Here is a 115,343-nt window from a genome sequence, read left to right as displayed (position 1 = left end):
ATTTATTGATTTCTAAATTAATTTTAATTCAGTCACCTTAAATAACTATATGGACTTGGTAACAATATAGATATGTTCAGTCACTTTTTTGTCTTATTCCCTGAACAGAAGATTGGTTAAACTAAAATGATATAAAGTAAGAAAAATTAAGTGACAATGATTTATAAATTTTACCAGCAACACATTTTTCCGCATTTGCTCAATCAGGTAATGCAAACACCCAGCCTCATGGATCAGCGTCGCGAACTACTACTCCCCATTGCAGGCGAAGTGCTGGAAATTGGCTTTGGTACCGGAGTGAATCTGCCTTTTTATCAAAATGTCGATACGCTCTACGCACTGGAACCGAATGCCGATATTTATCAGCTGGCGATTAAACGCGTGCACGAAAGTGCCATTCATGTGCAGCACGTTCAGGCCAGTGCAGAAAAGCTGCCTTTTGCCGACAATAGTATCGATCATATCGTCAGTACCTGGACACTTTGCAGTATTGAGCATCTGGATCAGGCCCTGGCAGAATTGCATCGCGTGCTCAAGCCTGGCGGAACCTTGCATCTGGTCGAACATGTACTGTCTGACCGCCCGGCACTGCAACATCTGCAAAACCTGCTGACGCCCGTTCAAAAACGCCTTGCCGATGGCTGCCATCTGAACCGCAATATTGAACAGGCCTTGCTGGATGCACATTTCAGCTTTACAGAAAAACATTATCTGGATGCGGCTGGTATTCCTAAAATTGCCCAACGCATGTTGTTTGCACGCGCTCAAAAACAATAGGCTTCTTTCATCAATCATTATGAATGACTGCAAGTTTTTCAAATTGAATATTGTTTGACTTATCAAAGATCTCTAATGATGTTGAATTCAAACTCGTGCAATCATCACGGTGTTAATCATCAAAATCGATGCGCACCGTTTCAAAACGTACCCGCCCTTCCCGAACGGCCTGGGCAATCGCCTGTTGCCCCTTGGTCAGGCGTGCACCGCCACTTTTAATGTCAATCAGTACCACCTCGATATCTTCGGGACTTCCCTCGCCATCCCGCAGGTCGGTATAGCCATCGAAAACCACATAATCGACCGGATCACCCAGAAATTTGGCATCACTGGGTAAATACTGAAACTGGGGCATAATCGGTGCCAGCTGCTCGGCCATCTTGCCTTTTAGCACTGCACGACTGGTATTGACGCTGCGTTTTTGCGCATGGGCCAAAGCCTGCTGATGCTCCAGTTCCAGTTCCGCAATGTACTGCTCATACTCTGCCTTGACGCGTCCATTACGGGTGTTGCTTAAAATCATGGTGGTGAGCACCACGCCAATACACGCACCAATCAGCATTGCCATCCAAATGGACATTCTTTTTCCTTAATTGTAAAAATTACCGCTACTTATATCTTTAGACTTTTGTCATGAGTCATCTTCATCACATCAAACAATGATATGCTAGGACTGAGCAGAATAAAATCGTTAGGGTCATGAAAACTATCTTAATTGCCAATCAAAAAGGGGGATGCGGGAAAACTGTTACCGCAATTAGTCTTGCTAGCGCTTTGGCACAAAAGGGATATAAAGTAGCACTTGCCGATGCAGATAATCAGAAATCGGCCTTGCAGTGGCTGAAACAGCGTCCGGAAGATGCGGCTCCCATTCAAAGCCTGGACTGGCGTCAGGAAAAATCGATTGGTGAGGTGCCTAAAAATATCGAATATCTGATTGTGGATGCACCTGGTGCCCTGTCTGGCGAGCATGCCGAACAGCTGATCAGTGAAGCCCATGCCATTATTACGCCATTGCAACCTTCTTTCTTTGATATAGAAAGTACCCGCCGTTTTCTGAAGCATTTAAAAGAGATTAAGCGTATCCGCAAAGGCAAGGTGCAAATTTTACTGTTGGCCAACCGGATGAAAGCAAACAGTGCCAGCTCCAAAGATATCCAGGATTTCTTCCAAAAAATTGAACAGCAGCCGGTAGCCTGGATTTCCGAACGGGCGGCCTATGCCCAGCTTGCCATGCATGGACTGAGTGTTTTTGATAAAACGCAAAAAAACTATTTGTCCATGCAAGCGCAATGGCAACCGCTGTTAAATGCCATTATTGATGATCCCAGTGCCTGGTTTTAATTGCATTGAATGGCGCAGTCCAAGCTTTGGCATGGAAATGTTCAATAAATATTCATCACAACTTACCCAGCTCTCGTTTTCGGGAGCTTTTTTTTCGGTTAAGATGATCTCCGAACTTAGGAAGTAGTCAGTGAATTCAGTGCAACATTACGCGCCCACATTACAAAAGGTTTTATTATTTGGACTGTTTTTTGTCCTGATGTATTTGAGTTTTCATGTGCTCAAATATTTTATTGTACCTGTGGTTTGGGCGGCAATTATTGCCTATGTCACCTGGCCGCTGTATCAGTCGGTATTGCGCATGTGTGGACAGCGTCCTACGCTGAGCGCCACAGTAATGATTCTTTCTGTCGTTTTAGTCCTGGGTTTACCGATTATTTTTGCGATCTTCATGTTGCAGCATGAAGGCCGAAACCTGTATTACGAATTACAGAAACAGGTTTTTTCCGGTCACCTGAACGTTCCTGACTTTATCCGGCAGTTACCTTTTATTGGCAAAGAAATTTCACGTACGTTAAGAGAGATTAATCAGGACCCGAACAGCATTATCCAGTCCGTCTCGATCTGGATTCAAGGCCATTTAAATTACGGAAAAGCGGTACTGAACGAAGTCAGCAAGAACATGATCAAGCTCTGCTTTGCCGTGCTGTCGTTATTTTTCTTCTACCGTGATGGCCACACCATTTTACATCAGGTCAGCAAAGCTCTAGAAATGGTGATTGGTCCGCGTATCCACCATTACCTGGACACGATTTCTGAAACCACACGTGCCGTAGTTTACGGTGTAGGACTGACTGCCATTGCCCAATCGGTTCTGGCAGGCATCAGCTATTTTGTAGCCGATGTGCCTAACCCGATGGTGCTGACCATCATTACCTTCCTGCTGGCACTGATTCCTTTTGGGCCTCCGATTGCCTATACCTCTGTTTCGCTATGGTTATTTTCTCAGGGGCACACCATTGAAGCAATCGGGGTAATGGTATGGGGCGTATGTGTGGTCAGTACCGCAGATAACGTGATCCGTCCACTGGTGATTTCAGGGGCTACCCAGATTCCGTTCTTGCTGATTATGTTTGGGGTGCTGGGTGGGCTGGCCAGCTTCGGTATGGTGGGATTATTTGTCGGTCCGGTCATACTGGCGGTATTACTGGCGATCTGGCGGGAATGGCTGCATGAAACCAATGAAACTGAAGGCTTAATGATGCCTAAGGCCACCCTTGCCCATGATATTGATGATGAAACCCATCACCCTGATTAAGCTGACAAGTCCAGGTTAAGAAACTTATACATTCCACTACTTAAATCACGTGGTCTTGCATCCACGACTTTGTTTCAATGGTGCCAATTATAAAAAAGTCAGGATGCTTCCACTCATGAAAATACCATTTAAACCCCTTGCAATTGCCACCCTGGGGGCAATATTTTTGGCCGGTTGCGCCAGCCCCCAGCCTATAGATGAACATAAAGCGCAACATGTCACGGTCAATGCCGTCACTGCGCAAGGCATAGGCAATAAAATCGGGACAGTAGAATTACTCGATAGCCCGTCTGGTCTGGTCATCAATACCGATTTACGTGATCTGCCACCCGGCCCTCATGGCTTCCATATTCATGAAAAAGGTTTGTGTGGCCCGGCAGAAAAAGATGGCAAAATGGGCGCTGCCCTTGCCGCTGGCGGTCATTTCAACCCCAACCAGGCGCCACATCACGGTACACCTCTCACCGGACATCTGGGAGATTTACCCCTCATTACCGTGGATGCTTCAGGAAAATCTCAGGAAAAACTGGTGGCCCCACGTTTAAAACTGGCCGATGTTCAAGGCCTGGCGATTATGGTGCATGCAGGTGGTGACAACTATGCCGATGAGCCCAAACCTTTAGGCGGTGGCGGAGACCGGATTGCCTGTGGTGTGATTCAATAATGTGTCCATAAAACCATAAAATAAAAAAGCAGGCAGAGTGTCTGCTTTTTTTTATGATGACCTCACAATCGGAGATCGTACCGAGTCACATTGGGGTGAATAATTTCACAGCTCTACGGATAAAGCAGGCTATATTCACACTAATCGGGCTTTAGAAAAAGCCTGAACTGGCTGAAAGACCGGTTTCAGTACGTGATTATAAGCATTTGATAAGTTCTTAAAATATATCGATCTTTTATTCACCATTGCGGCAATATTCGGTACACTCAGGGTTCATTCTCATAGATTTAAGCATGACCATGAATATTCAAACTTTACGTGTTGTCGGTCTTTTAGAAGGACTTTCCTTTCTCCTGCTTTTGTTTATCGCCATGCCAATGAAATATATGCTGGATAATCCAATTCTGGTGAAATATGTCGGCATGGGGCACGGCGTACTGTTTATCCTGTTTTTAATTGTTTTGTTTGTTGTGTGCGAAAAACAGAAATGGTCGCTTCAGATGTTTATTCTGGGTTTAATTGCATCCATTTTACCGTTTGGCACTTTTGTTTTCGATCGCAAGTTGAAGGCTGTTGCGCAGCCGATTGCCGAGTCCAAGCTATAGTTTCTGATTAAAAGACGATTTTCTTTTTCAGAGAATAATAAGGATATACCCTCATCTCCTACGGAAAGAAAATACTGATTTCAAATCAGTATATTCCCCTCCTTTCAGGAGGGGTTAGGGGAGGTAAAATTATGCTTAGCTTCTCACCTTGCGGAATATATTCCTCATCTCCTATTAAGAAGTGAGAACAAATAGAGTGGCTAAAACTGTCCCTGCTTCACCCGTTCTTTTAAAATCTGCTTGAGCATCGCTCGCGGAAAACTGAACCACAGTGCAATTAAAATAAAACACGCCACGCTATAGGCCAAATAGTGGTAGTGTTCATACATCACCCGAACCAGTTCAATAATGATAAAGAAACTGAACATCAACAGCATCGAAACGGCTGCTGCCACTGTACCTTTGGATACTTCCGATGACATCAGCGCAAAACGGTACAGCACCGAAAAGCTGATCCCTTCACCAAAGCTGATGAGCGTCATACCTGCAATGAGGCACCAGATCAGATACTCCGGCAAAATCACTCCAACCAGTAAAATTATGGTGCCGAGCAGCATAATCGGCAAACCCATCAGCACCGATTTACCCAAAGCCAGTTTGTCGATAATTTTAATCAGCACTACATTTCCGACAATCAATCCGCCCAATACCGGAAACTGTGCCAAACCATATTGCATGCTGCTAAAACCCAGTTCTTCCACCAGCATGACCGGTGACAGTGCAATCCAGAGCATCAACGGCATACTGACCATCGGCAAGGCCAAGGTCATGGCCAGAAAACGTCTGTTTTTATAGACCTGTTTAAAGTCATCCCATATATAACCGAATGGCTGTTTTGGTATGCTGACTTTGTTCTCGGGCATTTTGGCTTTCAGTCCAAACCAGCTTAAAAAAGCTAATGAGGCGATGCCGATAAAGCCCCAATGCCATGACACATGGTCAATCAGGAATGCACCAATCACCGGACCGAGTAAGGGTGCAAGCAGGGAAATATTCGCCATCAGCGCCATGACTTTAATCGCGTCACGTTCTTCAAAAGTTTCCTGAATGGCAGCATAACCGACGGCAGAAATAACGGTTAAACCTATGCCTTGTAAAAAGCGCAGCGCCAAAAAGCTTTCAATATTTTTCGTCAGTAAAATCAGCAAGCAGCACAATACGAAGAACAGTACGCCTGCAAGCAGCACTTTTTTACGTCCTAAACGGTCGGACAATGGGCCGAGCAACCAGGCCACACATGCCCCACCCAGCAGGTAAAATGACATGGAAGATGGCGCCCACGAACTGCTGACGCCAAAGTCTTTGGTAATGGCGAGCATGGCAGGCTGCACCAAGTCGTTGCCGATATAGACGGAAAATTCAAACAGGACCAATGCCAATGGGAACATCAGCGTGGCACGGTTTAAGGTAGCGGTTTGAACTTTTTGCATTGTTTTTCTACATGTATTTTAAGCTTGTAGGGCTACGCACTATTTTTAGGGAGAGAAGCGTCAGCCCAATGCCAAGCATTGAGTGTTTAAATTAAAGTTTGGGAAATGCACTTGCTTATAAGTGACTTAAAACACCGTATTCACCAGGTGTTTAAATAAAAAATTCGTGAGAATAGTTGATCTCAAACAAGTACACCTACTTGGTTGAGTAGGTGTAGTTTAGCAGAGACTATCTTCTAATTCTTTGAGCTTCTTAAGATTATTTAGATAGATTCGTTACTATGATTTTTACCAAGCCTAAAAAAATAATAATGAGAAATGATTTTACCTAATTCATAATCTGAAAATACTGAAATTACTGACGCAAAGTCACCAACAGCAGATTGGGTGCTGTTGGTATGAATAAAAGCGAGTGTTTCATCATGCTGCTTTATTTAATAAATTAGTTGGCTGAGAATTTTCTATATATTTATAAATAGGAATCCCACTCAACCAACTAATGAATTCAAAGATCTCATCTGGTTCATGTAAAATAGATTTTATATCTGTGGTGTTTAGAATTTTATTACAATAATTGTGCCATTCACCACTTTCTTTATGTTCCAAACATAAACAAGATTCTATAGCACCAGATCTCCACACCCAAATATTTTGACTTTTTAAATCTTGGTGAATTTTTTCTATATGTTCTGCTGATTCTTCATGCTCAGCTAACAACTCAAATCCTTTAGCAGCTTGCATATTACTTTCACCATCCTTATTTGTTCCTTTTCTTGGGTATCCATCCTCCCCTAAATATAAACTTCCTATTTGACAAAGCTGTAATAAAATTCTCTTACAAGGTTGAAAACCTATGTGATTCTCTTCTAAAAATCTATAGGTTCTTTGAGGTGCTACCTTAAAAGCAAAATCAAGATCTACAACTGCCTTATAACTTATATTCATTTTTTTTAATATATTTATGAGTGCCGCAACTGCTCCCGATCCACCAGCATGAATCAATGCAATTTTTCTTTTTTGTAATTTTGAATTTAAAATATGTTCAAATATGGAAGGTAAAATTATTTGTTCAGTTATACCTTCAACTAATAAGACATGATCACTAAAAAGCAATTGTCCTAAATTTTCAATCCCAAATAAGATATTCATACTTCCACTATTATCTGAAGGAACTGTTTCACATATTCTAGGAAGTGCTACAGTTTTATTTTCAATTTTTCTAATTATATTAGTTCCTAAAATATGTTTTTTCTTTATCATAAATGGCGAATGCGTTGTAAATATTATTTGAAAACCATTTTTTGATAAAACCTCCAATGCTTCTCTTAGTAATTCAATAGCTTGAGGATGCAAATACAATTCAGGTTCATCAATCAAAATAACTTGTGAACTCAAACTATTTTTTTTCGAGTAATCAGCTAGTTGTCTTATTAATGACATTTGAACAGACCTCTGTGCACCATGTCCTAAATTTGAAAACTCTCTCAAAGTACCATTTTCATCAATTTGTAATTTACTTTTAGCTAATATATCTTCTAATGCTAAGTCTTCTATACGTAGTTTGATTTTTATATCAGGAAAAAAATCATCCATCTTTTCTGATACTGAATTTTCAAAATCATTCAATAATGCCTTTTGTGACCCACTCGTTTCTCCTTTTATAAGTTCATTTAAATCATTAATTTTAGAAGAAACATTATCATTCATAATCTGTGAACTTAGTTTTTTGATAATTTTTCCCAGTGTATTTGTAGCTTTTAATTTACCCACATCCTCATTAGCATCTTGCATAGAATAAATTACGATAGGATCAGGTAATAATGCTTTGATAGCACCATCGATTCCATTTGGATTACCCCATTCCAAAGAATCATCAATTGGCTTTACTAAGAATTTGGAGCTTGTTCTAGTACCATTAAAGGGTTCTTGTATAAATTTCACAAACAATTGTTCATCAACAATATATGGCTGAAGACTATTTCTTTGTCCATTGTTTGAAATCACAGCTAAGGCTTCAGGAGTAAGGCCAGCAATTTTTGCAGTTATTTCTATGGCATTTGCAGAATTATTATAATCATTCGCACTAAAATTCTTTTTTTCCAAAAATGAATTTATGGCGTTTAAAATATTAGTTTTTCCAGCATTATTGTAACCAACTAACGCACTAAACTTATCTAAATTAACTAGGCTATCGACACAAGATCTATAATTTTTGATATGAATTGATTGTAAGTACATTTTTATCCCCAAACGCAAAAAAGCGCATCAATCGATACGCTTTTTATGCAGCATAACAGCTTACTTTTCAACCATAAATCAAAGATTTATTAAGGGCATTTCGCTTTCTGAAAAGATTTGGTATTTTTCCCACGCAAACATTGATACGACTTCTCTGTATCCACCTTCTTCCAGTCCCCATCCACCAGTTTAAAACTATATACCGTACGCATTGAACGAACCGAGTCATCCATTAAACCCGTTTCGGTCACTTTGACCTGTGCAGCAGTTGGGGACTCTACACTGTTAAAAAACTGACGAATCTCCACGGTTGCCGAACCCTTACGCAAATCAGGTCGTTCTTTCAAGACTTGTTGCAAAGGCGTATCGGACGAACCAATATTCACTTTAGAGGCCAATTTTTTAGTCGTTGCACAACCCGTCGTGATTAAACCCAAACACATTATAGAGGTCGATAATAAACGTAACATTGGGAAATCTCCCCCATAAAAAAAAGACATCGCATCTATGATGCCATGTCTTTTTTTCTGACTCGATAACAGTTATGTAGTCATCGGCGCATAGAACTTACAGGTTAAATATTAAAGATCGAACAGTTTACCCGGGTTCATAATGCCGTTTGGATCGAATACCTGTTTCAAGGCTTTCATGTAGCCAATTTCTTCTTCAGAACGGGTGTAGTTGAGGTAAGGTTTTTTAGTCATACCAACACCGTGTTCCGCAGAAATCGAACCGTCATATTTTTTCACAGTATCGAATACATATTTGTTCACCACCTGACATTTGGCAAAGAATTCATCTTTAGACAGGTTCTCTGGTTTTAAGATGTTCAAGTGCAAGTTACCGTCACCAATATGACCGAACCAGCAGATTTCAAAGTCAGGGTAATTATCCGCAACAATTGCATCAATTTCTTTAATAAATGCAGGAACATGCGTAATGAGTACGGAAATGTCATTTTTGTATGGTGTAAACGGTGCGATTGATTCAGAGATATCTTCACGCAAACGCCATAAGCTGTGTACCTGTTCCAGGCTTTGGCTCATTACGCCATCCAGCACCCAACCCTGTTCCATGCAATGCTCAAAAATTTCCATCGCCTTGTCCATGATTGGTTCAAATGGCGCTTCAAATTCAAGCAGTACATAGAATGGACATTCCGTTTCAAACGGACGTTGTACATGACCATGATCCAGCACTTTTTGCATCGCAAGTTCACCAAAGAACTCAAATGCAGTTAAATCAATTTTCGCCTGGAAGGCGTGAAGAACTGGCATCACGGCTTCAAAGTCAGGTACACCCAGGACCATCACTTGCAGGTCTTGCGGTTGACGTTCCAGCTTGATTTCAGCTTCAGTTACCAGACCAAGCGTACCTTCACCACCAATGAACAAATGTTGTAATGCATAACCGGTCGCGTTCTTGATCATGCCCTTGTTCAGGCGCAGGATGTCGCCTTTACCAGTTACAACGGTCAGACCCAGCACCCAGTTACGGGTCATGCCGTATTTGATCACTTTAATGCCGCCGGCATTGGTGCCGATGTTACCGCCAATTTGTGATGAACCTGAAGACGCGAAATCCACCGGATAATACATGCCCTGTTCTTCGGCATAGTTTTGTAACTGTTCAGTCACCACACCCGCTTGTACACGCACCATACGGTCTGCCGGGAAGAATTCCAGAATCTGGTTCATCTTGTCCATGCTAACCACAATTTCACCGTTGGCTGCTACTGCACCGGCCGATAAACCGGTACGCCCGCCCGACGGTGTGATGGCAATATTGTGTTCATTGGCAAATTTAACAATCGCCTGCACCTGTTCCGTACTTGATGGAAAAACAATGACTGATGGGTTTGGATCGAAATGCTTGGTGTAGTCTTTGCCCCAGGCATCGAGACTAGCAGCATCAGTTTTAATGCGGTTTTCACCCACAATGGCTGTCAATTGGGTTAATAACTCAGGTGTTAAAGCGACTGGAGCATTCATCGTTTGCAGACCTAGCAAGAAATATACAAGTGGTGGACGGTCTATAGAGCATTCTTTGCAAAGAGATTTACAAAAAAATCATGTCTTAGACTGGGTGTGAGCATAAAATCAACAATATAACTGTGATCGATTTCACTACTCGACATTATAAGACATTTTTTACTGAAACCTGATGAAAATAAGCATTTTGACAATCTAGGCTTAAAAATTACAGCTTTAGTTAGACCAAAATCTGTAGTTCCTGGCATATGTATGGCAAAAATACCTATAGTCTCCGTCATAAAGGAAATGTATATAGACCCTTCTCGTATGTTATCATATCGCGACTAAATTTGGCCTTTGTAGCGGAGCCGTAATGAGCCAACATCTTTCACTGCCTAAAGATAAAATTCGTTTCTTGTTGTTAGAAGGCGTTCATCAAAACGCAATCGACACTTTAAATGCTGCTGGATACACTAACATCGATTACCGTAAAACTGCGCTTGAGGGTGAAGCGTTGAAAGAAGCGGTAAAAGATGCTCACTTCATTGGTATTCGTTCACGTACTCAACTGACTGAAGAAGTATTCGAAGCAGCCAACAAGCTGATCGCTGTTGGCTGTTTTTGTATCGGTACCAACCAGGTGAACCTGGATGCAGCAATGCGTCGCGGTATTCCAGTATTTAACGCACCATATTCAAATACCCGTTCAGTAGCTGAACTGGTACTTGCTGAAGCAATTTTATTGCTTCGTGGCGTACCTGCTAAATCTGCTTCTACTCACCGTGGTGGCTGGAACAAGTCTGCAGTAGGTTCGTATGAAACTCGTGGTAAAACTTTAGGTATTGTCGGTTACGGCTCAATCGGTTCTCAACTTTCAGTGCTTGCTGAAAGCATGGGTATGAATGTCATTTATTATGATGCAGTAACCAAACTTCCTATGGGTAACGCACGCCAGGTCGGTACGATGGGCGAGTTGCTTGCAAATGCTGACGTGGTATCTCTACACGTTCCAGACGTTCCATCTACGCGTAACTTCATGGGCAAAGAACAGTTTGCTCAAATGAAAGAAGGTTCAATTTTCATCAATGCTGCACGTGGTACATGTGTAGTGATTGAAGACCTTGCGGATGCCATCAAGTCTGGTCACATTGCAGGTGCTGCAGTTGACGTATTCCCTAAAGAGCCTAAAGCCAACGGTGAAGAATTCGTTTCTCCACTTCGTGGCCTGGACAACGTGATTCTTACCCCTCACGTGGGCGGTTCAACCATGGAAGCGCAAGCCAACATCGGTCTTGAAGTTGCAGAGAAATTCGTTGCTTATTCAGATAAAGGCATGACCTTGTCTGCTGTGAACTTCCCTGAAATCGCGTTGCCATTGACTGAAGGTAAACACCGTTTACTGCACATTCACAAAAACATTCCAGGCGTGCTGTCTAAAATCAACAACCTGTTTGCTGAACACGGCATCAACATCTCTGGTCAGTCTTTAATGACTAAAGGTGATGTCGGTTACCTGGTGATGGACGTTGATGCAACTGCGTCTAAAGAAGCACTCGATACGCTTCACGAAGTTGAAGGTACAATCCGCGTTCGCGTATTGTTCTAATTCAATTTTATTTAAAAAACCACAGCATTCATGCTGTGGTTTTTTATTTTTCCAGATTTTTAAAATCTGGCGTTTTGCCTATCTCATGCTGTTCGAACAATCAGATCGAATTAAGTGTCAGCCAATTTTCAAAATTGCCCCTGCTGTACAGACCGTACTGATCTTGCTCATTACCCTGATCAGCAAGCTAAGAACCAAACTGCAAAACCATTAAAAAATGGATCATTTAAATTCAAATCGATAAAACCATCCTGCATCTACCGATTATTCTAAATTTAAAGTTTTGAATTTAAAATTATGAATTTAAATTTTCCTCCAGTAAAAACTTAAAAATTCAGCATGAACCGCTATACTGTGCTCACCCATAACATGGTTAATTAACTTGACCATCCAACTGCGTGTCTCATGCCAAATTCTCAACTTATTGCCGTAGTGTTCATGGTTCTGTCCATGATCTCCTATCAAATTAGTGCATCTTTCGCCAAACAGCTGTTCATGGTACTCGATCCTCTGACCGTGACGATTTTGCGCTTGTGTTTTGCCGCAGTAATTGTCTGCATCATGTTTCGTTCATGGCACATTTTAAAGCGGCTGTCTTTTTTAAAATGGCGTGACTTATTGTGCTATAGCGCAGCACTTGGGTTCATGAATATCCTGTTCTACATGTCCTTGGGTAAGCTGCCTCAAGGCATTGCGGTGGGTCTGGAATTCATCGGCCCTTTGGGCCTGGCCTTACTTTCTATCCAGCGGCGTAGTGATTATCTGTGGGTCGGACTGGCCATTTTAGGCATTGGCTTGATGGTGCCTTGGGGACAGGCTCAAAGTGAACAATTTTCGCTGATCGGTGCTGCATGTGCCTTGGCGGCGGGGCTGTGCTGGGCTTTTTATATTTATTTTGGTCAAAAGGTGGTGCAGCAGAATATTGGTATGCATGCCTTAACCATTGCCATCAGTTTGTCTGCTCTCAGCCTGTTACCGATTGGCTTATACAACAATGCTGATGCATTGGTGGAAACCCAGTACTGGGGCAAAGCCCTGGCAATCGCAATACTGGCCACCGCTATTCCTTATGCGCTTGATCTGCAAGCGTTAAAGCATTTAAGCAAACTGAGTTATGGCACCTTATCCAGCCTTTCTCCTGCTCTGGCTGCACTCACGGGACTGCTTTTGCTTGGAGAAAAAATAGGATGGTTACAGTGGATTGCCCTGCTGTGTGTCATGCTGGCATCGGTTGGCGTGACATTTAGAGCCAGCCAGAAAGTCGAGTCTTGAAATCATTAATTCCAAAAAAGATGGCACTAATGCCATTGCTGTCCCACAATTTAAATTTTATTTCAGCACCTAATTAATATGAGGATATTTATTACTTAAATTACTGATATTTATTTATATTTAATTTTTTCACAGCCTTATCTTTTCTTTAAAAGTTTAAGTCATTTTGTGTAGGCTGGACCCTACTTTTGACATACCAAAATGAGAACTCAAAATATATCTTGAGTTCGCAAGAAAAGTCTTTACTCCCCATACACGACGTCCTGAGCCAGTTTTAAGCACTGCTTTAAAACGCAGCGCAAGGATGGGGAATGTGTGGCATCCTTGCCACACTCACAAATCAAACACTTGGAATTCAACTATGGGACAGCAATAATCCCACGCCGTCTTTTTGTTTATATCGCTTTAAGTCAGACTGTCTTTATCTGCCTTTTTATACTTTTTATATTCAGCCAAATATTTCTTGGCTAGGCTTATCTTTTGCTGGTCTTCCAGAATTTTACCCGCCTGCTGGAAAAAACCATGCTCTTCCTCTTTTAAATGATGATGCACTTTTTCAGAAAGTTTCTTGGCTATCGCCAACCAACCATGATTGCTAAAATCGGTTTCGGTCAATTGCTCAAGTAATTCATCAATTTCATGGTGTTCCGCCAGGGCATGACGGGTAATACTCAGGCCAGAATCGGTCATCATTAAAGGAATATATAAATAACGATCCTCCGCAACTGCATGAGCAAACAGTTCATTTTTAAGCAGTTCAAACAGCTCACGACGTTCTTCACTATTCCCCGAGGTCTGGATTAATTTTTCAGAAAGTTCTCTCTGGATTTCATGGCTTGCACGTAAAGCTTCGAAAATATTCATCTACACCACCCTTTTATTTGCTACAGCCGCTACACACTCAAAAGACTGCTTATCATTATTTTGAAGACATTCTGCTCATGATCTTAAAAGCGAATGACGCACATGTGGGTGACGAGATGAAGCAATTTGTATAAAAAATTTTAATATCGGGAATGATTTACGGAAAAAAGGTCTGATATCCCAAACGAACAATCAGGATGCTGACTAAAATTAAAAACAGAATACGGATAAAACCGCTGCCGTATTTCAAGGCAGCTCGCACACCGACTATTGAACCGACTACATTGGCGGCAGCCATCATCAGCCCCAAGCCAAACAGGACATGCCCCGTAGGGGCGAAAAAGCTCAGTGCCGCCAGATTGGTGGTTAAATTGGCCACCTTGGACAATGCCGAAGCATGCAAAAAGTCCGCTTGAAGATAACGGATAAAAAAGAAGATAAAAAAACTGCCGGTGCCCGGACCAAAAATGCCGTCATAAAAACCAATCACGAGGCTACCCGCAGCGGCCAGCAGCAAGATTTTCGGTGTCAGTTCCTGCCGTACATGCACTTGCCCAAACTGCTTTTTCATAAAGGTATAGATGGCAATCACAATCAGCATCACCAGCACAAAAGGACGCAGCACTTCTTTGGGAATCATGCTGACACAGGCCGCCCCGGCAAAGGAGCTGACAAAAGCACAGCTGGCTATAACCGCCAGCAGCTTCCAGCGCAGTTTGACCTGACGCACAAATGAATAGGCCGCCGATGCAGTACCGCAAATCGAGGACAGCTTGTTGGTGCCAAACACCGTCGCTGGCGACAGTTGCGGCATGGCATTCATAATGGCCGGAATTTGAATCAACCCGCCACCTCCTACTGCTGCATCAATCGCACCGGCAAAAAATGCAAAAAACAGAAGGCTTAAGACAATTTCAATTTCCATACATTTATTTCAACAATTATTCGAGATTTAACACGCGTTTCGGAACCAGGCGCTTACGGTCGGTAATTTCAGCCAGACCTAAACATTTTTCGCCATCAAACACCAGCACCTGTGCTTCCGCAGCATGTTCAATATTGCTTTCCATGCCACGGCTAAAATATTCTGCACGTCCTTCAGGTGCCTGAACTTTAGGAAAATGATCGACCGGTGCATAGGCAGGCAGCAACAAAGCCTCTCGCTGCTGTTCAGTCAGACTCTCCAGATATTCGATCGTATATTCAGGAATCAGGTCAAAATGACCGGTTTTAATCCGGTGCAGATAAGTCAGATGACCATATGTACCCAAGGCTTGGGCAATATCTTCGCCCAATACACGAATGTAGGTGCCTTTAGAACAGGTCACCTCAAGGGTAATACTATTTTCAGTAAAAGAAAGTAATTCGATGGCATAAATATGAATCGGACGGGCTTCCCGTTCAATTTCTATCCCTTTACGCGCCAATTCATACAGCGGACGGCCTTCTTTTTTCAGTGCCGAATACATGGGTGGCACTTGCTGAATATCGCCAACAAATTTTTCCAGAACCTGCTTTATTTTGTCTTCCGTCAATGCAGGTACAGCCTGTTCCAGCAGCACCTCACCTTCAACATCACCGGTGGTGGTGCTGTGCCCCAAGTGAATCGTGGTCTGGTAGCGCTTGGTCGAATCGAGTAAATAATGGGAAAATTTGGTGGCCTCACCCAAACAGATGGGCAGTAAGCCTGAAGCCAGTGGATCCAGTGCGCCGGTATGTCCGGCCTTTTCTGCCCGATAGAGCCAGCGCACTTTTTGCAAGGCCGCATTTGAACTGATACCTAGAGGCTTATTCAGTAAAAATACGCCGCTGATATGACGGCGCTGAATTTTAGGTGAAGTCTTTTTCATAGTGAAAATCAATCAAGTTCAAACGGCTGCTATGTTAGCAACCGCTTGTCATTTTTTACAACTTTTCTACGTTTTATTCAGTTTTTTATGGCAAATTGAGTTCAATTTTAGAACCTTAATAAACAGAAAAAGAAGGTTGCATAGGAAATGCATAAACATCATAAATTATGGATTATTTTGCTGGTAATTTTGGTATGTCTAGGCGTGCTGTTATTTTGGCTCGCCCCATCCCAGTCCACCGCAGAACAAACTGATGCTGTTCAAAACCTTAATGCACCACCTCCTACCTTAACCTCATCAATGCCTGCCCCCACAGACCAAAGTCGGGCTTTGGTCAGTCCTAGCCAGCAAGACACCGAAGTGAACTGTCAGTTAAGCCTGGACAATGCCAATCGCTTGATTGTGAATGAACAGACCCGCAACTGTTTTGAATATTTCATTACCCAGTATGGCGAAAAAGATCTCAAGCAAATCAAACATGATTTCAAAGCTTATATCCAGCAAAACTATAAAGAACCCGCTTTAGGACAAATTATTGATTTGTGGAACCGCTATATCAATTACCGGGAAAAACTGGGCGAGTTGCAGCCTCCCAATATCGACAAGGAAGATCCTAAATATTATCAAAGCATTTTTGCCCATATGAAAAACCTGCGTAAACAGCTGTTCTCTGATCACGAAATTGAAGGCTTATTTGGTACTGAAGATACCTATCATGAATACACGCTCAACCGCATGACCGTTCTGGCAGACAAGAGCTTAACCGAAGCACAAAAAGCACAAAAATTAAAAGACCTTTTCAACCAGTTACCTGAAGACTGGAAAGAAAATCTCGAACAGCTCAATAAACTGGAAGATCTGCGTAAACTCACCGCGGATATTAAAGCGCGTGGCGGTTCAGCCGAAGATATTCATCAGATGCGCATGAATCTGGTCGGTCCTGAGGCGACGCAACGTTTAGAAACCCTAGATAAGCAACGCAATGACTGGAAAGACAAGGTCAATCAGTATCTGGCTGAACGGGACAGCATCATGAAAAGCGGCATGAGTGACGAGGCCAAGCAGCAAGCCGTACAAAAATTACGGACTCAGCACTTTAATAAACCCCAAGAACAACTACGAGTCGGGACTTTTGAAACCATCCATGATCAGGGAGGAAAATTACCATATACCGAATAATCTTAATGGCGTCTGATAAGGAGATCAGATGGATCAACTTATGGATGTACTAATATGAATAAAAACAAAAGTATTAAAAGGAAAAGTTGATGAAAACTTTAAAAAGTAAAAAAGCGCTAACGCTTGCTGTCATGATGACCCTCGCATGCGGTCTTACAGTTGAAACACAGGCAGCAAAAGGAATTTTGCAGATTCAAGAAACGGTCAAATCCGACTATGCCAAGACCCGGTATCCCATTGTCATGACCCATGGCTGGTTGGGCTGGTCACGCATCGGCGATGACAGTTTCAATATTGATTACTGGTATCAGATTTTGCCTGATATGGCGCGCAATGGTTCGACTGTTTTTGCCGCACAGCTCTCCCCTGCCAATACCACCGAGTTCCGTGGTGAACAGCTGATTGCTCAAGTCGAAGAAGTGCTCGCAATTACGGGAAAGGATAAAGTGAACCTGATTGGTCACAGTCATGGCGGCCCAACCGTACAGTATGTCGCAGCCGTAGAACCGCAATATGTGGCATCAGTCACGGGCGTGGGCGGAACCTATCGCGGTTCTAAAGTCGCCGATGATATTCAGAGTAATAGCATTAGCCGCACTGCCTTCAATATTCTGGGACAATACATCATTGGGCCACTGATGACCTGGGCTCAAGCCAATCCGGACATTCCCGTGAACTTTGATGCTTCAATGAAGTCTCTGACTGAAGTGGAATCGGCAAACTTTAATAAACGTTTCCCAACCTCTGCTTTAGCTTCTGACTGTAACCAGAGCGGTGCCAAAGTAGATAAAGGCATTTATTACTATTCTTGGGGTGGAACTGCACAAACCACCAACCTGCTGGACATTGATAGCATCTTGATGCAGCTTGGTCCGCTGTCTTATGGCAACAAAGACAATGATGGCATGGTGGCGCGTTGCAGTTCTCATATCGGTCTAGTCATTCGTGACAACTACAACCTGAACCATACCGATCTGGCCAATATGATGTTTGGTTTAAAAGGAATGTTCGCCCCTGATCCAGTTACCCTGTTTAGACAGCATGCCAACCGTTTAAAATTACAAGGTTTATAATAGCCAGCACATCCGGGATATTTTCCCTGATGTGCGCCTGGTTTAAAAACATTTTGTTACATCTATATATTTCACTGATCGATAACTTATCGTTATTTCATTCTGCCTTATTCAATAATCAATATGACAATCTAAATTGTCTAAAAATAAAAGCATCAAGAAAATATAAAAAATGAGGATTTTTTATGAAATATGGACTATTACTCGCTGGTCTAATCACCAGCACGCTATTGGGTACGGCTCAGGCATCCAATACTTCACAGGTGACAGCGAACGCGGTCTCAACCTATGCAAAAACCAAATACCCGATTGTCTTTAGTCATGGTATGGCAGGCTTCATTACCGTAGGTACAGACCAGTTTGGTCTTGATTACTGGTATCAGATTTTGCCCGACTTGGCACGAAACGGTGCCAATGTCTGGGCCACCCGCGTATCGCCATTTAATTCATCTGAAATTCGTGGCGAGCAACTGGTACAGCAAGTCGAAGAAATTTTGGCATTAACCGGCGCAGAAAAAGTCAATCTGATTGGTCACTCGCATGGTGGCCCAACCATTCGCTATGTGGGCGGAGCATTGCCAGACAAAGTTGCTTCCATGACAGGTGTAGGTGCGCCACATAAAGGCTCGCCTGTGGCAGACCTGATTTTATCTGCTGAAGGCACAGCGATCGAAGGCCCACTCGTAGGGGTCATCAATTTTGTTTCCAAAGCCATTACCTGGGCACAAGGGCTTGACCCGCAAAGCTTTCCGCATGATTCACTTGCAGGCGGAACAAGCTTAACCCTTGCAGGCTCTGCACAGTTTAATGCCAAGTTCCCTATCGGCATGCCAAGCACAGCTTGTGGCGAAGGCAAGTTACTCGACCAGGGCATTTATAACTATTCCTTTACCGGTGTCGGGACAGTAACCAATTTGCTAGACCCTGATGGTGCCTTAAAAGTAACAAGTTTGCTGATTGATGGCGGTAAAGAAAATGATGGTCTGGTATCGCGTTGCAGTGCCAAGTTTGGTAAAACCATCCGCGATAACTATAACTGGAACCATTTAGATGAAGTCAATCAGGTCCTGGGTTTGAAATCTTTATTTGCACCCGATCCGGTAGATGTCTACCGCCAGCATGCCAACCGTTTGAAACAGCAAGGCTTGTAACCACTGAAATGTCAGACATAAAAAAATGCGCCAACAGGCGCATTTTTTTTACTCGTATAAAACTTAAAATTAAGCTTTAGTTTTACGAGCTGGCAATTTTTCACGAATACGTGCAGCTTTACCAGACAATTCGCGTAGGTAATAAAGTTTAGCACGACGAACGTCACCACGACGTTTCACTTCGATACCAGCAACGATTGGTGAGTGAGTTTGGAATACACGCTCAACACCAACACCGCTAGAAATTTTACGTACTGTGAACGCAGAGTTCAAGCCACGGTTTTTCTTAGCAATAACAACGCCTTCGAACGCTTGTAGACGTTCACGGTCGCCTTCTTTTACTTTTACTTGGACAACTACTGTGTCACCTGGTGCAAAAGCTGGGATGTCTTGTTTAAGCTGAGCATTTTCTACAGCTTGTACTAAAGGATGCTTACCGCTCATGGGGTATCTCCAATAATGTGTGGCTCAGAAGGGTCTGAATTCCACTGGATATAGAGGCTAAAGCGCATATACCCGATTATATTTCTTTTTATGCTTGACCGCTTCAATGCATAAAAAGCCTATTAACGAATACGATTAAGTATTCAAATCTCGTAGCCATTTTTTTTGCTGGCTGGTCAGCTCAACTTTTCCCACAAGCTCTGGCCTGCGTTCCAAGGTGCGTTGATAGCGCTGCAAAAACCGCCATTTTTCAATATTGGCATGATGCCCGGATTTAAGTACTTCAGGCACCTCCAAACCTTCAAAATGGTCTGGCTTGGTATATTGTGGGCAATCTAGAAGACCATCCACAAATGAGTCTTGCACGTGAGATTGTTCATCTGAAATGGCACCCGGAAGTCTCCGGATAATACTGTCCAATAAAACCATCGCAGGCAGTTCACCACCCGACAAGACGTAATCTCCAATTGACCATTCCTGATCAACATAATGCTGGATCAAACGTTCATCGACCCCTTCATAACGTCCACACAGTACAATCAATCCGTCATATTGAACGAAATCTTGTACCGCAGCTTCGTTTAAGGTTTTACCTTGCGGTGACATATACACCACAGGCACGTTCACCGCTCCTGCCTCTTGCGCAAGCTCTTTGGCATGGTTGATTGCTTTAGCCAGAGGCTCTGCCATCATCACCATACCGGGACCACCACCAAATGGACGTTCATCCACTCTTTTGTAGTTGCCCTCAGCATAATCGCGTGGATTAATACAAGTGACCTGTACTATTTCACGTTTCGCCGCACGCCCGCTAATACCATAGGCTGTAATCGCTTCAAACATTTCAGGAAAAAGCGTAATGACTGCAAAAAACATCGCAGACTCCCGTATTTCCGAAAAATTGTTAGTAGTCTACGCCCCAATTGACGTAAATACGACCAGCTTCAATATCAACGCGTTGTACCACATCTTTATGCCATGGAATCATACGCTCTTCAGCATCAACGCTATCTGGTGTTGCGTGAACCACCATCACATCATTGGCACCGGTCTCAAACAGTTCATGGATTTTACCGAGATTAACTTCCTGGTCTTCTTCATTCAGACCCAACACGGTTAAGCCTTTTAAATCTGACCAGTAATACTCGTCCACACCTGCTTTCGGAAGCTGCGCTTTTGAAATCCAGACATTTGAGCCAACCAGTTCATCCGCTGCAGTACGATCACTCACACCTTTTAGCGAAACAACCAGGCCTTTGCCATGCGGTTTCCAACGTTTTACATCTACTGTTTGCCAACCTGCTTTGGTCTCAATGTACCAAGGCAGATAGTCAAAGATGTTGCTCATAGGTTCTGTATTGGAATAGACCCAGAGCCACCCATTTAATCCATAAGCTGAACGTAACTGTCCAATCTGAATACGATCTTCGGGAACATTCTGTGTTGGTGTCATGGGCAAACTACTACCTAATTTATATAAAAATTATGCAGCAGCTGCAGCTTTCTTAGCTTGAGCAGCTAAAGAAGCAACACGTTCAGAAGGTTGAGCACCTTGTGCTACCCAGTGAGCAAAACGGTCAGCATCTAAACGAAGTTTTTCTGCTTTACCTTGAGCTGTAGGGTTGAAGAAACCGATACGTTCGATGAAACGACCGTCACGCGCATTGCGGCTATCAGTTACAATAATTTGATAGAACGGACGTTTTTTAGCACCACCGCGTGCAAGACGAATAACTACCATGATACAACCTTATAGTTTTTACGGATTATCCCTGTACCGACCATCGATACATTTCAAACCCCTTTCATAGAGGGCAATATTTTACGTTATATTTGCGCTGAAAGAAAGATCAAATTTCAGGTTATCCACAGTTTGAATTTATCTTAGCGACCGTCCCAGTTTGAGGTGGCTGAAAGTGCACACGCTGTTGCACCCTGAGCCCAGAACTTTTGTCCTTGATCGTTTAAACAAATCCAACCATTATTAGCTTGCGTAGTTCCGGATCTAGGCTTTGCAATTAACAACCAAGTTCGTATCTGTGCTGTATTAGCAGTCAAAGCAACGCCACTTACGTCTGTTAATTCAATATCATAGAGTGGTCTTGTTTGCGGAATGGTATTAGCTCCATACACATTTATGGCCGTACGGCCAGCGTAATTATTATTTGCCATCTTATAAGTTTCTAAATTACGTGCTATTTGTAGCATTTCTGACTGAGTATTTACACGATCCGTTCGAATTTTATAATTGGTATAAAATGGATAAACTATAGCTGCTAAAATACTAATGATAACAACCACAATCATTAACTCTATAAGCGTAAAACCTCTTTTATACATATATTTCACCACTCTTCACTTCCAGTTGCTACAGAGCCACAACTAGCTTGTTGTGTATCACTGTTTTTATATTCAAGAAGTTCCTTGGCTCTGTTTTTACAACGTACACCATTACTACTCATCAAAAAATTATAATTTTTTGTATCATTAGTTTCTGCTTTCATTACCCATATCCGTCCCCTTACATCAGGTTTTGGTGGGGTGCTTGCATCTACAGAAGTTAACAATTTAGATGGATCATCTCCATCTTGAATTGTAATTGTGTATTTTATACGAGAACCTGATACTCCTCTAGGCAAAGTAACTGAAGACATCATGCTACTTTCTCCATACAAAAAATTAGGATTAAACCCTCTATAAGTAAAATTCTTTGCTTTATGACGCTCCAATTGCTCAGCAATCTTTTGCATTTCTTGTTGTGCCATAGAGGCATCTGATCTCCGAACATATTCCTGATAGCTAGGAATAGTAAATGCTGCAAATATACTAATAATCACCAATACAACTATTAATTCAATTAAAGTAAATCCTTTTGAAAATCCTCCCAACCGACCAAACACATAAGTCGGTCGAGATAGCCCTTTATTATATTTAATTATTTTTTCCATTTTTCATACCATCGTGTCGGATTAATGGTTGGAATACATTTCCATTTTCCAGTTCCTTTTTCATTACCTGCAATCGTAAAATCAGGACATGAACCATCCGTCGGCTCTGTTATTGGGGCTGGGGTAACTCCCACAATTCCTGCCCCAAGAGTATTATCATTACATTCTGCCACACCCACAGGACAACCGATGGTCTTAGTTTTAAACCCGGTATCCTCTTCAGCATTTCTATTGACGGTGCCATCTGGGTTTACACAAACTCCATAAGGTAGGCAATAACGCTGACGATTTGTTTCACCGACAACTCGTGGCAAACATGGATTTTGAGGTGCGATTCCTGTGCCTTGTGGATCGTAAACAGGGACAATCAAATTACCAGTCAATGCAATTGGTTCTTCAAATGCTTTCATCCCACCTTTGATACGGAAACTATTATCAGCGCGTTCTTGCCCTAGACTATTACTTGAAAGTGAACGATACCAACCATTCTTAGTAGCAGATGTCCCAATGAAAATATTTGGAATATTTCCACTTAATAACTGAGGATCTTTCTGTAAAGTTCTCATATCTACATTTTGAGTTGATAAAGAGAAAGCTGTCCCATCTGGATTATTTGCTTCAGTAAATAAATTTCTCTTAATAAAATCGCGGTCAATCAAACCGTAGACATTATTGACAAGACGGTCTGACAACGCATTTACTGGCAGCATACCCTCACGACCAACAATAGGATAGACATCTAGGGGTGTACTACGGTTGCCAGCTGCAATACCCACCACAATAAAGCTTGTTGCACCTTGATCATGAATTGTCACAGTTGGTGCTTCGTAAAAACGTGGATTTTTACCGTCAGTTAATGCTACACCAGATGAATCCGTTGCCAAGTTTGCTAAACGTACAACTCGTTTACCAAAGTTTGCAGTTGTAGTTCCTGCGGTATTGTTTAAATCTGCACGAAAAACTTGACCACCCAAATCACCAAAATACAAATGGTCAACCAAACCATCCCCATTACGGTCAATTGCACTAATACGGCTTACAATACTATGCTTCATATTTGTATTATTTGTATCTGCCCCCGTATCACTTGCCCACCATAAACGTGCCCCGGTAGTCGCATCAATAACATAAACCGCATTACCTTGAGCTTTAGTTTTGGTAGTACAAGATGAATTATCGCCAGTGGTTGCCAGAGTAAATGTAGGATCTTCATAACAGGCATCATACCCACCACCAACAATCATGACACGTTTAATTTGATTGTTATAACGAATGTTTGCAAGTACAGGTTTAGACCAGGACTGTCCCATACGACTAAAGTTAGCTTGATCTCGGCCTACTCTAAATAAAAACTTGGGTGCAGTTGGATCTAGTACATTTAAGCCGTAATAACTTTCTCCTCCCATTCTTAAACCGCCGTATATATTCATGCGGCTTGCTTTAACTGAGTTCGAGTCGGTCGAAGAACTTGCTTTTTGAGCAACATATAATGAATCAGCAACCCATGCACCATCCAAGCCTGCTTGTGGTGCATTTAAATCAGTTTGAGCTTTAACTAACGCTTTTGATGTAGTCGTATTGCGAAGCAATTCAGCAGGTACAAACACCATTTGTTCTACACCTGTGCTGCTATCAACAATATGCAAACCACCTTCCATAGTACCGTAGAGGATAGATTGACTACGTGTAGCTGTTAAATTACCAGAAGCATCTAAAGTACCTGAATAAGTCATCTGAACCGGGAAAGAATGGATACTTCCTCCCATAGCTAAATGGGGGGTCGCTGAAATAGGCAATGTGCTTGGTAATGTTGATGATCCCGTTGTAGTTGTATCTAACGGTACGCTATAACCTAGATAATTTAAAAGTTTTTGTTTTACTAACACGGGCATATCTTTTAATGTAGTTTGCGTACCAAACTTATCTAGCACATAATTAGGAACATTAGAAGGCGCGGCTGCAGGAGATACAGGCCATTCAGGTATACGCAATAAGCTTGCGCCATTACCTGCACCCGTTAAAGTTGCACCGCCTGTTACATCAACATCGGTAAAGAGCCGACGCAGACCGTTTGGATTTGCAGCATACCCATATCGTATAGGACTAACCGTTAAATCTTCGGCTTGCCCATTGATTGGCATAGGCACACGAGAATACGCACCTCCTAACCCAATAATACCGCCATCGTTATAACTGTTATTGTTATAAACAGCAGAACTATTCCACAAATCTTTTGTTCCAGTTTTAAATGACCCATCTGCATTATAAACCAAAGTACTGCTATCTGCGCCCGCAAAAGCACCTGCATTTATACCTGAAGTCAATACTTTATAACGTTTTAAGTTCCCTGCCCAGGCCAGTTTACCACTTTGTGGATCAGGCTCCAAAGCACGTAAATAGCCATAAGGCTGTAAACCTGATGGACTGAGTGCATCAGCAGGAACAGAAATGGCTCCTGTAGTTAAGGGAGCTAAAGGTGTTGGGCCTAGGTTATTAATAAAAGCAATAACACTGTTTGTCACACCTTGCGGTGTTTGCGCGGTAAAAAACCCACCATTACCATAACCTGGAGCAGCCACCGCATTTGTCGCTTGATTAGGAGAACAAGCATCATCACCGGTACGGTCGCTTTGCGCTCTAGAAGTTAATTTACACGCATTAATTACATCAGATGAACCCAAATCAGAGAAATCACTACCAAACCCTACAAAAGCTGTTTGGATAGGTACATTCACGGGATTAGTTGCATCTGAAGTATTACTTTGAATCAGCCCTCCATTAAAGAGCATTTTGGCGTAATTACTCATACAATGCCAATCTCGGGTACTACTTAATGCACCTGATGTAGAACAATTAAATGTTGTGCTATTTAAACTCGCATTCATGACTGAGTTAAGGGTAGCATCAGTTTTGTCGGTTGGTTGTCCATCTGAAAGGATATAAACACCTTGTCCATCACAACTGACTCGATCAGCTGCTGCAGGTAATGGTGAAGCATAACTAATTAAATCTGTTTTTTTAGAACTCGAAACCGAACTACTAAATCCGCTATAAACATTAGTGCCTGTTTGCATCTCATTTTTATAATAAATAATATCACTACCACTATCATAATTACCTGCTTGGGCCAAATCAGTTGGAGCTGTAGCTCCTAAAGAAACCCATCCCGAAGAACTACATTTTTGAGCTTCTGCATTAAAATCGGTAGAGTTAAGACTATTACACTTATAATAAGTCGTAGATGTAGCAGCACCATAAACTGGAGATGCATTGACATAATCCCCGCGATAAGGTTGTGAACGCCAACTATCGTAACGCTCATAACAACGTTGAGGATTTACATCAGTCCTTTGATATGGGTAATCAGAATAAGGGCATGAATAACCCACAATCGATCTTGTTGAGACCTGTTTATAAACATCTACAGCGATTTGTACAGAGGCAACAGTTGAAGTTCCCATTAAATACGCTGCTGCTTCTGCATAAGCTGCTGCAGTTGGTGTCCCCCCACTCGCTGTTAAATCTTTGACAGCAGTTCTAATTGCATTTCGCTGAGTTGAGTTAACAGTACCCAATACACCAGCAGGTACTAAAATTTTCCCTGCGTTACCCGAACCATTAACTGAATAGTGCCCCAACCCTACCCGCACATTGGTTAAAGTTGGGATATCACTATCCAAGAAAGCGAACATACCGTCCTTTAAACGCGAAATACGGTCATAACATTTTAATGCGCCTGTCCGTGTACTGTAACTTCCATCAGCATTTTTATTCGGATTATAACAAAGGTCTTTAAGTCTTTGATAATTTGAAGAACTTGAGGTGGAATAGGCTACAGAACAATAAGTTCTGGTATAAGTATAAGGACTACTTCCACCTGTTTCTGTTTGTGCTGTTGAACGATCAGAACAAACCTCATAATCCGCATAAATAGAGTTACTGCTACTGTTTACCCCCATTGAACCGGAAGTATCCAACATCATAACGATAGTCTTTTTACCTGCTGTGGGTACAGCATAAATCTGCATATCGCTTGCTTGCACAACCGATGAAGCAATTAACATCGTTCCTGAAAATGCCCAAATAAATGAAGCACCATATTTAAAATGGTGAGTATATTCTTTGAGACCTGACTGCTGTCTTTGATTTTTCATCTTAATTATCTCCCCCATTTATATTGGTGCATTGACCTGAACATAACGTGTTTTCAGGTCAATTTCCTGAACCTGAGTATTCACAGGAATACCATAATCAGTCAAACATTGAGCCATCGTTTTTTTAGTCCGCAAACCCACATCTATATTGTCATTGATATAACCAACTGCACTTGCATTCCCAATACAATCTGCTTGTACAATAGATATTCTTTCACGAGAATAATTTGGCAAGATCGCAGTTGAAGTAATCCGGACACGACCTTCAACCTTCCCCTGCTGCACATTTGAATCCTTGCTGGCATCGGTACCCCGGTCTAAATCTGAACCTGGTGCCGCATCCAGGTTAGTCTCAGCTATATATTTCACCGCAACCTGTGTTACCACTGCTTCCCTGGAACTGCCAAAATCTTTCTCTAAATCACAAAAACCACTTCTATTACTTTCAGTTGTGTCAACTGTTGCCTTCGTATTATCTCCAGCAGTTGCTGCTGGAGGAATTAACACCGTTACATCTAAAATACTTCCAGTTTGAATTGTCGAAGTAGGACGATAGCAAAAGATATATTCTCTGCCTTGTCTTAGTGGGTCAGTTTGATCATTTACAGCTTTACCAACTACTCCCATAATAGAAGTGAGATTTTTATAACTGGTTCGATTCAAAAAAAAGTTGGTAGGTGCATCACTGGTTTGTAAAAGTAATTGCCCAATTTGACTATTTGTGGCGATATTCAAAGATGTCATTGCAGTACGAATGGCTAGCACTCCCACTATAGTAATCACAAGCAACATCATTAAAACCACTACCAAGGTCACACCACGTTGATGGTGTTGGAGTTGAATTTTTCTCATTATTATTCCCCTAGACCATTTCTAAATGTTACAACTGTGCTATATACACGACGTGCAAACTTGGTATTTTGATCATTTAAACGTACAGATTGATTCAAAGTATTAAATGCTTGAGTAAGATTTATAGATTCGTTACGCGTGTTATCCATAGAGCGAACCAGCACTGCCAACTTCACTGAGACAATTCGTGGAGGTTCCGTAGGTGGAGCTGCAGCTCGCGCATTCTTTGCCAAAAGCCGATATTGATTAATCGTGTAATATGCCATATTCCCTGTCGTATTTCGCACTCCGAGCTGCACTGTAAAATGGTCTACTCGAGGCATAATCAACTCGCCAGCTCCTCCAAAACCACTAATGGTTGAAGGTTTTGAATTTACACCAGCTGCTGTGGCTGCCGGAGTATTAGCATCACAAGCCAATCCATAATTTGTGCCCGTTGTCGCTGTAGCAGGATCACGTCTTAAAAAATAACGCTGAATAACGTAATCGCCTGCAAAGACTCTTTCACCTTCACAATTAAACATGTCATTAGGCGCGACAAATTGAATAGTCAGTTGATCACTTGATTGATTAACATTAGACAAGCCTTGCCACTCATTAGTAACCGAGCTTATTGCATCATCTGTACCAACACTATGACTCAATAAGCCTTTGGAAATAAATGGAGCTGCTGTTGGTATTGGTATATTAGCATTTGCTGTTGTAGCATCTCTTGCTGTTAACACCACCCCTCCCCAAGGAGTTTGCTCATTTAAACTCGGGAAATTGGTATTAATATAATTAGCCAAACGAATATCTCGAGCTACGTAATCCAAGCCAAACACACCACTATTTTGCAGTTCTGCATTTGCATCTTGCATACGAGAACCGAGCAGACCTCCTATAAAAAGCTGAACAGCAGCAGCACTGATCAACAAACCTAGAATTATGGCCACCATCAACTCAACAAGCGTAAAACCTTTTTGTACTTTAACTCCTGAATAAGATAGAGTTTTCATTAATATGCCTCCATCATTAAACAATTAGAACCATTCACATAAACACCTGTAGCTCCCATGCATCCACTAACATTAGCTGCAGCATTGGTTGAACTTAGCGTTGTATTTCCCCATGCAATAAATAAACATTGTCGTTGTTGTGGGGCTGAACCCACTCCAGGACAATTATCCATAGTGATATTCATTCCAATTTCAAATGCAGATCTTGCGGCCATAAAAGCATCATATGCTGCCATTTGTGCAGGTGTACAAGCTGTAGCAGGGTTAAAGCACACAGTAGCAGGTGCAGTTGGGGCAGCAGTAATATTGGTATAACCTCTAACTGCGGTTGGATAATTATTTTGAGCTAATGGATTGGCACGCATGTTTTCAGCTAGACCTCTTAAAATCAGCATACCCTGTGAACGATTTAAAGCTTCACCTGAAGCATCTATCGCACGTAACTGTAATAGACTGTAGCCAAGTACACCTATTGCCAATAGTAAAAGTGCAACTAGTACTTCAATTAGTCCTACACCTTTTTGAGATTTATTCATTAACATGTCCCTGAAGTCTGACTAATATTTCCTAATCTTGTTACCGTTACCGTCCTCATAAATGGGGACTTACAGATACTGAATGTTGCTGTACTTGTTGCAATTCCAACTTCATTAAATAAAATTGCAGTAGCACTTGAAGATAAAACTGTTATTTTTTTATCGACTGGCACAGAAATAACCCGAGTTTTTACTACTTCTTTTTGTTGGTCATCTGTTAACACCTTAACGGGTGGAGTACCTGTAGTCGCCGTATATTCAGGAATAGCCACAGTTGCACAGTCTTCTTTAGTAAAATCATTATCAGAATTTGTTCTGTTTAAGCATAGAGCTACGGTTGTTTTCATTGTTGCAGCTTGTGACTTTGCTTGGTTAACAGCCACCATCAGTTCCCTTGTAGCTGCATTTATTTTTTGCTTAGCTACTAAATCGCCAAAGGAAGGAATTGCCATCGTTGCAATAATAGCCAACACAGCTATCGTGATCATCAGCTCAATTAAAGTGAATCCCTGTTCTTTTCTTTGCATATTCCCCCCAAGGCAACAAAACTTTACCCTATTAAAAATAATACCCAACTCCTTTACAAATTAGACACGCAAAGAGATAAAAGGTATAAAAAAACAGATAATTGCCAAAAAGCAATTATCTGTCAATTTTTAAAATTTTTCAGAATGTTAAATCATTCACGTTTTAGGCTTGAGTTACAGGAATACGTAACTCTTTCGGCAAACTAAAAGTAATATTCTCTTCACGCCCTGCCAGCTCTTCCGGTGCTTTCGCGCCCCAATCCTGTAAACGCTGAATCACCTGCTTGATTAAAATTTCGGGTGCCGATGCACCAGCAGTTACCCCAATTTTGGTATTTTCATCAAACCAGGCTTGATCAAGCTGATCTGCATTATCCACCAAATAGGCATGTTTCCCCATACGTTCCGCCAGCTCTCGCAGACGGTTTGAGTTTGAAGAATTAGGAGATCCTACGACCAAAACCACATCACATTGAGTGGCCAAGTCACGTACTGCATCTTGACGGTTTTGCGTGGCATAGCAGATATCATCCTTACGCGGCCCCTGAATTTCAGGAAATTTTGTACGTAAAGCATCAATCACTTTTGCGGTATCATCAATGGAGAGCGTCGTTTGGGTCACAAAAGCCACTTTCTCGGGATGACGGATTTTTAATGCCGCCACATCCTCTTCATCTTCAACCAGATAAATTTCACCACCATTTTTCTTGTCATATTGCCCCATGGTGCCTTCCACTTCCGGGTGCCCTTCATGACCAATCAAAATGGCTTCCGTACCTTCACGTGCATATTTGGTCACTTCTATATGCACTTTGGTAACTAGTGGACAGGTGGCATCAAAGACTTTTAAACCACGACGCTCCGCCTCAATTTGTACCGCTTTTGACACACCATGCGCACTAAAGATCACGATATTGTCATCGGGAACCTCATCCAGTTCATCAACAAAGATGGCACCACGCTGACGTAAATCATCCACCACAAACTTGTTATGCACCACTTCATGACGCACATAAATAGGCGGATTAAAGCATTCCAGTGCCCGATTGACGATCGCAATTGCTCGGTCGACACCTGCACAAAAACCACGTGGATTGGCCAATACAATTTCCATAAGATCCTCAATGTTCACCCGAAGTTGAGCGGAATAATTTGAAATAAATGCCAACAAAAAGACGCTTGGCTATTTTGTTTGCGGGTCGTCTACTCTAAAATAGAGAAGATATTTTATCATATCAGGAAAAATATCATGTCGGGTCTCTTGTTTGTCGTTTCTGCTGCATCCGGAACAGGCAAAACATCCCTCGTTAAAGCCCTTCTCGACCGTGTGACCAATCTGCACGTTTCTGTCTCTCATACTACTCGTGACCAACGTCCCGGTGAGCTTGACGGTGTACATTATCATTTTTCAAAAAAAGAAGATTTTCTTGCCTTGGTTGAGCAAGGCGGTTTTATTGAATATGCAGAAGTGTTTGGCAATTATTACGGTACAGCTCAAGTGACTGTAAAACAGCAGCTTGCCAAAGGGCATGATGTTTTACTTGAAATTGACTGGCAAGGTGCACAGCAGGTTCGCAAACTTTTTCCCGAATCGAAACAAATTTTTATTTTACCGCCAAGCCAGTTCGATTTGCGCCAGCGCCTATCCAACCGTGGCACAGACTCTGTTGAAGTGATTGAGCGCCGCCTGGGCTGTGCAGTTGAAGATATGCAGCAGTATACAAACTTTGACTATGTCATTATTAATGATGACTTTAATAAGGCACTGCATGATCTGGAAAGCGTAATTATTGCCAATCGTTTAGTGATTGCACAACAGGCAGCCCGTCATCAGGAACTGATTGAAAAATTAATTACTCCTGTTGAACCGTGATTAAAACTTGAGTCTGCAGGCAAAGCATTTTATACTGCCCAGTCTGTTCAAATTTAATATTCAAACGAGAATTCTTATGGCACGCGTAACCGTTGAAGATTGTTTAGACCATGTAGACAACCGCTTTGAGCTTGTACTAGTGGCAAGCAAACGCGCGCGTCAATTGGCACGTCAAGGCATTGAACCAACTGTAGAATGGGATAACGATAAACCGACCGTAGTTGCTTTACGTGAAATTGCGGTAGGTCATGTATCTAAAGATATTTTGAAACAACGTGATCAAGACTATCAAACTTCTAGCCTTGACCTTGCACTTTCTGCAAACAATTTGAATTTAGATGGCTTTTCTTTCCAATAAGAAAAAATATCTTAAAAAAGCCTAGTTTTAACTAGGCTTTTTTTATTGCACAACTTTAATATTGGATGAATAACCGTTATAACATAAAATTAAAGATACGTTATTTAGGATGTATCTTTTTGCTGTTTTTTAAATGAAAAAATTGACAAGTCATGCAATATGCTTTTCATTAAAGCTCTAGCGATTTAAATTGTAGAAACTGAAGTAATAAAGGTGTTATATGCCAGGCCCACAGGTCAGCCAAGCCAAACAACAGCTCAAAATTATTATCGACGCTTACTTAAGTGCAAGTGATGTCGAGCGCGTGCTTGTGGCCTGCGATTATGCCGATATTGCCCATGACGGCATCACCCGTAAAAGTGGTGAACCCTATATCCTGCATCCGATTGCGGTCAGCAGCATTCTTGCGCATATGCGCCTGGATGCCGAAACCCTGATGGCCGCCCTGCTGCATGACGTGATTGAAGATACCGATTTCAACAAAGAAGACATTACTGAAAAATTTGGCCGCACGGTGGCCGAGCTGGTCGATGGGGTAACCAAACTCAGCCATTCCAGCGACAAAGAATATAATAAAGCCGCCTCCTTCCGTAAAATTCTGCAAGCCACCCTGCAAGACCCACGTGTCATTATTATTAAGCTGGCTGACCGTTATCACAACATGACTACTTTAGGTTCGTTGCGCCCAGATAAACGGGCACGTATTGCCCAGGAAACCTTTGATATTTTTGTGCCGATGGCACGTATCGTCGGCATGAACGAGATGGCGGACAACCTGGAACATCTGTGCTATCAAAATCTTGACCTGGATATGTTTAACAATGTTCAGAATGCCCTGCTACAAACCAAACCGAAACGCTGTGAATATCAGAGTATCTGGGAAAAAAACCTGACTGAACTGCTGCAACAGCACCAAATTACTGGCCGTATTAAAAAGAAAAATAACAATATTGAATTGCTGCGCCACTTCGTCAAAAACGATATTGACCTGCAAGAACTCACCCACAGCCATGCTTTTGAGATTATTCTGCAAAGTATTGCCGACTGTGACCGTCTGGCAGAAATCCTGCGCGAAAATTTCCAGATTCTACATTATGAAGATCATATCCGCCGTCCATTGCCGGGTGGCAACCAGTCTTTAATGATGCGCTTAAAAGGCGAGAAAACCACGCTCTCTTTAACTATCCAGACCGAGCTGATGCGTAAGGCTGCCCGTTTTGGGGTGGTCCTGGGTGAAAATGCACCGCAAGCCTGCCGCTCAGCCATTCAGGCGTCTATGCAGAACCTGAATGTACTGGTGGATGGCGAATGTGCCAAAACCACCTTTAGTGATCTGTTGGATTATCTGCATCAGGAAAAAATCTGGGTGTATACCCCGCATGGCCATTTGCACGAACTTCCACAAGGGGCTACAGCCGTCGATTTTGCTTATTCAGCCAGCCTGTTTTTAGGCAACCATGCTGTCGGAGCAAAAATAAATGGGGAAACCCGCCCTCTTTCCACACCACTGGTCAGTGGGCAAGTGATCGAGATTATTACCGATGTTCTGGCGACACCAAATCCGGACTGGCTCAGCTTCATCAATACCCAAAAAGCGCGTCGTGCCATCCAGAATATTTTGCGTGATCAAGATATTGAAGAACAACAACTGGTCGGCCAGCAAGCCCTGAACCGTGCACTGAAACTGTTTAATCGCTGCATCAAAGATTTAACCGAAGCAGACTGGATCGATATATTGCAATGGCGACATATCGAATCTAAGGAACACCTATTTGAACAGATTGCGGTGGGTGACCTGTTACCGCAATTAGTAGCCAACCACCTGTTTGCTCAAGGACAAAGTCTGGAGAACCAGTCTTCTACCCGTCTTATTCAAGGCACGGAAGGCGTAGATGTCAAATACGCCCATTGTTGCAATCCAGTGCTTGGTGATCCAATTCAGGGACATCTCTCACGTCGTGGCTTGATTGTGCATCGTGCGCGTTGTCATAACCTGTTGCATGAACAGCATCTGCATCCAGAAAATATTATGCCTTTGCACTGGACATCTGAAGATTTCGATGACATCAGTTTCACCGCCTATTTAAGCATTGATATGCTGATGAATGATGAACAGATTTCTGACCTGATTTATCAGTGCCGGAAGGAAAAAACCGGTGTAGAAATGGTTCATGCCCATGAAGGCAAAACCTATGTGCATATTGTGGTGCATAACCGCAAGCAAATTGCCCAGATTATTCGTGATTTACGCATGCACTTTGGTTTTCCACGCATTACCCGTTTAGCCCAGCCCATTAACATTGCTGAAGCATCAAAAGCCAGTTAGTTCAAACATAAGTCACTCTTATTGAATAATTTAGGCTATGATGCATAGAGATGATAAAAGGAGAAATCGATGTCCCGCCAAGTAATCCATACTGAAAATGCACCTGCAGCCATTGGTACATATTCTCAAGCGATTTTAGTTGAAAATACCCTGTACCTTTCAGGCCAAATTGGTTTAGATCCTTACAGTATGGAGTTGGTTGAAGGCATTGAGGCACAAATTCGCCGTGTATTTGATAACTTGAAAGCCGTTTGTGAAGCAGCCGGTGGCTCATTGGCAGATATCGCCAAACTGAATATCTTCCTGACCGATCTTTCCCACTTCCAGCTGGTCAACCAGATTATGGGTGAATATTTTGCCCAGCCTTACCCTGCACGCGCAGCATTAGGTGTCGCCAGCTTGCCTAAAGGGGCTTTGGTTGAAATGGATGGTATTGTAATTATTAATCAATAATTTATAAAACTCATTAAATACCCACGTTTCAAAAATCAGTTCTAAATGATCAATTCATCTTGAGCGGAAATCCGAGCAGCACTCGGATTTCCGCTCAGGTGCTATTTTTTTATTCAAAAACTCAATCACAATAAATGATATTTCAAATGAATTTCATTGACAAACGATAATAATTATCAATAATATCACTTATCCCATTTCACTTTTATGTGGCCAGTTCAAATGTACGTATGCTTATGTCGTGGTATTACCGATCAAGATATTAAAGATGCCGTTGCAAATGGTGCGGAAAGCTATCGTGAAATTCGTGACCTGCTTGATTTAGGTACCTGTTGTGGCCGTTGCGCCCCTGAAGCACGCGCCATTATTAGCGAAGAACTTTCAGAAATTGCAGCCCGCATCTCTGTGGCAGCCTAAAACCCGATTATTCTAATGAGAAACTGAATGATCAAAAGATCATTTTCTCCTCTCCCGCTTATGACTCTAGGCGGGTTTTTTATACACTCCCGTGTAGCATAGCGCCTATTATCGTTCTTGATTGCGATTTTCATTTGCTGTTCAATAAACTACTCGCCATTGTTTTGCTTGTTGTTTAAGATATTTGCAATAATCATTTTTTTTGATTGCCTGACCCCTTGTGAAGGCAAAAAATTGTTGATGGAGAACTTACAATGAAAGGCAATCGTGACGTCATTAATCAGTTAAATCAGGTGCTTTATCACCAGTTGACTGCCATTAACCAGTATTTCCTGCACTCACGCATGTTTAACGATTGGGGAATTGAGAAGCTGGGTTCGGCAGAATACAAAGAATCGATTCAGCAAATGAAAGATGCAGATAAAATTATTGAACGCATCCTATTTCTTGAAGGCCTGCCTAACTTACAGAATTTAGGCAAGTTGTATATCGGTCAGCATACTGTTGAAGTACTGAATTGCGATGTACGTAAAGTCAACGAAAATATCGAAGCCCTGCAAAAAGCGGTCAGCTTGGCCGAGCAGGAAATGGATTATGTCACCCGTGATCTTGTTCAGGAAATTCTAGAAGAAGAAGAGGAATATCTGGATTGGGCCACCACCCAGCTTGATCTGGTCGAGAAAGTCGGTATCGAAAACTACATTCAAAGCCAAATTTAAGTTTAAAAACAGCCAGTCAATTGACTGGCTGTTTTAGCTGGTCGATTCACTTTTTAAAATTTTACTTTTTGGCGGCAGGCTGGGCCAATGACGCATAGTCCCAATCGACTTTACGTAATTTTTTCAACAACCAGAGCTGATGTCTGGCTTCCTGTTCATAGCCATTAAAAGCCAGTATTTTGGCATACTTGAGCAGATCATAGGAGGTCGGATAATTGAGCACCATCTCCCTAATTTCTTCAAGCTGTTGTGCACTCACCTTGCTATAGGGATTCATACGAATCCAGTCTATACGCCGGTTAAATTCTTCCAGCAAGTAAACCTGATCTTGATTGGTAATTTTTTGCGGTACTTTTTCATAACGTAGCGTTTGATTGAGTTTAGGAACCATCACCGAATAATCCCGCACGATCAGAATCAGCAGCAAGAAAAATAAACCGTAAACAACCCGCATATAATTGGGTGAAAGGGTCAGGATTTTGGTATCTGCCTGTTGTGACTGAACCAGACCAATAATAAAACCGACCGGGAGCAGGAAATAGGCATAGTACTGCGGGAATTCCAGCATGGCGTGAATCAATACTGCACCCACCATTAAAATTCCGATCACGGATTCAACAGAATTGACACGCTTATTTAGCTGATACCCCCAATAGCCAAAATAAGCCAGAAACGGCAAGCCTATAATTACGCCATTCCACAAAATAAAATCAAGAATAAAATTATGTGCGCTACGAATCCACACCGGTCCCTGGAAATGATCACTGACCAGGGTATATGCGACACTGGTCTGGTTCCAGCCATAACCAAACCATGGACGGTCAGCAATGGCATGCAGCATTTGCTGCCAAATCGCTAAACGCGACATATCCCCTGTAGCGCGTCTTGCCACATCGACAGCTTTAATCTGTATATCCAATAATTGGGTTAAATAGCTCCCAATCACAGGCAATACCAAAACTAATCCTATAAATACGGCTAACCATGCAGCTAAGGAATACCATTTAATATGGATATAACCTTTAAATTGCTGATAAGCCAAATAAACCAGAATAAAGACACAAGCCACCCATGAGGTTCTGGATTGGCTTAATGCCACGCTCACCAACATAATGAATGCCGCTGGAACCAGCCATTTGGTCTGGACTTTTTTGGTTTCATATAAATATAAACAAGCCAAAAGTGACATGAGCAAAAAAGTAGCCATATTGTTTGGCTGGGCAAAATTGGCATAAGGACGAACAGCACGTTGCATATTCACCATCCCCGGGATATAGGCATCGAGCGTTAACCATTGGCAAATCGCAATCACACCCGTCGCTGTTCCGGCCATGAGAAACACATAACTGAGTCCGGTAAAAATGTTTGCCCGGTCTGCTTTCTCGCTCGATAAATTATAGCCAACCACCATGCTCAGCCAAAAGCCAAGCACAAACAAGGTACAGATCAAGGCCTTATCAAAGAAAAAGAGTTCACCTGCCCCGTATTGAACCAATGGAATAGCAGCAAGAAACAATAGCGGCAAACTGATGACTGGCAATTTAATTTTGTCTTTTAAATAAATGGCAGCAAGCGTAAAGAGGGATAAAAAAGCAAATAGTTCACCTGTATAGGTAACCCAAGGGCGGTAATGGATAGGCAAAAGCCAAGCCAGTGAGATAAAGACACTGGCTAAGAGAAGGAGGAGGAATTTCATGATTAGATGAATTAGAATATATTGATATTATGATAAAAAAATTCCGAATAAATGTCGCATAAAATTCTCGCATCATAAATAAATTTTTATAGTTAAGTAGGCTTAAATGCTGTAAGCAAATAAAATTATCTGACATTTAAAGAAATGCTCATCCTAACGTGTAGCCGATTGTCGGCATAATTTATTACACTAAAAATTATTTTTAATTTTTCCACAAAGACATGATTTTTTTTTAAAAAATTTTATATAGAAACATAAGACCACATTAAAAAATCAATAAAATCATACATATAAAACCTTGTAAATTAATTACATTTGTTTACAATACAAAACAACTCTTAACTCTTAAAATTTTAATGAATTCCAATTATCAACGACATATAGATATTTTACGTGCTCTCGCCGTTTTATTGGTAATTTTTCATCATTTAAAAATTCCATATTTTAATGGAGGTTTTATTGGGGTTGATATTTTTTTAGTTATTTCCGGGTACTTAATCACAAAAAATATAAAAAAAGAAAAATTAAGCACATCTCATTTCTCATTTAAAAATTTCTACAATAGACGTATTATACGTTTAGCACCATCATTTTTTCTCGTTATTTTGACTTCAATGATAGCTTTCTTTTTTATTCTTACTCCTGAAGAGTGGAGTGATTTTCTCAAAACAGCTATTGCCTCAATATTCTTAACTTCAAATATTTATTACTCTTCTTTACTTAATAATTATTTTACAATTAATTCTGAAACGACTCCTTTACTTCATTTATGGTCTTTAAGTTTAGAGGAACAGTTTTACTTGATATGGCCAATATTTTTAATCTTGTTACTAAGATTAAAAAATCATGTTATTTTTTTAATTTTATCATTATCAATTATACTTTCGATATTTATTTCACATATCTACGTTATTAAAGATCCGGTAGCAGCTTATTATTTATTAGCAGCTCGTTTTTTTGAATTTATCTTTGGGGCTTTACTCAATTTTATAAAACCAATAAGAATTCGAAAAAATATTTCATGCTCAGTAGGAATTACGTTAATCGTATGTATAATAATGATAAATATGATTATTAATAAGGATTCATTATTTCCTTCTTATATTGCAGCTCTTCCTTGTTTCTTGGCTGCAGTATACATTCTTTTATCTGGAGGCCTTACACAAAAAACAACACAAACAATTGAATATATAGGAAAAATATCCTATCCTATGTATCTGTGGCATTGGCCAATAATTTCATATTTAACTATCCTTTCTTTTTCATTAAATATAACTCAAAAAATACTTATTATTTGTTTAACAATAATGCTTTCCATAGTAACACATGAGTTTGTTGAAAAAAAAATCAGTAAAATATTTTCTCAGAATAAAAGACCCATTATTTACCTCTTTATGTTACCAGCAATACCTGTGTTTCTAGCTTATTTATATCATCTAATTTTTTTTAATAATGAAAATAAAATCATAAAAAATGATAATTCCACCTTCTCAATTAAATGTATAGACAATAGTAACCACCCAATTGATAGTTGTTATTTTGGAAAAAAAGAAAACCGTACTATAGACATACTTCTAGTAGGGGATAGTCATGCCAACTCCCAATCGGGGATGGTCGACATTCTGGCAAAACAAGCTAATCTAAAAGGATATGAAATCACTTTTTCTTCTACTGCTTACCTAGTTAATGTCGATAGATACTCTATAAATCCAAAAACTAATGAAATTCAAAAAGTAAATCAATTTTCAGATATCAATATTTTTATACAAGATCATATTAAAAATAATCATTTTAAATATGTTGTTATGGGTGGATTTTTTCCACACAACTGGAATAGAAGTATTTATTCTGAAAAAAACCGTGTCCCTTTAGATAAACTTCAATCAAAAAAAGCATTTATTTATGGCTTAAAACAAGCTATATCATCTATCATAAAGTCTGGTGCTCGACCTCTTCTTATCAATGATAACCCGATTCTAGTTGATGTAGATGTAAACTGCCATCTTAGATTTTTCAACGATTTTGATCACTGCACTTTTCCTCGAATAAAACATGATCATGATTTTAAAGAATGGCAAACTGTTTTAGTTGAACTTCAAAAATCTTTTCCAAAACTCATTGTAATTGATTTTACAGATATTATTTGTGATGAAAAGAAATGTTTCTCTACTCTTCAAAACACATCTTTATATCGCGATTCACAGCATTTAACCTACAATGGTTCAAGTATTTTAGGTAATATCTATCTTCGAAAGCATTCTAATCCTTTTTTAGAAGGTCATTAAAATTGAAAAAAAAAATATTAATCGTTACACGCAATTTACCTCCCCTTATCGGAGGCATGGAACGCCTTAATTGGCATATTGCTGATGAATTAAGTAAAACTAACAAAGTGGAACTATTAAGTTATAGTGATGCACGAAATCAAGCACCTAAAAATTGCTATTTCAACAGTATTCCTTTGAATCCATTATATATATTTTTAATATCAGCTTTTATAAAAACTTTCTGGATTTGTTTAATTAAACGTCCCGATATTCTTTTTGCAGGAAGTGGACTTACTGCTCCTATTACAACCTTTTGGTCTAAAGTATTTCGAATAAAAAGTATTGTTTATGTCCATGGTTTAGATATTGCGACTAACCATGGGCTATACAATACTATATGGATACCAATGATTCGTGCTGCAGACTATGTTATTGCTAACAGCAATCCAACTCAAGATATATGTTTAAAAAAAAGCATTTCAGCTCAAAAACTTTCAATTATTTGTCCGGGAGTAACTTATCCACCTCTCACTGAAAATTATTTTTTAATTAAATTACTTAATGAAAAATATCATCTACATGACAAAAAAATCTTGATTTCAGTAGGGCGTTTAACTCAACGAAAAGGTTTAAATGAATTTGTAGACTTAGCATTACCAAAGATTGTCAAAAATATTCCCAATACCCTGTTGGTTGTGATTGGAGATACACCCAATCATTCACTCAATAAAAATTTAGAAAGCAAAGAACTTATTCTTACAACTGCAGCAAAGCATCACATTACCGAAAATATTCTATTTGTCGGTAATATCAGTGATAATAATCTTTTATCTTCATGGTATTACCTTGCAGATTTACATATTTTTCCGGTCAAACACATTCCAACTGATCCTGAGGGTTTTGGTATGGTAGCTATTGAAGCTGCTGCACATGGAACTCCTACAATTGCTTTTGCCACAGGAGGTATTATTGATGCTGTACAAAATGGCAAGTCTGGTTTTCTAGTTGAGCAAGATAATTACGAGGAATTATCTAAGAAAATTATTCAATTATTAGAAAATCCAGCTCTTATTAAAGAAAAAGAATGCGCTGAATTTGCACAAAATTTTTCTTGGGATAATGTAGGACAAAAATTCAATAAAGTAATGAATCAATTACATGATTAGGATCTACCATATTCATCTTTAAATCTAATAATATCATCCTCTCCTAAATAAGAACCCGATTGGATCTCAATTAACTCCAATGCAATTGAACCAGGATTCTCTAGACTATGCACTGTACCTAGGGGAATGAAAGTAGATTCATTTTCCGAAATAAAATACTGTTCATCTCCCTTCGTAACTTTTGCCGTCCCTTTCACCACTATCCAATGTTCTGCTCTATGGTGATGTAATTGTAATGATAACTTTGACTTAGGTTTAACAGTAATACGTTTTACTTGATATCGCTCACCAGTATCAATACAGTCATATCTCCCCCAAGGACGTATCACTTCCCTATGCATTAATAATTCAGCACGCTTCTCTTGAGACATACGAACAACTAATTTTTTTATATTTTGCGTAGATGACTGAGTGGTAACTAATATTGCATCTTTTGTTTCAATAACAATAAGATCTTTCACTCCCAATACAGTAACAAGTCTACTATCTGCATGAATATAATTGTTCTGAGCATCTTCCACAATAACATCGCCGTGTATGACATTATTGTTTTCATCCTTTGGATTAATTTCCCACAAAGATGACCAACAGCCTAGATCACTCCATCCAGCATCCAAAACAACAACAACACCAATTTGAGTTTTCTCCATTACAGCATAATCAATTGAATCCTCCAGACATGTTTTAAATATATCTATATTTATCCGAATAAAATCTAGATCAGACATTCTCTCATTAAAAGCCATCTCACAAATAGTTAAGATATCTGGGCTATATTTTTCTAATTCTTGAATAAAGTTATCGACTTGAAAAACAAACATTCCACTGTTCCACAAGTACTGTTGACTCTCTAAATATTGTTGAGCTGTATCAAAATCTGGTTTTTCAACAAATTTTTCTAATTGATAAGTATCTTGTATGCTAAGTTTATTACCTGTTTTAATATACCCATATCCTGTATGCGGTGAATCCGGTTTAACCCCAAAAACAACTAGTTGTTTTTGTAAAGCTATCTGATAAGCAGATACAAGGCTATGATGAAATACATCAATGTGATTAATAAAATGATCCGCAGCCAATACACATAAAACAGAATTCTCACTAGGATACAATGCACGAGCTTGTAACGCAGCTAAAGTAATCGCAGGTGCCGTATTTTTTCCAACTGGCTCTAAAATAATCGAAGCTTGTGTAATATTAAGTTTTCTTAATTGTTCAGCCACAATAAAACGATGTTCTTCATTACAAATAATGATAGGTGGCAAGGTTCGTATAGGTAAATTTTCTAATCGAGCCAATGTTAATTGCAACATTGATAATTCAGTATCAAGCAATCGTAAAAATTGTTTTGGATATGCTTGTCTTGAAAATGGCCATAATCTAGTCCCAGCCCCTCCTGCCAATATAACTGGAACAATCATATTTTTCTCCTAGAATACGAATAATTAAAAAACAACATATTATTTACATAAAAATACTTATACTATACAACTATTTTATTGCTTTATTCTTTACATTCAAGCCATGAACTTGAATAATTATTTTATTACTCTACATACAGTTCATTTCACTTTTGGACATTATAGATGCCATATCAACCTGCTATTTGGTTTCCCACGATACAAGCGAATAGTGGATCCGATGTTTTTACAAAACAACTTGTTACAGGCTTAAAGAATAAAGGCATAAGGGCAGAAATCACATGGTTACCGCATCATGCAGAATATTTACCTTGGTGTGTAAAAGTCCCGAAAGCTCCTAAATGGGCAAATATTGTACATATAAATACTTGGTTACCCTTAAAATTTATACCTAAGCATTTGCCCGTGATCTCGACTCTCCACCATTGCGTCCAAGATCCGTTATTTCGCTCCTATAAATCAACACTACAACACTTATATCATTCTTTTTGGATCACTCCGACTGAACGAAAAATACTAAATTTATCATCTCAAATTACTGCAGTAAGCCATTATACAGCTCAATGTGCAAATCAAATTTTTGAGATCCAAAATTTCAACGTTATTCACAATGGCGTTGATACAAATTCTTTAAAACCAATTCAGAAAGATAACCCACATAAACCTTTCCGATTATTATTTATTGGAACCCCATCTAAACGAAAAGGATTTGATATTTTACCTGAAATTATGCAACAACTAGGTGATGATTATGAACTGTTTTATACTGCTCGAAAAAATCAAATATCCCATAATTTTCCGTCCAATATGCATGCATTAGGACGAGTAGGCAATATTACTGATGCTTATCATAATGCTGATGCATTATTATTTCCATCTCGACTAGAAGGCTTTGGTTTAGTTGTTGCTGAAGCAATGGCTTGTGGCCTTCCCGTCATAGCTTCTAACAGTTCTGCACTACCCGAAGTAGTTGATAATGGTATTACAGGACTTTTGTGTAAGAAAGATGATATCTCTTCTTTCACAAATGCTATTCGATCTATTGCAAATGATAGGGAATTACATCAAAAGATGTCACATGCTGGGCGTCTAAAAGCAGAACAAGAGTTTAATTTATCGAAAATGGTTGACCAATATCTTGATATATATCTCAAGATATTACATTCTCAAGCTGATGATTAAAAAAATCTAATCTTTTATATTTTATTTAGCAATTTCACTAAATATTTTCATCATTTCTTGTGCACCTGCTTGCCAAGAGATTCCTGGTTGCGCAGTAGGTTTTTCGGAAGACAAGGCCTGAAGCAATCCTTTCACTAAATCATCTACAGACAATGGATTAATATATGTGCTTTCTATTCCTCCTGCTTCTCTAAGCTCAGGAATATCTGAAGCAACAACTCGCGTACCACAAGCTCTTGCCTCTGCAGCAGGCATACCATACCCTTCATACAATGATGGCAGCACAAATATTTCTGCTCCAGAATATAGTGCTGCCAAATCTTCATTAGGTACATAGCCCAACTCTAAGATATTACCCGAGAATTGTTCAATTTTTTCTTTTAAGCCACTATTTTTCCACCCTATTTGCCCAACTAAAGCTAAAGATAAATTAGGATATCCATGGTTACAAACTATTTTAAATGCATCTAATAACATTGAAAGATTTTTACGAGGCTCAAGTGTCCCAATAAATAGAATATAAGGATTTAATAAGGTATATTTTTTTCTTATCGTTAATATTTCTGCTACATTTCTAGGAAAAAAATCTGGACTTGTACCAGGAACTACAACTGAATCCACATGTTTTCCCAATAGTTTTTCAACTCTCTGAGCTGTTCCAGCTGAATTTGTGACAACTTTTGTTGCATTTAACACATCATGTTTCAAATATAACTTATGAGCAAGCATATTAATAAAAGGCATTGTTTCTGGACAAATAATATGATTAAGGTCATGTACAGTCGAAACAACAGGGACGTTATCAATCAATATAGAAGGATATAATGTTCTCGGAGCCCAAAAAACATCTAAATTATCTTTTTTAATTAATGAAGCAGATCTCCACTTTAACCAAAAATATCCTGACATTAAAGGATAAGCCTTATTAGAGCATACTTTTGAATTTTCAATACCTTGAGGAAAAGAGGGGATAAACCCAGTTGGGCAAAAAGCTATGAATTCTAACTCTGGGTTCAATATAGCCATTTCATTTAATAAATGCCAAATATAATTCCCAATTCCTGTCCGCTTACCAACTAAAGCACGTGCATCAAAACCAATTTTCATAAATCCTCCAAGTCTTTATTAAAATTCACATATTTTTTTTGGCAAAGAAAAAGAAAAAGAAATTATAAAACTTCATAATTAATAAAAAATTAATTTTTGAAATTTTAGTAGAACTAAAAAAGTGAAAATCACCATATGAATATAAGTACTTATTAAATTTCAATGCTAAATATTCTAATGTTTTACCTCTAAAAAAACCGATATGTTGACCATGCTCTAATCCATAATAATCCCAATTCTCCAAACTTGGAGTGGGATCAGGAATTAATTTTGTCGAAAAAAAGATTTGATCACTTTTATTCAATATTTTAGTTAACTCCTCGACAGGCTTATCAAAATGTTCAAATACCTCGAATGCTGTGATGAGCTCATATTTACCATCTTTTCCAACAAATTTTTTTGCAAATAAATTATCGCAATACCGATCTTCCCAAAATATTTGGAATCCAATATCTCGCATTAATCGTACAAAAATTCCATATCCACCAGCATAATCTAAAATTTTTTTATTCTTGATCCCCAACAGCCAACATAAGTTAGTTGTTTTTTTACAACATAAATAGTTCCTAACAAAAATTCCTGTATCTTTAGTATGAATAGCTTCCGAATATGCTTGCTCTAACCAATAAGGTTTCTGCGTTTGAACATATAAACACTGTGGACACTCATAGTACAAAATATTATTATTAAAAATATTACCATAAAATATAAAATTTAAATTGCGATTACAAATCCGACACTTTTCAGCCATATCATCCACTATACTAAAAATTACAAATAATTTAACTAAATTACATCAGTTAAGAAGCAAAAAAAATCATCCTTATCCCATATAAAATTGTAATTTTCCTTTTTAAGCATTTCTTTAATTTCATCCATTTCAATACTTTCTATATGCTTCCATTCAAATCGGATTAACTTTGGTTTAATTTTATTAAAATCAATCATTTTAATAATCTCACCATCCATACCTTCTACATCAATTTGCAGATAATCAATATCTATTAAATCATGTATATTAATTAACTCCATTAATGTTAAACTTGGAACTGAATTTAAAATAATTTTTTCTAGATGAATCCCTTGATTTAATAAATTTTCTATTTTAAAAGATGCAGTCCCTCTTACCCAATCTGGATATTCATTATGATACTTTGAATCTACTCTGTATAAATCAAATTTTTTTAAATATGGATGTATTCCAAGATTAACTGGTTGGATTTTTTTATAATATTCGTAATTATAACAAAGCTTGTTATAAAAATCGGTTAATGGTTCAACAACAACTCCTGTCCATTCTTGAGCTGTGGCATATTCATATAAACAATCAAAAGAAACACCGTCATTAGCACCTATCTGCAAGAATTTAACTTTTTTATTCTTTAAGCTAAATTGCCATAAAATTTTTTCAGCTAATGAAATTTTTATCAACCGCATATTAAAGATCAACAGGAATTTTCTTACAAATTTTCTTATAAAATTAATCATTGGAATTACTCAACTTAACCACTAAAAGTTCAGATTTCTACTATTACATTACAATGTTCAACAGAGCTTTCACGATGAGCAATAATAACCATGGTCTTCTTACTACTTAAGTTTTGTATTGCTTCATTTACTGTCTGCTCAGTTTCAACATCCAGCGCACTTGTTGCCTCATCCATAAATAATACTGGAGGGTCCCTATACAAGGCCCTTGCTATTCCAATTCTTTGCCTTTGCCCACCAGAAAGCAAAATACCCCTTTCACCAATATTTGTATCATACCCCTGATCTAATGCTTGAATAAACGTGCTTGCTTGAGCTGCTTGAGCTGCTCGATAAACTGCACTCATATCTATTTGATCTTTACGCACACCAAAAGCAATATTTTCAGCAATACTCGCATCTACTAAATAAATGTGTTGTGGTACATACCCTATTAAATTCTGCCAGCCTATAACATTATTTGGTGCAATTTCTATATCATCAATAACTAACTTTCCATAATTAACAGGTAATAATCCCAACAAAATATCCATCACCGTACTTTTGCCAGAACCACTCTTTCCCACAATACCAACACTCGTATTAACAGGTATTGTTAGGCTAAAATTATGAAGAACTTCTTTTTCTGGTGCTGATGGGTATGCAAAACTAACTTGCTCTAATCTAATTTCACGGTTTAGCTGTATAATTTTTTGATTAGCATTTGGCTTTATTTTATTTTCTTTAATTAAAGAAAAATCTTGATAAATATTTTTAAGTACTGCATCAGCAAATCTTAATCGTGCTATTGCCCGATATATAATTTGTGCCGCAGGTAATATTCTATACGCAGCAAATCCATATAACCCTAATATTGGTAACACATGAGCAATATCATTGCTTTTAAAAATTAGAAAAATTGCTAAAACTATGAGTCCGGTGTAGCCTACAGCCTCTACTAAAAATAAAGGGATTTGACTTAAAGTATCACTAGCAGCAATATGTCTAGATAAGGATCTGGAAGATATTTGAAATCGAGTCATGTACTGTTGAGTAGAATTGGTAATTTTAATGTCCTTAATTCCACTCAATACCTCTTGGCACGCCCTAAAACGCTCCTCATTTGCAAAATGTCTTTCATACCCTATTTTGTATAATTTAGATCGAACAGCTTGATAGATTAAAAAGTAAAATATGCCAATAGCAATTAATGTAAAAATAGCAATCAATGGATCATAAATTATTAAAACCAATGTTATCCCCATTATAACAACTCCTTGAGCAATCATTTGCATTAGAGGCTGCATGACGTCACCAAGTAACTGATCTACTTCTGACAGTATATTTTTATTTAGTTCAGCTGTATTTCTTTGTAAAAAAAAGAAATATGGTTGATAAAGATAAATTTCTAAAAGTCTTGCACTAAAATAATGTCTCTGCAAATTTGCAAAACGATTTAATGCATGATTTGTTATAATTTTAAATATTGATGAAAATACGATAATAAAAATAGAACAAAGACCTAAAACTATAATAAAATTATTATAATGATCAAACAAAAAAGTTTCATATAAATAATTTAAAATCTGATGATCTTCAATTACAGTCGGACGTGACAAAACAGCCAAAAAAGGCATAATTGATAAAATACCCGCTGCTTCTATAACTGCCATTATCACAACAAGTACAAGCACTAATACTGCTTTCTTTTTTTCAAATGGAGTTAATATCTGCCATAGTTTTTTCAACGCTTCTAGCATTTAATTTACCTATCGCTTAGCTACATATATCTGAGTAGGTATTAACCAAACAATTTTTTTTAGTAGCCAAGAAGGAATCCATCTAAAAATCCCATAAATCCCTCGATAACCCTTTTCCTCTCGAACAAAAATATCTAATGCTTCTACACAATAGTTTCTGTATTCAAATTTACTTTCCCGTAACAGGTATTCCACTTCATTTTGCTGCAGTGGTTCACAATCATAAAAATCTATATTTCTTAATTTTTTCAAATAGTAAGAACGAAATTTTTTAGGCAACCAACTTAAAAATATTAACTGATAATGTGGCTCCACTAACATCCATCTATTTGGTACGGCTAAATACAAAATACCATCTGGTTTTAATACACGATTAATTTCATCTAAGTGTTGCTGTTGCTGTTGTTTTTCTCCAACATGTTCAATTACATGATTACTAATTACAATATCAAAAAAATTATCATCATAAGGCAACTTTGTATCGGACACTAGCTGAAAACTATAACCATTCACAAATTGCCTATTATCCGAAATATCCACAGCAAAAACTTCTTGCTGATAATGTTTAGCATAATAAAAAGCTATTTCTCCACTACCTGTACCAACTTCTAATAGCTTATGTTCAGATTTAATTTTCTTTTCAAGTTTAATAATACTCTCTATTTTTTTTGCTTTAGCCAAACGGTTTTCAAATACCACGTGTGGCTTTCTGCCAACATTAATGATCATTCTTATTCACCCTTATACATTAAAGCTGTAATTTGTTCAGAAATTAATCCGAGCAAAAACACCATGATACTGCCTGTATATAATAATGCACTCATGTTCGTAAAGCGTGCAAACTCTTGAAGTGTATAGATATACCATCCTGTAGCTATCAAAAAAAGTAATAACGCTATAGGAAGGAACAACTTTAATGGTGAATACAAAGTTCCAATTTTAAAAATAATTAAAAAAAATCGAATACTATCTTTAATTGGATGAATATGACTATTGCCTAATCGTTTAGCTGCATGAATTGGAACATAAGCAACTGAATAACCTGCTCTAAAAAAGGCCATTGTACTAGTTGTTGGATAAGAAAAACCATTGGGTAATAAATACAGAAACTCACGAAATTTTTCTACTCTTACTGCTCGAAAGCCTGATGTTAAATCCTCAACTGGATGCCCTGTCATATAACTAGCGAGCTGATTATAAAATTTATTCGCTACACCCCTCCCTACGCTTGCTTGTGACCCTTTCTGTCTCGCTCCCACTACAAGATCATATCCTTGTTCTATTTTTTCTAATAACAATACTATGTCGTTTGGATTATGTTGGCCATCCGCATCCATAAATACAATAACTTCACCTGTAGCAACTCTTGCTCCAGTTTTAATTGCTGCACCATTCCCTTTAGAATATGGATGAGAAACTACACATGCATCTGCATTTTTCGCAAGCAGAGCTGTTCTATCTGTTGAACCGTCATCAACAACAATGATTTCAGCATCTTGATAGAGTGTTCTAATTTTAGATACAGTTTCACTTATTGCTAATTCTTCATTTTTTGCCGGTAATACAATACTAATCAACACGAATATTCCCCATAGCTTCGTGATCTTTTTTCAAATCTAATATTAAATTTTTTCTTAATTGCACAATTTTTTCATCAAAGAATACTCTTGATCTATTTATTCCTGAATCCGGCTGCTTACGATATTCTGCTTCTGCAACATCCAGTAATTTTAAAGCTAACTGCCTATGACCATGATTCCCCAAATCTGCGACCATAGCCATTGATTTATTCATATCTGGATCTAATCGTATAGCCTGATCATAATATTTGTAGCCTAATTCTGGCTCTGCTAAAGCAACAGATAATAAGCCCTTCAGCACTAATATCATTGCTTCAAGATTTGGAACATTCTTATAGGGGGAATTAGGTTTTATTAATGCATCCAATACATTTAGCATTGGTTTAGCATACATAGCTGTGTTTTTCTCATTACCAATGATTATCACTGTAATATCACGTGCACGTATCAAAGCCTGGGGATCTGAACGATGTGTGGCAATATGCATTTGTAGTTCTGAAAAATCTTCTGTACTCGCTGTTCCTGCTTTAATTTTTTGTTGCAACATTTGAAAAGCAATTAATCCACTTTGTGGATGTTTTTTTAATGCTTGTACTAATAAATGATGGGCTTCACCATATTGTCCCCGATCTGATAAATATTGAGCCATAAAGACTTGGCCTCGTTCCGAATTCGGATTATTTTGTGCCCAAAAAAACTCTAATTTATCATTATCTGACCATAAAACAGACCTTTGCCATGTCATCCAAGCCAATAATGTTATGATTAATACACTAATAAGAACGACAACTTTAAGCTGTATTTTTTCAGTTAATGCACACAATCCCGCAGCTAATGGTAAAAACATGAAAATTGCCGCAATATAATTTCTGTGCTCAAAGTACAACTCTAATCCTAGAACTGTAGACTCCATCAAATGTGCAGCAAAAAAGAATAAAATAGCCAAAGCAATTAATGGATAACGGCTTCGTACAATAAAGCTGGCAATGAATAAACCCAGTAAAAATACTGCACTGAATAATGTAGAAACGGGTGAAAACCAACCACGAGAAACAATAAAACCGTCTTGTAACAAACCAGAACCTTCTATGCGCGGCATCCATAACCAACGTAGATAATCCGTGACTATACGACCTTCACTCCATAATCTTTCAACTTGATTAAATGAGCGATTTGGCCAAAGATCCTTTGAGAAATCGATATAGCGAATGAGTAATACAGCAATTGCAACTGATGGTAACCACAAGCATACAGCCCGCCATTGCCAAATCGGTTTTCCCATTCGTTGTGGATTACAAAACTCAATCACTAATATAAGTAAAGGCAGTAAAGCTCCATTTTCTTTACTAAAAGTTGCTAGTAAAGTACCCAAACCAACAGATACAGTCATCAACCCATAAGCCATCAGTGGCTTATACTCAATTAATGCTCGTCCTTTTAAATAGCCAATCATTGCAATCAGGCTAAATAACAAAGGCAATTGTGCCATTCGTTGAATGACATATAAGGTTGTGGATACAAATAAAGGATGTATTAACCAAAAACTCGTTGCTAGTACTGCAATCCATTCTATTTTTTGTTGAGCATAACCATAACTTTTTAATAATAGACGTATAACTATAAATAAAAATAGCCCACAAAGTAAATGAATATAGAGATTTACCCGTTTAAATGGCTCAGCATTTCCTAACCAACCTGCTTCTTCTGTCCAACTGTCTGCATGTACTAAAAAACTCGCTAAAGCAATCGGTCTTCCAGTTGGACCTGAACCTCCATTAGTGACAAATTTTTTTGCAGCATTCCAATCATGCGGATCGCCATAATGACTCATTTCAGCTAAGTTATAATAATCATCAAATAAAAAACCACCTTTTAAACCAGGTGAATAGATTTTAAATGTAAGAAGAGTAATAAGTATTAATATGCTAAAAGGTAAAAAACGACGATATTCCAATTGAATTTCCCTATATAAAAGAAATAAAAGAGGCTACTTAAGCCTCTTTTATATAATAGTTATTCTTCAATAATAGAATTATTGGTTTGCCTTAGGAACATATTTATCATTAATAGTAGTATCAGAACCAACTACTCGAACAAGTGAGCCATTAGTTCCCATGCTTAATTGTAGTTTTTTCCCGGCAATTAAATTCGATGTACCTGTAGTTCTATAAGTAATGCTGAATGTACATGGTGCATTACCAGTACTAATTACCATAGACTGAACATATTTACCACTAAATGTACCGCCGCCACAGTTACCATTTTGCAAGTTATCTGTTACATCAGTTTTCTTACCGCTTGCCATAGCAACACCTTCTGTTGCTTGCGAACGAGCAATGTAGTCTTGATAAGCAGGAATCGCGAAAGCAGCCAAAATACCGATAATCGCTACAACGATCATTAATTCAATAAGAGTAAAACCCTTTTGCATAGATTTCATAACATTCTCCACAAATGTTTTTGTTTATTTATAAGCTTTGTAAAGCTAAAGCAGCTTATTTTATATATAGCACTAAATGTGCCAAGACTGATTATAATAAAATTGACAGAAAAAACAGCACTTTAAAAAAATAAAATTGTTACAACGTAGTTTTAATGTTTTTTTTAGTAAAAAAGTGACATTTTATGTCACTAATCCACCTATTTTCTAACGCAAAATAATCGGCTCATTCCCCAATTCATTATTCTGCTCTTTCATAGAGTGTGTATAAAACCGGTTAAGCACTTCACCGATATTCATCACCCCTGTGATGACAGCCAACTTAAACTGTTCCTGAGCCAACTGAGCAACCATATTTTTACAGATTTCATCCCAGATTATTTGCTGAGTGGCGGTTTTTAACCCCCGATCAATCACAATTTCAACTTTTCTTTCACATAAATTGATGTAAAGCAGTACACCACTATTATATTCAGTATCCCACACCCCAAGTTCAGCAAACAGCTGGCGAGCACGCATGCGGGTATTTTGAAAATAAGCCTGATTTACAGGAAGATGACCTTCTATCACGACCTGGATTTCGCCCACATGATCATGCTCAGCCTCGGCGACCGCCTGAGCGATCGCTGCCTGATCCTGTTTGGAAAAATAGCGTTTGGTTGCAGGCATATATAAAAAATGCTTTAACCAGCGCTTAAAACTGGGTTGATTCACTTCTTCTGTTTTAGGTTGGGTGACAATCTCTGTCGTATCTGTTGTTGTTACCATGATCCTGATGCTCCTCCTCCACCAAAGCCGCCACCACCGCCACTAAATCCACCGCCACCGAAACCGCCTCCTCCTCTGCCCCCTCCACGACCGGCAGATGAAAGTACAAGCTGAAAAATGGTTTGTGCAATTGCAGTGATGAGTAAAAAGAAGATGCCTACTCCAATCAATACACTGGTAATTAAGCCAGCCCCATTGACCAGTCCAGCCACCGTACCTGCAACAGCTGCTGTAGAAGCACTGAGAGGCTTACCCACAATAAATGAACCAATAATCCCCGCAATTAAAATAAACAAGGCGGTACTCAAGGTTTTCTGTTTTGCTTGCTGTTCATGCAAGGCTTTTTCTTGCCGTTCTTTCAACTCCTGGGCTGCATTGGCTGCAACCTCAGGGTCCATATTTAAGATCCGTTCAATCTCTGCAAGTCCAGCGTCAATGCCTTGGGCATATTGGGCCTGTTTAAAATAAGGGGTGATTTGATTTCGAATGATTCGGCTTACCACAATATCAGGCAGCACGCCTTCCAGACCATAGCCGGTTAAAATCTGGATACGCCGATCATTCACCGCAATCGCCATGAGCAGACCATTATCCTGTTTTGCAGAGCCAAGTTGCCATTTTTCAGCCACCCGCATGGCAAAATCAAAAATATCTTCCTGACCGGTGGTCGGGACAATCACCACACCAATTTGCGCCTTACCCTGTTCATGCAGCTTGAGAATCCGTTGGCTGATCTCCTGCTTTTCACCCGCACTAAGTAAATTGGCCTGATCCACAACCGGCTCATTTAAAGTCGGCAGTCCACGAATAGACTCGCCTTCTGCCATATCATTGGCAATTTGCGGTTGTTTTACTTCTGGCTGTGCTGACGGCTGTTGCTGGGTTTGTTGTTGCTCCTGAATGATCTTCCCTGCAATGACGGCATCTTCATTATCCGTAGCTGCTGTCTCTGCACTTAAAGCGAATGAACTGGACAATATTGCACACCACAAAACCAGCAGTTGCAAAACAATCGCAAGAGAGCTTTTCTCTTCTGGAGCAGACATAAGCGCATCCTTTTCTATATAGCCACCCGATTAATCAAATGTTACCTTCGGCGCTGTTTGTGCACCCTGTTCAGCACTGAAATTCGGTTTTGGATTCATGCCAATCACTTTAGCCGTCATGACTTGCGGGAACTGGCGTGAATAGGCATTAAAGTCTTGAACCGAGGCAATATAACGGTTACGTGCCACTGCAATGCGGTTTTCAGTCCCTTCCAACTGTACTTGTAAATCACGGAACTGCTCATTCGCCTTCAAGTCCGGATAATTTTCAGATACCGCAATTAAACGCGACAATGCACTGGTCATCTGTGCCTGTGCTTCCTGATATTTCTGGAATAAAGCCGGATCTTCCAGCACTTGTTTATCCACTTTTAGTCCCGCAACATTGGCACGTGCCTGAGTGACTTCTGTTAAGACCTGTTCTTCATGTTTGGCATAACCTTTCACCACATTCACCAGATTGGGTACCAAATCTGCACGGCGTTGATACTGGTTCTGCACTTCAGCCCAGGAAGCCGTTACCGCCTCATCCTTCACCTGTAAAGTATTATAGCCACAGCCGGTTAAGCTTAGCGTGCTTGCCAGCACCACTGTCGCTGCGGTTTTTCTGATAAAATTCATTGTGCTATTCCTCTATTATTTATTTGTATTTGTTTAAATATTTTTATTGTAAACATATTTGGCTATAGTTTTGTTTAATTTATTTATTCAAGATAAATTTCAATTTTTCTTGAATAAAATTAAAAAAGCCCGATTATGCGTCGGGCTGAATCAGGCATCATTTCAATCAGCTATAAGCACCTGTTGATCGCTCCTTTTGAAATTCCGGATGAAGATATTCTGTCGCCAATCGCTGCTTCCACATATTGACGATCTCGCTATAGTCAATTTCAGAAGGATGAAAATCGGCTTTAAAATAGGATAGATATTCAGGCAACAGCTGTACGAACATTTTGCCGATTAAATACATCCCCAAAAGATTACCGGTCACTTTAGGGATACTTTTTTTCCTGTCCTGCCAAAATAACTGCGTGGCCGAATAGAAAGTCAAGCTGGCAAAGCCTGTGGTCACACTGCGCATAATCATACGTCGCACTTTATCATCGCCATACACATGTTGATACACATCAAAGGCGACAGCACGATGTTCAATTTCTTCAATGGCATGCCAGACCCAGAGTTTGATTGTATCTTCATCTGAAGTTGCCAAGATTTCAGGATGTCGCAAAATATATCCGCCCAGCAAAGCTGGTAAAATGCTCAAAGGCACAGGTAATTGCCAGCTGGATTTTAGGATGCAGCCCTTTGATATAACTATCTTTACGTGTAAGCCAAGCCTGAAAACGATCCAGATTATAATCATCCCGACGCCAGGCATCATTAAACGCTGTATGCGCTTTGGAATGCATGGCCTCCTGTCCAATAAAGGCAGCGATTTGGGCTTGAAGTTTTTCATCTTTTACGCGATCGAGAACATTACGCACGCTATGCACAAAAAACTGCTCCCCGATGGGAAATGTAGAAGATAATGCTGTCAGCAAATGTGACATGATGGGAGAATTGGCAAAATAATGCCTGCGAATGGCTTGCGGAGTAAATTGCGGTTTACGCACTGTAATTCCGACAGCCTTTGGACGATATTGATATGATTTTTCTGCCGTCACTTGAGTCATCTGAATATCTCTTCACTGAAATACAGACACTCAGTATGTGCAGGAATTGCTGCTTCATATATGGCATAAATGCTTGGCTCATTTGCAAAATCAGCCATTTTCCCAGCTCATTTACCCCTAAAATCCTTTATTTATCAGCAAGTACACAAAACTTATCATTTCAGGCAATACGTCATGACAATAAAAAACCCGCCTAAGCGGGTTTTTTATCAATGTTTAATAAGAGATTAAACATCCAGATAATCAAGGATACCTTCAGCCGCCTGACGACCTTCCCAGATTGCAGTCACCACCAGGTCAGAACCGCGCACCATATCGCCACCGGCAAAGATTTTCGGATTTGAAGTTTGGAATTTAAACTCTTGCTGTTCTGGCGCAACCACACGGCCCGAACCATCCAGATTAATTTTCACATCATTAAACCAGTCAGCAGGGCTGGTACGGAAACCGAATGCTAGAAGAACTGCGTCAGCAGGCAAGATTTCTTCAGAACCCGGTACAGGTTCAGGGCTACGACGACCACGGCTATCAGGCTCACCCAATTGTGTAGTCACAAATTTAACGCCTGTCACTTTACCGTTTTCACCGACAATTTCGATTGGCTGACGGTTAAACTGGAATTCCACACCTTCTTCGCGTGCATTTTTCACTTCACGGCGAGAACCCGGCATGTTTTCTTCATCACGGCGGTAGGCACAAATCACGGATTCAGCACCTTGACGGATAGAAGTACGGTTACAGTCCATCGCTGTATCACCACCACCCAGTACAATCACTTTTTGGCCTTCGACACTGATGTATTCAGCAGGATCTTTTTCCCAGCCTTGGCAACGGTTAACGTTGGCAATCAGGAAATCCAGCGCATCATAGACACCGTCCAGATCTTCACCAGCGAAACCGCCTTTCATGTACGTGTATGTGCCCATACCCATAAACACGGCATCGTAGTCTGCAAGCAGCTGATCAATCGTAACATCAGTACCAATTTCAGTATTTAAACGGAATTCAACGCCCATGCCGGTGAAAATTTCACGGCGACGTTTCATCACGTCTTTTTCCATCTTGAATTCAGGAATACCGAAAGTCAGCAAACCACCAATTTCAGGACGCTTGTCAAAGACAACCGGTTTAACACCGTTACGTACCAGAATATCGGCACAGCCCAGACCTGCAGGACCCGCACCAATGATGGCAACTTTTTTGTCTGTCCACTTCACGTGTGACATGTCTGGACGCCAGCCCAAGGCAAAAGCGGTATCATTAATGTATTTTTCAGCATTCCCGATGGTCACTGCACCAAAACCGTCGTTCAGGGTACACGCCCCTTCACACAAACGGTCTTGCGGACAAACACGACCACACACTTCCGGCAGGGTATTAGTTTGATGGCAAAGTTCTGCTGCCTGGAAAATGCGACCTTCAGCAATTAACTTTAACCAGTTGGGAATATAGTTATGTACCGGACATTTCCATTCACAATATGGGTTACCACAACCTAAACAGCGATGCGTCTGGTTTGCCGCAATTTCCGCTGTAAAAGGCTTATAAATTTCCACAAACTCTGCTTTGCGGACAGTTAGATCTTTTTTCTCTGGATCTTGGCGTGGGACATCCAGGAATTGAAAGTCATTGTTTAGGCGCTCTGCCATGTCTCTCTCCGTGGGGAGGCGTGGTCGGTTTATTTATCCGCCACACCTGCCTATCAATCTGCAGTAGTGGAATTATTGTGGATCAGCTTTGGTTGTTTTCAAAAGCGTTTGCAAATTAGCAGCTTTTGGTTTTACAAGCCAGAATTTACGGCTGTAAAAATCAAACTCATTGCGGATCTTGTACGCCCAAGCACTACCTGTCTCAGCAATATGCTCATCCAAGATGCGAAGCAAGAATTCTTGATGCTCTTCCATCGCCTCTGTAGAAATACGGTTTAATTCAATCAACTCATGGTTGTAATGGTCAACGAAGTCGTTATCTAGATCAAGTACATAAGCAAAACCACCGGTCATACCTGCACCGAAGTTATGGCCCACTTTACCCAGTACAGTCACAATACCGCCAGTCATATATTCACAGCAGTGATCGCCAGCACCTTCAATCACGGCAAATGCACCTGAGTTACGTACCGCGAAACGTTCACCGGCTGTACCTGCAGCAAACAGTTTACCGCCAGTCGCGCCATATAAGCAGGTATTACCAATGATTGCGGTTTCCTGAGTCTGGAACGGCGAACCTTTAGGTGGGAAGATAGACACGCGGCCACCCGCCATACCTTTACCCACATAATCGTTGGCATCACCTTCAAGTTTAATATGTAAACCGCCAGCGTTCCATACACCTAAAGACTGACCCGCAGTACCGGTTAAATTGACTTTAACAGGATGCGCTTCCATGCCGAGGTTGCCATAGCGGCGTGCAATTTCACCAGAAATACGTGCACCGATCGAACGGTCACAGTTACCAATCGTGAAGCTATATTCACCGCTGATTCCCGCTTCAATCGCTGGCAACATTTCTGCCACCATTTTCTCAGCCAGAATACCTTTGTCAAACGGCGCATTCCCTTCAACCTGGCAATATTGCGCCTTGCCTTCAGCTGCAGGATGTGACTCAAGCAATGCGCTCAAGTCCAGGTGCGCATGTTTTTCAGTTTCACCTGGCAACATTTCCAGCAGATCGGTACGGCCGATCAAGTCTTTCAGGCTTGCAACACCAAGCGCTGCCAACCATTCACGGGTTTCTTCCGCAATGAAGTGGAAGAAGTTGATCAGCATTTCAGGTTCACCAATGTAGTGTTCCTGACGTAAATGATCCTGTTGAGTTGCCACACCGGTTGCACAGTTGTTCAAGTGACAGATACGCAGGTATTTACAACCAAGCGCGATCATTGGGGTTGAACCAAAACCGAAGCTTTCTGCACCTAAAATTGCCGCTTTCACGACATCCAGACCTGTTTTCAAACCACCATCGGTTTGTACACGGACTTTACCACGCAGGTCATTCACGCGAAGGGCTTGATGCGCCTCGCTTAAACCCAATTCCCATGGCGAACCGGCATGGTGAATTGAAGATAATGGAGAAGCTGCTGTACCGCCGTCATAACCGGAAATGGTAATGAAATCGGCATAAGCTTTCGCAACACCTGCCGCAATGGTTCCCACACCCGGTTCAGATACCAGTTTCACAGACACCATCGCCTGAGGGTTGACCTGTTTCAAGTCAAAGATCAATTGTGACAAATCTTCAATTGAGTAGATGTCATGGTGCGGTGGAGGTGAAATCAGGGTCACACCTGGAACCGAGTAACGTAAACGTGCAATCAAGCCATTCACCTTACCACCCGGTAACTGACCGCCTTCACCCGGTTTTGCACCTTGCGCCACTTTAATCTGCAAGACTTCTGCCGAAGTCAGATACGCAGGGGTTACACCAAAACGGCCTGAGGCAATCTGTTTGATTTTCGAGTTACGGATAGTGCCATAACGTGCTGGATCTTCACCGCCCTCACCCGAGTTAGAACGACCACCAATGGTATTCATGGCAATCGCAATCGCTTCATGCGCTTCAGGAGACAATGCACCCAAAGACATTCCGGCAGAGTCGAAACGCGGCAGAATGTCTTCTACAGATTCCACCTGATCCAGTGGAATTGAATTATCTGTTTTCAGTTTCAACAAGTCACGAATGGTTGCAACCGGACGTTTGTTCACCAATTCAGCATATTCTTTAAAGTCAGCGTATTCACCTGAACGAACCGATTTATGCAGGGCATTAATCACATCCGGGTTAAAGGCATGATATTCCTTGTCGAATACGAATTTCAGCATGCCACCCTGATCGATTGGCTTACGTGATTTCCACGCAATATCAGCCAGTTTCTTCAGGTCATTTTCAAGGTCGGCAAAAGTAGCACCCTTAATACGGCTTGGTACACCTGTGAAGCATTTATTAACCACTTCGTCAGATAGACCAACAGCTTCGAACAACTGGCCACCACGGTAAGAGGCAACTGTTGAAATACCCATTTTAGACAGGACTTTCAACAAGCCTTTCTCAATCCCTTTACGGAAGTTCGCCTGTGCATGAATCGGATCACCCAACAATTCGCCTTTGGCAATCAGGTCATTGATGACGTCATAAGCCAGGTAAGGATAGATTGCAGTAGCACCAAAGCCCAAGATCACTGCAAATTGATGCGGATCACGCGCCAGACCGGTTTCAACGATAATGTTGGCATCGGTACGTAGACCGACATTGATCAGGTGGTGATGCACCGCACCTGTTGCCATAAGCGCATTGGCTGGCAAGAAACCTTGACGGATTTTCTTGTCGGAAAGTACCAGTAAGGTTTTGCCGTCACGAATCGCTTGAGCAGACTCTTCACAAATACGTGCAATTGCCGATTCCAGACCTTCATTTTCTGCATAGTTCAGGTCGATGTCAGCAATTTCATAACCTTTACGACCCAGGGTACGAATCTGATGCATTTTCGAATTTGAAAGCACTGGGCTGGAAATGATCAGACGGTCTGCATGTTCAGGACTCTGTTCAAATACGTTTTGCTCGCGACCCAAGCAAGTCTCTAAAGACATGACGATCGATTCACGCAATGGATCGATTGGCGGATTGGTGACCTGAGCAAACTGTTGACGGAAGTAATCTGATACATGGCGTACCTGACGAGACAATACCGCCATTGGCGTATCATCACCCATTGAACCTACAGCTTCCTGACCGCTTTCTGCGATTGGACGAAGCAACTGGTCTCGCTCTTCAAAAGTCACCATGAACATTTTTTGTGAGGCTTTTAGCTCATCGCCTTTCAAGCCCTGATCACATAAATATTCTTCAAGCTCTGGGCTACCTTGAACACGCACAGAGTTTTCACGTAACCATTCACGGTAAGGACGCATTTTTTTCAAATGGTTGCTGACATCTTTGGTGTCCAGCATTTTGCCGGTTAAGGTATCAATCACCAAAATCTGACCTGGGCCTACACGTCCCTTAGAAATGACATCTTCAGGCTCATAACCCCAAACACCAATTTCTGATGCCAGCGTGATATAACCATTTTTAGTGATGACCCAACGTGCAGGACGCAAGCCATTACGATCCAGCATACAGATGGCATGACGACCATCTTGAATCACCAGACCTGCCGGACCATCCCAAGCTTCCATATGCTTAGAGTTGAACTCATAGAATGCACGCAGGTCAGCATCTAAAGTTTCAACGTTTTGCCAAGCCGGTGGAACCAGCATACGCAGTGCGCGGAACAAGTCCATACCGCCACCGACAAGAATCTCAAGCATGTTATCCAGGCTTGAAGAGTCTGAACCGGTACGGTTCACAATCGGGTTAAGATCGGTTAAACCTGGCAATAACGGGTTTTCGAATTTTGGCGTACGCGCCATGGCCCAGTTACGGTTTGCAGTAATGGTGTTGATTTCACCATTATGCGCCAGGTAACGGAACGGCTGCGCCAATGGCCAACGCGGCAAGGTATTGGTAGAGAAACGTTGATGGAACACCACAATATGAGATTCCAGGCGTTCATCTGCCAAATCGGTATAGAAGTCAGCAATCGCTGCAGGCATCATCAGGCCTTTATAGCTGATCACTGTAGAACACAAAGTCGTTACATAGAACGATGGATCATTGCTTAACTGCTGTTCTGCACGACGACGTGCCAGGAACAATTTACGGTTAAACTCAACCTCAGTCACACCCATCGGGCAATTGACAATAATCTGTTCAAATGCAGGCAAAGACTGCATTGCAATTTCGCCAAGCGCATCATTATTGGTCGGAACAACACGCCAAGCGAGAACTTTAAGACCTTCCGATTCAATTTCTTTGGCCAGTACTTTTTTAGAATGTGCAGCAATTGCCGGGTCTACATTTAAAAATACGGTACCGACAGCAAAAATTTCACTTAAAGTGATATCACTGAGTTTTTTGGCTTCTTCACGGAAGAATTTTTTCGGCATTGCCAAAAGCAGACCACAACCATCCCCTGTCTTACCATCTGCGGCAATACCACCACGGTGTGTCATGCAGCTAAGGCTGTGCATAGCGGTCTTGACGAGATCATGGCTTGCATCACCCTGCATATGGGCGATTAAACCGAAACCACAGTTATCTTTAAACTCATCCGGTTGGTATAAACCTTGAGCGGGAGCTACAGTATTAGGCGATGGCATGTGCATAGCGTACCCTTCTTTCAACATGGCCCATAAAGCGGGCATCTAACAATCAAATATCTTCTTTGCGATTTAGTCCAATTCACTCACATCAAGATCAATGTTGAGCAAAACTTCTTCATCCTGTCTAAGATAGTCTGATTTTAATCTTTGTACATGGATGAATTGCAAAAAATGTTTTGCTTCTTTTACGCACTCTTTTAAAGCAGGTAAATTTGACAATTTCGCACACTCATTGAATCTTTTCGCGCCAAAACAGGGACATTAACTCAATTCATGCACCAATAAAGCAAAAAATATGCCAATTTAAAAATTAGAGTGCTAAATGTTTTAAATATAGAAATATTAAAATTTCATTAACTTTAGAGTAATTTTCAAGAAACATATTTCGCACTATATCTGTGCATATAAATAATTTTATAACTCAAATTGCTCTATTTTAGAACTATATTTTCAATTAAATGGGTCATTAATTTCTTGTTCGGGAATTCTGTTTCCGCTTTGTTTCGGTGCAGCATCAACACCTGAATGGGATTGCTGGACATCTACAACATTGCCTTGTTCATCACGCCGGGTTACTGTGGTTGTCGTGGTTGCATTTGCAGGATCGGTCTCCGCTACACTTGGCTTAGACTTTGGCAAAGCCAACATGCTTTCATCCACTTTTGGCAAGGGTACGGATCTGAGATTCACCGCATACAGCTTATTGTTGGTGCCCATTTCATCCGCGCCCATGTCATTCACTAAAGAAACGTAATTTTCAATATCTTGCACTTTAGGCTGAACAGTCTTGGGCAATGGCAGCGGTAATTGTTCTAGCACACGTTGTGCTTCATCTTGATTTCGATATACACCATAAAGAAGTACATATTGTTCAATCTGATTCTCACCACTCAGGCGTATATAAAAAAAGTTCTTGCGATCAGATTGTTTTTTTAAAAAACTGCGGATCACGTCATCTTTAGTTGTCCGGAATAATTCGATGGTGCTTGCATTTTTATTATCATTAATAAATTTGCTGCCACGAAATTCCGGCTCATAACTTCCCGTAGTCACCACCCGTGTGGTCATTTCCAAAGGACGCACCTCTTCCTGAAGTGCACCTAACAGGCTGGTTGCAGCCACCTTTTCCGGTTGAATTTGTAACTCAGATGCAGTTTCAGCAGACTTTTCCACCTCAACCAAAGCATCACTGTCAGTCATCGCCCAAAAAACAAGTGCTGCAAACAGACACACCAATCCACACACTAGCCAAATATAGTTTTGAATGCGTTGCCATTGTGTACGGAGGGTTGCCATGACTTATGCCTTTTCTTGATTCGCTAAAATCGCCTGTTTCATCAATTCCACATCAAATTCTTTGCTAATCACGGCCTGTCCGAGCGATTTCATCAGGACCAGACGCAACTGCCCATTCAGCACTTTTTTATCATGCGCCATATAGGCAAGGAACTCTTGCAGTGGAATAGCTGGGCATTTTACTGGCAAATGAGCCCGTTGAATGATTTTTTTTGTACGTTCCAGATCTTCGGGTGAAATCCAGCCCATCCGTTGTGACAAATCAGCCGCCATCACCATACCGGTGGCCACAGCTTCGCCATGCAGCCAAACCCCATAACCCAGGTAGGATTCAATCGCATGACCAAAAGTATGACCCAAATTCAGCAAGGCACGCTCGCCCTGTTCTTTTTCATCATTGGCAACAATGCGTGCTTTATGGGCACAGGAACGATACACGGCTTCGGCGAGTAGATCTGAATCTCGCGCAACAAGACCTTCCATGTTTTGCTCAAGCCAGACCAGAAAATCCTGATCGCCCAACAGGGCATATTTGATCACTTCTGCCAGACCTGCAGATAACTCACGGTCTGGTAAAGTCGAAAGCTGTGACATATCTGCAAGCACCACTTGCGGTTGCTGAAAAGCCCCAATCATGTTTTTACCGAGTGGATGATTGATCCCGGTTTTTCCGCCCACGCTGGAATCCACTTGCGACAGAAGCGTCGTCGGCACCTGAATAAAATAAACGCCGCGCTGGAAACAGGCAGATGCAAAACCGGCCATATCTCCAATCACCCCACCACCCAATGCCAGTACCGTAGCATCACGATTAAATCCGGCTTGCAATAAAGCATCAAAAATCAGGTTCAAGTGTTCAATATTTTTATATTGTTCACCATCAGGCAAAATACATGTTGCGACAGTTTTTCCCAAATGCTCGATTGCCGTCACGTAATGTTCCAGATACAAAGGCGCAACCGTAGTATTGGTAACCACCATGACCTGTTTTCCGTGAATATACGGCTCAAGCAATGATTGAGGATCTAAATCACTGCCAATAAAAATAGGATAGCGGCGATCACCGAGTTCAACATGTAAAGTTTGCATGAAATTAAAACCGTTAATTAGACTAGCTTTGTTTCTTGAGAAACAATCATATGTAAGATTTTTTGCGCTAAATCCCGAGCAGCACCCTGATTTGTTTCAATAATATAATCTGCAATTTCACGATATAAAGGATCACGAACTGCCAATAAATCACGTAACTTTTGTTCAGGATTTTCAACTTGCAGTAAAGGACGGTTTTTATCCCGATAAGTGCGCTGTAATTGAATTTCGACAGGAGTATAGAGGTAAACAACGATTCCGCGCTGTTTTAAGAATTCGCGATTAGGCAACTGGGTTACTGCCCCACCACCGGTTGCAACAACCAGGTGTGAACGGGCAGTGAGCTCATCAATCACCATTGTTTCACGGTTACGAAATCCCTTTTCACCTTCTTTTTCAAAAATCCAAGGAATTGTCGCACCTGTTTTACGCTCAATTTCCTGATCGCTATCAAGAAACTCTCGTCCCAACAGTTCCGCTAAATGACGACCAACAGTTGTTTTCCCAGCCCCCATTGGCCCTACCAAATAGACATTTGGCAGGGTTTCAAACTCATTGCTTGGCAAGGAGTCACCTATTTATTTTGTTAAATTCAAAATATATTAATGATTTCTTGAAACACTGTCATTAACAATTCGCGGTGTAACAAAAATCAATAGCTCTCGCTTATTGTCCGACTTCAAATCTTTACGGAACAAACGGCCTACGTAAGGAATATCACCCAAGAATGGTACTTTGGTTTGGGCATTACGTGTTTCTTGCTCAAAAATACCACCAAGTACCACAGTTTCTCCATTATTAACCAAAACATTGGTATTAATTTGATTTTTATTAATCGTCAATTGACCGGTAGGTGTTGGGTTTCCTGGAGTATCGCTAGTAATGTTGAGTAGCATTTGAACTTTACCGTCAGGCGTAATACTTGGTGTTACATCTAAGCTCAGTACAGCATCAATAAATTCAGTGGTTGAAACTGCATTTGTACCACCACCTTCCGATGATTGATATGGAATCTGTGTACCAGATGAAACTTTAGCCACCTGCTTGTCTGCAGTTAGGACTTTAGGAGTAGAAATCACTTCCCCATAACCATCCGCTTGCAACGCTGAGAGTTCCAAATCCAGCATAAAATCAGACAAACTGATCAAGCCAAAAGCAATACGACTTGCACCTTGACTTGTTACCCCTAAATCCACATTTAAGTTCTGTGGACGTTGAATCGTATATTTACCGTCATCACTAGGTGTTTTTAAATCCCATAAAGTCGTATCACTACCGCCGACCAACAAATCATTATTTTGATTAATGCCTTGCGACAATATACCCCACTTTACACCCATTTCTTTACTAAACTCTGTGGAAGCACGAACAATACGAGCTTCAACCATTACTTGCTTAACAGGAATATCGAGCAGATCCACCATTTTGCGAACTTTATCAATATTTTGCGCAGTATCGTTAATGATCAGCGTATTGGTACGAGTATCAACCGATATCGTTCCACGTGAGCTTAATAAACTTTCACTAGAATTATTATTACCACTACTATTACCAGAATTACCGTTATTCGAAGATTTTGTCTGGGTAATCAGTTTTTCAATATCAGCAACCTTCGCATAGCTGAGTTGCATATACTCAGTCTGTATTGGCGCCAATTTCACACTTTGCGCCAATGCTTTGGCTTCTTCCTCTTCCGCCTTAATCAGTTCTGATACCGGCGCAATCCAGATTACATTTCCATTACGGCGCTTATCCAGATTTTTGGTTTTTAAAATGATATCAAGAGCCTGATCCCATGGAACATCTTTTAAACGCAGGGTAATATTGCCTTGAACACTATCTGCAGTCACCATATTAATACCGGTGAAATCTGCCAGTAATTGCAATACACGACGTACTTCAATGTCCTGGAAATCTAGTGAAATCTTTTTACCTGTATAAGCATTTGCCGCCTTAGGTTTTAATGGATTTTTATCTTCAGGTCGTTTTAAGCTGATGGTCAGTTTGTTATCCGTCTGATAAGCCATATATTCATAGCTGCCAGAAGTCTGAATCGTGATCACGCCATTGCCACCGTCATTTGTAGCATCGACCGTAGATACGGGGGTTGCGAAATCATTCACATTTAAACGACGCGCCAAGTGTGCTGGAACTTTATTGCCTAAAGTTCGCACCACCACTTTACTGCCTTGTTGTTGTACATCTACCGGAGTATTGCTTCCCAATAAGTCTACAACAATCTGACCTTCACCCTGACTGCCGCGCTGGAAACCAATATTGGAAATACCTTGTGCAGTTTTCTGGGTAACCACTTGCTGAGAGGCAAATGCATTTGCAGCAGCAGAATTGATTTTTAAAATAAAAGTATTGCCTTCAACACGCGTGGTAAAAGCACCTGCATCAGCCAAATTCACAGTTAAACGTGAACGTTGAGCATCAGAACTCACATCGACGGAAGTGGCTTCTTTCGTTGCGACAGGAATACTATTTTGTTTTAAATTTTGTTGTGCTTTATCAAAATCAAGAATTAAGCGTGATGGCTGCTCTAGCTGGTAAGCCTGCGGTTGTGGTGGCAAACCATTGAACATGACACGGATTTCTGTACCTTGGCCTGCAATCTGCATTGGCACAATATTGGTCATACTCACTTGTGCATTTGCAACCTGCATGATCGCAATCGCAACAGCACCCATAGAAAATTGACGAAACAAATGGTTCATTGTATTGCCATCCCCAAATATAAAATCTTTAAAACTATTATTCATTTTTATTCCTTTTAAACTTAAGGCGCTGGTCCAAGTAATACTAGACTTCTTGGACGTTCTACGTATCCTTCTCGCCCATCTGGAACAATTTCCACGAGATCAATCTGTGTAGGCGTAATATTGATCACACGACCATGATTCATACCCATATAACTGCCGCGCTGTATCCGCTCAATTTCACCATCCGGGGTCTGAATCAACGCCAGGATCTGCCCAGACTGGTTACGCATACTTCCCTTCATATTCAACGATTCAATTGCATAACTTTCTAAAGGTTGCAATTGACGGGATAAATTAGGATAAACACGTTTTCCTGACATAATTTTCAATTCGGCAGCCAGTGAACTCGGTAAAAAAGGACTTTTAAGCTGGTGTGCCGCATAGTCGAATGTCGGTACAGGTGGAAAAACCGGTGCAGGTTCAATCGGTAATGGAGGTTGATTGCGAATATTGGCCATTTGCTCATTCACGGCATCAATACGCGAATCACAACCGACCAGCAGCACACCCAGCATCAGACTTAGAGAGATTTTTTGCATTTTCATTACTGTGTCCCTCCAGCCGCAGCAGTTGAGTTAGTCCCTGCAGCCTGCGTTTCTGTCGCTTGAGCATCAGCAGCACCAATATAACGATATGTTTTTGCTTTAACGTTATAATTCACTTGAGGAATATCAGATTTTTTCTCTTTATTTTCTGACGCCGTAATTTCAAAATCATGCAAAGTCACAATACGTGGCAGTGCAGCAATTCCACTCACAAAAGAACCAAAAGCATGATAGTCACCGGTTGCTTCAATCGCAATTGGCTGTTCAATAAAGAACTCTTGTTTTATCTCATTTTCTAAACGGATATTTTTGAATTTCAAGCCAGAATTTACACCAGTAACGTTGATATCCTCTACCAGTCCTGGAATTTCAGTTTCTTTAGGCAGTTGCTCCAATTGCTGGTTAAAATTCGCTTCCATTTCCTGTAACTGCGCTTGCAATAACTGCAAATTACGAAGCTTGGAATCTTTTTCACGAAATTCATTGAGCAGGTTTTGCTCTTGAGCAGCAGCATTGGAAATATCTTCCAATTTACTTTTAATTGTTAAAAAATAACCAAGAACGCCTATTGCCAGCACAATCGCAATCCAGCAGGTGATTTTGACGGAGAACGGCCAACTGCCATAATTATTTGGATCTAAAGTATTGAACTGCTGAAGGAACTTATCCAGCGTCATTTTCTTTTTAGGAACCACAGCTTCATTTGGATTTAATTCATCAAGTTCATCGAGACTCATTGGGCTGCCTCCACGGTTGAATTCGCTGTATTGGATTGTGCTTGTTGTTGTGCTTCTGGTGCAGCAGGCTGGGCGATTTCATCCAAGTCAGCAGTCACCACAAATGAACCATAACCTTCTTCAATACGCGGAATCACTGAACTTGGTGCTTTATCTTTTTGTTCTTCAACCGCTAAAAAAGAATTCATAAAAGCGTTGCGATACCAGGCAGATGCCTCCAAATTACGCAAAAACTCTGCAACGGTATTTGGACTTTCAGCTCTGCCTTCAATGGTGAATTTGTCGCCAGTACGCACAAATTTGGTAATATACAAATTACCTGGCGTAACCCGTACCAGTTCATCAATCAGACGTACTGCAATCGGACGTTGCCCTTGCAGACCCTGAATCAGCTTCATGCGCTCAACAATGGCATTGCGCTGCGCTTCCAAACCTTCTAAAGATTTTAATTGCACATCAAGATTCTGGTTGGTACTGGTAATCAGCTGATTGGCCTGTTCCTGGTCTTCAAGTTTATGATCATAATAAAACCATGATGATGTAACCGCCAAAGCACCAATGAATGCCGCCCCAATACAAATGGCGATAAATTCTTTTTTTCGTTTTTCTCTTAGCTCATCACGCCAAGGAAGTAAGTTAATTCTTGCCATTAATCAAAACTCCTCAATGCCAAACCACATGCCACCATGAGCGAGGAAGCATCGTTCTCTATTTTTTTAATATCGATTTTTGGAGAAAACCCCATTTGTAAAAATGGGTTGGCAATCGTGACGCGATAACCCAGTTTTTGTTGTAGTAATTTCGCGAGCCCTGGAATATTGGCATTTCCCCCAGCCAATAAAATGTGGTCAATCTCATTAAACTGTGAAGATGAGAAGAAGAACTGCAACGATCTTGCCGCTTGTTGAACTACAGCTTCCAAGAAAGGCTCTAAGACTTCAACATCATAGTCATCCGGTAATGAACGGGTTTTCTTGGCACGGCCCGCTTCTTCAAAAGACAGACCATAACGATTTTGAATTTCCTGAGTCAGCTGTTTACCCCCAAACACCTGCTCTCGTGTATAAATCACTTTATTATTTTGCATGACAGATAAGGTTGTCATGGTATGACCAATATCTAAAATACCGACCGTATTCACACCCATAGGCAAAGTATCGGAAAATACTTTATAGGCATTTTCTATCGCAAAACTTTCAACATCGGCAATTTTTGGGGTCAGGTTAGCCAGCTCCAGTACTTCAGCACGGGCTTCGACATTTTCAAGACGCGTTGCAACCAGCAGTACATTCACCCGGTTCGGATTGGCTAAACGATCCGGCAATACTTCAAAATCCAGGCTGGCTTCATCCAGAGGAAACGGAATATATTGCTCTGCATCCATACGGATCTGGACTTCACGTTCGTCATCCGTCATATCCGCATCCATTTCAATGGTTTTAGTAATCACCAGTGAAGTTGGAATTGCAAGGGATGCAGCTGTGGATTGGGTATTGGCAAGATTGAGTGCCCGCTCTAGCGCATCACCCACTGCCTCCGGATTTAAAATATTTTTTTCAACAACACTACCTTCAGGTAAAGGCACCAGCGCATAGCTTTCAACCCAATACCTATTACCGCCCTTAACAGAAAGTTCCAACAATTTAACAGAAGTAGAACTAATATCTACTCCTACTAACCCCTTATTCGGCTTACGATATAACCTGAGCACAATATAATTCCTATTATTTTTTTATCCCCAATAAAAGTAACCTACTAATCAGTGATGGTCCATAATTTTATACAGATACAATAACTCATCTAACAATCTGTATGTGTAAAGGCTATACTGACCGCCAATTAGTTTGCCATTAGCTCTTATTAAAACTTACTTGTTATGAAAAAGCTATCACGTTCGGGCCATGTTCATCCATTTTTTTTGATCATAATTATAGTTTTGGTCTCAATTCCTATGGGATTTTATGGCATGTATCTCTATATTGCCCCATCCCTACCTAAAATGACTACCTTAAAAAAGGCACCGTTATTAAAACCTTTACAAGTATATAGTGCTGATAATGAGCTGATTGCCGAGTATGGCGGGAAATTATCCGTTCCAGTGGAATACAAACAGATTCCCAAACCTTTTATCTCTGCCTTTCTTGCGGCAGAAGATTCATCCTTCTTTGAACATAGCGGCATTAGTTTTAAAGGTTTAGGCCGCGCGGTGAGTGAAACCATCACCGGTTCAAACGTGCAAACCGGTGGGTCCACCATTACCATGCAGGTGGCAAAAAACTATTATTTAACGCCTGAACGTACGCTAAAACGCAAACTGACTGAAATTTTCCTGGCACGTAAAATTGAACAGAACCTGACCAAGGAAGAAATTCTCACCTTATATGTGAATAAAATCTTCTTGGGTAAGAATGCTTACGGGATTGCTGCAGCTGCAAAAATTTACTACAACAAAAATCTGGATCAGCTCAGTATTGCTCAAATGGCCATGATTGCCGGCCTGCCCAAGGCACCTTCAAAATACAATCCTGTGGTCAACCCTACCCGTGCCTTAGAACGCCGCAACTGGATTCTGGGTCGCATGCTGCAGTTGGGTTACATCAATCAGGCGCAGTATAAGCAGGCCATTGCTGAACCAGTTAACCTCGATATGCCAGACCGTGGCATCAATAATAAATACCCCTATGTCGGCGAAATGGTCCGTTCAGAATTGGTGGAAAAGTTTGGTGAACAAGCAATTGATTCTGGCTATAAAGTCTATACCACGATCAATAGCCAACGTCAGGCCTTCGCAGAACAGTCCGTACAGGAAGGCCTGGAAGCCTATGACCGCCGACATGGCTGGAGAGGTGCTGAAGCACATGACAAACCACTGAGCGATTTCACCCCTTATGCAAATACCTATCCTGCCAAGGTGATTAAAGTTGAGAAAAACATTTTTGAAGCCTTAATGCAGGATGGCTCTACCGTGACTGTACCCTGGTCAGGCATGTCCTGGGCATCTCCTTACAGAAATGCCAACAGCGTTGGCCCTGCTCCACGCACTGCTTCACAAATCGTGAAAGTAAACGATATTATCCGATTACGCCCGAACGACAATAAAACCTCTTGGGCACTGGTACAGATTCCTAAAGTTCAAGGCCAGCTGATTGCATTAAACCCCAACAATGGCGCAATTGAAGCGATTGTCGGCGGATATAATTTTTATCAGTCCAAATTTAACCGTGCCTTACAAGGCTGGCGTCAACCGGGTTCTACCATCAAACCCTTTGTCTATGCCTTGGCACTTGAGCGCGGCATGACCCCCTACAGCATGGTCAATGACAGCCCGATCACGATTGGCAAATGGTCACCGAAAAATTCCGATGGCCGTTATCTGGGCATGATTCCTTTACGTCGTGCCTTGTATTTATCACGAAATACGGTATCGGTTCGCCTGCTGCAAACGGTAGGCATTGAACGTACCCGGCAATTACTGATGGATTTCGGTTTGCATGAAAATCAGATCCCGCGAAATTACACCATTGCCTTAGGTACACCTCAAGTTCTTCCGATCCAGATGGCGACAGGCTATGCTACTTTCGCCAATGGCGGTTACCGCATTCAGCCGCATTTTATTGACCGTATTGAAGATGCTTATGGCAAAGTGATTTACCAAAGTAATCCGGACTATGCCTGCATTTCCTGCATCAACCAAAATGATGAAGAAACGGTATCTGCAGAACCACTTACCCCGGATGATGAAGTGATTCACGTCACCAATCAGATGCTGCCAGAGGAAAAAGAACTGGCTCAGCTTGAACTGGATGAAGCAAAAAGCCAGTACCGCCAGGCACAACGTGTCTTAAAATCAAGCTCTGCTTATGACATGGCCAATATTTTACGTGATGTGATTCAACATGGTACCGGACGTGCCGCACTCAGAATTGGCCGTGATGATATTGGCGGTAAAACCGGGACCACCAATGATGCTAAGGATGCCTGGTTTGCAGGCTTTAATGGCAAACTGGTGACGGTTGCCTGGGTCGGTTTTGACCAACCGACCACGCTGGGTCGGCGTGAATATGGTGGTGTTGCCGCACTGCCAATCTGGACCAACTTTATGGGCAACGCCTTAAAAGGTACGCCGGCAGCCTGGGTACGTCTAGACAAAAATGCCAAAGCCCCGGCCAATCGTAACCAGACGATTACTGTAGGCGAACCAGTCCAGACAGATCGCTCCTCTCCGCCTTTGGCTCGTCCATTGTATCGTCCGGCACCCGTGGCTCCAGTGCGGGCACCGGAACGCGACTTTGACGATCTTCCGGGAGAAGAAATTCTGGTTCCGGAAAATGCCAACCCGCCAGATATGCAAAAACAAAACAACAAGCCGGATGCCCTGGATAATCTGATTGATGTATTTGAATAACACAATAAAAAGTCCTCAATTGAGGGCTTTTTGTTGCACTTACTTTTAAGCTTTCTTCTTAAATAGATAAATCTGGAATTGGGCTTTTAACTCAAACTGGTCTTTCTGTTCCAGAGCCTGACGACGTTCTGGCTTGGCTTTATAGGCATAAGGCGTCATGGCAATCAGATGCTTTAAATCAGCCTGTTGCAAGGTAAATGGCGCATCCACCACTCTCTCTTCTACCAGTTCAAAAGCATCTTCCAGCTGGGCGACAAATTTATACGGTTCATGCGGATTCACCTCTTCAAAAAGTGCCTCACGCATGGCATATAAATGCTCTGTTGCAGGCGTGACCACCATCAAATAGGCATGCGGTTTCAGTACCCGTAATATTTCCTGTTTGGGAATCGGACTAAACAGACTGGTGCACAAATCAATTGACGCATCCAGTACCGGCAAGGTGGCTCCGGTTCCTACCACCCAGGTCATATTTTTATTCAGCTTAGCTGCGACCTGTACTGCATTTTTTGCAATATCCACGCCGACACATTGCAGCACTTCCGCCTGCATGGCATTGGTGTAATAGCCTTCGCCACAGCCAATATCCAGCAAATTTTCAACGCGCAATTCACGAATTTTTTCAACCACTGCATGCTGCAAAGGCGCATAAAAACCGCCACTTAAAAATGCACGGCGCGCCTGTACCGATTCAGGCGTATCGCCCGGATTCTTGCTGTGCTTGTGTTGTACTACATGCAGGTTTACATAGCCTTGTTTGGCCACGTCATAACTGTGGTTATTGACACAGTGCCATGTTTTTCCGGTCAGTTGCAATGCTTCATGACAGACAGGACACATCAGCAGATTCATATTTTTCTCCAGTACCTGAAATCAGGCGATAAAAAAAGCCGGCAGATGTGGGAGCAAATGCCGGCTTTTTTCGAATATTTGCTTAACGCAATTTTAAGGTCATTAAGCCTAAAACTACCAGCATAATCGTAATAATCCAGAAACGAATCACCACCTGGGTTTCACGCCAGCCTTTTTTCTCGTAATGATGATGTAGCGGCGCCATGAGGAAGACACGCTTGTTACGCATACGCAGGGAACCAATTTGCAGGAACACTGAAATGGCTTCTACCACAAATACCCCGCCCATAATCGCAAAGACGATTTCCTGACGAACCATCACTGCAATGGTACCCAGCATTGCGCCTAAGGATAAAGCCCCGACATCGCCCATGAATACTTGTGCGGGATGCGCGTTATACCAAAGAAAGGCCAAACCGGCACCAATCATCGCGGCACAGATCACCACCAGTTCAGAGGAATATTTGACATAAGGAATATGCAGATAATTGGCAAAACGGACATCTCCGGCCAGATAGGCAAATACGCCCAAACCTGCAGCAACCAGCACAATCGGCATGATCGCCAGACCATCCAGACCATCGGTCAGGTTCACCGCATTGGATGCCCCGTTAATCACCAGATAGGTAAAGATAATAAAACCAATCCCTAAAGGAATAGCGGATAACGGAATGGTCAGGTTTTTAAAGAAGGGAATCAACAGGTCCAGCATATTGCTGGTGTGCACAGGATTGGCCTGCTGGGTAGCAATCACATACAGGGCAATACCGGCACCCAAAGAAGCAACCGAAGTCCAGAAGAATTTTTTCCGTGCAGGCAGACCGGCATTGTCTTTATAGCGTACCTTGATCCAGTCATCCGCCCAACCGACGGCACCAAAAATCACCATCACGCCCAATACAATCCAGACATAAGGATTGGATAAATCGGCCCACAACAGGGTGGAAATACCAATCGACAACAGGACCAGAATCCCACCCATGGTCGGGGTTCCCATTTTTTTGGCATGATTTTCAGGAGCAAAAGAACTCACTGCCTGTCCGTATTTTAAAGCCTGGAGCTTACGGATCATCACCGGACCCAAAACCAGTCCAATGGTCAATGCGGTTAAAACACTGAGCAGCGCACGTAATGTTAAATAACGGATCACGCCGAACGAGCTATGATAGCCGGCCAGGTGTTCAAATAACCATAACAGCATTAAAGTTTCTCCATCAAATCAGCCATCAATGTTTCCATGTGGGTATAGCGAGAACCTTTAAACAGGAAACTCATGGATTGAGGTTGATGTGTTTCAATTAAACCAAGTAAAAAAGGAAGGGCTTGTGCCTGGGTCAGGAAGGCCTGCAGTTTTTTGCCATACTGGGTGCTGCGTGCCCCTTCTTGGGTAGCCGGAGCGAATTCCCCCACAGCAACCACAAAATGAACTCCCGGTACCGAAACCAGATCACGGCCCAGCATATAGTGTTGCTGTGCAGCACTTGCACCCAATTCGCCAATATCGCCAATCACCATCACTTTGACACCTTCCTGCTGTGCCAGCACTTCGGCTGCAGCGCGCATGGACGTCGGATTGGCATTGTAAGTATCGTCAATAAACAGATGTTTCGCGGTATGAATGAAGTTCAGACGGCCTTTGGCACCTTTCGCCTGCTCCAGACCTGTCACAATATCATCCAGCGCAACACCGATCGCGAGCGCAAAAGCAGCTGCCGCCGTGGCATTCTGCACATTGTGTTCACCGGCAAATGGCAGGTTGATCTGACGCACACCTTGAGGGGTATTTAAAGTAAAGCGGGAAGATTGGGCATGCAACTCGATATCTGTGGCAAAAACATCTCCCCCCTGTCCGAAACTCAAGACTTTTTCAGTCTGTACGGCCTGACGGATGGCTTCGGCAAAATCATCGGCAGCGGGAACAATCGAAGTACCTGTGGAGGCAATGTGCGCATAAATTTCCGATTTTGCCCGGCAGATGCCCTCACGCCCGCCAAACTCACCCAAATGTGCCGTACCGATGTTGATAATCCCGGCCACATGCGGTTGCACCAGATTTGAGGTGTAATCAATTTCACCCTGATGGCTGGCGCCCAATTCCATCACTGCATATTGGTGCTCAGCACACAGCTCAAGCAACATCATCGGCACGCCCAAATCATTATTCAGGTTGCCACGGGTAATGAGGGTTGGTGCCAGACGCGACAAGATACTGCCGAGCATTTCCTTGGTGGTAGTCTTACCGCTACTGCCCGTCAGGGCGATCACTTTCAACTGTGAGTTTTGCGCACGGCGATAAGATCCGAGATGTCCCAATGCCAGACGGGTATCGGTAACCACAAGCTGGTAGATATCGGCATCTACCGGATGGCTGACAATTGCGATTTCACAGCCCTTACCTGCCACTTGGGCAACAAAGTCATGCGCATCAAAACGTTCGCCTTGCAGGGCAAGAAATGCATCGCCTTTTTCCGCAAAGCGTGAATCGGTCAAAATCCGTTTGATTGCGCCTTGAGGCACTTTCTCATTCAACCAGTAACCCTGGGTGGCTTCAGCCAGTTGTACTGCTGTCCACGGTTCCAAAGGCACTGTACTGGTAGTTGATGTATGCATGATGGTTTCCTATTGTGCAGGATAAGCTGAATCTGGGGTGTGGTGTTGTGCATCAATGGCCGCCTGCACTTCAACCACATCATCAAACCAATGACGTACGCCATCAATTTCCTGATAGTTTTCATGCCCCTTTCCGGCAATAACCACAATGTCACCTGCCTGAGCCTGCTTCACTGCAAATTTAATCGCTTCACGGCGGTCATGAATTTCATGCACGCGATGCGCTGAAAAATCAATGCCGGCTTTCATGTCGGCAAAAATCTGTTCGGGATCTTCGGTACGCGGATTGTCAGAAGTGATCAGTGCCACATCCGCATGATCCAGAGCAGCTTGGGTCATTAGCGGACGCTTGCCCCGGTCACGGTCGCCACCACAACCAAAGACTGCCCATAAATTTTTCGCTACATGGCGTTTTAAGGTGGTCAGTACCTGAATCAGGGCATCTGGCGTATGGGCATAATCGACCACAAACAGACGCTCGCCATCACGGATTACCTGCATACGACCCGGCGCACCTTGCAGTTTCGGTGCCACAGCAATCAAATCGGTCAGCTTGAAACCTGCCTGCTGTGCAGCAATCAGGCTCGCCACAAGATTTTCCACGTTAAAATGCCCCAGTAACGGGCTATTTACGTCAAATTCACCATCCGCGGTGACCAGTTTAAAGCATGCACCGCTTAAACTATATTGAATATTTTCAACCCGATAGTCAGCTGCTTGGGTGATTGAATAAGTGAAAATTTTCGGTCGGGCCGGATTTGATTGCGCAGCCTCAATCATGACCTGCGCATGCTCATCATCAATATTGATAATGGCCACTTTCAAGCTGGAAAACTTGAATAATCGCGACTTGGCTTCAGCATAGGCTTCAAGCGTGCCGTGATAATCCAGATGATCGCGACTCAAGTTACTATACGCCGCAATTTCAATATCGCAGCCATTCAAACGGCCCTGTTCCAGACCATGCGAGCTGGCTTCAATCGCTGCAAATTCAGCACCGGCCTGCGCATAGCCATGCAAGGCATTTTGCAGCTGCAAGGCATCCAGCGTGGTATGCGTAGAGGCTTCAAGATTCGGCAAAATACCGTTCCCGGTGGTTCCCATCACGGCACATTGCTTACCTTGCAACATCAACAGTTCAGCAATTAAACGCGAGATGGTGGTTTTACCGTTGGTTCCTGTCACGGCAATAATGCGCGCAGCATGTACAGCTTGGGTTGCCTGTAAATATTGCTTTTGCCACTGTCCCATTAAATGACGGACATTCGGTACTACTATACTATTTTCCAGACCCAAATCCGTTTCGCTGACCACGGCCAAGGCACCCCGTGCCAAAGCCGACTGTGCAAACTGCAAGGTTTTTTCAGGTTGGGAAAAACTAGTCAGGGCAATAAAAATTTGCCCTGGGTCAACTTTACGACTATCTAAACTAAAGCCAGCGAATGGCTTGCTCATCCATCCAGTGGTTTTCTCAGTGCTGTAGAGATCTTGAAATGTAATCGACATTCATCACCTGTTACTGGATTTTAGGAGTATCTAAAGGTTTATCTAAAGGCACGTTCATCAAACGTAACGATTCTTGCATTACACGCGCAAATACTGGCGCTGCCACCAGACCGCCGTAATATTGCCCTTTCGGATTTTCTACCACAACGACCATCGCCAACCGCGGATCACTGACTGGTGCCATACCGGCAAACAGCGCACGGTATTCACTGTCTGAATAACCCTTGCGGTCCGCACGTAACTTATGCGCGGTACCGGTCTTACCTGCGACACGATAACCCGGAATATTGGCCTGCTGTGCTGTACCACCCGGCAAGGTCACCGCTTCCATCATCAACAAAACCTGTTCGGCAATTTTTGCATCGACAATTTGCTCACCCTTCGGTGGCTGATCCAGCTTGTACAAGCTTAAAGGCATCTTCACGCCTTTATTGGCAATCATGGCATAGGCATCGGCAATTTGTAGCACGGTCGCATTCAGGCCATAACCATAGGCCATGGTGCCCACTTCCGAGACATTCCATTTGCTTGGTGGCAAAATCAGGCCCGCACTTTCACCCGGAAATTTCACCGCAGAACGCTGCCCCATACCCACACGTTTATAGAAAGTCGGCAGGGTGGCATAAGGCAGTGACAAGGCAATTTTTGCCACCCCAACGTTGGATGATTTCTGGATGATGCCGCCCAGCGTCAGTGCGCCATAGTTATGCGTATCGCGGATGGTATGGTTACCAATACGCATACTGCCCGGTGAAGTATTCACGATAGAGTTCGCGGTATATTTGCCACTTTCCAGCGCCATCGCCACCGTTAGCGGCTTCATGGTCGAACCCGGCTCAAATGAGTCCACTGCACCGCGGTTACGCATAGCGTCTTTATTGGCTAAACTTTTTTTGTCGTTGGGGTTATAAGACGGCCAGCTGGTCATGGCCAGAATCTCACCGGTTTTGACATCCACAGCAATGGCTGTAGCAGAACGCGCATTATTCGCCACACCAGCAGCGGTCAATTCACGGTACAGAATATATTGCAGCCGTGAATCAATACTTAAGGTAATATTTTCCCCGGCTTCAACTTCCTTGATAATTTCAGGATCTTTAAAACGGTTGCCCTTTTTATCCCGCACAATCTGCTGTTCGCCATCATGACCAGACAAAGCCTTATTCAGCTGCATCTCCAGACCTTCAATCCCTACGCCTTCACTGTTGGTCAAACCAATAATCTGGGCATTCGGCTGCGGCTGCGGATAATAACGCTTATAGTTCTTTTCGGTATAAACGCCCTGGAATTCACGTTTGGCAATCAGCTCCGCTTGCTGGGGTGGAATTTCTTTTTGCAGGACCAGATAACGTGAACGCGGACGCTCATTCATTTTCTTTTTCAGCTCGGCACGGTCGATACCCACTGCATCGGCAAGTTCATCCAGATTCAGGTTTTTATCCGGTAACTGACGTTTCAGTTTGCGGTTATGAGGATCTTTAGCCAGTTCGGCAGTAATCTCGTCAAACAGTTTTTTGGTTTCAAAATAGTCGCGCGGATCAATCACCACCTTCATGACCGGCGTACTAATGGCCAAAGGCACCCCATGGCGGTCATAAATGACGCCACGCATCGCCTTGATTTTTTCAGTTCGCAAAATATTGGCATTGGCCTTGTTTTGCAAAAAGTCCTTATTGATCACCTGTACATAAAATGCACGGCCCACCAAGGCCAGAAAGCACAGTAGAACCACGCCCCACATCAGGTAAAAACGCCACATGTCTACGCTGAGGGCATTTTTCTCGGTAATCGGCTGCTGCTTTTTGCGTGTTGCCTGACTTGTTCTCTTGTCCACCATAATTACAGCTAGCCTTATTTTTTATCGTCTGAAGTCATTGGTAAAGAAATTACAACCGTCTGTGCCGCAGGAGGTGAATACATGCGCAATTGCGTGACCGCACGTGTGCCAATTTGCGCCGTCGCACCAAAGGTTTGTTGCTCAATCAGCAAACGCCCCCACTCTGCATTCAGATCATCCCTTTCCCGCATAAAAGAACTTAACTCGCGATAATCATGACGATATTCAAATACCTGGAATACCACCATAATTGCGCTAAGAAAGACCAGCAGCAGCAAAACGATATAGCTGATGAGTTTTTTCATCGGCTTTTTGTCGGTTTTCTTTTCAACAACTTCAGTTTTCATTATTCGCCTTTTGAAGCTAAGCGCTCTGCAACTCTAAGCCATGCACTGCGAGAACGAGGGTTGGCTTTGACCTCTTCTTCACTGGCACGGACTCGGGAAATCTTCTTTAAACGACGGGTATCTTCCCGTTTTTGTGGCAATCCCCAACCGGTATCTTCCGCTAAAGTCGATTCTTTTTGAATAAATTGTTTAATCAGACGGTCTTCCAGTGAATGGAAACTGATGACCGCCAAACGTCCCTCGGGTTTTAAAACTTCCACAGCCTGTGGCAAGAAAGCTTCAATATCTTCTAATTCTTTATTAATGGCAATACGAATCGCCTGAAAAGTTCGGGTTGCAGCATGTTTATTTTTTTCCCATTTAGGATGGGCAACTTTGACAATTTCAGCCAGTTGAGCCGTGGTTTCAATATAACCGGCTGCCTTAATGGCTTTGGCAATACGGCGACTATAACGCTCTTCGCCATACTGGAAAATAATATTCGCCAGGGCTTCTTCTTCAATATCTACCAGCCACTCGGCTGCCGTTGGACCTTGGGAGTTATCCATGCGCATATCCAGTGGCCCATCTTTCATAAAACTAAAGCCACGCTCCGCCTGGTCCAGTTGTGGAGATGACACGCCTAAATCTGCCATCACCCCATCCACCTGGTCGATGCCCAGCGCTTCCAGTTCCTGTTTTAAATCGGCAAAGCTGGCATGAATAATCTTAAAGCGTGAATCTTCCTGTTCCAATACCGCTGCCGTCTGCAAGGCTTGTGGATCTTTATCAAAGGCATAAACACGGGCATTTTCATCTAACTTAGACAGTAATAAACGGGTATGACCGCCGCGACCAAAGGTCCCATCGACATAAATTCCTGTATTGCGGTCTGCCAACAAGGCATCAACAGTTTCATGAAGTAATACAGAAATATGCGACATAAGGGTTCAATCAATACTAGGAAAAATGTAACTGCACATTATTACCTTGTTTTAACAAAGCTCCAAACGACTTTTTGTAGGGAAATATTACTTTTCATAGAGAAAACCGTTTCAAACTGGGTTCACCGCAAATCTATTCTATCTTGCATGTGATTTTTATCGTTTAGTGAGTTTGCTGATTTAAAAATGATGCTTCACTCTTCATCTTGGCAGCCATAAAAAAGCCAATCTCTCAGGATTGGCTTTTTAGATCAGGCAGAATTAACGTTTCGTATTATAAATCTGGTCAAAAATCGCACCGTTCACAAAGTGAGTCTGTTGTGCTTTGGACCAGCCACCAAATACTTCATCAATAGTGAAGGTTTTTAGTTTCGGGAATTGAGCAGAATATTTAGCCAGCACTTCCGGATTACGCGGACGATAGTAGTACTTGGCTGCCATTTCCTGACCCAATGGTGAGTACAAGTAGTTGATATAACCTTTGGCCAACCACTTGTTGCCATCTTTCTCTACGTTTTTATCTACGATTGCAACCGATGGTTCAGTCAAGATAGACATGGATGGATAAACAATTTCAAATTTGTTTTTGCCCAGGCTTTTTTGAGTTACCAAGGCTTCATTTTCCCAGGTCAATAACACATCACCGATACCGCGCTCAGCAAATGTAGTCATCGAAGCACGTGCAGCCGAGTCCATCACCTTGACGTTACGGTACATTTTACCCACAAAATCTTTGGCTTTGGCATCGCTACCGCCCGGTTGCTTCAGTGCATAACCCCAGGCAGACAGATATACCCAACGCGGTAAACCACCGGTTTTCGGGTTCGGGGTAATAATCTGTACGCCTGGCTTGGTTAGGTCAGACCAGTCTTTAATATGCTTTGGATTACCTTTACGTACCATAAAAACGATGGTCGAAGTATAAGGTGCAGAGTTATGCGGGAACTCTTTTTGCCAGCCCGGCTGAATCTGACCCGACTTGACGATTTCTTCAATATCATTTGCCAAGGCCAAAGTGACAACATCCGCTTTCAGCCCATCCACCACGGAACGTGCCTGCTTGCCTGAACCACCATGAGACTGTTTAAAATTCACACTCCGCCCAGTACGCTCTTTCCAGTAAGCACCAAAAGACTTGTTGAATTCATCATAAAATTCACGTGTTGCATCATAAGATACATTTAAAAATTCACGGTCTGCCGCCTGAGCAGAAGTTGCAGTAAAAGCAATGCCGCTCGCAAGCAATGCTGCACTGAATAAGGCTTTGAATTGAGTTTTCATGACAATACAGATCAATTATCTTCATTAATGCTAACTATATGAAATAAAGTCATAATTCGCAATTCATCAAATTTAGGCATAACCGATTAAGATAAAAGGTTTTTCTTCTTAATCTACTGTTTTAGATACAAAAATAACGACAACATTATACTTATTCAAGATATATAGATTTTTATGGATTAGATATAAAAAAAACGGGTAACAAAGTTAACCGTTTTCTGATTTTAATGCTTGATCACGATCAAAATACTAATTTTTTTCGCTATAGATCTGGTCAAAAATGGCACCATTCACGAAGTGAGTTTTTTGCGCTTTCGCCCATCCGCCAAACACATCACCAATGGTAAACAGTTTGATTTTTGGAAATTGTGCCGCATATTTCGCTGCCGCCTGTGAATTACGCGGGCGGAAGAAATATTGTGCTGCCAGCTCTTGCCCCTTTGGCGAATATAGATAGTTGAGATAACCTTTAGCCAGGTTTCGGTTGCCGTCCTTATCCACATTTTTATCGACAATCGCTACCGATGGTTCTGCCAAAATTGAAATGGATGGATAAACAATCTGATATTTGTCTTTACCCAAGCCTTGAGTCGCCAGCAGAGCCTCATTTTCCCAAGACAGCAGCACATCACCAATACCACGCTCAGCAAAAGTGGTTAAAGAACCGCGTGCGCCAGAATCCAGCACCTTTACATTAGCATAAAGCTTTTTCACCAGCTCACGTGCTTTGGCATCACTCCCACCCGGCTGTTTTAACGCGTAACCCCATGCAGACAGGTAAATCCAGCGTGGTGCACCGCCGGTTTTCGGATTTGGCGTAATAATTTCCACACCCGGCTTGGTTAAATCGTTCCAGTCTTTAATATTTTTGGGATTCCCCTTGCGAACCAGAAAAACCACGGTCGAGGTATAAGGTGCAGAATTGTTCGGAAACTGCTTTTGCCAGTTTTTATGGATCAGACCCGCCTTCACAATTTCATCAATATCGTTGGCTAGCGCCAGGGTCACGACATCAGCCTGCAAACCATCAATCACGGAACGTGCCTGCTTGCCTGAACCGCCATGAGATTGTTTGAAATTGATCTCCTGTCCGGTACGTTGTTTCCAGTACGCACCAAAGACCTGATTATATTCCTGATAAAATTCTCGGGTCGGATCATAAGAGACATTCAGGAAATCTTTCGCGGCGAAACTCTGCGTGCCCATGCTCCCCAGCAAGACCAAAAGAGTAGATGCGAGTATTTTTTTCATGTGTAACCCTTTTATTTAACTTTTATTTAATAATGAGGCCACTATATAAATCATAAATATTTTTAACAATCAAAAACTTATAATATTTTATTAATTAAAAATCGTTTTTAAAGATATTCATAAAAATGCTTTAAAATGCATTTTTAGCACTAAAAAACTCCGAATAAATTTCCAGCTTGTGGTTTTTCCTCATTCTCCATGTTGTCTCCATATTCTTTTGATACAAAGAGCACAATGTTTATAGGTATTTTATTATTTTGTAAAAAAGTGTGATCCAGTTCTACTTTTGTATTTTTTGTGTGATTAAATGGTAGTCACTCATCGGATTAAAACAATATATAAAATTCCAGCACCGGAAAAGGGGGATGTGAAAATGCGATATACGGCAATTATACAAGCGTTTAGCTTAAGTTTAACTTTAGGGTTTATGGCTCAGCTGGGACATTCAGCTGTAATTAAAGGTACTGAAGGCAAAGTGACTTTAGGCGCTGAAAAGTCTTCATTGATTGAAAAAGCCCTGCAACAGCAAAAGCAAGGTGGAAACACCTTACGTGCCGATAACGATTTAAAAATGCTGACCGAGATTAAAGTTGCACCGACTCAAAGCTTCTTTGCTGCTCAAAACCAGAAATTTAGCCGTTTTGTGCAAGCACTGTTCCCTCAAAGCAGTTCTTAACTCAACAGCGAACTTCGTACCCCTTTAGAAGTTCCGATTTAGCCTAATCATTTCAATGTTGAATTTAACATTAAGTGATTAGGCTTTTTCGTTATAATAGCTCCCATTCACATTCTGAAAAATATTGGTTATGACTGTCCGTACTCGTATTGCGCCTTCTCCTACTGGCTTTCCACACGTAGGCACTGCTTATATTGCCTTGTTTAACTTATGTTTTGCTAAACAGCATGGCGGTGAATTTATTCTTCGTATCGAAGATACCGACCAACTGCGCTCAACCCCTGAATCTGAAAAAATGATTTTAGATTCATTGCGCTGGTTAGGCTTAAATTGGTCAGAAGGTCCGGATGTGGGCGGTCCACATGCGCCTTACCGCCAGTCTGAACGTATGGGCATCTATAAACAATATGCTTTGGAACTGGTAGAAAAAGGCCATGCTTTCTACTGCTTCGCCACAGCGGAAGAACTGGATCAGATGCGTGCGGAACAGCAAGCGCGTGGCGAAACGCCACGTTATGATGGCCGTGGTTTATTATTGTCTCAGGATGAAGTTGCACGTCGCCTTGCCGCAGGTGAGCCCCACGTGATTCGTATGAAAGTACCTGAAGAAGGCACTTGTAAAGTCAACGACTTACTGCGTGGGGAAGTTGAAATTCCTTGGGCTCAAGTCGACATGCAAGTTCTGCTCAAAACCGATGGTTTACCGACTTACCATCTTGCCAATGTAGTTGATGACCATCTGATGCAAATCACTCACGTTTTCCGTGGTGAGGAATGGTTACCGTCGGCACCGAAACACCAGTTGCTTTACAAATACTTTGGCTGGGAAATGCCGGTACTGGGTCATATGCCATTACTTCGCAACCCGGACAAATCAAAACTGTCCAAGCGTAAAAACCCGACTTCTATCAATTACTACAAAGACATCGGTGTACTTCCAGAAGCGTTATTGAACTATTTGGGCCGTATGGGCTGGTCAATGCCAGATGAACGTGAAAAGTTCACTTTGGCAGAAATGATTGAGCATTTCGACATTAAACGTGTCTCCCTCGGCGGTCCAATCTTTGATGTGGAAAAACTGAACTGGCTCAATGGTCAATGGATTAAAGCGCTCTCTCCTGCCGAACTGTTAAATACCTTATTGACCTGGAAATCTGACCGCAACACCCTGGAAGATATTGCCGCTGCCATTCAGCCGCGTATTAACCTGCTTTCTGAAGCCGTGAATTGGGCAGGTTTCTATTTCAACCAGTTCCCGAGCATCAGCAAAGAACAGTTTGAAAGCAAGAAACTGACCGAGGAACAGGTTCGTCAAAGCTTGCAGTTTGCCATTTGGCGTCTGGAAAGCCTGTTCACCTGGAATAATGACACGGTGAGTCAGACCTTAATGGACCTGGCCAACCAGATGGAAATTAAGCTTCGTGACTTTATGCCAACTTTCTTCATTGCTATTGCCGGTTCAACCAGTTCAACCCCGGTAATGCAATCCATGGTAACGATTGGTCCCGATTTAACTTTTGCACGTTTACGCCATGCCCTGGAAATTGTGGGCGGTCCGAGCAAAAAAGAAGCAAAAGCCTGGGAAAAACTCAATGAAAGCTTAAAATTGCCGAAAAATGACGCAGTTGATGAAGCATAATTGATTTTATAGTTGACGTGTGAGCGCAATACCCCTAATATTGCGCTCACACAAGCTGGGGTCATAGCTCAGTTGGTAGAGCGCTACAATGGCATTGTAGAGGTCAGGAGTTCGATCCTCCTTGACTCCACCAAGTTCCACCTTTTTTGTGTTGCCTCAATTGTCCCTATCGTCTAGAGGCCTAGGACATCGCCCTTTCACGGCGGTAACCGGGGTTCGAATCCCCGTAGGGACGCCATATTCAAGATGACTACAATCCACTTGTAGTGATCTGATAAAAAACCCAAGCATTGCGACTTGGGTTTTTTATTGCCACAATTTTTTATCAACTTTTATTTGCGCTGTTTTTGCTTTCTGTGTCATTCCGATTAAAATAAGCGATAAATTAAAATGATGGAGTTGTAATGCAATACCGTTGCCCAAAATGCCAAAGCCCTAAAATTATGCCTGTCGCTCAAGCCGGTAGCCCTGCAGTACGCCCTGTAGTTCCTAAAAGCCTCGTCTTCCTTATCCCTGCAGTCTTTATCTTATTGCTGCTGGTTTTAATTAGTATTGCAATGTGGATTTTCGGCGATGGTGCAGGCTCTACCCTACAAGTTGCAACCGTAGTGGCCTTTATCATCTGCGTGATTGCCGGTTTCCTGTTTTACCGCGACCTGCCGGATTTTAAAATTTCCATGCAAGGCTTTATGCAGTCGCAAAAGAAATGGAAATGCCGTGAATGTAATCACGAATGGGAAATCTAAAATAGATTCGATTTCACATCAGTTTCAGTGCTGGTGTGAATCTTCCTGATGAGGTGAATGTCCTTCGTGATCATCATGGCGATGACAGGAGGAATGCAGCCCACATTCATAATCTTCAATCTGTAACGTTATTTCCGCAATACCATGTTGATGGCTCAACATTTCCAAAGCCTGCTGATATAACAGATTATGGTCGGCCTCAGGTGCATACAGATGTACAGTCAGATGGACATTCTTGGAGGTAATAGCCCAAACTTTCAGTTGATGAATACTTTCCACATCCGGTAAGCTCAACAGGTCATTACGCAACTGCTCAATATCAATCTCTTCCGGAACCCCTTCTAGCAGAATATTGATACTTTGCTTAAGCAAAATCCAGGTTCTTGGCAACACCCAGAAACCGATCAGCACCGCAATAAGCGTATCCACCCACATCCAGCCAGTGAAATAGATGATCGCAGCACCAATAATCACCCCGATCGACCCCACCGCATCACTTAAAACTTCCAGATAAGCACCTTTCACATTCAGGCTTTCAGTGGAACTGGAAAATAAAATCCGCATTGAAATCAGGTTAATCACCAAGCCAATGACCGCCACACCCAGCATGCCCAGACTTTGAATTTCCGGTGGATGGCTAAAACGCTGATAAGCTTCGAACAGGATATAAATGGCGACAACAAACAGCATCGAGGCATTAAACAGCGCGGCCAGAATTTCAAAGCGCTGATAGCCAAAAGTTCTTTTATCATCTGCTGGCATTTTGCCAATTTTGATCGCTACCAGGGCAATGGCCAAGGCTGCCGCATCGGTAAACATATGTGCAGCATCGGAAAGCAGGGCCAAACTTTCAGTGACGAAACCCGCAACCACTTCAATAATGAGAAAAGTGCTTGTGAGCGCCAGAGCAAAGGTCAGCTTTTGGGCATTACTTTCCGTCACCACTGCATGACTATGTTCATGTCCGTGATGTCTACTCATTGCAACTCCCCATTATTTTTATTTATAAAAATAATTTATCCTTAAACAAGAGAGATAAATACTATAAATTTATTTTTTAGCACACTGCGAATATAAAGCAAGCTGTTTGGCAAAATCGAATGTCCGCTACAGTCATTAAAAAGCTCTGTATAAAATATGAAAGTTATTCAGTTTTATATTATATTGATAATCAACATCAAAACCTGGTTTACCTTTTTTTAAATTAATATAAAAATTCATTTACTTACAAATTAATTGCACTTTACTTAAAAAAATCGTTACATTGAAATAATTAGATTTATGACAATCTAACGTGTAGAAAGGAGTTGATTATGATCGTGAATAAGATAAAAAAGATCGTAGATGCCTTACTGAGTCCTTCAGATCAACAGTTGCAAGGAATGCAAAATCCAACCTTAAATGAAGCAAATTGGGAATTTGCGCAGGGACAATTTTTCGAGCAGCTTGCGATCGAACATCATTCCATGTTTAAAAATCATTCCACCCATTCCGGGTCAGATGAAGACCCCTCCATTCATGACAATCGAAATGCAATGTGGAACTTTTTAAGTGCCGCATTAAAAGGACATCGTGACTCTCAGTATAGACTCGGCCTATGTTACTTGAATGGTGACTTGGGTTTAGATAAAAATTACACCCATGCTCAAGAATGGTTGGAAAAAGCAGCCAAGCAAGGTCATCCAGAAGCCCTTAGGACTTTAATGCAGAGTTATTCTCAAATTGCACTGTAATAAAAAAACCAGCCCGAAGGCTGGTTTTTTTCACATCAAAATCGGGAATTAAGCACCGATTTTACGATATTTTTGACGACGCGTTGCCAGGTCATCACCATCGCGCTTACGGCGATATTCTTCAAACTCGGTATAGTTACCGGTGAAGAACTCTGGTGTTTCATTTTCAAATGACAAGATGTGCGTTGCAATACGGTCCAGGAACCAACGGTCATGCGATACCACCATCACAGTACCCGGGAATACAAGAATTGCATCTTCCAGTGCACGTAAGGTTTCGATATCCAGGTCATTCGATGGTTCATCCAGCAGGATCACGTTTGCGCCCATTTGCAGGATTTTCGCCAGCTGTAAACGGTTACGCTCACCACCCGATAAACTGCCTACACGTTTTTGCTGATCTTGACCCTTGAAGTTGAAGCGACCGATATACGCACGTGATGCGATTTCGTAATCACCAATCTTCAATATATCCAGGCCACCGGATACTTCTTCCCAAACGGTTTTGTTATCGTCCAAGGTGTCACGGATCTGACCCACGTAAGCCACTTTAACCGACTCACCCAAGGTTACCATACCGGTATCTGGTTGTTGTTCGCCCGTCATCATACGGAACAGTGTGGTTTTACCTGCACCGTTAGGACCGACAATACCCACAATCGCAGCAGGCGGCACTGTGAAAGACAAGTCTTTATACAGCAGTTTGTCACCGAACGATTTGCTGATGCCTTCAACTTCCACCACCTTGTTGCCCAGACGTGGACCAGGTGGAATGTAGATTTCAGACGTTTCGTTACGCTGTTGGAATTCGCGTGAGTTAAGCTCTTCAAAACGCTCCATACGCGCTTTGTTTTTCTTTTGCTGACCTTTGGCATTTGAACGAACCCATTCAAGTTCTTTTTTCAAGGCTTTGGCAAAAGATTCTTCCTGCTTGTTCTCTTGCTCTAAACGGGCATTCTTTTGCTCAAGCCAAGAAGAATAGTTGCCTTGGTAAGGAATACCATGTCCACGGTCAAGCTCCAGAATCCATTCCGCAACGTTATCCAGGAAGTAACGGTCATGGGTAATCGCCACGATAGTACCCGGAAAATCTTTCAGGAAGCGCTCTAGCCAAGATACAGATTCTGCATCCAAATGGTTCGTCGGTTCATCAAGAAGCAACATGTCTGGCTTAGAAAGCAGTAGACGGCACAGTGCAACACGACGGCGTTCACCACCCGAAAGCTTAGTCACGTCCGCGTCCCAAGCTGGAAGGTTCAATGCCGCAGCAGCTTGATCCATCTGGTTCACAATATTATGTGCATCCCAAGAATGGATAATTGCTTCCAGTTTTTCCTGCTCTTTTGCCAAGGCATCAAAGTCAGCATCTTCTGCTGCATATTCTGCAAATACTTCATCCAGACGCGCTAAAGCATCAAGCGGTTCACGTAGTCCATCTTCAACGTTACCACGAACGTCTTTATTTGGATCAAGTGGTGGCTCTTGCTCGAGGTAACCGATTTTGATACCTGGTTGTGCACGCGCTTCACCAGAGAAATCTTTATCTACGCCAGCCATAATACGAAGCAAGGTAGATTTACCTGCACCGTTTAAACCAAGCACACCAATTTTTGCGCCTGGAAAGAATGATAAAGAGATGTCTTTCAGGATTTCGCGCTTAGGCGGAACCATCTTGGACACACGGTTCATCGTGTAAATATATTGGGCCACGTAGGACTCCTCTATAGAAAAAGCAACATTCGCACTCTACCTACTGCAGTATGCGAACAAATATTTGGCGGGCATTATACGATGAAAGTACAAAAAAAATAAGGCATAGCATTCATCTTCAATAGAATGTTACAACTAATGGCGTGTTGGTTTTTTAAACATAATGGGAGACACTCAGTTTTATGTAAATCTGACTGAATAAAACCTGAATATATAAGAAAATTAGATATTCTTTTCTGTAATACGCACTTTTATTCATATTCACAGATGATAGACTGACTTAATAAGCAACCGAAAAATTAACTTACTTAGATGATGTAGACATGACTTACAAAGATGAAACTTTAGCGATTCACGCAGGGTACAGCCCAGAACCAACCACAAAAGCGGTCGCGGTACCCATTTATCAAACGACTTCTTATGCCTTTGACAATACTCAACATGGGGCTGATTTGTTCGATTTAAAGGTTCAGGGCAATATTTATACCCGTATCATGAACCCCACCACAGCTGTGCTTGAGCAACGTCTGGCTGCCTTGGAAGGCGGAATTGGCGCTTTGGCTCTGGCATCAGGAATGGCAGCGATTACCTATGCCATTCAGACCATTGCCGAAGCCGGTGACAATATTGCGTCAGTTTCAACGCTGTATGGCGGCACATACAACCTGTTTGCCCATACTTTGCCTAAACAGGGCATTGAAGTCCGATTCTTTGACTATCAAGACCCTGAAGCATTGCGTGGTTTAATTGACGAGAAAACCAAACTGGTTTTTGTGGAATCCATCGGTAATCCACTCGGCAATATCATAGACTTGGAAGCAATTGCTAAAATTGCCCATGAATACGGCGTACCCGTGATTGTCGATAATACCGTTGCCACGCCTGCCCTGCTGAAACCTTTTGAATATGGCGCCGACATTGTGGTGCATTCATTGACCAAATATATCGGCGGTCACGGTAACTCGATCGGCGGTGCGATTGTCGATAGCGGTAAATTCCCTTGGGGCAAATATCCTGAGCGTTTTAAAGTCCTGAATACGCCTGATCCGAGCTATCATGGGGTCAATTATGTCGAAGCTTTAGGTGAAGCGGCATATATCGCCCGTGCACGTGTAGTGCCGTTACGTAACACCGGTGCCGCCATTAGTCCGCTCAGCGTGTTCCTGATCTTGCAAGGCCTGGAAACACTGAACCTTCGTATGGAACGTCATACTGAAAATGCGCAAAAGGTCGCAGAATATTTACAGCAGCACCCGAAAGTGAAATGGGTCAATTATGCCGGCCTTCAAAATCATCCACAGCATGCTTTGGCACAAAAATATGTGAAAGGTAAACCGTCTGCCATCCTGTCTTTTGGAGTTCAAGATGGCCGTGAAGGTGGAACCCGTTTTATTGATGCCCTGCAACTCTTTACCCGTCTGGTGAATATTGGCGATGCCAAAAGTCTGGCCTGCCATCCTGCCACCACCACCCATCGTCAGCTCAATGAAGAAGAACTGAAATCTGCAGGGGTGAGTATTGATATGGTTCGCCTATCGGTTGGGATTGAACATATTGATGATTTAATTGCAGATTTGGAACAGGCACTGGCGCAAGTTTAAAGCTTTTGATTAGAATGCAATGTAGCCTTTTTCCTAAACGGAAGAAGGCTACTTTTATTGGGTTATCATTTTTTGATTATTTCTCTTTGCTTTGGTTTTAATTCATGGTAAAAATTAAATTATTATTAGCATAATAATAGAGCAATTACTCTAATTATATTTGTAAATTCAATAACTTATTCCTAGATTTTTTTCCTATATCCGCTATTATAGTCAACTCGATAATAGCTTAAATTCCCCAAATTTTGAGCGCTAGAATCAACTAAAAAAATAATCTAAATTTTTATTCTATTGAAACCAGGAAAATATTGTGAATTCTAAACTAGAGAAACTTTTTCAGAATCGAGTCAACGGCAAAGTTGTTTTAATTACTGGTGCATCTAGTGGTATTGGTTTAACCGCTGCACATAAACTTGCCGATGCCGGTGCCCACGTTCTGTTGGTGGCTCGTACCAAAGAAACATTAGATCAAGTTAAACAAGAAATTGAAGCCAAAGGCGGCAAGGCCTCTGTTTTTCCATGTGATTTAAATAACATGGAATCTATTGATGAAGTATCAAAACAAATTTTAGCCTCTGTAGACCATATCGATATCCTCATCAATAATGCAGGACGCTCAATTCGCCGTGCAGTTCATGAATCGACAGACCGATTCCATGATTTTGAACGTACCATGCAGCTGAATTACTTTGGTGCAGTGCGTTTAGTGATGAATATTCTGCCGCAAATGATGATTCGCCGGGATGGTCATATCATCAACATCAGTTCGATTGGCGTCTTGGCCAATGCAACACGTTTTTCCGCTTATGTGGCTTCTAAAGCTGCTCTGGATGCGTTTAGCCGCTGTCTGTCTGCCGAAGTTCATTCGCATAAAATTGCCATTACCTCAATTTATATGCCCCTGGTCCGCACTCCAATGATTGCGCCAACCAAAATCTATAAATATGTACCTACCCTGTCTCCTGAACAGGCAGCCGACTTGATTGCCTATGCGATCGTGAAACGTCCGAAAAAAGTAGCGACCCACTTAGGGCGCCTGGCTTCAATCACCTACTCAATTGCGCCAGACATCAACAATAAACTGATGTCAATTGGTTATAACCTGTTCCCAAGCTCTTCTGCTTCGGTAGGTCAACCACAAAAGTTAAACTGGGTGCAAAAAGCGTATGCACGCTTGTTCCCAGGTGAGCATTGGTAAGCCCGTGCAATACAAGAGAGCCAGTCTATAGACTGGCTTTTTTATGCTATAAACATCCTTAACTTTTTTAATTTTAGATTTTTATGCGGACTGCTACTCTCATTTTCCAATATGCCTGTTTTGCCTTTGCACTTTTTCTAACCTATCAGATAGCGACTTCATGGAATCTGCCAGAATATAAATTGATGGATATTGTCAGTGATATCGGTAGTATTTTAATTTGTATCGATTTAGGCGTGTTCCTGCATTTCAATAAGTCTCTGGCAGCATTAAAGAACAAAGAAGCATCTCAGCAGCCTGCTGCTCAGGTTTCTACAGTAGAGAAAATAACGCGTAAGTTGGGTCATTTGGGCATTATGCTGATCTTATCTGGCTGGATTGTGCCAATCATTAATTCATAAAGATCAAATAAAAAACTTTCCTATTGGGAGGTTTTATTTTAAGACAGGTCTTCCAAGCCACAGCGCTTTAAATATTGATATGTACTGTCATATTTTAATTTTGGACGTGTCCAGTCAGCGTTATCTACATCTGGAATATAAATCAGCATGCCTTGTCGGGCTCGAGTCAATAACACGCGATAGGCATTCAATAAATATTGTTGTTTTTCTTTCTGCCTGATCTGCTGCCAGCAAGTGCCTTTAAATGCCTGATATTGCCATCCCTGCTCATAATAAAAATTAATATCCCAAGCCAGGCAGCTAAAGTCGATTTCCAAGCCTTGTATATCAAATTCGGTGGCAACATCCTCTAAATAATACGAAGATCGAACATCTGAGGGAGAATTTAAAAACCAGTCTGCTGGAGATATTTTATTTTTTACATCAATGCCTTCTGCTCTTAGACGTCGTGCACCAGCACTGGCAATAATCCCATAACGTTCTGACCCTTTCGCTTTGCTCTTAAGCCATTTTTTGGCTTGTTTTAAATCTCGTGTGAGAGAAATCGGATAATCATTTTTGACATTTTGATACAGCTCAGCCGCCTGTTCTGCTTCATTATCTAAAAGATGGTGAACCAATTGAGATACCCGTTCACTACGAAATGATCTTACCGATACAGCCAAATGAAGTGAATTTTCACAGATTCCCTGCTGTTTTAGCCATTTTCTCTGTTCCGTTTCAGGCAAATAGACCGGCTCATCCAAAATATTGTCTGAATAATAAATTTTCCAATTTGCATAATTTTGTTTTAAGGCTTCAATCCATTCTGTGACACCTGCTTCACCGGTATTAATTTCTTGTCCACCGCCAATCAGACACACAATCACGCACCAATCTTGATGTCGGTTCATCACCTGAATCAGAAACTCGGGTTCAGACATATCAAAGTCCTGAATCCCCTTTTTCTGCTTCATAAAATTAGAAACTTGGTCTTTTTGCCAGGCTCGTTGGGCTTCATCAAATACCGCGACTTTTTCAAATGGAATTTCTTGGGATTGCAGGTAGTAATCCCGGATAATGATGAATATTTTGAATAAAGGTTTTTGCATCACGCTCTGCATGTGTTTTCTTAACGGCTTCACCTCTGCTTTTGCCAATTTCAACGGTATTTCGGGCTAAGGCTTGCTGTAGAACTTCAACCAAGGGACCATTTCCAGATAAAAATACCGAATGTTCCGACTTATCTGTCTTTAGTCTTTGATTGGCAATATTTAATCCAGCCAAAGTCTTTCCGGCACCAGGAACACCGGTTAAAAAACAGATAGCTTTTTGATGATTTCGCTTACTTGTTTCAATAATGGACTCAATCTTTCTTGAGCTTATTTCTAGATTAATCGCCCCCGCATCGCTACGAGAAATTTCTTCAACTTGGTGGCCTTGATAAAGGGCTTGTGCCGTTTCAATAATCGTGGGAGTAGGTTTATAAACTGAATTTAACCAGCGTATTGCATCAATAGGGGCTGCATCTGCATATTGCTGAACGATTTGCTCTAGGGTTTGTTTTAAATTCAATTCATTACAACAGACTACATCCTCAAGCTGAATGAGCTTAGACCAGTCAATGCTTCTTTCCTCCGCTTGTGTTGCTACCAATACCGGAATAATTTTTTGCTGATTGCTTTCTGCATGAAAATTAATTAAATCCAAACAGTAATCGATGGTTTGTGTCTTTGCAGAAGCTGAATAGTGTTTTTCACCGACTTTAAATTCAATGACAAAAATCAAATTATTAAAAATGAAAATATTATCGACTCGTTTGCCCATACGAGGAATTGCAAACTCAAAAAATAAATGGCCTTTTTCAAATTTGGCAAAGCTATTTTTTAAAATTTGAATTTGTTTAAGCCATGCATTCTTTTGCCGGTCTTCCAAAGCAAATTGATGTGCTTGTGCCAAATTACCTAAAATTCTTTCAGATGAATCAGAAATGAAATTCTGAATTGGATTATGGTAATAGCTACGCAGCATTTTTTACTCTAATTTTCTATTCAATAATTTGAAATATAAAATAAAAAACCTCCCAATTGGGAGGTTTTTTATTTGCAACTAAAGGTGTCTAAAATTATTTCGAACCTTTAATCCCGGCTTGAAGCAATAACGCACCTAAACCGCCAATTTTATTTTCTTGCGGTTTAGCCGCTTGAGGCTTTTTATGACCTTGTGGACGGTCGCCTTGCGGACGGGCATGCTGTGGACGCTTCGCTTGAGGCTTACGTTCAGCACGCTGTTCATTCTGAGCATTGTCACGGCGTGGCTGACGTGGTGCTTTAGCCGGAGCCTCTGAACCTTCAGGACGCATCGACAAGTTCACACGGTTACGTTCAGCATCGACGGTTAATACACGGACTTGCACGATCTGACCCGGTTTTACCACTTTATGCGGATCGGATACAAATTCGTTCGCCAGTTCAGAAATATGCACCAAACCGTCTTGGTGCACACCTACATCCACGAATGCACCGAAGTTGGTGACATTGGTGATCACACCTTCCAGCTGCATGCCTTCAGTCAATTGTGACACTTCAGTGATGTCATCACGGAACTTGGCTGTACGGAATTCCGGACGCGGGTCACGACCCGGTTTTTCCAGTTCGCTTAAAACATCCTGAATGGTTGGCAAACCGAATTGCTCATCAGCAAACTCTTCAGCATTCACCTGGCGAATGATTTCAGAATTACCAATAATGTCTTTTACCGTAGTGGCTTTGGCTGCAACAATTTTTTCCACCAAGCCATAAGACTCAGGGTGAACCGCAGATGCATCCAGGGGCTCAGAACCGTCCTGAATACGCAAGAAACCTGCCGCCTGTTCAAAGGTACGCTCGCCTAAACGTGGTACATTCTTTAATGCCTGACGGTTGTCAAAACGGCCATTTTCCTTACGGAAGTCAACAATCTGTTGGGCAATTGATTTGTTTAAACCCGCGATATATCCCAAGATTGCAGAAGATGCGGTATTGACATCCACACCCACCGAGTTCACACAGTCTTCCACGACCGCTTCAAGCGTTTTTGCCAAACCAGCCTGGTTCACGTCGTGCTGGTACTGGCCCACACCAATCGATTTAGGATCAATCTTCACCAGTTCCGCCAATGGATCTTGTAAACGGCGAGCAATTGAAACTGCGCCACGAATTGAAACATCGAGTTCTGGAAGTTCTTGTGAAGCCAGCTCAGAGGCTGAATAAACCGATGCACCTGCTTCACTGACTGAAACGCGCGTCAATTTCAGGTCGCTATTGGCCGCCATCATTTCAGCCACAACCGCCTCTGTTTCACGGCTGGCAGTTCCGTTACCAATCGCGATTAAATCAACGTTGAATTCACGGCACAGACGCGCAAGTTCGGCAATTGAGCCTTCTTTATCTTCTTTCGGTGCAAACGGATAAATGGTGCTATGTGCAACCACATCGCCTGACTGGTTTACCACCGCCAGCTTCACACCAGTACGGATACCCGGGTCTACACCGAGTGTGGTACGCGCACCCGCAGGAGCAGAAAGCAATAAATGACGCAGGTTTTCAGCAAAGACTTCCATCGCCTCGCTTTCAGCAGCCAAGCGTTTTTCAGTCAATAATGAATGTTCGATTTGTGGACGGACTTTACCCAACCAGAACAGTTTTGCTGTCTGTTTTAAGTAATCCTGACGGCTTTGCGGTTGAATCGTGTCGAGGTTGTATTCGGCTTCAATACGGCTCAGTGGAGCATCATCTTCACCATCCACTTTTAAGCCCAGGACATTTTCCTGACGGCCACGCAGCATGGCCAATAAACGGTGTGAAGGTACTTTGTTTAAGTTTTCAGAAAAATCGAAATAATCGCGGAATTTTTTACCGACTTCTTTTTTCTCTTCACTTGCCACCAGGCTTTTTAGCACAGCGGTTTTGGCAAATGTCGCTTTCAGTTCAGTCGTCAGTGCAATATTTTGCGCCCAGTCATCAATCAGGATGTGCTGAATTGCATCCAGCTGGCTTTCCACATCCGGATAATCTTCATGGCTAAAGCCAGCCAATGCTTCGGTTGGATCAACTTGCTCGTTGAAGATTTTTTCGGCAATTGGCCCCAAACCGGCTTCTTTGGCTTTAAAAGATTTGCTGGTACGTTTTGGACGGTACGGCGCATAAATCTCTTCTAAAGCATTTTTGGTTTCAGCAGCATTTACACGTGCCAACAAATCGTCTGACAATTTATTCTGTTCTTTCAGCGATTCGATTACTTTTTCACGGCGTTCAAATAAGTCACGTAAATACGATAAACGGGTGTCGAGTTGGCGTAACTGGGTATCGTCCAAGCCTTGGGTTACTTCTTTACGGTAACGTGCGATAAATGGAACGCTGGCACCTTCATCAATCAGCTTGATGGCAGCTTCTACTTGATTTGGACGTACGGCAATTTCTTTTGCCAACTGCTGAACTAAGTCAGTCATCGTGTTTGATCCCACAAGGATAAGTACTAAATGGCATGATTATAAAGACCAAGCCCATAAAATCCACAACTGTTTTGATTAAATTTATAAGTGGTCAGTATTGCCAATTCACAGTTTTTTTAGAATTTGCCACAAAATTAGGTGATAAGTAGATTTTAACTCTACATATTCAGCAAGATAAGCGATAATTTAGATGTATATATTTGGTATCTATGTCTTGATTTTATCTGCAATATTTGTTGCTTTAGAGCATAGTAAACAGATACAAATGAATCGTATACTCAAGACCATCCGAACTTTTGTTTACGATGACAATAAAGATAAAGGAGCACATCATGAGTTTAGTGGTACCTGCTGATAAAACAGATCCAGTACAAACCGAAACTGATCGCGTCGAACGCATTCTCGTTGTAGACGACGATGTGCGTTTACGTACGCTGTTACAGCGTTTTCTAGAAGATAAAGGCTTCGTGGTCAAAACTGCTCACGATGCAACGCAAATGGATCGTTTATTACAGCGCGAACTTTTCTCCCTGATCGTGCTCGATTTTATGCTTCCTGTTGAAGATGGTTTAAGTATTTGCCGACGTTTACGCCAATCGAATATTGATACGCCAATTATCATGCTGACTGCCCGTGGCAGCGACTCTGACCGTATTGCCGGACTGGAAGCTGGCGCTGATGATTACCTGCCTAAACCGTTTAACCCGAATGAACTGCTGGCGCGTATCCGTGCCGTGTTACGCCGTCAGGTACGTGAAGTTCCGGGTGCACCGAGCCAGCAAATGGAAGTGGTCAGCTTTGGCCCATGGTCACTAGATCTGTCTACCCGCACCCTGACCCGTGAAGGCCAGGTGGTGACGCTGACCACAGGTGAATTCGCGGTACTGAAAGCTCTGGTACAGCATCCACGTGAACCCTTAACCCGTGACAAGTTAATGAACTTGGCGCGTGGCCGTGAATGGGGTGCGATGGAACGTTCGATTGATGTTCAGGTGTCGCGTTTACGTCGTCTGGTGGAAGAAAACCCTGCCCGTGCGCGCTACATTCAAACCGTTTGGGGCGTAGGCTATGTGTTTGTTCCAGATGGTGCGGAATAAAAATGCTCAACGCGGATAATTTTTCGCGATATTAATTGTCCCTAAAAGCCATTCGCTGCTGTTCGAAGCATCCTTCAACAGAATTTATAGATGAATGATGGCGAGTTCAGCGAATGGCAAAAGTTTTCTTGCGTAACAGTGTTACTCATTTTTAAAAAAAGTAACTTAAGCAAATCCTTCAATTGAATGTCAAAGCAGTAAGACTCAGCCAAGAACATCACTGCCGATTTTCAAAAATAAAAATGCCCACAGGAATCCGGTGTGAAACTCGACCCCATCGACCCACAAAAATTTACTGATTACGAAGCTTATTCGGAAAAGAAGCGCACCCGCTCGGAACGCTTTCTGGATAAGATCAAGCCTCGTTCTGCTGCAATGCGTACCACTGTGCTCGTGTTATTCGTGGTATTTTTCAGTTTATTTATGTCGTTGTGGTTCTTCTGGCGTACGCTTTACCTTCCTGAAATTCAGCAGCATGCCCGCTATTTAGGGGTCGAACTGGAAATTCTGAATAATCCTGACTTACGTATTTTTCATAATAATGCCGAAGTAGATGCCGATTTATGGCTCAAAAATCGGGTGGGCATTGAATATATTACCAATCCGGCCGAATATCCTCGGGTTAAGGACAAGGTGATTGCCGAGTTTTTTACCAATCAAATAGAAAAAAAGCTGGCAAAAGAACTGAAAGTTGAAAATGTAACGGTCTATTTCCAGTTTAAACCCAGTCCCCGCATCTGGATTCAAACTCCGGAAATGAACGGACATTGGGTCCGTGAACCCTTAAAAACCTATGCCAACTATAGTCCCGAACTGATCTATGGCTGGTTATTGGGTGTGCCACTGATTGCCGCTGCCATCATTTTAACACTGGTTCGCCAGTTAAACCGCCCGCTTCGCCGTTTGCAGGATGCAGCTAACAGCTATAGTAAAACCGGCTCTGCACCCTATCTGGAAACCAATCATGGACCGCAAGAGATTCGTGAAGTCAATCAGGCCTTCAATCAGATGATTTATACGCTGGACCAGACTGAACGCGACCGCCGCATTATGTTGGCAGGTATTTCCCATGACTTGCGTACTCCACTGACCCGCATCCGCTTAAGTGCAGAAATGATGCCTGATGATGACTTTTTGAAAGAAGGCTTCATTTATGATGTCGAGGATATGGATGCCATCCTGAACCAGTTTATTTCTTATATGCGCGATGGCTCTGATGAAGAACTTCAGGACACCGATATCAATATGCTGCTACAGGAACTGGTCATTCAGTTCAAGCCGCTGGACATACGTTTTGAAGCTCAGGAAGTTCCAATTATTCAGGCACGTAGCCAGTCTTTAAAACGCCTGATTGGCAATCTGATTAATAACTCAAAACGCTATGGTGCCGAACCGATCGAGTTATCCACCAAAGTGGAAAACAATCACCTGCTGATTAGTGTCGCTGACCATGGCGAAGGCATTCCTGAAGACCAGATTGAAGATTTGATGCAACCTTTTGTGCGTGGTAATGAAGCCCGCACCATACAAGGAAGCGGTTTAGGTTTGGCTATCGTGAAACGTATTGTTGATCTTCATCAAGGGCAACTCAGCATCCATAATCGCCCCGAGGGTGGTTTAGAAGCGCTGATTTCTTTACCTCTACTTCATGATGAAGCTGAGGAAAATATACCGCAAGGAACTTTAGGAAAAATTAAACAAAGTATTACAGGACATTTCTAATCTGTGATTAATTAATGAACAAACAGTTTTGTTTAACTCTTGACCCCTTAGTTTTTACACGATTAAAATCAATCAATTAAAAACCATAAAAAATCGTTATACCCACATTTTTTCAAAAAATTAGACCTTAGCCTAACAGGCATGCACAATTTGTTTTTTGGACGGTACAATCCGTCTAGTTTTGAACAAGAATTGAGCGTAAACCATGTCTTTAGATCGTATTCGTTTAGCGTCACTTCATGACAAAGTCATGAGCGCAGAACAAGCTGCTACTTTTATCCAAGATGGTATGACTGTAGGTATGAGTGGATTTACTCGTGCAGGTGAAGCAAAAGCTGTTCCTCTTGCACTGGTAAAGCAGGCTCAAGCCAATCCTTTAAAAATTACTTTAATTACAGGCGCAAGTCTAGGTAACGATTTAGATAAACAGTTGACTGAAGCTGGTGTACTCGCTCGTCGTTTACCATTCCAAGTAGATAACACGTTACGTAAAGCCATTAACAAAGGCGAAGTGATGTTCATCGATCAGCATTTATCTGAAACTGTTGAACAAATGCGTAACCAACAACTTAAAAAGCCAGATGTGGCTGTTATTGAAGCTGTGGCAATTACTGAAGATGGCGGCATCATTCCAACCACGTCTGTAGGTAACTCGGCTAGCTTTGCAATTTTTGCTGAAAAAGTGATTGTAGAAATCAACACCAACTTAAGCCCTGCTTTTGAAGGTTTACATGACATCTATATTCCAACATATCGTCCAACCCGTCAGCCAATTCCGTTGACCAAGGTGGATGAACGTATTGGTACTCAAGCCATCAATATCGATCCATCAAAAATCGTTGGTATTGTATTCAACAGCGAATTGCATGATTCTCCATCTACCGTGACTGCACCGGATGATGAAACTCAAGGTATTGCGAACCACTTGATCGCATTCTTTGAAAAAGAAGTGGCTGAAGGCCGTCTTCCATCTAACCTTGGCCCATTACAGGCAGGTATCGGTTCGATTGCCAACGCTGTATTAACCGGTTTGAAAGATTCAAACTTCGAAGACTTGATCATGTACTCTGAAGTACTTCAAGACTGTACCTTCGAATTGATTGACGCTGGCAAAATGAAATTTGCTTCAGGTTCTTCAATTACCCTTTCTGCTAAATATGGCGAAAAGGTATTTAACAACCTTGAACAATACAAAGACAAACTTGTATTACGTCCACAAGAAATTTCCAACCACCCAGAATTGGTTCGTCGTCTCGGCATCATCGGTATCAACACTGCATTAGAGTTTGATATTTACGGTAACGTAAACTCAACTCACGTATGCGGTACCAAAATGATGAACGGTATTGGCGGTTCAGGTGACTTCGCACGTAATGCCCACTTGGCGATTTTCGTGACCAAGTCGATTGCTAAAGGTGGCGACATTTCTTCTGTTGTTCCATTTGCCTCTCACGTTGACCATGCTGAACACGACGTAGACATTCTGGTGACTGAACAGGGTCTTGCTGACTTACGTGGTCTGGCACCTCGTGAACGTGCGCGTGCGATTATCGACAACTGTGCACACCCAATGTACCGTGATGCCCTAAACGATTACTTTGCTCGTGCATGTGAAAAAGGTGGTCAAACTCCACACATCTTGCGTGAAGCACTGTCTTGGCACAGCAACTTTGAAGAAACTGGCCATATGCTGGCTGCTCAGGCTGAAGCCAAAAGCGCTTAATCGCCCGACAGCTGCATGACATTAAAAAAGCGTACTTCGGTACGCTTTTTTATTTTAAACCGCTGCTTTATCTGATCTCCGCCCCACCAAAACTCAAAATCTATAAACGCTGCTCTACAGCTTGACGATGGTGCTTTTTAATTTTTTCCATTTCCGCATTTAGCTGCAACACCTGCTTATACAGGTCATTAAACTGCTTGATCGGCTGATCCTGATAAAACATAAAGGTCTTGTTCTTTTTCTCCCATTGATTGTTTTTAAGAATCTGGAATAAAGCATCTGCCTTATCTAAAACCTGTAGCTCCAAAGCAAATAGCGCATGGGTTTGGTCACTATCCCGGCTTTCACGTAAGCTATCGGTTAACTGATGCCGAAGATGCGATTTAATGGATAACTGTTTAGCCCGCGCCAAGGTATTTTCTTCACGCTGCAAGGTTTGTTGTTGATAGCGCTTCGCGAGTAGATGCGCTTGCTGCAACATCTGCTCGGTTTCGACATATTTCTGCTTGCGGTCTTGGTCTAAACGGTCGATATTTAAAAACTGATCCCAGTGAATCGCTTTCAGCTCACGTAAATACTGATTCCTTGCTTCGGCATTCTGAATCATTTCACTCAATACAAAATCTGCCATCACTTTATAATCGCCCTGTAAACGATTATCCGAGACATTGATCTCGATTGGCTTAGACCAGTCTTGGGCCTGCTGATAAATCAGTTCAGCTTTTTCATACAATACCGTTTGGTAGCTTTGCAGTTGGCTAAGCTCCTTTTGCTGGACCGAATATTGATAAAACATCCAGCCAAATACACTGCATGTTGCCAATGCCAAGATGAGAAAAATTCTGGGCATACCAGACTCCGCCATACCGCCTTTTTTCACATCATAACTTGATTCAGCCTTAAATCGTTCATTTATCAAACAATAACTACATAAAACTGGCGACCTTCGCCCGGTTTTTATTCCGCATGGGTGCTTTAAATTTTAATCTCTATCCCCATCAATAGAAGCAAGAAAAGATAAGAGAACTCTCATGCGCGTAGATATTTGGTCAGATGTGGTTTGCCCATTTTGTTATATTGGTAAAAAACGTCTGGAAGCTGCTGCTGAACAGGCAGGTTTGGAACTTGAAGTCCATTGGCACAGTTATGAACTTGACCCCGAAGCGCCTGTTCGTCAGGAAGTATCCAACTCTGAGCGTCTGGCGCAAAAATACGGCCGTACCCTGGCTGAAGTTGAAGAAATGCAGCGTAATATTGCCGCAATGGCTGCAGAAGAAGGCATTCAGTTCAATTGGGAAAATGCCAACTCAGGCAACACCTTTAATGCTCACCGTATTATTCATTTGGCCCAAAGCAAAGGCTTGGGTTCCGAGGCCAAAGAAGCCTTTTTCTATAGCTATATGACCCAAGGCTTAGCTATTGGTGAACGCGAGACCCTGGAAGATGTCGCAGCCCGCATCGGCTTAAATCCGGTTGAAGTAGACGATGTGCTCAATTCAGAAGAATTTGCAGATTTTGTTAAATTTGATGAAGAAGTGGCACGTGACCAGTTGAAAGTGACCGGGGTACCCTTCTTTGTGTTTGATCAGCGGATCGCACTCGCAGGTGCACAGCCACGTGAAGTATTTTTACAGGTCATGGAAAAAGCGCTTGAAGCACCTCAACAGGCCAACCCACCCGCTGAAGAGACGGCCATCTGTAAAGAAGACAGCTGTGATGTTCCGGAAAAATAAGCTGAAGTCTTAAGTACAGCAAATCAATAAAAATCCCCAAAGTTTGGGGATTTTTTTATTTTAAGATTCATTAGACTTTTTCATAAATTCCGTTTATTTCTCCCTATGGGAGAAAAATAAACAGGGTGTAAACAATTATGAAAGAAGTCTATTTATCTATTCAATTTAGTCCACTAGGAAGCTGATTTTTAAATTCACCCGATATTCTGTAATTTTGTTGTCCTTAATCACCACTTTTTGTTCATTAATCCATGCACCCTGCACATTTTTAACTGTTTCGGTGACTTTCTCTATGCCACTTTGAATAGCATCTTCAAAACTTTTATTACTGCTTGAATTCACTTCAACCACTTTTGCGATAGCCATTGTTTTCACCTCGGGTTTTATTATTTTGAGTTCAGATCATAGGATATTTTCCAGACAAAAAAGTGAGTTTTAACATTACGGCGCAAAAACTTACAGCCGGGTCACAATACCCATACCTGCTTTAAGGTTCTTACAAAATACAACTTATCTATACAAGGCTTGGACACAATTAAAAGCGCAATTCGCTAGGCTAATATGCGGAATATCCCCGTTCCTAATCATGAAATTTTTAGAGGTAAATATGAATACTGATATACAAGATCCTATGGTTGATACTAGCCCTGACCAAAATACATCTACAAAATCTCCTTTTTCACCCACCCTCAAAGGGGTGCTGATTGGCGCAGTGGCTGGTAGTGTGTTACCTGTTTTCGGTACGTTTAGTGGTGCCATTATTGGAGGAGTCGCCGGAAAGGTTTACGAAAAAAAATACCAGAATAAATGCCATGCAAGATAATTTTTTTATATTTTCAAAGCAGTTAAGACAGACTGTTCATCGACAGTCTGTCTTAGAGCAAAAACTCTAAATACATGATTTATATAATAATTTAAACTCACCATTCATCTTTTTTCACTCTCCCCTCCTTACTTTGCTCAATCACTTCTTGATATCATTCACATGAAATTTATTTTTTATTTCTCTCCTTGGCTGCTTCATTTTTGAATGAACCAGACATCCTTTCACTAAAGGAAAATGATGATGAACGTGATTAAATCTCTCCTGGCTGTTGCTGTTGTGGCTTGCTCTGCCCATGTTTCTGCTCAAATTGTTTACACTCCCGATTTTCCTGTTAAAAAAGCGGCTAAAACCTTGAATGCTGAACAAAAAGCGCAGGCTACTGAAGCTGCATCTAAAACAGCTGCCTGACCGGCTCTAAAAGTCCATAAAAAAACCAGAAGCGATTCGTTTCTGGTTTTTTATGAGTATAAATTCGCAGTTTATTTTTCAGCTTCTGCTCAGGCAGAACATCATTTTGATCTGTCATTTCATCCTTTTCTTTTTCGAAACAATAGAACAGCTAAAACCGGATCACAGGATTTTCCCTTCCCTTCTGCCAAAAAAATTGCTTATTTTTTATTTAAAATTTACATTTTTTGCAAATTATGTCTATAAATGCTCAAAAACTGACATTTTTTTTCATGCTTTTTTTTACTAAATACATATAATCAAAGGAATTAAATAAATAATTCACTCTATAAACGTGTGCATATGCAAGAACTTCAAACGCTGATTCAAGGCAAGATTCCTCCGCAAACGATCAAAATCGATAAGTTGATCATGCTTGCCGAGCATTACTCTCAGCCCATGTCTGCAGAATATAAGTTACTTGAACTCGCGATTAATATCGTATTGGCAAGTTATTTAGAAAAAGCTCAAAAGCATCTCTAGAAGTGAGGTCTGCACATGAATGTCCTAGAAAAAGCCAAGCTGATTCAAGAGTTAAATCAACTTATCGAGGGGTTGGAACAACGTTCCCTGTCTTTCTTTGAAATTGCCCGCTCAAAAGCACGGATAAAAGACATTTTTGCTTTATGTGATGAACCGATTTTTAAAAAACAGGTTTTACAATTTAAATCTCACACCCAACCTGAAAAAGCAGCCACAGATTTCGCCGCTCAGACCTTGTTTCAGCTCTCTTTTCGCGGCGTATTTCAGCAAGACAAAGCGCTAGAGCAAGCCCTTTATCAATATCCGGATTATGGTTGGGCTATTTTGTATAATCCCCAACTCGGCTGGCAAATCTGGTTAATCCCCGCAGCAAATCGCTCGGCCCTGATCAGTGAATGGGATAATCTGGAGAATGCCTATCACTGGATGTTGCAGCAACAGCAAGACTATGGCTGCCTAAAAACAGACTACGAACTCAAACAGATTGATAATTTGATTGTACCCAAGCTAACAAATGTTTTAACCGAGACCGAAATCACTCTAAACGCCTCTGCGGATGAGCCTCAAAGCATGGCTCAAAATGAACCATCCAATTCAATGGATATATCCACGGCTGAGGTGTATTCCGCTCAAGAACCGATAGCCACTGATGCATCTGCACAGCAAAACCAGCAGCCAATCTGGACCCAAAAAAAATCTTCTATCGTCACAGAACCCGAGCTGCCGATTGTTGCCTCGCCGCCTGCCGAGACCGATGCAGAGAATACTGCGCTTCAGTCATCTATCACCACAGATGTTCCAGAAACCCTGCAACTCAATCAATATGTCGCCTCTATTCATGCGCTGCCTAGCGAAGAAGTCTCGTTACAACAGCTATATCGTTTAGAAATTCCCAGCCTGCCGGAACTTGCCCCATATCTAGATATACTGGTGCATGCTGCAGATCTGGAAAACTGGCAGCATCACCCGGTTTACCTGGCAGAGCAGATCAATCAGCACGGTAGTTTTGTTCGATATGTGGCATTACTGGGGGCAGAAAATCAAACCCAGGCCATGCGGTTAATGCAATTATTGAATGCGCCTTACCAACACGCCATGGCTGCAATCAGGCAGATGAGCTGGATAGACTTGGCCGATCGTTTGAGCTCTCTTGAATCCCTGTTTGATGCCTATACACATAAAGCCATTCGCATCTGGAATGATGAAAACTATATGTCCTTTATTCCTGCACAACTGATTCAAACCCAAAAAATTATTCAATTTGATGAAAGTTTCGCCAATATTCAAACACCGCTACTTTTACTGAAAGAACGGCAGAAGATACGGATTATTCATGGGCAAAAACGTTTAGCCCTCTCACCGACCGAATCGGCTTATCCTTATTTTTTATTGGAACGTCATCACGGTATTAGCTGGCAAATGATTCAGATGATTATTGCCCAATTCAGGTCTCCGATTGATTGCCGGGAATTATATAAAGAGATTCAAAAACATATTTCAGATTAAGTTTTTATTTTTTGTAGCAAAAGCTTGCTTTTTGGACCTGATTTTTACCAGACTACTGATTATCAAATAATATAAGAGCAAGGATATGCGGAAAAAACAATTATCTCTATTTAAACCCCTCTTATGTGTGTTGATCTCTGGACTCATGTCTACTGTCAGCTGGTCTAACGCAGCTGAAACTGGTGCAGATCAACAAAAGCGTATTGCAACAGAAACAGAAACAGAAACAGAAACAGAAACAGAAACAGAAACAGAAACAGATTCTAATTTGCTCTATAAAATTCCAAGCTGGATTGATGCGATGCCGACAGTTTTACCGCAACAGTCGGATGAAGTCATTGTTCCTCCCGTTCAGGCCACTGAAAAACAAAGCTGGCTAGACCGTAAGCAATATGAAATCCGCAACTGGACAGACCGTACCTCCCATAAAATAGATAACTGGTTTGGGCAACCCGATCCCAATGACCCGGCTTCAGCAACCCTACGCCTGATTATCGATAACAGCTGGAATAAACATGATGGTTATGAAGTTAGCCCACGTCTGCGCGGAAAAATTAAACTTCCCACCTTAGAACGTAAGATCAGTTTGGTCTTCGGTGATGACTCTTTAGATAACGAACTGAACAATAATGTCGCCATTACCGATGAAAATCCGGATAGCACGAGCAGTAAAGCGTTAGACCGTGAACGGACGCGAGAAAGCAACAGTTCCCTGGCGCTGCGTTGGTCTGATTTTTCCAAGCGTCTGCCTTTTGAAACCGACTTGGATTTAGGGGTTCGATCAGGGGATGATATTTATTTACGGCTTAAGGCATCCAGAGACTGGCAACTGGAAAATGATTTCAGATTTTATGCCGAACAAATTTACCGCTATGGCATAGATAGTGAAAACTACCTGAGGACCAATCTGGAACTGACCCATGCACGGCCGAATCAGCCGTTTTTATCCAATCAGCTCAGCCTGACCTATGCAGACCAGCAAGATGACGATGTCACCTGGGATAATTACCTGTTTAGACAACACCAGTTTTTCCAGAATAACCGTTTTGCCTATGGCTTATATACGGGCGGTTTCTATAATAATAATGACCTGCGCCTGAACAGTTGGGGGCCTTATATTTCATGGCGACAACCTTTCGTGCGCGAATGGTTTTTTCTACAGGGCGATTTAAACTATCTCAATGACCATCGTGAAGATCGCAGCCATTTCCTGGGGGTATCAGTGCGTATGGAAGCATTGTTCTAAGCTGGGCAATATAAAAATTTGAGCCGCATATATACGTAGTTTTCCGCAATAAAAAACCTCCCGAGGGAGGTTTTTTGCTTAACGAGAAAAGCGCTTATTTCAGCAATAAACTGTTAATACGTTTTACATATGCCGCAGGGTCATCCGGCAAACCGCCTTCGGCAATTACGGCCTGGTCAAAAATTACATTGGCCAGGTCATCAAACTGGTTCGATCCTTCCAGCTTTTTCACCAAAGGATGTTCAGGGTTAATTTCCAGAATTGGTTTACTTTCTGGCACTGCCTGACCTGCCTGTTTTAGCATGCGAATCAATTGCGGAGATAGCTCACCCTCGCCGGTCACCAAACATGCAGGTGAATCCACCAGACGGGTCGTCACACGAACTTGTTGGGTTTTGGCTTTGAGAGAATCCGAAAGCTTGTCCACGACAGGCTTAAATTGTTCAGCCGCGGCTTCCAGTGCTTTCTTCTCTTCAGCGTCCTGCAAGTCGCCCAAGTCGACTGCACCCTTAGATACGTTCTGCATTGGCGTTCCATCGAATTCATGAATGAACTCCATCGCCCACTCATCCACACGATCCGCCATTAACAGCACTTCAATGCCTTTTTTCTTGAACAGCTCCAGTTGTGGCGAATTCTTCGCAGCACTGAGGCTTTCCGCAGTCACGTAATAAATGGCCTTTTGCCCGTCTTTCATACGTGCCTTGTAATCTGCCAATGAGGTTGAAACTTCATCATTGGTCGAGGTAGAGAAACGCAATAATTTTAAGATCCGTTCACGGTTACCAAAGTCTTCACCCAAACCTTCCTTAATCACCGAACCGAATTCAGCATAGAACGTTTTGAATTTCTCCTGGTCTTTTTCATCTTCAGATTTTGCCAGAGCATCCAGCATGGTCAGCACACGGCGGGCGTTGCCTTCGCGAATGGTTTTCACGTCACGGCTTTCTTGCAGCAATTCACGGCTCACGTTTAACGGCAAGTCGGCACTGTCTACCACCCCCTGCACAAAACGCAAGTAGTTTGGAATCAGGTTATCCGCTTCATCCATAATAAATACGCGTTTGACATACAGTTTAATGCCGGCTTTGGCTTCACGGGTAAACAGGTTGCTGGCAGCCTTGCTTGGAATATAAAGCAATTGGGTGTATTCAGTGCTGCCTTCTACACGGTTATGGGTCCAGGCCAAAGGCGCATCAAAATCATGGCTGAGATTCTTGTAAAACTCGGTATATTGTTCGTCAGTGATCTCGTTTTTATTGCGGGTCCAAAGTGCGCTGGCCGAGTTAATCGCTTCCCATTCATCCGTTTTGACCATCTGACCTGGCTTCGCTTCTTCACCCTCAGCCGCTTCTTCTTGCTGCCAGATTTCTTTTTGCATTTCAATCGGCAGGCTAATATGGTCCGAATATTTATTGATGATTTGCTTAACTTTATAAGATTCTAAATACTCAAGGGCATTGTCACGCAAATGCAGAATAATGTCTGTTCCACGTGAAGCCTTGTTGATTTGTTCAACTTCGAAATCACCTGTTCCGCTACTGATCCAGCGGACACCATCAGCCACATCGGCAGCTGCATGACGCGACTCCACGGTAATCTTTTCAGCCACAATAAAGCCTGAGTAGAAACCGACACCAAACTGGCCAATCAATTGCGCATCGGCTTTTTGATCCCCTGACAATTTGGACATAAAATCTTTGGTGCCCGATTTGGCAATAGTACCCAGGTTATCAATCGCTTCTTGTTGAGTCAGACCAATACCGTTGTCGGAAATGGTGATGGTTTTATTGTCTTTATCCAGGCTGACACGTACATGCAGATCAGGGTCATTTTCATAATATTCAGGATGGTTAATTCCTTCAAAACGCAGCTTGTCGCAGGCATCCGAAGCGTTCGAGATCAGTTCTCGCAGAAAAATTTCAGGGTTTGAATAGAGAGAATGCGTCACTAGATGTAACAGCTGCGCTACTTCAGCCTGGAAACTATGTTTTTGTGCGCCTTGTTCGCTCATAAATCACTCCTTAAATTCATTACACGGTTTTTATTGGATGCTTTAATGAATGGAGTAAGTTCAAGATTTTTCAATAGGGTCAAATAAATTTTTCTTAGAAAGGCCCGTGTTGATACACACGCTCCATATACAGATTCAGCTTTTGCTGGCGCATTTTATACACTTCGATTAAACAGCGGCTCGAATTGCCGCATTGGTCACGCAACTGTAACCATTTGACCTGCTCATCCTGAATCACACCGCGCGTTCCCATCGGCACCAAACGTTTAAGAATATTGTAGGTGGTGGCCATTTTGACATCCGCATCATTAATGGCACGGTGCTCGCAAATCGCATGTTCAGTTGCAGTTTGTGCTTTGTCACAATTAAAGCTGGCTGCATACACCGAGCCACTCAAAAGACTAAAAAAGACCACTTGGCATATAATGAATAATTTCATGATTCTTCCTGCTTTTTTAGCTTATTGTAGAGTATCAACTTAAATACATTTTTAATGATGAAACAGGATAAAAATGCTCAATTTATGTGATTTATTGTGACTGAACAAATAAATAAATAAAGATCCCCATCAGAGACAGGGATCTTTGCGCTGATTTGTTATTTTTATTTTAATTTTAGTTTTAGAATTTGTAGCTATAGCCAAGGGTATAAACCCAAGGATTTACTTCCAGGTCACCAATAGCATTGCCATTTAATTCAAGCTCAGATTTTACATCCGCATAACGTACATCAGCAAAAACACCCCAGTTTTTAGCATCAGCTGGTTGGAAGTTGAAACCTACTTGACCTGCTACGCCATAGCCGACATCAGCATTTAATTTTGCCCCATCAATCACAATTTCCTCATCCCAAGGAATAACTACAGTTGCACCAACACCTACATAAGGAGTGAAACCAGTTGAGTTTTTGAAATTGTATTTTGCTGTAATTGTTGGTGGTAAGTGCTTAAATGAAGCAATTTTTGTACCGTTTGATGTTACATCGTGTTCAAAAGGAGTTGCCAACAATAATTCAGCCGAAAAATTATCATTAAAGAAATATTCTACCGATGGAGTAAAACCGTATTCTTGGGAAGCTTCTACATTTGTAAATGCACCGTTTGCCAATACATTCTGGTCTTCTGTTGGAGCTAAAGAGCTCGCACCCACTTTAACCTGCCACTGACCTGCCATCGCAGAAGCGGACATCCCCAATAATGCAATAAGAGCAACTTGTTTTAACATTTTTAAACCCCTACGGAAGATTATTAACAGTAATTTTCAAACATTAATTAATAATAAACATGCCTATTATTAATATGCAATAGGCATTAATTATTTAAAATTTTATTTATTTTTAAGTAATTGAAAAAATTAATTATTTATTTTAATCAGACCAACCTGGTCGGTTTTAAATACCAACCAAGTTAATCAGATTAATGATTATATTCCAAGTATATTGCTTGGTTTTATTATATTAATTATTTAATAATATTTATTTTAAATACATGTTTTAAAATAAGCAATAAAATGAATTAAAAATTCATTAAAGTACCATTGCAGCAATCCAACCAAATACCAATAATGGAATATTAAAATGGATAAATGTTGGAACGACCGTATCCCAAATATGATCATGCTGGCCATCTACCCCCAGACCGGCAGTTGGACCTAAAGTTGAGTCTGAGGCTGGAGAACCGGCATCCCCCAGCGCTGCTGCGGTACCAATCAAGGCTACAGTAGCCAATGGCGAGAAGCCGAACTGTACGCAAAGTGGTACGTAAATTACTGCCAATACCGGTACACTGGAGAATGACGATCCAATCCCAATGGTCACAAATAAGCCAATAAATAGCATTAAGAATGCAGCCAGGGCTTTATTGTTACCAATCAGATGTACTACTCCGTTGACCAGACTATTGATGTCACCGGTATGCGTCATCACGGATGCGAAACCAGCTGCAGAAATCATAATGAAGCCAACCAATGCCATCATACGCATGCCTTGAACGAAGACATCATCTGCCTCTTGCCATTTGAAAATACCCGCAGCAGACAGCACCGCAAAACCAACCAGTCCACCTAAAATCATCGAACCTGAATACAGCTGGGCAACCAAGGTCAAAGCAATTGCAAGCAGTGCCATCAAGATGGTTTTCTTGGCAATGACTGGTGCTTGTTCAGCTTCGTGTTTCAGCTCTTCGGCATCGGCTTGCAGACTCACTTCACCCGCACGAATCGGTTTGTCCAGATCGATGGCGGTGACACGCGCAACCGTACGATCGATATAATGACGGGGTTTACGATAGCTGATAAATACCGCAGTCAAAGTACCAATTAGCATACCAAGCACTGGAATCGCCATGCCCATCGGCATCATCCAGCGATCCACATGCAAGTCATACGCTGCACCAATTTTATTGATGTTACCCATCAAAATTTGTTCCAGAAAAATGGAACCAAAACCGACTGGCAGGAAAATATAGGTTCCGACTAAACCCATGGTCAGCACACATGCAGCAGCACGACGGTCCAAATTCATGTGATTCATCACTTTAAGTAAAGGAGGAACCAATACCGGAATAAAGGCAATATGCACAGGAATCAGGTTTTGAGAAAAAATGGCTGCAATCAGTAAAATACTCAACAGTAAATATTTTACTTTTCTGGTTTTTTGATGTGTGGCTTCCGCACCCAGCAAACCAATTAATTTATGCGCCAAAAGATCAGGCAAGCCTGATTTTGACAGGGCTAAAGCAAAGGCACCCAATACTGCATAAGCCAGGGCAACTTCTGCCCCATCACCCAGACCGGCATTAAATGCGGTTACAGTATCCGACAAACTTAGTCCTGCAACCAGGCCACCAATAATCGCTGAAATGACCAAAGTCAAGACAACAGAAACTCGTGCCAGTGAGAGTATAAACATCACGGCAATCGCAATTACTACTGCATTCATGAAAATTTTAAGGAAGATAAAAAGCCGTTATTTTAACAGATTCACTCCTTTGAAACTGTAAATAAATCGGCCGAGCCATAAAACAATAACTTACTGATTTTAATTAAATTTCATACCATAAAGGTCGTTTCAATTATTTTTTAGAGCAAATGTTTTGATCTCTTCTGCGACCAACTCAGCTTGGCTCAATATTGCCCAATGATTGGCATCTATCTCTACACGCTGAAAATTTTCTGCCCATTTCGGCACTTCATCAATCAGTTCAGGACTGACAAAATTGTCCTGTTTCAGCACAATCGCCTGCACCGGACAAATGGCAAAACGCTGGCGTGGTCGGGTTAAACGTGGCAGGAAATTGGCACGGTACAGTCCAATACCATGTTTTCCATCTGAAGCAATATGACTGTTTAAAGGTAAATCTTTTTGATGCTCTAACTGCTGCAAGACTTTATCCCATTTTTCAGGCGTAAATAGAGTCCAGATGGCCGGGGCCAGCACGGGCAATTGAAAGACTGCGATATACCAGGATTTAGCCAGCTGTTTAAAAAATCTGCTCTTATTTTGTTGAAATTGCTGACGCATCCAGAAAGCGGTATGATCCAGACAGGGGCCGGAAATGGTGCTATAAGATAAAATCCGATCTCTAAACTTCGGCTCAGTCACCGATTCCCAAGACTGGATTGAGCCCCAGTCATGTGCTGCCAAATGAAAAGGACGGTTTTCCAAAACGGCATTGACCACGCTTTCCAGATCTAAAGATAACTGTTCCAGCCGATAGTCACGAATCCGTTTCGGAACGGAGGATTTCCCTGCCCCCCTTACATCATAGGTCAGCACATAAAAATCTTGAATCAGCTGCTGAATGATGGGCTCCCAAACTTCCTGATTATCAGGATAACCATGAACCAGAACCAAAGCAGGTTTTGCCTCATTGCCCCAGGTTTTGACATAAAGGCGCTGTTGATCTGAGGTAGTCACCCATTGTGTTTGAGCTTGCATATATTCTTATCCTGTTCTTTTATTGACTATTTATTGCAGAGTTTGGGCAATGTGATCAATGCCACCCTGATCATTGTGTTTTAGTATGTTCTGAAGCTGCAAAAAAACAATTGACCAAAATGAGCCTTTTAAAAAAACTACAGACAATTCCTGCCATTTCTAAATTTTTGTTAAATCGCTATGCACCATACCGCGGTGCAGGGATTGAAATTGATAAAGTTGATCTGGCAAATTACCATACTCGTATCAAAATGCCTTTAACCCGTAAAAATCAAAATATCGTCGGCGTACATTTTGGCGGCAGTTTATATTCGATGGTCGATCCTTTTTATATGCTGATTTTGATGCATCATCTGGGTTCAAAATATATTGTTTGGGATAAATCTGCCTCCATACAATTCCTCTCACCCGGTCGTGGCACGGTGTATGCCGATATCCGTCTCGATTCAACAGAAATTGACCGGATCAAACAACTTGCTGAAAATCACGAGCCTGTCTATCGAAACTATAATTTAAATATTTTTGACGAATCAGGAGTACGGATTGCCGAGGTACAAAAAATAGTTTATATCCGCCGTAAAAAACCAAAGGCCAGCCGTAATTGACAAAAAAGCGCCTGATCAACAAGCGCTTTTTATTCAAATTCTAAATTTCATTAACGTCTTTTCTGTTCGATGGCAGCACCTGCACCACCACCAATGGCTCCACCGATGGCAGCTCCGGCATTGCCGCCAAAGACACTTTTACCCACCGCAGAACCAATCGCACCACCGACGCCACTATAAGTGGCATTACGGTTCGAACCGCCTTGGGTTTTACTGCCAACCGCTGCACCAGCACCACCACCTACAGCTGCACCGATACCGCCACCAACCTGATTACCCACGCCACCGCCAACAGCACCACCGAGTGCAGCTGCGCCAATACGTTGCTCTCTTGGAGACATCGAGTCACAGCCTACCAGCATAAAAGTTGATAGGGTTGCCATTGCCATCACGCTCATTAACTTTTTCATGAGATATGTCCTTTTGGCTATTTGTTACAGCATACGTCATGAGTGTGAAGTTAATATCAGCGTAGTGTTACTTTTCCAAGTTTTAATGTTGAATGTTGTAATATAATTTATTTAAAACTCTAAAAGCCCAAACTGCCCGATTTCAGTCTTCAGAAATCAGTTCAAGTATTGTAATAGATACATAATTTTAATAATAAAAATTTGGTGGTGTTTCAAAAAGTATGCTGAAAAAAACAATATGGCTTTTGATAAAATAGAGGTATGAAAATAACGCTACAAATCAAATGTCCTACCTGTCTAAGTAACAATATAAA

Annotated in this window: 100 protein-coding genes, 2 tRNA genes and 2 pseudogenes; 39 read left to right on the top strand and 65 right to left on the bottom strand. The window is 41.7% G+C overall.

The annotated features are described in order from the left end of the window. Positions 1 to 156: 156 nt before the first annotated feature. On the top strand, positions 157 to 777 hold the full coding sequence (locus ACPUEY_RS03810; RefSeq protein WP_131273162.1) for a class I SAM-dependent methyltransferase: 621 nt from the start codon (positions 157 to 159) through the stop codon (positions 775 to 777). A gap of 112 nt (positions 778 to 889) precedes the next feature. Here the strand turns inward: ACPUEY_RS03810 and ACPUEY_RS03805 are convergent, their stop codons facing one another. Beyond that, positions 890 to 1,357: a Holliday junction resolvase-like protein gene (locus ACPUEY_RS03805; protein ID WP_131273068.1), complete on the bottom strand. Its 468-nt coding sequence runs from the start codon at positions 1,355 to 1,357 to the stop codon at positions 890 to 892. A gap of 119 nt (positions 1,358 to 1,476) precedes the next feature. Between ACPUEY_RS03805 and ACPUEY_RS03800 the strand changes: the two genes are divergently transcribed. From ACPUEY_RS03800 to ACPUEY_RS03785, 4 genes are all read left to right on the top strand, one after another. Further along, positions 1,477 to 2,121: a ParA family protein gene (locus tag ACPUEY_RS03800; RefSeq protein WP_425121194.1), complete on the top strand. Its 645-nt coding sequence runs from the start codon at positions 1,477 to 1,479 to the stop codon at positions 2,119 to 2,121. A gap of 130 nt (positions 2,122 to 2,251) precedes the next feature. Next, positions 2,252 to 3,379: an AI-2E family transporter gene (locus tag ACPUEY_RS03795; RefSeq protein WP_261183217.1), complete on the top strand. Its 1,128-nt coding sequence runs from the start codon at positions 2,252 to 2,254 to the stop codon at positions 3,377 to 3,379. A 115-nt stretch (positions 3,380 to 3,494) separates the two neighbouring features. Further along, positions 3,495 to 4,043 carry a superoxide dismutase [Cu-Zn] SodC gene (gene sodC / locus ACPUEY_RS03790; protein ID WP_425121193.1) on the top strand — a complete coding sequence of 183 codons (549 nt, stop codon included), beginning with the start codon at positions 3,495 to 3,497 and terminating at the stop codon, positions 4,041 to 4,043. Between the two features lie 299 nt (positions 4,044 to 4,342). Next, positions 4,343 to 4,648, top strand: coding sequence for a DUF3817 domain-containing protein (locus tag ACPUEY_RS03785; RefSeq protein ID WP_131273072.1), 306 nt, complete (start codon positions 4,343 to 4,345; stop codon positions 4,646 to 4,648). A gap of 200 nt (positions 4,649 to 4,848) precedes the next feature. Here ACPUEY_RS03785 and ACPUEY_RS03780 read toward each other — a convergent pair whose 3' ends face one another. The 4 genes from ACPUEY_RS03780 to ACPUEY_RS03765 all read right to left on the bottom strand — a co-directional run bounded on the left by ACPUEY_RS03780 (position 4,849) and on the right by ACPUEY_RS03765 (position 10,307). Continuing rightward, on the bottom strand, positions 4,849 to 6,078 hold the full coding sequence (locus tag ACPUEY_RS03780; protein ID WP_425121192.1) for an MFS transporter: 1,230 nt from the start codon (positions 6,076 to 6,078) through the stop codon (positions 4,849 to 4,851). Between the two features lie 420 nt (positions 6,079 to 6,498). Further along, positions 6,499 to 8,316 carry an ATP-dependent nuclease gene (locus tag ACPUEY_RS03775; protein WP_425121191.1) on the bottom strand — a complete coding sequence of 606 codons (1,818 nt, stop codon included), beginning with the start codon at positions 8,314 to 8,316 and terminating at the stop codon, positions 6,499 to 6,501. Positions 8,317 to 8,405: 89 nt separating this feature from the next. Beyond that, positions 8,406 to 8,786 carry a hypothetical protein gene (locus tag ACPUEY_RS03770; protein WP_425121190.1) on the bottom strand — a complete coding sequence of 127 codons (381 nt, stop codon included), beginning with the start codon at positions 8,784 to 8,786 and terminating at the stop codon, positions 8,406 to 8,408. Positions 8,787 to 8,897: 111 nt separating this feature from the next. Next, complete coding sequence (locus tag ACPUEY_RS03765; protein ID WP_092820158.1) at positions 8,898 to 10,307, bottom strand: FAD-binding oxidoreductase; 1,410 nt, start codon at positions 10,305 to 10,307, stop codon at positions 8,898 to 8,900. A gap of 355 nt (positions 10,308 to 10,662) precedes the next feature. Between ACPUEY_RS03765 and serA the strand changes: the two genes are divergently transcribed. Next, positions 10,663 to 11,895, top strand: coding sequence for a phosphoglycerate dehydrogenase (serA, locus tag ACPUEY_RS03760; RefSeq protein ID WP_425121189.1), 1,233 nt, complete (start codon positions 10,663 to 10,665; stop codon positions 11,893 to 11,895). 405 nt (positions 11,896 to 12,300) lie between these two features. Then, a complete protein-coding gene (locus ACPUEY_RS03755; RefSeq protein WP_425121188.1) occupies positions 12,301 to 13,167 on the top strand; it encodes an EamA family transporter in 867 nt (288 codons plus the stop codon). Between the two features lie 405 nt (positions 13,168 to 13,572). On the opposite strand, the gene ACPUEY_RS03750 is transcribed toward ACPUEY_RS03755, so the two are convergent. The 3 genes from ACPUEY_RS03750 to truB form a co-directional block, all read right to left on the bottom strand. After that, positions 13,573 to 14,031, bottom strand: a complete 459-nt coding sequence (locus ACPUEY_RS03750; RefSeq protein WP_092820162.1) for a hemerythrin domain-containing protein — start codon at positions 14,029 to 14,031, stop codon at positions 13,573 to 13,575. Between the two features lie 157 nt (positions 14,032 to 14,188). Continuing rightward, positions 14,189 to 14,956 (bottom strand): sulfite exporter TauE/SafE family protein, encoded by a 768-nt coding sequence (locus ACPUEY_RS03745; protein WP_180080593.1) that lies wholly within the window; start codon positions 14,954 to 14,956, stop codon positions 14,189 to 14,191. Between the two features lie 16 nt (positions 14,957 to 14,972). Continuing rightward, a complete protein-coding gene (gene truB / locus ACPUEY_RS03740; protein ID WP_425121187.1) occupies positions 14,973 to 15,881 on the bottom strand; it encodes a tRNA pseudouridine(55) synthase TruB in 909 nt (302 codons plus the stop codon). Between the two features lie 147 nt (positions 15,882 to 16,028). On the opposite strand from truB, the gene ACPUEY_RS03735 reads away from it, so the two are divergent. The 3 genes from ACPUEY_RS03735 to ACPUEY_RS03725 all read left to right on the top strand — a co-directional run bounded on the left by ACPUEY_RS03735 (position 16,029) and on the right by ACPUEY_RS03725 (position 19,284). After that, complete coding sequence (locus tag ACPUEY_RS03735) at positions 16,029 to 17,060, top strand: lipase secretion chaperone (RefSeq protein ID WP_425121186.1); 1,032 nt, start codon at positions 16,029 to 16,031, stop codon at positions 17,058 to 17,060. A gap of 89 nt (positions 17,061 to 17,149) precedes the next feature. Continuing rightward, positions 17,150 to 18,133, top strand: a complete 984-nt coding sequence (locus ACPUEY_RS03730; RefSeq protein ID WP_425121185.1) for an esterase/lipase family protein — start codon at positions 17,150 to 17,152, stop codon at positions 18,131 to 18,133. Positions 18,134 to 18,318: 185 nt separating this feature from the next. Continuing rightward, positions 18,319 to 19,284 carry a lipase family alpha/beta hydrolase gene (locus ACPUEY_RS03725; RefSeq protein WP_425121184.1) on the top strand — a complete coding sequence of 322 codons (966 nt, stop codon included), beginning with the start codon at positions 18,319 to 18,321 and terminating at the stop codon, positions 19,282 to 19,284. 69 nt (positions 19,285 to 19,353) lie between these two features. Here the strand turns inward: ACPUEY_RS03725 and rplS are convergent, their stop codons facing one another. The 12 genes from rplS to ispH all read right to left on the bottom strand — a co-directional run bounded on the left by rplS (position 19,354) and on the right by ispH (position 30,857). After that, positions 19,354 to 19,728, bottom strand: a complete 375-nt coding sequence (gene rplS / locus ACPUEY_RS03720; protein WP_086197174.1) for a 50S ribosomal protein L19 — start codon at positions 19,726 to 19,728, stop codon at positions 19,354 to 19,356. 135 nt (positions 19,729 to 19,863) lie between these two features. Next, positions 19,864 to 20,604, bottom strand: coding sequence for a tRNA (guanosine(37)-N1)-methyltransferase TrmD (trmD, locus tag ACPUEY_RS03715; RefSeq protein ID WP_425121183.1), 741 nt, complete (start codon positions 20,602 to 20,604; stop codon positions 19,864 to 19,866). A 28-nt stretch (positions 20,605 to 20,632) separates the two neighbouring features. After that, complete coding sequence (rimM, locus tag ACPUEY_RS03710; RefSeq protein WP_425121182.1) at positions 20,633 to 21,181, bottom strand: ribosome maturation factor RimM; 549 nt, start codon at positions 21,179 to 21,181, stop codon at positions 20,633 to 20,635. A 30-nt stretch (positions 21,182 to 21,211) separates the two neighbouring features. Further along, complete coding sequence (gene rpsP / locus ACPUEY_RS03705) at positions 21,212 to 21,469, bottom strand: 30S ribosomal protein S16 (RefSeq protein WP_092820170.1); 258 nt, start codon at positions 21,467 to 21,469, stop codon at positions 21,212 to 21,214. 143 nt (positions 21,470 to 21,612) lie between these two features. Continuing rightward, a complete protein-coding gene (locus ACPUEY_RS03700; RefSeq protein ID WP_425121214.1) occupies positions 21,613 to 22,068 on the bottom strand; it encodes a type IV pilin protein in 456 nt (151 codons plus the stop codon). A 5-nt stretch (positions 22,069 to 22,073) separates the two neighbouring features. Continuing rightward, on the bottom strand, positions 22,074 to 22,676 hold the full coding sequence (locus tag ACPUEY_RS03695; RefSeq protein ID WP_425121181.1) for a type IV pilin protein: 603 nt from the start codon (positions 22,674 to 22,676) through the stop codon (positions 22,074 to 22,076). Next, complete coding sequence (locus tag ACPUEY_RS03690) at positions 22,664 to 26,830, bottom strand: PilC/PilY family type IV pilus protein (protein ID WP_425121180.1); 4,167 nt, start codon at positions 26,828 to 26,830, stop codon at positions 22,664 to 22,666. Before ACPUEY_RS03690 ends, ACPUEY_RS03695 begins: the two co-directional genes overlap by 13 nt. 18 nt (positions 26,831 to 26,848) lie before the next feature. After that, on the bottom strand, positions 26,849 to 27,682 hold the full coding sequence (locus tag ACPUEY_RS03685; protein ID WP_425121179.1) for a PilX N-terminal domain-containing pilus assembly protein: 834 nt from the start codon (positions 27,680 to 27,682) through the stop codon (positions 26,849 to 26,851). A gap of 2 nt (positions 27,683 to 27,684) precedes the next feature. Further along, positions 27,685 to 28,680 carry a PilW family protein gene (locus ACPUEY_RS03680; protein ID WP_425121178.1) on the bottom strand — a complete coding sequence of 332 codons (996 nt, stop codon included), beginning with the start codon at positions 28,678 to 28,680 and terminating at the stop codon, positions 27,685 to 27,687. Beyond that, positions 28,680 to 29,222: a type IV pilus modification protein PilV gene (pilV, locus tag ACPUEY_RS03675; protein WP_425121177.1), complete on the bottom strand. Its 543-nt coding sequence runs from the start codon at positions 29,220 to 29,222 to the stop codon at positions 28,680 to 28,682. The genes ACPUEY_RS03680 and pilV overlap by 1 nt, the downstream gene beginning before the upstream one ends. After that, complete coding sequence (locus tag ACPUEY_RS03670) at positions 29,216 to 29,743, bottom strand: GspH/FimT family pseudopilin (RefSeq protein WP_425121176.1); 528 nt, start codon at positions 29,741 to 29,743, stop codon at positions 29,216 to 29,218. The genes pilV and ACPUEY_RS03670 overlap by 7 nt, the downstream gene beginning before the upstream one ends. A gap of 163 nt (positions 29,744 to 29,906) precedes the next feature. Next, entirely contained in the window at positions 29,907 to 30,857 is a 951-nt protein-coding gene (gene ispH / locus ACPUEY_RS03665) for a 4-hydroxy-3-methylbut-2-enyl diphosphate reductase (protein WP_092820178.1), read from the bottom strand. Between the two features lie 135 nt (positions 30,858 to 30,992). Between ispH and gmk the strand changes: the two genes are divergently transcribed. From gmk to bfr, 6 genes are all read left to right on the top strand, one after another. Then, the gene (gene gmk / locus ACPUEY_RS03660) at positions 30,993 to 31,616 is read left to right on the top strand and encodes a guanylate kinase (protein WP_425121175.1); all 624 of its coding nucleotides are present in this window, start codon (positions 30,993 to 30,995) and stop codon (positions 31,614 to 31,616) included. A 76-nt stretch (positions 31,617 to 31,692) separates the two neighbouring features. After that, positions 31,693 to 31,974, top strand: a complete 282-nt coding sequence (rpoZ, locus tag ACPUEY_RS03655) for a DNA-directed RNA polymerase subunit omega (RefSeq protein ID WP_004896248.1) — start codon at positions 31,693 to 31,695, stop codon at positions 31,972 to 31,974. Between the two features lie 220 nt (positions 31,975 to 32,194). Beyond that, positions 32,195 to 34,300 carry a RelA/SpoT family protein gene (locus tag ACPUEY_RS03650; protein WP_425121174.1) on the top strand — a complete coding sequence of 702 codons (2,106 nt, stop codon included), beginning with the start codon at positions 32,195 to 32,197 and terminating at the stop codon, positions 34,298 to 34,300. A gap of 69 nt (positions 34,301 to 34,369) precedes the next feature. After that, positions 34,370 to 34,753 carry a RidA family protein gene (locus ACPUEY_RS03645; RefSeq protein ID WP_092820181.1) on the top strand — a complete coding sequence of 128 codons (384 nt, stop codon included), beginning with the start codon at positions 34,370 to 34,372 and terminating at the stop codon, positions 34,751 to 34,753. Positions 34,754 to 34,975: 222 nt separating this feature from the next. After that, positions 34,976 to 35,170, top strand: coding sequence for a bacterioferritin-associated ferredoxin (locus ACPUEY_RS03640; RefSeq protein WP_086174534.1), 195 nt, complete (start codon positions 34,976 to 34,978; stop codon positions 35,168 to 35,170). Positions 35,171 to 35,424: 254 nt separating this feature from the next. Further along, positions 35,425 to 35,889, top strand: a complete 465-nt coding sequence (gene bfr, locus ACPUEY_RS03635) for a heteropolymeric bacterioferritin subunit Bfr (RefSeq protein WP_092820182.1) — start codon at positions 35,425 to 35,427, stop codon at positions 35,887 to 35,889. Positions 35,890 to 35,950: 61 nt separating this feature from the next. On the opposite strand, the gene ACPUEY_RS03630 is transcribed toward bfr, so the two are convergent. Continuing rightward, positions 35,951 to 37,585: a Wzy polymerase domain-containing protein gene (locus ACPUEY_RS03630; protein ID WP_425121173.1), complete on the bottom strand. Its 1,635-nt coding sequence runs from the start codon at positions 37,583 to 37,585 to the stop codon at positions 35,951 to 35,953. 356 nt (positions 37,586 to 37,941) lie between these two features. Here ACPUEY_RS03630 and ACPUEY_RS03625 point away from each other — a divergent pair, with 356 nt between their 5' ends. After that, positions 37,942 to 39,870: an acyltransferase family protein gene (locus tag ACPUEY_RS03625; RefSeq protein WP_425121172.1), complete on the top strand. Its 1,929-nt coding sequence runs from the start codon at positions 37,942 to 37,944 to the stop codon at positions 39,868 to 39,870. A gap of 2 nt (positions 39,871 to 39,872) precedes the next feature. Then, positions 39,873 to 41,018, top strand: coding sequence for a glycosyltransferase family 4 protein (locus tag ACPUEY_RS03620; protein WP_425121171.1), 1,146 nt, complete (start codon positions 39,873 to 39,875; stop codon positions 41,016 to 41,018). Here the strand turns inward: ACPUEY_RS03620 and ACPUEY_RS03615 are convergent. Beyond that, the gene (locus ACPUEY_RS03615) at positions 41,015 to 42,439 is read right to left on the bottom strand and encodes a mannose-1-phosphate guanylyltransferase/mannose-6-phosphate isomerase (protein WP_425121170.1); all 1,425 of its coding nucleotides are present in this window, start codon (positions 42,437 to 42,439) and stop codon (positions 41,015 to 41,017) included. The two genes, ACPUEY_RS03620 and ACPUEY_RS03615, sit on opposite strands and share 4 nt — an antisense overlap. A gap of 165 nt (positions 42,440 to 42,604) precedes the next feature. Between ACPUEY_RS03615 and ACPUEY_RS03610 the strand changes: the two genes are divergently transcribed. Continuing rightward, on the top strand, positions 42,605 to 43,621 hold the full coding sequence (locus tag ACPUEY_RS03610; RefSeq protein ID WP_425121169.1) for a glycosyltransferase family 4 protein: 1,017 nt from the start codon (positions 42,605 to 42,607) through the stop codon (positions 43,619 to 43,621). A gap of 21 nt (positions 43,622 to 43,642) precedes the next feature. On the opposite strand, the gene ACPUEY_RS03605 is transcribed toward ACPUEY_RS03610, so the two are convergent. From ACPUEY_RS03605 to ACPUEY_RS03500, 22 genes and pseudogenes are all read right to left on the bottom strand, one after another. Continuing rightward, positions 43,643 to 44,728, bottom strand: a complete 1,086-nt coding sequence (locus ACPUEY_RS03605; RefSeq protein ID WP_425121168.1) for a glycosyltransferase family 4 protein — start codon at positions 44,726 to 44,728, stop codon at positions 43,643 to 43,645. Positions 44,729 to 44,753: 25 nt separating this feature from the next. Continuing rightward, the gene (locus tag ACPUEY_RS03600) at positions 44,754 to 45,479 is read right to left on the bottom strand and encodes a class I SAM-dependent methyltransferase (RefSeq protein WP_425121167.1); all 726 of its coding nucleotides are present in this window, start codon (positions 45,477 to 45,479) and stop codon (positions 44,754 to 44,756) included. Between the two features lie 35 nt (positions 45,480 to 45,514). Continuing rightward, positions 45,515 to 46,165 (bottom strand): FkbM family methyltransferase, encoded by a 651-nt coding sequence (locus tag ACPUEY_RS03595; RefSeq protein WP_425121166.1) that lies wholly within the window; start codon positions 46,163 to 46,165, stop codon positions 45,515 to 45,517. 80 nt (positions 46,166 to 46,245) lie between these two features. Further along, positions 46,246 to 47,955 carry an ABC transporter ATP-binding protein gene (locus ACPUEY_RS03590; RefSeq protein ID WP_425121165.1) on the bottom strand — a complete coding sequence of 570 codons (1,710 nt, stop codon included), beginning with the start codon at positions 47,953 to 47,955 and terminating at the stop codon, positions 46,246 to 46,248. Between the two features lie 9 nt (positions 47,956 to 47,964). Then, a complete protein-coding gene (locus tag ACPUEY_RS03585) occupies positions 47,965 to 48,684 on the bottom strand; it encodes a class I SAM-dependent methyltransferase (RefSeq protein WP_425121164.1) in 720 nt (239 codons plus the stop codon). Positions 48,685 to 48,686: 2 nt separating this feature from the next. After that, positions 48,687 to 49,535, bottom strand: a complete 849-nt coding sequence (locus ACPUEY_RS03580; protein ID WP_425121163.1) for a glycosyltransferase family 2 protein — start codon at positions 49,533 to 49,535, stop codon at positions 48,687 to 48,689. Next, on the bottom strand, positions 49,525 to 51,489 hold the full coding sequence (locus ACPUEY_RS03575) for a hypothetical protein (RefSeq protein WP_425121162.1): 1,965 nt from the start codon (positions 51,487 to 51,489) through the stop codon (positions 49,525 to 49,527). The genes ACPUEY_RS03580 and ACPUEY_RS03575 overlap by 11 nt, the downstream gene beginning before the upstream one ends. A gap of 78 nt (positions 51,490 to 51,567) precedes the next feature. Next, positions 51,568 to 51,966 carry a pilin gene (locus ACPUEY_RS03570; protein ID WP_425121213.1) on the bottom strand — a complete coding sequence of 133 codons (399 nt, stop codon included), beginning with the start codon at positions 51,964 to 51,966 and terminating at the stop codon, positions 51,568 to 51,570. Positions 51,967 to 52,182: 216 nt separating this feature from the next. Further along, positions 52,183 to 52,743, bottom strand: coding sequence for a TPM domain-containing protein (locus ACPUEY_RS03565; protein ID WP_425121161.1), 561 nt, complete (start codon positions 52,741 to 52,743; stop codon positions 52,183 to 52,185). Continuing rightward, positions 52,737 to 53,789: a TPM domain-containing protein gene (locus tag ACPUEY_RS03560; RefSeq protein ID WP_425121160.1), complete on the bottom strand. Its 1,053-nt coding sequence runs from the start codon at positions 53,787 to 53,789 to the stop codon at positions 52,737 to 52,739. The genes ACPUEY_RS03565 and ACPUEY_RS03560 overlap by 7 nt, the downstream gene beginning before the upstream one ends. Positions 53,790 to 53,819: 30 nt before the next feature. After that, positions 53,820 to 54,410, bottom strand: coding sequence for a LemA family protein (locus ACPUEY_RS03555; protein WP_395519759.1), 591 nt, complete (start codon positions 54,408 to 54,410; stop codon positions 53,820 to 53,822). A gap of 166 nt (positions 54,411 to 54,576) precedes the next feature. Beyond that, positions 54,577 to 55,462 (bottom strand): annotated as a pseudogene (locus ACPUEY_RS03550) (metal-dependent hydrolase). Between the two features lie 227 nt (positions 55,463 to 55,689). Continuing rightward, positions 55,690 to 57,111: an FAD-dependent oxidoreductase gene (locus ACPUEY_RS03545; protein WP_131273114.1), complete on the bottom strand. Its 1,422-nt coding sequence runs from the start codon at positions 57,109 to 57,111 to the stop codon at positions 55,690 to 55,692. 72 nt (positions 57,112 to 57,183) lie between these two features. Next, positions 57,184 to 61,659, bottom strand: coding sequence for a glutamate synthase large subunit (gene gltB, locus ACPUEY_RS03540; RefSeq protein ID WP_425121212.1), 4,476 nt, complete (start codon positions 61,657 to 61,659; stop codon positions 57,184 to 57,186). 453 nt (positions 61,660 to 62,112) lie between these two features. Beyond that, a complete protein-coding gene (locus ACPUEY_RS03535; protein ID WP_425121158.1) occupies positions 62,113 to 62,958 on the bottom strand; it encodes a hypothetical protein in 846 nt (281 codons plus the stop codon). A gap of 3 nt (positions 62,959 to 62,961) precedes the next feature. Continuing rightward, positions 62,962 to 64,047 (bottom strand): 3-dehydroquinate synthase, encoded by a 1,086-nt coding sequence (gene aroB, locus ACPUEY_RS03530; RefSeq protein ID WP_425121157.1) that lies wholly within the window; start codon positions 64,045 to 64,047, stop codon positions 62,962 to 62,964. A gap of 17 nt (positions 64,048 to 64,064) precedes the next feature. Then, positions 64,065 to 64,613 carry a shikimate kinase AroK gene (aroK, locus tag ACPUEY_RS03525; RefSeq protein WP_261182771.1) on the bottom strand — a complete coding sequence of 183 codons (549 nt, stop codon included), beginning with the start codon at positions 64,611 to 64,613 and terminating at the stop codon, positions 64,065 to 64,067. 36 nt (positions 64,614 to 64,649) lie between these two features. After that, on the bottom strand, positions 64,650 to 66,767 hold the full coding sequence (pilQ, locus tag ACPUEY_RS03520; RefSeq protein ID WP_425121156.1) for a type IV pilus secretin PilQ: 2,118 nt from the start codon (positions 66,765 to 66,767) through the stop codon (positions 64,650 to 64,652). A gap of 62 nt (positions 66,768 to 66,829) precedes the next feature. Beyond that, on the bottom strand, positions 66,830 to 67,357 hold the full coding sequence (locus ACPUEY_RS03515) for a pilus assembly protein PilP (RefSeq protein WP_092820204.1): 528 nt from the start codon (positions 67,355 to 67,357) through the stop codon (positions 66,830 to 66,832). Continuing rightward, positions 67,357 to 68,094: a type 4a pilus biogenesis protein PilO gene (locus ACPUEY_RS03510; protein WP_425121155.1), complete on the bottom strand. Its 738-nt coding sequence runs from the start codon at positions 68,092 to 68,094 to the stop codon at positions 67,357 to 67,359. The genes ACPUEY_RS03515 and ACPUEY_RS03510 overlap by 1 nt, the downstream gene beginning before the upstream one ends. Then, positions 68,091 to 68,744, bottom strand: coding sequence for a PilN domain-containing protein (locus tag ACPUEY_RS03505; protein WP_131273119.1), 654 nt, complete (start codon positions 68,742 to 68,744; stop codon positions 68,091 to 68,093). The genes ACPUEY_RS03510 and ACPUEY_RS03505 overlap by 4 nt, the downstream gene beginning before the upstream one ends. Continuing rightward, on the bottom strand, positions 68,744 to 69,805 hold the full coding sequence (locus tag ACPUEY_RS03500) for a pilus assembly protein PilM (protein WP_425121154.1): 1,062 nt from the start codon (positions 69,803 to 69,805) through the stop codon (positions 68,744 to 68,746). Before ACPUEY_RS03500 ends, ACPUEY_RS03505 begins: the two co-directional genes overlap by 1 nt. A gap of 165 nt (positions 69,806 to 69,970) precedes the next feature. Between ACPUEY_RS03500 and ponA the strand changes: the two genes are divergently transcribed. Then, entirely contained in the window at positions 69,971 to 72,499 is a 2,529-nt protein-coding gene (gene ponA / locus ACPUEY_RS03495; protein ID WP_425121153.1) for a penicillin-binding protein PBP1a, read from the top strand. A 45-nt stretch (positions 72,500 to 72,544) separates the two neighbouring features. Here the strand turns inward: ponA and ACPUEY_RS03490 are convergent, their stop codons facing one another. The 9 genes from ACPUEY_RS03490 to ACPUEY_RS03450 form a co-directional block, all read right to left on the bottom strand. After that, entirely contained in the window at positions 72,545 to 73,351 is an 807-nt protein-coding gene (locus tag ACPUEY_RS03490) for a putative RNA methyltransferase (RefSeq protein ID WP_092820209.1), read from the bottom strand. Positions 73,352 to 73,433: 82 nt separating this feature from the next. Then, positions 73,434 to 74,552 carry a phospho-N-acetylmuramoyl-pentapeptide-transferase gene (gene mraY, locus ACPUEY_RS03485; RefSeq protein WP_092820210.1) on the bottom strand — a complete coding sequence of 373 codons (1,119 nt, stop codon included), beginning with the start codon at positions 74,550 to 74,552 and terminating at the stop codon, positions 73,434 to 73,436. Beyond that, positions 74,552 to 75,961: a UDP-N-acetylmuramoyl-tripeptide--D-alanyl-D-alanine ligase gene (locus ACPUEY_RS03480; RefSeq protein ID WP_425121152.1), complete on the bottom strand. Its 1,410-nt coding sequence runs from the start codon at positions 75,959 to 75,961 to the stop codon at positions 74,552 to 74,554. Before ACPUEY_RS03480 ends, mraY begins: the two co-directional genes overlap by 1 nt. A gap of 9 nt (positions 75,962 to 75,970) precedes the next feature. Next, a complete protein-coding gene (locus ACPUEY_RS03475; RefSeq protein ID WP_425121151.1) occupies positions 75,971 to 77,467 on the bottom strand; it encodes a UDP-N-acetylmuramoyl-L-alanyl-D-glutamate--2,6-diaminopimelate ligase in 1,497 nt (498 codons plus the stop codon). Between the two features lie 10 nt (positions 77,468 to 77,477). Then, positions 77,478 to 79,304, bottom strand: a complete 1,827-nt coding sequence (gene ftsI, locus ACPUEY_RS03470; RefSeq protein ID WP_261182781.1) for a penicillin-binding protein PBP3 — start codon at positions 79,302 to 79,304, stop codon at positions 77,478 to 77,480. A 14-nt stretch (positions 79,305 to 79,318) separates the two neighbouring features. Then, positions 79,319 to 79,651, bottom strand: a complete 333-nt coding sequence (gene ftsL / locus ACPUEY_RS03465) for a cell division protein FtsL (protein ID WP_131273127.1) — start codon at positions 79,649 to 79,651, stop codon at positions 79,319 to 79,321. After that, entirely contained in the window at positions 79,651 to 80,574 is a 924-nt protein-coding gene (rsmH, locus tag ACPUEY_RS03460) for a 16S rRNA (cytosine(1402)-N(4))-methyltransferase RsmH (RefSeq protein ID WP_092820215.1), read from the bottom strand. Before rsmH ends, ftsL begins: the two co-directional genes overlap by 1 nt. Positions 80,575 to 80,835: 261 nt before the next feature. Next, positions 80,836 to 81,855 (bottom strand): sulfate ABC transporter substrate-binding protein, encoded by a 1,020-nt coding sequence (locus ACPUEY_RS03455; RefSeq protein ID WP_131273129.1) that lies wholly within the window; start codon positions 81,853 to 81,855, stop codon positions 80,836 to 80,838. A 249-nt stretch (positions 81,856 to 82,104) separates the two neighbouring features. Beyond that, on the bottom strand, positions 82,105 to 83,106 hold the full coding sequence (locus tag ACPUEY_RS03450; protein ID WP_425121150.1) for a sulfate ABC transporter substrate-binding protein: 1,002 nt from the start codon (positions 83,104 to 83,106) through the stop codon (positions 82,105 to 82,107). A gap of 373 nt (positions 83,107 to 83,479) precedes the next feature. On the opposite strand from ACPUEY_RS03450, the gene ACPUEY_RS03445 reads away from it, so the two are divergent. From ACPUEY_RS03445 to ACPUEY_RS03425, 5 genes are all read left to right on the top strand, one after another. Then, positions 83,480 to 83,782 carry a hypothetical protein gene (locus ACPUEY_RS03445; RefSeq protein ID WP_425121149.1) on the top strand — a complete coding sequence of 101 codons (303 nt, stop codon included), beginning with the start codon at positions 83,480 to 83,482 and terminating at the stop codon, positions 83,780 to 83,782. 130 nt (positions 83,783 to 83,912) lie between these two features. Continuing rightward, the gene (gltX, locus tag ACPUEY_RS03440) at positions 83,913 to 85,421 is read left to right on the top strand and encodes a glutamate--tRNA ligase (RefSeq protein ID WP_425121148.1); all 1,509 of its coding nucleotides are present in this window, start codon (positions 83,913 to 83,915) and stop codon (positions 85,419 to 85,421) included. 57 nt (positions 85,422 to 85,478) lie between these two features. Next, positions 85,479 to 85,554: transfer RNA gene (locus ACPUEY_RS03435), tRNA-Ala, on the top strand. Positions 85,555 to 85,583: 29 nt separating this feature from the next. Next, positions 85,584 to 85,659: transfer RNA gene (locus tag ACPUEY_RS03430), tRNA-Glu, on the top strand. Between the two features lie 166 nt (positions 85,660 to 85,825). After that, entirely contained in the window at positions 85,826 to 86,167 is a 342-nt protein-coding gene (locus ACPUEY_RS03425; protein WP_086197221.1) for a hypothetical protein, read from the top strand. 24 nt (positions 86,168 to 86,191) lie between these two features. On the opposite strand, the gene ACPUEY_RS03420 is transcribed toward ACPUEY_RS03425, so the two are convergent. Beyond that, the gene (locus ACPUEY_RS03420; RefSeq protein ID WP_425121147.1) at positions 86,192 to 87,148 is read right to left on the bottom strand and encodes a cation diffusion facilitator family transporter; all 957 of its coding nucleotides are present in this window, start codon (positions 87,146 to 87,148) and stop codon (positions 86,192 to 86,194) included. 332 nt (positions 87,149 to 87,480) lie between these two features. Here ACPUEY_RS03420 and ACPUEY_RS03415 point away from each other — a divergent pair, with 332 nt between their 5' ends. Next, entirely contained in the window at positions 87,481 to 87,900 is a 420-nt protein-coding gene (locus tag ACPUEY_RS03415) for a tetratricopeptide repeat protein (RefSeq protein ID WP_425121146.1), read from the top strand. 48 nt (positions 87,901 to 87,948) lie between these two features. On the opposite strand, the gene ettA is transcribed toward ACPUEY_RS03415, so the two are convergent. Continuing rightward, a complete protein-coding gene (ettA, locus tag ACPUEY_RS03410; RefSeq protein WP_425121145.1) occupies positions 87,949 to 89,610 on the bottom strand; it encodes an energy-dependent translational throttle protein EttA in 1,662 nt (553 codons plus the stop codon). Positions 89,611 to 89,933: 323 nt separating this feature from the next. Here ettA and ACPUEY_RS03405 point away from each other — a divergent pair, with 323 nt between their 5' ends. The 3 genes from ACPUEY_RS03405 to ACPUEY_RS03395 all read left to right on the top strand — a co-directional run bounded on the left by ACPUEY_RS03405 (position 89,934) and on the right by ACPUEY_RS03395 (position 92,810). Then, positions 89,934 to 91,211 (top strand): O-acetylhomoserine aminocarboxypropyltransferase/cysteine synthase family protein, encoded by a 1,278-nt coding sequence (locus tag ACPUEY_RS03405; protein ID WP_425121144.1) that lies wholly within the window; start codon positions 89,934 to 89,936, stop codon positions 91,209 to 91,211. A 310-nt stretch (positions 91,212 to 91,521) separates the two neighbouring features. Further along, the gene (locus tag ACPUEY_RS03400; protein ID WP_092820224.1) at positions 91,522 to 92,409 is read left to right on the top strand and encodes an SDR family NAD(P)-dependent oxidoreductase; all 888 of its coding nucleotides are present in this window, start codon (positions 91,522 to 91,524) and stop codon (positions 92,407 to 92,409) included. 185 nt (positions 92,410 to 92,594) lie between these two features. Further along, complete coding sequence (locus tag ACPUEY_RS03395; protein ID WP_425121143.1) at positions 92,595 to 92,810, top strand: hypothetical protein; 216 nt, start codon at positions 92,595 to 92,597, stop codon at positions 92,808 to 92,810. Positions 92,811 to 92,848: 38 nt separating this feature from the next. On the opposite strand, the pseudogene ACPUEY_RS03390 reads toward ACPUEY_RS03395, so the two are convergent. Together ACPUEY_RS03390 and ACPUEY_RS03385 are read right to left on the bottom strand one after the other, a co-directional pair. Further along, positions 92,849 to 94,616, bottom strand: a pseudogene (locus tag ACPUEY_RS03390) (DUF2075 domain-containing protein). 298 nt (positions 94,617 to 94,914) lie between these two features. Then, positions 94,915 to 97,278, bottom strand: a complete 2,364-nt coding sequence (locus ACPUEY_RS03385) for a Tex family protein (protein ID WP_092820226.1) — start codon at positions 97,276 to 97,278, stop codon at positions 94,915 to 94,917. Positions 97,279 to 97,613: 335 nt separating this feature from the next. Here ACPUEY_RS03385 and ompR point away from each other — a divergent pair, with 335 nt between their 5' ends. The 3 genes from ompR (at position 97,614) to ACPUEY_RS03370 (ending at position 101,823) form a co-directional block, all read left to right on the top strand. Beyond that, positions 97,614 to 98,378 (top strand): two-component system response regulator OmpR, encoded by a 765-nt coding sequence (ompR, locus tag ACPUEY_RS03380; RefSeq protein WP_092820227.1) that lies wholly within the window; start codon positions 97,614 to 97,616, stop codon positions 98,376 to 98,378. Between the two features lie 261 nt (positions 98,379 to 98,639). Beyond that, on the top strand, positions 98,640 to 100,100 hold the full coding sequence (locus ACPUEY_RS03375) for an ATP-binding protein (RefSeq protein ID WP_425121142.1): 1,461 nt from the start codon (positions 98,640 to 98,642) through the stop codon (positions 100,098 to 100,100). Positions 100,101 to 100,305: 205 nt separating this feature from the next. Next, positions 100,306 to 101,823 (top strand): acetyl-CoA hydrolase/transferase family protein, encoded by a 1,518-nt coding sequence (locus ACPUEY_RS03370; RefSeq protein WP_425121141.1) that lies wholly within the window; start codon positions 100,306 to 100,308, stop codon positions 101,821 to 101,823. Between the two features lie 100 nt (positions 101,824 to 101,923). Here the strand turns inward: ACPUEY_RS03370 and ACPUEY_RS03365 are convergent, their stop codons facing one another. Further along, positions 101,924 to 102,673, bottom strand: coding sequence for a hypothetical protein (locus ACPUEY_RS03365; RefSeq protein WP_425121140.1), 750 nt, complete (start codon positions 102,671 to 102,673; stop codon positions 101,924 to 101,926). 181 nt (positions 102,674 to 102,854) lie between these two features. Between ACPUEY_RS03365 and ACPUEY_RS03360 the strand changes: the two genes are divergently transcribed. Further along, complete coding sequence (locus tag ACPUEY_RS03360) at positions 102,855 to 103,556, top strand: DsbA family oxidoreductase (protein ID WP_261182797.1); 702 nt, start codon at positions 102,855 to 102,857, stop codon at positions 103,554 to 103,556. Positions 103,557 to 103,721: 165 nt separating this feature from the next. Here the strand turns inward: ACPUEY_RS03360 and ACPUEY_RS03355 are convergent, their stop codons facing one another. Further along, positions 103,722 to 103,922 (bottom strand): dodecin family protein, encoded by a 201-nt coding sequence (locus ACPUEY_RS03355; protein ID WP_092820231.1) that lies wholly within the window; start codon positions 103,920 to 103,922, stop codon positions 103,722 to 103,724. 241 nt (positions 103,923 to 104,163) lie between these two features. Here ACPUEY_RS03355 and ACPUEY_RS03350 point away from each other — a divergent pair, with 241 nt between their 5' ends. The 5 genes from ACPUEY_RS03350 (at position 104,164) to ACPUEY_RS03330 (ending at position 108,064) form a co-directional block, all read left to right on the top strand. Continuing rightward, positions 104,164 to 104,379, top strand: a complete 216-nt coding sequence (locus ACPUEY_RS03350) for a hypothetical protein (RefSeq protein ID WP_261182798.1) — start codon at positions 104,164 to 104,166, stop codon at positions 104,377 to 104,379. 243 nt (positions 104,380 to 104,622) lie between these two features. After that, positions 104,623 to 104,790: a hypothetical protein gene (locus tag ACPUEY_RS03345; RefSeq protein WP_261182799.1), complete on the top strand. Its 168-nt coding sequence runs from the start codon at positions 104,623 to 104,625 to the stop codon at positions 104,788 to 104,790. Positions 104,791 to 105,132: 342 nt separating this feature from the next. Then, positions 105,133 to 105,312: a hypothetical protein gene (locus ACPUEY_RS03340; protein WP_425121139.1), complete on the top strand. Its 180-nt coding sequence runs from the start codon at positions 105,133 to 105,135 to the stop codon at positions 105,310 to 105,312. Between the two features lie 15 nt (positions 105,313 to 105,327). Beyond that, a complete protein-coding gene (locus ACPUEY_RS03335; protein ID WP_425121138.1) occupies positions 105,328 to 106,818 on the top strand; it encodes a hypothetical protein in 1,491 nt (496 codons plus the stop codon). An 85-nt stretch (positions 106,819 to 106,903) separates the two neighbouring features. After that, on the top strand, positions 106,904 to 108,064 hold the full coding sequence (locus ACPUEY_RS03330) for a hypothetical protein (protein WP_425121136.1): 1,161 nt from the start codon (positions 106,904 to 106,906) through the stop codon (positions 108,062 to 108,064). Between the two features lie 94 nt (positions 108,065 to 108,158). Here the strand turns inward: ACPUEY_RS03330 and htpG are convergent, their stop codons facing one another. The 5 genes from htpG to ACPUEY_RS03305 form a co-directional block, all read right to left on the bottom strand. Continuing rightward, the gene (gene htpG / locus ACPUEY_RS03325) at positions 108,159 to 110,078 is read right to left on the bottom strand and encodes a molecular chaperone HtpG (RefSeq protein WP_131273143.1); all 1,920 of its coding nucleotides are present in this window, start codon (positions 110,076 to 110,078) and stop codon (positions 108,159 to 108,161) included. Between the two features lie 94 nt (positions 110,079 to 110,172). Continuing rightward, on the bottom strand, positions 110,173 to 110,517 hold the full coding sequence (locus ACPUEY_RS03320) for a lysozyme inhibitor LprI family protein (protein WP_092820237.1): 345 nt from the start codon (positions 110,515 to 110,517) through the stop codon (positions 110,173 to 110,175). A gap of 181 nt (positions 110,518 to 110,698) precedes the next feature. After that, a complete protein-coding gene (locus tag ACPUEY_RS03315) occupies positions 110,699 to 111,301 on the bottom strand; it encodes an OmpW/AlkL family protein (RefSeq protein ID WP_092820238.1) in 603 nt (200 codons plus the stop codon). Positions 111,302 to 111,602: 301 nt separating this feature from the next. Further along, positions 111,603 to 113,015: a Na+/H+ antiporter family protein gene (locus ACPUEY_RS03310; protein WP_092820239.1), complete on the bottom strand. Its 1,413-nt coding sequence runs from the start codon at positions 113,013 to 113,015 to the stop codon at positions 111,603 to 111,605. Between the two features lie 129 nt (positions 113,016 to 113,144). Next, on the bottom strand, positions 113,145 to 114,014 hold the full coding sequence (locus ACPUEY_RS03305) for an alpha/beta fold hydrolase (RefSeq protein WP_425121135.1): 870 nt from the start codon (positions 114,012 to 114,014) through the stop codon (positions 113,145 to 113,147). 119 nt (positions 114,015 to 114,133) lie between these two features. Here ACPUEY_RS03305 and ACPUEY_RS03300 point away from each other — a divergent pair, with 119 nt between their 5' ends. Beyond that, positions 114,134 to 114,619 carry a DUF4442 domain-containing protein gene (locus ACPUEY_RS03300; RefSeq protein ID WP_425121134.1) on the top strand — a complete coding sequence of 162 codons (486 nt, stop codon included), beginning with the start codon at positions 114,134 to 114,136 and terminating at the stop codon, positions 114,617 to 114,619. A gap of 50 nt (positions 114,620 to 114,669) precedes the next feature. Here ACPUEY_RS03300 and ACPUEY_RS03295 read toward each other — a convergent pair whose 3' ends face one another. Beyond that, a complete protein-coding gene (locus tag ACPUEY_RS03295; protein WP_092820242.1) occupies positions 114,670 to 115,029 on the bottom strand; it encodes a DNA transfer protein p32 in 360 nt (119 codons plus the stop codon). Positions 115,030 to 115,343 lie beyond the last annotated feature (314 nt).

Source organism: Acinetobacter sp. G11, from assembly GCF_049808495.1.
Classification (GTDB): Bacteria; Pseudomonadota; Gammaproteobacteria; order Pseudomonadales; family Moraxellaceae; genus Acinetobacter; species Acinetobacter kookii.
This window is presented reverse-complemented; position numbering and strand designations above follow the sequence as displayed.

Coding starts and splice junctions, on each gene's coding strand:
- ACPUEY_RS03595 (WP_425121166.1), bottom strand. CDS start 46,165: ATGCGGTTGATAAAAATTTCATTAGCTGAAAAAATTTTATGGCAATTT.
- ACPUEY_RS03640 (WP_086174534.1), top strand. CDS start 34,976: ATGTACGTATGCTTATGTCGTGGTATTACCGATCAAGATATTAAAGAT.
- ACPUEY_RS03625 (WP_425121172.1), top strand. CDS start 37,942: ATGAATTCCAATTATCAACGACATATAGATATTTTACGTGCTCTCGCC.
- ompR (WP_092820227.1), top strand. CDS start 97,614: ATGAGTTTAGTGGTACCTGCTGATAAAACAGATCCAGTACAAACCGAA.
- ACPUEY_RS03315 (WP_092820238.1), bottom strand. CDS start 111,301: ATGTTAAAACAAGTTGCTCTTATTGCATTATTGGGGATGTCCGCTTCT.
- ACPUEY_RS03615 (WP_425121170.1), bottom strand. CDS start 42,439: ATGATTGTTCCAGTTATATTGGCAGGAGGGGCTGGGACTAGATTATGG.
- ftsL (WP_131273127.1), bottom strand. CDS start 79,651: ATGAAAACTGAAGTTGTTGAAAAGAAAACCGACAAAAAGCCGATGAAA.
- ACPUEY_RS03505 (WP_131273119.1), bottom strand. CDS start 68,744: ATGGCAAGAATTAACTTACTTCCTTGGCGTGATGAGCTAAGAGAAAAA.
- ACPUEY_RS03405 (WP_425121144.1), top strand. CDS start 89,934: ATGACTTACAAAGATGAAACTTTAGCGATTCACGCAGGGTACAGCCCA.
- ACPUEY_RS03305 (WP_425121135.1), bottom strand. CDS start 114,014: ATGCAAGCTCAAACACAATGGGTGACTACCTCAGATCAACAGCGCCTT.
- ACPUEY_RS03565 (WP_425121161.1), bottom strand. CDS start 52,743: ATGGTAACAACAACAGATACGACAGAGATTGTCACCCAACCTAAAACA.
- ACPUEY_RS03370 (WP_425121141.1), top strand. CDS start 100,306: ATGTCTTTAGATCGTATTCGTTTAGCGTCACTTCATGACAAAGTCATG.
- ACPUEY_RS03695 (WP_425121181.1), bottom strand. CDS start 22,676: ATGGAAAAAATAATTAAATATAATAAAGGGCTATCTCGACCGACTTAT.
- ACPUEY_RS03810 (WP_131273162.1), top strand. CDS start 157: ATGATTTATAAATTTTACCAGCAACACATTTTTCCGCATTTGCTCAAT.
- ACPUEY_RS03775 (WP_425121191.1), bottom strand. CDS start 8,316: ATGTACTTACAATCAATTCATATCAAAAATTATAGATCTTGTGTCGAT.
- ACPUEY_RS03490 (WP_092820209.1), bottom strand. CDS start 73,351: ATGAATCTGCTGATGTGTCCTGTCTGTCATGAAGCATTGCAACTGACC.
- gmk (WP_425121175.1), top strand. CDS start 30,993: ATGTCGGGTCTCTTGTTTGTCGTTTCTGCTGCATCCGGAACAGGCAAA.
- ACPUEY_RS03765 (WP_092820158.1), bottom strand. CDS start 10,307: ATGAATGCTCCAGTCGCTTTAACACCTGAGTTATTAACCCAATTGACA.
- ACPUEY_RS03750 (WP_092820162.1), bottom strand. CDS start 14,031: ATGAATATTTTCGAAGCTTTACGTGCAAGCCATGAAATCCAGAGAGAA.
- ACPUEY_RS03475 (WP_425121151.1), bottom strand. CDS start 77,467: ATGTCGATTACATTTCAAGATCTCTACAGCACTGAGAAAACCACTGGA.
- rpsP (WP_092820170.1), bottom strand. CDS start 21,469: ATGGTAGTTATTCGTCTTGCACGCGGTGGTGCTAAAAAACGTCCGTTC.
- ACPUEY_RS03345 (WP_261182799.1), top strand. CDS start 104,623: ATGAACGTGATTAAATCTCTCCTGGCTGTTGCTGTTGTGGCTTGCTCT.
- ACPUEY_RS03630 (WP_425121173.1), bottom strand. CDS start 37,585: ATGAAATTCCTCCTCCTTCTCTTAGCCAGTGTCTTTATCTCACTGGCT.
- sodC (WP_425121193.1), top strand. CDS start 3,495: ATGAAAATACCATTTAAACCCCTTGCAATTGCCACCCTGGGGGCAATA.
- ACPUEY_RS03585 (WP_425121164.1), bottom strand. CDS start 48,684: ATGATCATTAATGTTGGCAGAAAGCCACACGTGGTATTTGAAAACCGT.
- ACPUEY_RS03385 (WP_092820226.1), bottom strand. CDS start 97,278: ATGACTGACTTAGTTCAGCAGTTGGCAAAAGAAATTGCCGTACGTCCA.
- ACPUEY_RS03455 (WP_131273129.1), bottom strand. CDS start 81,855: ATGAAAACTCAATTCAAAGCCTTATTCAGTGCAGCATTGCTTGCGAGC.
- ACPUEY_RS03670 (WP_425121176.1), bottom strand. CDS start 29,743: ATGCAAAGAAAAGAACAGGGATTCACTTTAATTGAGCTGATGATCACG.
- ACPUEY_RS03545 (WP_131273114.1), bottom strand. CDS start 57,111: ATGGCAGAGCGCCTAAACAATGACTTTCAATTCCTGGATGTCCCACGC.
- ACPUEY_RS03395 (WP_425121143.1), top strand. CDS start 92,595: ATGGATATTGTCAGTGATATCGGTAGTATTTTAATTTGTATCGATTTA.
- ACPUEY_RS03335 (WP_425121138.1), top strand. CDS start 105,328: ATGAATGTCCTAGAAAAAGCCAAGCTGATTCAAGAGTTAAATCAACTT.
- ACPUEY_RS03605 (WP_425121168.1), bottom strand. CDS start 44,728: ATGAAAATTGGTTTTGATGCACGTGCTTTAGTTGGTAAGCGGACAGGA.
- ispH (WP_092820178.1), bottom strand. CDS start 30,857: ATGGAAATTGTATTGGCCAATCCACGTGGTTTTTGTGCAGGTGTCGAC.
- gltB (WP_425121212.1), bottom strand. CDS start 61,659: ATGCCATCGCCTAATACTGTAGCTCCCGCTCAAGGTTTATACCAACCG.
- ACPUEY_RS03320 (WP_092820237.1), bottom strand. CDS start 110,517: ATGAAATTATTCATTATATGCCAAGTGGTCTTTTTTAGTCTTTTGAGT.
- ftsI (WP_261182781.1), bottom strand. CDS start 79,304: ATGGTGGACAAGAGAACAAGTCAGGCAACACGCAAAAAGCAGCAGCCG.
- ACPUEY_RS03700 (WP_425121214.1), bottom strand. CDS start 22,068: ATGTATAAAAGAGGTTTTACGCTTATAGAGTTAATGATTGTGGTTGTT.
- ACPUEY_RS03600 (WP_425121167.1), bottom strand. CDS start 45,479: ATGGCTGAAAAGTGTCGGATTTGTAATCGCAATTTAAATTTTATATTT.
- ACPUEY_RS03310 (WP_092820239.1), bottom strand. CDS start 113,015: ATGAATGCAGTAGTAATTGCGATTGCCGTGATGTTTATACTCTCACTG.
- ACPUEY_RS03415 (WP_425121146.1), top strand. CDS start 87,481: ATGATCGTGAATAAGATAAAAAAGATCGTAGATGCCTTACTGAGTCCT.
- pilV (WP_425121177.1), bottom strand. CDS start 29,222: ATGTTAATGAATAAATCTCAAAAAGGTGTAGGACTAATTGAAGTACTA.
- ACPUEY_RS03785 (WP_131273072.1), top strand. CDS start 4,343: ATGAATATTCAAACTTTACGTGTTGTCGGTCTTTTAGAAGGACTTTCC.
- ponA (WP_425121153.1), top strand. CDS start 69,971: ATGAAAAAGCTATCACGTTCGGGCCATGTTCATCCATTTTTTTTGATC.
- ACPUEY_RS03300 (WP_425121134.1), top strand. CDS start 114,134: ATGAGCCTTTTAAAAAAACTACAGACAATTCCTGCCATTTCTAAATTT.
- ACPUEY_RS03570 (WP_425121213.1), bottom strand. CDS start 51,966: ATGCAAAAGGGTTTTACTCTTATTGAATTAATGATCGTTGTAGCGATT.
- aroB (WP_425121157.1), bottom strand. CDS start 64,047: ATGCAAACTTTACATGTTGAACTCGGTGATCGCCGCTATCCTATTTTT.
- ACPUEY_RS03355 (WP_092820231.1), bottom strand. CDS start 103,922: ATGGCTATCGCAAAAGTGGTTGAAGTGAATTCAAGCAGTAATAAAAGT.
- ACPUEY_RS03735 (WP_425121186.1), top strand. CDS start 16,029: ATGCATAAACATCATAAATTATGGATTATTTTGCTGGTAATTTTGGTA.
- ACPUEY_RS03420 (WP_425121147.1), bottom strand. CDS start 87,148: ATGAGTAGACATCACGGACATGAACATAGTCATGCAGTGGTGACGGAA.
- htpG (WP_131273143.1), bottom strand. CDS start 110,078: ATGAGCGAACAAGGCGCACAAAAACATAGTTTCCAGGCTGAAGTAGCG.
- mraY (WP_092820210.1), bottom strand. CDS start 74,552: ATGCTGTTATGGTTATTTGAACACCTGGCCGGCTATCATAGCTCGTTC.
- ACPUEY_RS03780 (WP_425121192.1), bottom strand. CDS start 6,078: ATGCAAAAAGTTCAAACCGCTACCTTAAACCGTGCCACGCTGATGTTC.
- truB (WP_425121187.1), bottom strand. CDS start 15,881: ATGAAAAAGACTTCACCTAAAATTCAGCGCCGTCATATCAGCGGCGTA.
- ACPUEY_RS03445 (WP_425121149.1), top strand. CDS start 83,480: ATGCGATATACGGCAATTATACAAGCGTTTAGCTTAAGTTTAACTTTA.
- ACPUEY_RS03680 (WP_425121178.1), bottom strand. CDS start 28,680: ATGAAAACTCTATCTTATTCAGGAGTTAAAGTACAAAAAGGTTTTACG.
- serA (WP_425121189.1), top strand. CDS start 10,663: ATGAGCCAACATCTTTCACTGCCTAAAGATAAAATTCGTTTCTTGTTG.
- gltX (WP_425121148.1), top strand. CDS start 83,913: ATGACTGTCCGTACTCGTATTGCGCCTTCTCCTACTGGCTTTCCACAC.
- ACPUEY_RS03360 (WP_261182797.1), top strand. CDS start 102,855: ATGCGCGTAGATATTTGGTCAGATGTGGTTTGCCCATTTTGTTATATT.
- ACPUEY_RS03645 (WP_092820181.1), top strand. CDS start 34,370: ATGTCCCGCCAAGTAATCCATACTGAAAATGCACCTGCAGCCATTGGT.
- ACPUEY_RS03425 (WP_086197221.1), top strand. CDS start 85,826: ATGCAATACCGTTGCCCAAAATGCCAAAGCCCTAAAATTATGCCTGTC.
- ACPUEY_RS03555 (WP_395519759.1), bottom strand. CDS start 54,410: ATGAATTTTATCAGAAAAACCGCAGCGACAGTGGTGCTGGCAAGCACG.
- ACPUEY_RS03340 (WP_425121139.1), top strand. CDS start 105,133: ATGCAAGAACTTCAAACGCTGATTCAAGGCAAGATTCCTCCGCAAACG.
- ACPUEY_RS03690 (WP_425121180.1), bottom strand. CDS start 26,830: ATGAAAAATCAAAGACAGCAGTCAGGTCTCAAAGAATATACTCACCAT.
- ACPUEY_RS03365 (WP_425121140.1), bottom strand. CDS start 102,673: ATGCCCAGAATTTTTCTCATCTTGGCATTGGCAACATGCAGTGTATTT.
- ACPUEY_RS03770 (WP_425121190.1), bottom strand. CDS start 8,786: ATGTTACGTTTATTATCGACCTCTATAATGTGTTTGGGTTTAATCACG.
- trmD (WP_425121183.1), bottom strand. CDS start 20,604: ATGTTTTTTGCAGTCATTACGCTTTTTCCTGAAATGTTTGAAGCGATT.
- ACPUEY_RS03805 (WP_131273068.1), bottom strand. CDS start 1,357: ATGTCCATTTGGATGGCAATGCTGATTGGTGCGTGTATTGGCGTGGTG.
- ACPUEY_RS03330 (WP_425121136.1), top strand. CDS start 106,904: ATGCGGAAAAAACAATTATCTCTATTTAAACCCCTCTTATGTGTGTTG.
- ACPUEY_RS03480 (WP_425121152.1), bottom strand. CDS start 75,961: ATGCATACATCAACTACCAGTACAGTGCCTTTGGAACCGTGGACAGCA.
- rsmH (WP_092820215.1), bottom strand. CDS start 80,574: ATGTCGCATATTTCTGTATTACTTCATGAAACTGTTGATGCCTTGTTG.
- rplS (WP_086197174.1), bottom strand. CDS start 19,728: ATGAGCGGTAAGCATCCTTTAGTACAAGCTGTAGAAAATGCTCAGCTT.
- ACPUEY_RS03800 (WP_425121194.1), top strand. CDS start 1,477: ATGAAAACTATCTTAATTGCCAATCAAAAAGGGGGATGCGGGAAAACT.
- ACPUEY_RS03535 (WP_425121158.1), bottom strand. CDS start 62,958: ATGGCAACCCTCCGTACACAATGGCAACGCATTCAAAACTATATTTGG.
- pilQ (WP_425121156.1), bottom strand. CDS start 66,767: ATGAACCATTTGTTTCGTCAATTTTCTATGGGTGCTGTTGCGATTGCG.
- ACPUEY_RS03515 (WP_092820204.1), bottom strand. CDS start 67,357: ATGAAAATGCAAAAAATCTCTCTAAGTCTGATGCTGGGTGTGCTGCTG.
- ACPUEY_RS03745 (WP_180080593.1), bottom strand. CDS start 14,956: ATGGAAATTGAAATTGTCTTAAGCCTTCTGTTTTTTGCATTTTTTGCC.
- ACPUEY_RS03725 (WP_425121184.1), top strand. CDS start 18,319: ATGAAATATGGACTATTACTCGCTGGTCTAATCACCAGCACGCTATTG.
- ACPUEY_RS03610 (WP_425121169.1), top strand. CDS start 42,605: ATGCCATATCAACCTGCTATTTGGTTTCCCACGATACAAGCGAATAGT.
- ACPUEY_RS03450 (WP_425121150.1), bottom strand. CDS start 83,106: ATGAAAAAAATACTCGCATCTACTCTTTTGGTCTTGCTGGGGAGCATG.
- bfr (WP_092820182.1), top strand. CDS start 35,425: ATGAAAGGCAATCGTGACGTCATTAATCAGTTAAATCAGGTGCTTTAT.
- ACPUEY_RS03295 (WP_092820242.1), bottom strand. CDS start 115,029: ATGAAAAAGTTAATGAGCGTGATGGCAATGGCAACCCTATCAACTTTT.
- ACPUEY_RS03560 (WP_425121160.1), bottom strand. CDS start 53,789: ATGTCTGCTCCAGAAGAGAAAAGCTCTCTTGCGATTGTTTTGCAACTG.
- ACPUEY_RS03510 (WP_425121155.1), bottom strand. CDS start 68,094: ATGAGTCTCGATGAACTTGATGAATTAAATCCAAATGAAGCTGTGGTT.
- ACPUEY_RS03590 (WP_425121165.1), bottom strand. CDS start 47,955: ATGCTAGAAGCGTTGAAAAAACTATGGCAGATATTAACTCCATTTGAA.
- ACPUEY_RS03755 (WP_425121188.1), top strand. CDS start 12,301: ATGCCAAATTCTCAACTTATTGCCGTAGTGTTCATGGTTCTGTCCATG.
- ACPUEY_RS03685 (WP_425121179.1), bottom strand. CDS start 27,682: ATGAGAAAAATTCAACTCCAACACCATCAACGTGGTGTGACCTTGGTA.
- ACPUEY_RS03730 (WP_425121185.1), top strand. CDS start 17,150: ATGAAAACTTTAAAAAGTAAAAAAGCGCTAACGCTTGCTGTCATGATG.
- ACPUEY_RS03650 (WP_425121174.1), top strand. CDS start 32,195: ATGCCAGGCCCACAGGTCAGCCAAGCCAAACAACAGCTCAAAATTATT.
- rpoZ (WP_004896248.1), top strand. CDS start 31,693: ATGGCACGCGTAACCGTTGAAGATTGTTTAGACCATGTAGACAACCGC.
- ACPUEY_RS03350 (WP_261182798.1), top strand. CDS start 104,164: ATGAATACTGATATACAAGATCCTATGGTTGATACTAGCCCTGACCAA.
- rimM (WP_425121182.1), bottom strand. CDS start 21,181: ATGACACCAACACAGAATGTTCCCGAAGATCGTATTCAGATTGGACAG.